This is a genomic window from Pseudomonas lini (assembly GCF_001042905.1).
Taxonomy (GTDB): domain Bacteria; phylum Pseudomonadota; class Gammaproteobacteria; order Pseudomonadales; family Pseudomonadaceae; genus Aquipseudomonas; species Aquipseudomonas lini.
This window is the reverse complement of the sequence record NZ_JYLB01000001.1, coordinates 1-110,428: the sequence shown is the minus strand read 5'-3', so window position 1 is coordinate 110,428 and position 110,428 is coordinate 1. Positions and strand designations below refer to the sequence as shown.

Here is a 110,428-nt window from a genome sequence, read left to right as displayed (position 1 = left end):
ACATCCCCCCAAATCCTACAGCTCGTCGCTCTACCCTCGCCCGTCCTTCACGCCTCAACTACTGTATATCCAGACAGAACACAAAAGGCACCTCCCCGTGGATCCTCTAGACATCGAAGACACCAGCGACTGGCTTGGATGCCCTACCGAACTGGAAACCATCAAACACTATGCGCGCATGCTGGAAAACGAAGTCCAGGAACTGAACCCGCAGCTCCGCAAAGCCAGGGAGAATATCTTCGGCCTGGTGCAAATGCATGCAGACGCGTTCGAGGAGTGTGGTCGACTTCGAGCCGAGATCAGGCAGCTGAAAGCAGAGCTTGCCGATACAAGCAGGAAACACTCCGACCTCCTCAATGCCTCGAACAGCATCCTGATGATGAAGGACCGGGAGTTGGCCGGCTACCAACAAAAACTTCAAGAACTGACCGGATACACCTACCCACAGTCGACGCCCCACCGACTAAGCTGAAATCGGCGATCCGAGGGCATGACCATGTGAGAATAGCCAATCGTTAAGCGGCGTAACCCTCACACTTAATTTCGATCGGCAAGCGAGACAATTCGTAACTCCCAGATAAAACTCTAATTATCCAAACCCCCGGAACTGATGCAATAAATTCAATATTGCGCCAATCGCACAAGCTTAAAGCCCCTCTGCTTTCCGAGGCTGGAATTACTATCGACCCAAATGAAACCTCAACTCCACTTGGATCATCAATAGCATAAAACAATAGCCGCGGAGAACTATCGGGCAGTTGACCAGCGGAAAACACGTTAATCATAAAAGCCGAAATATCGAAAGGTAAGGATGGAACGGTATATGAATTTATCGATCCACCCATGACATACATTAAGCCATTTTTTATGTGAAGCGCATCAGCAAGCATAAACGTGGTAGATCGGAAACCGGAGTCGATATCGTCTTCACTCAGATCTATAGCCCCAGGCGGGCGTATGAAACCAGCTTTACCACCACTACCCCCTGCGGCGCCAAAGAATTTAGAAGTCGCACCATCAGCTGAAGTAAAACGAATGCCAGAAGGCCCACCATCTCTACCGTGCTCCCCCGGGAATTTCCCTGGTCGTCCACCTTCTCCCACTTCAACATCCATTTTCAAGTCACCTGAGTGTAATGCAGACATAAGCTCAGCCGGAATAACGGTTATATACTGATCCCCACCATCTCCCGCGCTGCCTCCAACAGAGTTTTCTCCTATCGCCCCGCCACCGCCGCCACCGCCTCCGCTGCCAGTCGCGCCCACTCCACCCAAATTATAGATTGTCGTTTCCCCCAAAGATTCGGTGCTTCTGGCCTCACTATCGTTTGAGGTTACAAAGATACTCTTAATCTTCTTCATAACGTTTGGTAAAACCGACCAATTCATTATAGAGATAAGCACCGCACCAGCTATCACCCCCAAACCGAACGACCCTGCAACATAGGACAGCACGACATTCAATACAACCTTAATCCTTGTTATCTCACCATCAGTTACATTCACAGTCAGCCATTGCCCAAGCGCCCACTTTGCAACTTCACCAAACAACCAAACGAAACAAATAAAAATTAATGTTTTATTGTTTTTCATTACTTCCTCTCTGAAAATTTCCTTTGGAGGAAATTATCATCAACGGAGGATTTTTTCTCCCTTTAAAGCTAACGATGCATTGGTGCAGATATAGCAGTTACGAACGCCTGGCAAGCAGCTAATGCAATCAGCCCTCGGTCGCCTGCGTCGGTGATGGCGACAATTCGTTGAGCATGCGCTGGGTCAAGTCTGGCTCGTGCCGCTCCATGAACCATGCAGCGGGCTTCGGTACCGGTTGGCACTGAACAGCTACCGGCTGAACCCGCATCGAGGAGGACTGACAACCGCAAATCAGAAGTGGCAAGGCGATCGCGCAGGCGATCCTGGTCTTTTTGTGCATCGCTCAATTTCCTGTAGTGGGTTTGTTCGCTGGCTGAAAGGCGCTTTTCGAGCGCCAGGCGCTTGTCCTGATCGGCGCTGACCTGCGCGGCGGCTGCATTGCTGATGGCGGTCAAGTCGTCCTGATGCAGGCCGGCCTGCTCGGCAAGCTGCTTGCCGTAGCGCCAGTCCTGAACCTTCCAGACACCGCCAGCCGTGAGCAACATCAGCAACATCACTCCGGACAACTTCCACGTCACGAGACTCATGGCACATCCTTGAAGAAGACGTGGTGGCCGAGCTTCAGCGTCTGTTTCGCTCCCACAGTCCAGGTCGGAGCCTTAGGCATGGTGGTCGCGTAGTAGTGGGTCGCTCCCCCCGTAGAATCAGGCTCTGCGCCGGACATCACCAAGTCGGCTGCCTTTTGCGCCCGGGCGAACCCAGCGGCAGGGATCGACTTGCTCCCGCAGAGGTACGGGTAATTCGGGTCGTTCTTGTTCCAGCAGCTGAATTGGTACGGCTTCAGGCACACACCGGCATAACCCTCACCCCACCACGACTTAGCTCTGCCGTCGTTCACGCGGTTGCGGATGGTCCAGGCCACGGCGATTTGGCCGGCCAAGGTTTCGCCGCGGGCCTCACCCCACAAGGTGCGGGCGAGGACGTCGCGGTCTCTTTCGGTAGGCGTCATAACTTTTCTCCAAACGAAAAAAAGCCCGCGGCTTGGCGGGCAAGTATCTCAATAGGGTTGATGTCGATATCGGACGAATACAAACCCGTCTCACGCATTGATGACTTTATGGCAGTCCACCGACCTGAACCGGACTGTGACGTTGGCCGGCACACCCTGGCGAAGCACGACGGTGCCGCGCGTGCGCAGCGAGTTCAGCGTTACACCCGACGGTACGGTCAGCGGTGGGGTCTTCAATAGGTACGACGGGTGCGCCAGCGAGTCGCCAACAAACGCCGTCTCCCCGGATGCCAGGCCGCCGTCCTCGCACACGACGATCACGGTCGACGCGGTGTGCGCCAGGCGCAGCCCGAAGAAGATCGAGGAGTACCCGGTGTTCCCGGCTGGCGCGTCATATTCGCAATAGGCCTCAATGACATCTCCGCCCGACAAATTAGCCACGCCGACGTTGTTCTGAAACTCCACCGATGGCGCCGATTCGGTCGGGGTGCCAGTGATCACCAGCTTCTGCCAGGGCTCGACAATGCCGGACGCGTTTACGATGTCCTCCTTCGAGCACAAGGTAGTGACGCCGGTGCAGTTCAGGTGCTGCACGCCGTGGCCGTCGGCGACTACGCCGGTACAGGTGCCGGTGGCGACTGTGATCGTGCCACCTACGCCGACGGTCAACGGGTTGGCATTGATGATCCCGCCCGGGTTCTTGGTGGCGTTGTAAGCCCCCGAGATATTCACATAGGGGCGAAGGTCGGTGATCGGGAAGATCGTCGCCAGCACGCGGGCCAGGGCCTGACCGTGGCGAGTGCTGCCCTCTTGGCCGACGTGGGTGTGGTCCGGCAGGAAGCCGGGCACGGCGTAGCCCAGCGTCGAGGTGGTCAGCCAACCGAACTGCGAGAGGTCGCAGACAAGCACGCCACGTTGAAACCGCCGCGAGCGCTGCCAGTTGATGCAGGCGTGGTGGGCCGCTACCTGATCCGGGGTGAACACCGGGGCGCCTACGGCCTGGGCATCGGTTGGCGGGATATCGGTCATCCAGATCACCGTGATCCCGGCGTCTCGGATGCGTTTTTCGATCTCCGTCATGTTGATGATGCTTTGCTCAGCGCTTATCGCCGGCACAGCCACCCGGTCATTACGCGACATGAACAGGACCACGAACGTGACGCCCAGCGACAGCCACTTGGCGATGGACTCTGGGCTACGGTCCAGTATGTCCTTAGTAGTGCTGCCGCCGATCGCGCAGTTCGCTTCCACTGGAAAGGTCACGCACTGGCGCATCAGCCCGCATGCATGGTGCACCCAACCGTAGGAGTGGAGACGGGTGGCCAGGGCACTGGCCGACGAGTTGCGCTGGCCACGGCTGTCGCCCTCGATGCCGCCGATCACGGAGAGGCGCGAGTAGAACCGGTCAGCCTGCGCCCTGCTCATACCCGGAATATCAAGAACGCCCATAGGCTTATGCCCTCAAGAAATAGTGATCGCCGGCTGAGCGATGACGGCGCCGCTTGCATCTCGGGTAACCGCAGGCTGCGTGATGGTCTTGCTCGGAGTACTGGCATAGGTGGCGTGCCAAGCATCGATGGCGCCGGGGAACGCAGTGCTGGCAACGTCAGTCGTGAACACGCCTGCTACACCATCTGGCCAAACGATGATGGCTGTAACAATCGCGCCGTTCGCGTCACGGGTGGCCGTCACGGCTTGAAAGGCTTGCGTATATGCCCAAGTGCTCAGGTTGTACTGAACTCCGGCACGACCAGCGGGACCGCGCAACTGCCCTTCGGTCGTAATAGTGATCCGCTCTGCGGTGCTAACCACTGTGATTTCGGTGGTTATCGTCATTCGGTTATACCTTTTGCGACGAAGACGCGAACCGGATCCGTCGTGAGGATCTGTTCCGCATCAGTCGTGTACCTGATATCGAAGCTGAGCGCGCCTGTCGGCCACGTCGCGGTTTCGGCACTCAAGGTGAATTCACCGGCAGCCCTGTCAGTGAATTCAACAGCGAGCTCTGCAATGAACCGGGAAGAGGTCCCTATGGATGCGCGAACCTGCCAGTCGGTCAGGTCTTGTGGCACTCCGCTCACCTTCACCACCAAGGCGACCTGAAATGAGTCGCCGCGTTTTATGTTCATTTACTGCTCCCGGGCGAATGATCAGAGGTTTCTTCGAGGCAAAAAAAACCCGCTCGATGGCGGGTGCGTAGTGCAAGTGCTGCGAGCTACATCGTTCCGGATGGGCGAGCCTCGGGGTCAGCCTCGATCACTTGAATGGCTGGCTCAACTGGCCACACCGGAGCGGCCGGCCAAGTCGGCTGTTTCGTGACCTTGCCCAGGGCGAACTTGTACGATTTCCATGATGCAATGCTGATCATTAGCGCTGCCTGTTCAACCTCGTCCTCTTCTGTTGCCTCGCCGGCGTCAATGCCGTAGCCAAGGGTCTCGATGCGGTCCTGAATACGCGCGATCTGTACGACGGCAGCAGTGTTACGGTTTGCCAGTTCTGATTTTGCGTTGGCCAACACCAATGCGGCAGCTGTGGCGTCTTTCATTTCCATGGTTATCAACTTCGACCAGTCAATGTTCATTCGCCAGCCTCCTCTCGTAGAACAGGTTCGGGCAGCGGCTGGGGTAGTGATACCGGGCCATCCGGTGGGTTTCCCAAGACCTTAGGAGTGGATTGCTCAGGACTGAAATTTGCGGGGATCGGATAGAGTAGTGACAACTGGATGTTCCCACCCACACGTTCGATCTGCCCCAGCGCAAACCATTGCGAGTCAACCGCCGAGCCAGGCAAAGATCCTCCTTCTGGCAGAGGTGATAGATCAAATTCTTCACCATTGATCAACAGACTGTCGCCCTGCTTGATTAACTCGAATGGCTCGTCGTCGTAGCGCTGTCCGTACAAAGTGATGTTCATTACTTCCATCTCCCATGTGCAACTACAGCAATGATCATGTTGGTTGATCCAGAAATTAAGACTGGGTGATAAGCCGCCCATTGGCCCCAAGTAGACGCCGACCCGAACAACTGTTGACCCGCCCAGCCTCCGCCGCTCGCACTGGAAATGCCGTACCCGAACATCTCGTAGTCGCCCACGAATGGATAGGCAAATGGCCCCATGTCGAAATTAACGCTTTTGAATATGCTGCCGTTTGCCGCCGTTCCGCCTCCGATGGTCACCTGTTTACGATTAAGCAGAGACCCATCAGCGCGCTTTTCGTAATAACAGCTGTTGATGAATCCGCTTTCAAGAATTGCACCATTCGGTACGCCAGCCGCGTCAGAAACCGTTCCAACAATATTGTTGCGCCCATATGCTCCCGCGGCCTGCAACGCGGTGAGCAGCGCAGCAATCGTCTTAACTCCTGTGCCGCCTTGAGCAATACTGAGTGCTGTGGTCAATGCAGAAAGCGACGTGATGTCGCTGTTCGAGCCGCTCGCCGCTTTCCCTCCGAGGGATTGCGCTGTCGCCGTGGCCTGCGCTTGCAGCTTCCCGAGCGCCACGAGCAAGGCGTCAGCCGCGGTAATAGCGGTGGCATCGGTAGTCACCAAGCCGGTAAGCACTGCAGCGCGCACGCGCGCCTCGGTGTGGTACTTGTTTGAGCCTTCAGGCAATCCGTCCGTGTCAGTCAGGTTGAGCTCTGTCCGGATTCCAGCGAGCGTCGGTGTAGTGCCCAGCACGGCAAGCACACCGCCGAACTGATTCACCAGCGCCCGCAACGCATCAGCGGAATCCTTCACATACCCTTGTAGGGGGGCCAGCGCGTAGACACCCGCTGCATTAGTCGCTCCCTGATATGGTGGATCAATCGACAGCGCCGTATCGCTGGCGATGTTGGTCACCTCATACCAGCCACCATCTGGACCGCGCCAGCCATCACCGACCCGGCTATTTGCAATAAACGCAGTGCCGGTGCCGATCACTGAATTGGAATTTTGGGTGACAGAAACCGTCCCGGCTTTATACCAAGGCATCGATTATTTTCCTTTGAAGAGTTTTTATACGCCGAGCTTGGCGAATACTGCTGGCAGGAAGAAGGCGAAGGGATTACCAAGACCAACGGTCAAGGCAAACAAGTTCCCACCTGAAAAATCCCACCAGCAGTAAAGCTGCCTACTCTGCACGCCATCATTCAACATATTCATTCCAAATGTGTTGATCAACATGTGCTCGCCTGCGGGAAAATTGAAATCAACCCGATAATAATTTCGTGGCACGCCCTGCGCTGTGTAGTCGGTCTTAATGTATGCCCAGTTTTGAAATGAACGTGTAAAGCGTGCATATGGTGTATCGGAATCAAAAAGCAGCTTTGCGTTTCCATCCCAAAGGCGCATTCCATATTGCGCTACCGGACTTGCTGCGAAACCGCATACAAAATAAGTCCCGTTTGGCTGCGATGTGTTGATGTCATAAGCTCTGACATAGAAACCCGTCCACGCACCTGGCGAACCGTTGACTCGCATCAAACATAGGCCGGCCACGCCGGTACTTCCCGAGGGCCGAACGAATACTAGTGGAGGTTCCTGGCTCGTAATTGTCGCAGGGAAGTGCGTGGTGGATCCTAAGCCTGATTCCTCTGTCGGCAGATATGTTCCCTTTGCAAGAACTACCAGCCTTGTAAATTCAGAGTCAATGGTCACAACATTACTGTTGTTTGTGTATGTTAATCCATAGCCCATTTAATAGAACCTTATAACAATAAGCCGCATGGTAATTCCGGTTTTATTGCTGTATTGCCCCCTTCCCCTTATATAGCTGTACACATTAACCCCCCCGGAAATCACCTCTGTTTCGAGCTGTTTGTCGAGCGACGAGTACGCGCCTATCGGGACTACAAAAGCAGTGGCGTTCTCAGGCGTGACTCCGGGAACAGAGATGGTTTGAAAGGCAATAGTGTTGCTCCCGGTCACCAAGCTGCTGTGAACGACTCGCATAGTGAAAGAGTTCTCATCGACCTGAAGCAATCCATCTGGCCCCCAAATGCGCATTCCATAAGCCATTTTTCTACCCCAGATAGCCGAGTCGTACGCGGAGCACGTTGTTCGCGTCGTAGACCGACACATTCAGAGAGTTGATCACCAGCCGCCCTTGCCCGGGAACGATTCCATTTATTTCGAGCGTCCCGTCTTTATTGAGAATCCATCCCTGCTGGCCGGCGATGTAGTTCGTCGAACTGATGTAGCTGCCAATCTTTGCATTGGTGATGGTGCCGTCAGCAATGAAGGCCGAGTTCATGAACACCTGGCCACCCTGCACCGCAAACGGCACGGAAATGGCGCCGCCGGCGATGGTGTTGACGATGGCGAATCGGTCAGCGCTCACCAGGAACTGACTTTGAAATACCCCGCCCACATTCTCGATGCCCAGTCCAATGCCGGCCGCGACATATTGCCCATTGGCGGTGACCGACATCTTCACCGACCACATTGTTCGCAAGTTGCCGTCCATGTCGGCGAAGGCCTCGGCGGTTTCCTGAATGGCTGACGTGTTTTCACCCACCACAGCCGTTAACTGGGTGATCGCAGTAGCAGTGGCTTCCTTGTCGGTGGCAACAACCTGCCTCAGGTCCGTGACGCTGGCCTCATTTTCTCCAACAGCGGCGGTCAGGCTGCTGATCTTCTGCGCGCTGGCCAGATTCTCGGATGCCCTCACCTTCTCTTCCGTGGCGATCGCAGCGGTGCTGGACCAGCCTTTCAGCGCATCCGCCAGGTCGCCCTCCCCATCGTCATCACGAAAGGAAGCTCGCAGAGCCTGGAACGCTGTCGCCTGCGCAGTGACCACGCCGTCAAGCTCGGTGATTTCGGCGGTATTGGTCGCGACCTGCTGAGCAAGCCCGTTGGCCGTCTGCACTGTCTGTCCGACGTCGAGCCAGTAGTCCGGGTTCGGTGGCGGTGTCTCGAGTGGGACGTCGCCGGTCGCCTGATAGATCCGCTTTCCGACAACCACAAGATCGTATTCGCTGTAGGTTGCTTCCGGGTCGTAGCCTTTCAGCCCATCAAGCGCGTCAATCTGAGCCTGAAGGCCCGGGATTTTGTCGATCTCGTCCAGGATGTCTTCGCCAAGCTCCGTGCGCCCGATCTGCCCAGCGATCATTTCAAGAATCGCCGCAGCATCAGCGCTCGACTGACCCTGCACGCCGATGCCCACCGGATACCATCGACCGATGTTGCCAATCCGGTCCACCAGGCGCGCCCAGAAGTAGAAGGTCACGCCCGCGCGTAACCCCAGCATCGAGAAGTCACTCTGCGGATATGACAGGTCTGTCAGCTTTGTCGCCGCTTCCAGGCTGGTCGTCTGGCTGTGCCAAATCTCCGTGCGCTGAGTGTCCTCGGCCCCGGCCGGGAACCCCCACTTCAGGTAGATGCCGAACAGCAGCGGCGTGGCAGTCAGGTGTGACACCGCCGGCGGTAAGCCCTCCTTGCCCTTGAGTTGGGTGAGCATCGAGTTGCGCCAGATCGACGAGATATCGAAGGCGCTCACCGCTCTCACCCGTGCCACGTAAGCGCCGGCGTAAATGCCCGTCACGTCAACGCTGGTCATGCCCGTGCGTTGCAGCTTGATCCAGTTGCCGCTGTCTTTGCGCCACTCAATGTCATATCCAACCGCGCCGTTCACCGCGGGCCAGGTGATGGTCATAGTGGCCACGGCGAGCCCCTGAGAAACTACAGAGGTAGAAGTCAGCGTGACGCTGGCTGGTGCCGGCACGACGGTGATCGGAATTGCGCTGATCGGCCGCTCTTCCAGCCGCGCACCGGTGTCGATGTAAGCGAACTTGCTCGGCTCGTACTGCAGCGCGCTGATCTCGAAGTCACCCTCGGCAGTGCGCTTGGTCCGCAGCACTCGATAGAGCGGGATTGCCAGATCATCGGCATCCAGTGCCCACTGCAATTGCGGCAGTGGCGCTTCGCTGTAATTGGTGGTCACGGTAACGGCGCGGCCGTTGACGCTCTGCACGGTGCGACCCTCGGCGCGCCCGCCGGGCAAGTTGATGATCAACCGATCGCCAGCCTTGGCCTGGGTGTCACGGTCGAGCGTCACAACTCTGCCAGCAACCGCAGAGATACGCCCGCCCACCTCGCGACCAGCCAGCAGCGAATCCGCCACCGGGATGATGTGCCCGGGCAGCGGAATCACGCCTTCCATTCCGGTCTTGAACGAGAGGGTACGGTCCTGGTTATTGCTGAGGATCGCCCACTTGCCGCGGCGCTGGGCTTCAGAGGCGCGCGTACAGCCAATGGCGCTCAGCTCGGTCGGTTTGTCGCCCAGGCGCTGCTGCAGATCCAGGTCCGCGAACGGAATGACGTCGGTGTCATAGTTGTTCGCCGGATTGTCGTAGCTGACCAAGGCGCGGGTATATCGCGTTTTGGCTGAGGCGCTGCCGTAGGAGAACTTCCCGTCGATGACATTGGCCCGGGTGAACACATAGTCGAAGTCCTGCGCGCGCGGCATGTCGGCCTGCATCACCAGTTGGCCCTGCGCCCAGTACGTCATACCTCGATAAATGCCGGCAATGTCGCGCAGCAGCGACCAGGCGTCCGCCTTGCCCTGCAGATTCATGTCGCACAGGAAGCGTGGCTCAACACCACCGAGACCATTCGGTACCAGCTGGTCGCAGTACTGCGAAATCCGGTACAGCTCCCACTTATCGACCATGAACGACTTGATGCGCTTGCCCAGGCCAAAGCGCTCTTCAGTACAGATGCCGTACGTAATCCAGGCCGGGTTATTGGTCCAGGCCTGCTTCATGCTGCCGTCCCACGTGCCGGTATAGGTCCGGGCGATCGGGTCGTAGTTGCTCGGAACCTGCCAGCGGCGTGCCCGGCACTTCACGGTGACCGCGGGAATATTGGTGAACTGCTCGGCGTCGAATTCGATGTAGAGCAGCGCGGTGTTCGGGTAGCGCAGCTTGGCGTCGATCACTTCGGTGAAACCGGCGATCAGCATGGTGTCGGCGATCTTGTTGCTGTTCTGGTTCGGCGTCAGGCGCCGCACGCGGATCTGCCAGCCGGTGGTGGCGTCTGGCAGGTCGATCCGCCGAGAGCGCTCGTAGCGCGTGGTGGTCTTGCCGTCCACGGCATCCACTGCCACCTGTTGATAGGCGCCGCCGTCGGTGGCTACGTCAATGGCGTACTCGATGCGGTAGCCGACGATGTTGCCTTCATCATCCTGGCGCTGGAGCGCTGGCCACGCAAAACGCACACGCACGGCCGACATCTGAATGTTGGTGATCGAGCGCACCCAAGGGGAGTCACTACGTAGCTCGACGTTCAGCGAGGTTTCGTTCTCAACCGATGGGATGCCCGGGATATAGGTCTGATCCACGGAGCCCGGGCGCCAGTCCCACTTCACGTTGGGGAAGTTGTAGTTGCCGCTCCCGTCCCGGATCGGGGTGTTGTCGAGGTAGATGTCGTAGTCGGTCGGGGTTTCGTCGAACTCACCCTCGCCCACGGCGATCAGCAGCTTGGCCAGGTTGGTCGAGCGCAGGCTGTCGCTGGCCTCGGTCGGCGACTTCGGCTTGCTGCTACCGCCCTTCTCGCCGTGTATGTCGATCTGTGCTGCGCCCATGCTTTCCTCCAGGCATAAAAAAACCGCCTCATGGGCGGCCTGCTCACTGTGTTCTGCTTACACTTTGTCTTCGGCGTAGATCGAGGCGGAAATGATCATGCCGCCCCACCGGCGTTCGCCGATACAGATAGGCACCGGGTTGCCGCTGGCCGTGGTGTTCTTGGCGCTGCCAAAAGAATAACTAGGCAGGTTTTCAGGGGATGCGCTTTGAGATAGTCCGCTCGCCTGAGGGCTTAACATTTGGATTACACCTCCGATCGCGAGAGCTGCACCTGCCTGGTATAGAAAGGGAGATGCAGCCGCAAACGGCGTAAACGAAAGAACAAAGGCAGCCGCAACAAGCACAGCACCGAGGACTGTCTGCAATCCGCCAGCGCGCTTACTCCCGCTAATCACAGGAACAATGCGAATTTCTCTCGTGCCGCCGAGATCCAAGTCGTCAGTACCTATGTTTTTGCGGTTGCGAAATATCGCAAACGTCAGCCCCAAACGCTCAAGCCGCTTTATCTCTTCGGCGAAACCATCGATCGTTGCATTAAGCGCCCGAAAGACTTCTACAGCAGATCCACCATCCAAGAGGTAGGATTTACTGCGAAAGAACTTCTTCGCCAACGAGCCTGAAAGCAATACTTTTGTCGTTGGTGTGTACGTGATAGCTGCCGACATAATTTTCTCCGCCCAATAAAAAACCGCCCGAAGGCGGCCATGTTCAAAACGTTGTAGGGAGAATATCTATCTGCCCATCACCGCCAGTAAATACTCGGTATTTCTTTACGGCACCATCTTTTACGGCCGCTTCGCGCTCTACCCGCTCGGCGCCCATTGAGCAAATACCAGACCCAGTGTAAGCAGCTCCTACCGATACAGTTTCGGGAGACAAATAGAACGATGCTTTTTGCCCTGGATCAAGCTTGGCTGCCTGTTTGCCATCAATGAACACTGCCATTGAACACAGGCTGCCGGTATGTCCGGAGTCACGAATCACCTGAAGCACGCCAAACGAACCCGAAGGCTTCTTTTGAAAGGCTATCAGTTGACTTGGCGGGGCCTCCCTCGCCTCGCTCGACGGCGTAGGGGAAGTGGCGCAGCCAGCCAGCAACGCGACAGCCATCGCACCAATGAGTAATTTCACGTCGTTCCCTCGCTTGAGTTTGACGTGACTTTATCACCAACATGCGAGCAACACGAAAGCCCCGCATGGGCGGGGTTCTTCGTTGATCGAGGGGGGTAGACCGTCCCTGGCTGTTGCGTCTCAACCTTCGCCGAGAATCTCCCGGAAACGGTCAACTGCTGCACTGTTATAGAAAAAGGTCTCGCACTGCCGATCACTGTACTTCGACTTGTCGAGTCTAAGTTCGCCGTACTGGTCCGTTTTCAGACCGTGCTGGTTAGCAAGCCGACCGATTTTTTGTGCGCTGACTCCGAACAATTGCCCCACCTCACCCGCCAGCTTCAGGCTTTCTTCGACCTTGGGTAGCGGGATCAAACGCTGCCCGAAGGCAAGCTCTGAAATGTGGCTGAGCAAAGCCTGTTTACTGGTATCGTCGAGATTCGGCAGGTGAGCCAGTGCAAGCCTACCAAACTCTACGGTCGAGTCATTGGCTGCCGATGGATGTGATCGCGGATTGACTGCATGCCCGTCATTCCAATATTTCCAGAGCGCGTCATCGCATTCATTTTGATACTCAACAATTTTGTTCCGAACTCGCTCGTCTTTTACTCGACCGGTTTGAACGGTCGAAAGCCATCCTGCGAGCTTACGCAATGGCAGGCAAGCGACCTGCTGGATCCCCCCCGCTGAAGGTATCTCCGTTACGGAGACACCCCAGCGCGCAGGGTTCGCAGTCAGCTTCTTATGCTGACCTCCCCAATCCAGCCCAATGCCCTCTACAACTGGGCGCATTGGCACGTAGGGCTGACCGTTGAGATCGACCAGCATTAAGTTTACGCCATGAAATGGAATCGTCATCAGCGCACTCATGCCGCCACCTTCCACTTCAGCCTGGCCATCGCCGCCAAAGCAAAGTCGAAAAGAGCTGCTGGTGGAACGTGAATGCCATTCTCTCCAGCAATAGCACCGAGAAACTGCATCGGCGACATCACGTACGCATCAATAGGAACCGGCTGGATCTGCCGATTGCCAGCGCCATCGGTGAAGACGATGAAACGCTGCGTCGGTGAAAGCTCGGTCGGAAGTTCAACACCCTTCCCTTCCCGACCCAGGAACTCGCCCTCGATCGCATATGCGGCGACAAAGCTGCAGGCCGACTCGAACTCGCTCGCGGGGATCAGCTCAGTGCGTGCCACATTGAAGCGTGTATGCAGGCGGTTGTGCATGACAAGTTGGAAGCTCTGACGGTTCTCAGTTGGCACCGCTTTAGCCTTGTCCCGAATAACTCCCTTGATGATATTGAACTGGCCCAGGCTGAGCTGCTCCATCAGCATGGTCATTTTGCCGTGATCTTCGTACCGACCGTGCTTGCGGATTGCTGGGAGTACTTCGGCAGTCACCCACTTTTTGAAACGCTTCGCCTCAACTTTTCGACTGCGAAGGATCGCCGAGTACAGGCCAGATTCGTTGATAACCAGCATTTCCTGCTCACCACCAAGGGTACGCACAATCTGCGTACCCTTTTCATCCTCGTCCAGATTGCGGGTCATATCGCCTGCAATGCGATACTCCAGAGCAGATGAAACATCGGCTGCGACGAACCATGGCTGGTCGTCGATTAGCAACGTTCGAACCTGCTGCTTACCAAATTTGAACGGGATAATCTGCGCAGTCCGGCTCTGGACATTGTTTTCTATTGGAATTGCGGTAGCATTAATCACGTGAATGTCCTCAGAAAATACTCACACCTGAACCCCGGCCCGCCAGCTGGGGTTTTTTATGATCAGAAGATAGCAAAACACATCACTTCAAATCACTTGATATCATTCAAGCGCAAAACCAGTCATTCTGTCAATATCATTTAATATCGTTTAAAGTATGTCTCTAGAGGCTAACTGATGGGATTTTGTATGAGCGCACCTGCTGGCTTTCCTGCTCGACTGCTACGACTTAGGGCTGATGCAGGCATGACCCAAAAGGATCTGGCAAAAGCTAGCGGCATGAGTGTGCCCCAGATTGCCAGATACGAAACTGGCACATCCAAGCCCCGCATGACTGCGTTGGTGAAGCTCGCAAAAGCTCTCAACGTTGAGGTGTCGGATATCCAGGCATCCGAGGACGAACCCGAAACCATCGAGTTACAGCTGCAAAACATCGACACAGGTGAATCGACGCCATTTGCGCTACCGAAATACATGGTCGAGGAGCTGGAACAAGAAGCTGATTCGCGGGATGTCTCACTGGAAGTCATCCTTGTCTCCACCATCAAATTGGCTTTGAACAAAAACAAAGGCGTGACGAAAAGCTTCGATGAAGTTGTCGCTGAGGTCGCCGAAGAGCATTCCAAGTTTCCACCCGAATAAAGCAGCCCGGTCCCGCCTAGGCTTTTTATCGCCAGAGCAATGAGGTACCCGATGTCATTAACAGTTCCTGACCGCATCAGCATCATTCGGCGAGGAATAGAAGATGCTCAGAAGGATCCGTTTGATCTGTTTGGAGCCAGGATGATGATCCATGAAGCTTTTAACTCATGGGGAGTGGATACAACTTGGGTTGCGGGTTTTTTACTTCCGGTAAAAGCCCCCATCACCTCCACCCATTTGGATACGCTGGACATGATCACCATTCTTCTTGATCACTCGCCAGAATTCTGGTCAGCCAAACCAGCGCAGATGTGCGAAATGGTGCGCCTCATTGCAGGATAAATAACGCTCTCGCAGACACGCCCTTTCCTGTACAAATCCTCAGTAACGCCCCTCCGACCACCGATAGTAGCCTTATGACTCCATCGGAACGGATATTGATATGACCATCAACCTAGTGATGACCCCCGAGACCTCTCAGCTTCTTAAAGTCGCGATTGATGAGCGCTACCCCGACTTGAAGCACTTGCATCGAAGCGTTGAAATCACTTCGAAAAATCCATGGGCTGGAACTATTCGATTCCACAACCCAACGAGTTCCAGCAGCGCTATCTTCGACTTCGCACCGGGAAGAACAGACGGCAAGCCGGATCTTTACATCATCAAAGACTGGAATGACTAAATCACCACATCGCAACGGATTCCCCAGTCCTCTGCCTGCAAGCCCAAGGACTGGATTGCGCCAATTTCGGCGCGCTTATGACCGGGAGGTCAATGTGAGTAGTCAACGAAAAGACCCACGAAAAGAAGGATGGATCTTCACCTGGGGAGTCGTTCGCGAAAGTCCTTCAATCTTTTTAGGGGCATTCCCGACTAAAGATGCTGCAGAGGCGAGAGCATCAACCCTCGGCGAGGGATACAAGGCGACCTACGTCACTCATCTGCCGGGCACTGATGAGTTCATAATTGAGGATGAGCCTCGCGGCTGATTTTTATGGCCGGACCTCTGTGAAGGAGATCTGGCCAACGCCGGCGACTACATCAGCTCTTAGCCCCGGTTTTCCGCTATAACTGCGACTATACCCGTCACCGCCCGGCCCCACTTTGCCCTTGAAGCTCAAGCGGTCGATTTCAGTATCACCGTCGAGTATAGCGACGACGATCTCCGCGCCGCACAACGCGCCGCTGGAGACGGTAAATAAATCTTGAATGTTCAGCACGTAGCTCTGATTGACTTGCATGTCCTTCTCCTGCGGCCATGCCGCGCTATGTTGGTTGTTTTGCATCTTGTGCCTAAGGACCAGGTGCGTTCGATCGAGCCACGGACCACCGAAAACGATGACCTCGGACGGCCTGCCGTACAGGTGGTGCAGCAGGAATGGCCCAGGCCCAAACGTCGCGGCATCCTCGCCGGGCAGTGCTGGATCGGCGCCGAGAAAAATTCCGGCATGGTTCGGGTAAACCGTCCGCCCTACTTCCATCACAATCATGTCGCCGCGCTGCGGCTGATCGACTCTGTAGAACCCGGCTGCCTCGTAGTTCGCTTCGTACAGGCTGGAGTTATCCTTGCTTTCCCACCAGCCATCGGCACGCTTAAAGCTTTCGAACTCAAGTCCCCACTCACGCTGATACCAATCCGCACAGACCTGCCAGCAATCCCAAGCGCCATGCACGAACGGACGCTTCAGCAGCGGAACGGCGCCGGCTGGCATCACCGTGCGCAAGTCACCCTCTGGCCAACTGAGGATGTGCCAGGGCATCGCGGTCGCTTCGCACATGGCTAGGTCGCGCGGTGAAGGCCGGCTGGTGGCATCCGGGTGCGAGTGGACGATGCCGATTACTTCGCCGATGTCTTCGGCCGCTGCATAGTCCTCCGGGTCAATCCGGAATTCCTCGTTGGGTTCAGATGCGATGTTTCGGCACGGGTAATACTGCTGTTTGCGCCCAATCCCCAGCAGCAGACCGCAGCACTCTTTCGGGTACTCGGCGGCCGCGTGAACCTGGATCGCGCTCAAAATATGGTTGCGCATGGTCAGCTCCGGGCGATGAGGGAAACGGCAGGAAAGCCACCGAATGGGTAGGCATTACCGTCGCCGAAGCGCGGGATGCAACCCCGACCCAGCGTGGCGTCGCACTCGTCCAGTTCAGGGTTATCAGTGGGCACGCCGTCCTTCGTGACGTACCCGCCGGTGTAACCGCAATTCGGCCCCCTGTATCCGCCGGTGAGACACCAGTGGCACAGCGTCGTAGCCTGTCGGCCAATGGATTCGCCGCCGACGTCGCCCGGGCTGGCCAGCTCCCAACTGACCGTCTCCCCGTCCTCGTTCGTTTTCTGGTCGATGTACCAGACTTCGATCGTCTCTTGGGTTGGATCTGCCGTCGGATTACCGGCCGGGAAGTTCACCGCATCCAGGTACGTGCCCAAGGTGTGGCGCATGGTCAGCTTGAACTCGAGCAGATCGTCGAACGCCAAACAGAGCGCGGTGATGCGCCCATTGACGTTGCCGACCGACAGCGTTGGCCGTACCGCCGTGCCATCACCATTAGCCTCGATGCCGTCGATCTGCATTGGCCAGGCGCCGTACTCGTTGCCCTGCCACCAGATCGCTTTCGCGGGAAGCAGATCGGCATCGGCTCCGGCGGCTATAAGCTCCGCAGGCGTGTACGGAATCGCGTGCCCATGAAAGCGCAGCACGTCCGCACCGTAGTCCGAACCGTCCAACTCAAAGAGCAGTACTTCGCTGCCCGGCTCAAGAACCTGGATGTCACTGATCAGCGGCATAGTTGCCCCTTATGGTTGGAAGGCACGGTCAAAGGTGGCCGTGAGTTTGAACACCCCGCCGCCTATCGGAGTGGGGACGGGATTTTTGCAGGTGAACAGACCAAGCTGACCAAGCGGCGTGGTCCAGAGGAATGCCTTCGCCCCAGCGTGCCGGTCAAAGAACGCCATGATCTCCAGCACTTTGGCTTTTTGGCCGCTGTAGGTGATCGGATAGGAGTCTTCTTTGTTGTTCGGGCCGTCGCCGGCTTCCTGCTTGTAGCCGTCGCCGAACTGCGCAGTGCGCACCCGATAGGTAATTTCAGGTGCGTCACCGTGCTGAGTTGGCCAGGTGAATGTCTCAATCGCCATCAGGCTCTCCCGTTAACGTTGCGGAAACTCACGCCGCCAGCACGCCACGACTCGGCCACGGCTCTCTCTGCTGCTGCCTTCATCTGCGTTTGGAGGTTTTGCGAAAGCGCCTGTTGGTCGAGCTGCATTCCTTCAGAGCTGCGATCCGGAATCGCCACGGTGACAGGTGCGTTGATACTGATGGTCGATCCGCTGCCGCCACCACTCAAAGCTCGCACTCCAAGCTGACCACCGGCAGTCCGGGTCAGCGGCATGATCGCCTCCTCGCCGGCCTCTCCCATGACACCGATATCGCCACCGGCCATGCCGAAGGCTGTTGGCTTGCTCACAACGCTATTGGTGAAAGCTGCGCCGTTGGCAAACAACTGCACACCGGACGACCAGGCGCCGCCATCGGCCTGAATGCTGCCCGGTGTGAAGCCAGATAGGTCGCCGCTGTAGCCCGCCTGAGTCGATCCTGCTGACGCAGTTGATCCCGCACCGCCGGCGAAGTAACTCGCACCTGCGCCGATGAGGCTGCCCAGCAGCGCGGAACTGGCTTGCCGAGTGGCGATGCGCGCCATGTCCGCCAAGATCGATTTCGTAAAGTCCGCGAACGACAACTTCCCAGTCATAGCAAAGTTGACGATTGCGTCTTCCATCGAAGTGAAGGCGTTGGTGAACAGACTCTTCGTCTGCCCGGCAACATCCCGAGCCGACTCCAGGTAGTTCTGCCATGCCGACGTTGCGCCGACGCTCCAGTCACCTTGGGCTGCCGTCATCTCGTCGTAATTGGCTTGAACGGTGTCGTGCAGATCCTGCTGTGTAGCTTTGAGTGCTGCCAGTTTCTGGGTGTACTCGTCGAGGCTCATACCGCGCGGGCCATCGCCGTACTGGTTTGCCAACTCCAAGCTTTGCTGGTTGAAGCGATCGTCGATTCCGTTCTGCTGATCCGTCAGCCCACGCTGTCGATCGCCCTGCCCCAATCCTGAGGCCGCACGCTTCCCCTGCTGTCGAAGCGTCTCGATCTGTTGCTGTAAGGCGTCGGTATACGTTTTGACGGCCAGAGTCTGCTTGCGCAGGCGACCATCTGCGTTGGTGGCAATGATCGAAAGCTGGCTGTCCGCCTCCTGCTGCGCCTTGACCATCGCTCTGCGTGCGTCCGAGATCTTTTGATCGATCTGGATGATCTGCGCCGCGGTCGTTCCCTTTTTAGTCTTGGCTGCTTCCAGGGCCGCGATTTCCGCCTCATATCCCTGGGCTACTTCGACGGCTTCCTGCTTCAGCAGGCTGACGCGTTGCTCGGTGTAGCTGGCCTGCGAGATAACACCGGCCCGCTGAGATGCTTCGAGTTCCTTATCAGCGTTTTTGTAGTAGGCCTGAGTTTCGGCGAGTACATTTTTTGCGCTGTTGAAGCCCGTCAGGTCGACGCTGCCTGCTGCGCCTTTCGGATCTTTGAACTTGTCGTTGAGGTTCGCCATGTTCTTGGCGACCGCGGCCGGATCAAGCCGTGGATCGTTCGGGCTGGTCTTGCGGATGTCGTCGAGCTGCTTCTTGTATTCCTTGATTGCCTCGGCGCGCTTCTGCTCGTTGGTCAGAGACGATTTCGTCAGGGCATCGACTTTAGCCATCGCAGACACAGCGTCTTTCTGAGCCTTGGCTTGATCGCCTTCGTATTTGGCGATGTCGGCTGCTGCAGCCTTCTGGTCCTCCAGCATGTTCAGCTGATTGCTGTAGAGCTCAACCATCTCTTTCTGGTTTTGGAAGGCACCCACATTGCCCGATTGCGCTTGCTCCAGATTCCTCCGGGCCTGTTCAATGTCGGCATCGATATCGGGCCGCCCCAGGTTCTTCAGGTTGTCCGCAGCTCGCGCGACAGCGTTGTAACCCTTCTCCCAGAAGCTCAGGTTTTCGAGGATCCTCGGAGTGCGCTCGTTGATCGCATCCGCGTACTGTTCGGTTGCCAGCTTCACGGCGCCGGCATGGTCGCCCTGCTCTTCCAGAGCGGCGATCTGCGAATAAACCGAAGCTGTCAGGTAGTGGTATTGCTCATTCAGCGCGGCTGACGCCTTGACCGGCTCGTCTGCGATCTTTTCGAACTCAGCAACCGTCTCTTTTATGGCTTTGCCGGTCGCCTCGTTCATGGACACGGCAGCCTGGGCAATGCCGCCGAAGCTCTCACCAGCGATTTTCCCGTTGCCGGCCAGCAGCGCCAACACTTCGGCAGCCTGGCCAGTCGTGCCGACGGTCGCGCTGACCTGCCGCGCCATCTCGCCAAGTTGGCTGGCGGTCATGCCAGAGGCGTTACCGGTGAGCACCAGGCCTTTGGTATAGGTGTCCTGCTCTTTGCTGCCCTTGTAGTAGGCAACGGCCAGCCCACCGACGGCAGCAGTAGCCAAGGCAATTGGCGCCAGAATGGCAAGCAGGCCAGCAGCCGATGCACCCGCACCAGCGCCCAACTGAGCAACAGCGCGTACACCACTGCCCCAGTCGCCTGAGGACAGCGCATTGCCGAGCTGAACGACGTTTTCCTGAGCCTGGCGAGTGCCGAGTTTCAGCTTGTCGAAACCGGTGGCAGTTTTTTCCAGTGATGCGTAGTTGCCGTTCAGCTTGCCCAGTGCCGAGTTGTACTGGTCCTGACTGATGCGGCCGGCATCGAGATGCTTGCCCAGCTGCTCTACCTGATTATCGAGCTTGTCCATGGCCGCACGGGCGGGGTCGATCGCGCCGAGCAGGCTGTTTAGCGCCTTCTGTTCATCCAAAGTGGACTTGGCCAGCGCCGCTTGCTGCTTGTCGAGCTGCGCGGTGATCTTGGTGAACTCGGCCTCGCCATAGGCACCGGTCTTAGTGAGTTTCGCCAGATTTTCGCGCTGCTTTGCCAGTTCCTGCGTGGTGGTCGCGCCCTTCGACAACGACTTCTCCAGCGCTTCCATCTCTTTCATCAGGCCGACGGCGGACTGCTCCGCTCGATCGCCGGCCTTGGTCATCTTGTCGAGTTCGACAGCGGCCCGGGCGGTGTCAGCTGAGTCAATCTTGATGCCCAGTTCTGCGATGTTCATCGACTCACCTTGAATAAGTGCCCGTTTTCACGGGCTGTTGTCGCGAGCTTCAGCCATGACGGCGATGGCTTCCGATTCCATTACGCGAATGTCCTGAAACACGCTGGGTCGATCCTTCGCGGGAACACCGACGAGCCTCATGACATTGGGCAGAACGCCATAATCGAGCCCGGTTGCGCCGCATGCGCCTGTGCGCCACTGAGTTCCCATCGAATCCATCACGAGGAACGACCTCCAGTTGTCCGGCCAGACCTCGACAGTTTCGTCGTAGTCCTCTGGTGAAAAGCCGAACAGGGCCATCTGTTCGGCGGAACCGTCGGACTCATAGAGCGCACGGGCAGCGGCGGTTAGTTTCCCAGGCGGGCCTTGCCGAAGGCTTCGCTGTAGGCCTTCACAACGGCATCCGAAACACCGATGCAGCTCTTCACCAGAGCGGTGATCGACTCATCGTTGAGCTTGTCGTTGAAGCCCCATGCCACAACCAGGTCCTTGATCTGCTCGACACCCTGATCCACTTCCGCTGCGGTGATTTCGGTGAGAGATGGCTGGGTGTCTTTGAAGCGCTCGCCCAAGGCTTCGGCTTTCTCCTTCCAGGCGTCGAACAATTCGGCCAGGGCCGTACGGTCTCGATACTTGAAGGTGAACGGAACCATTGCGGGCCTGCCGCCCACCTGAGGGATCGCCACATCGACAGTGAACGTCGGCTTCGGCGCGATGGAAAACTTTGCCATGGGATCCCCTTAGGCGTTGTAGCGTGTTGGACGGGAGGCGAACGACAGCGTGATGGTCCGCGTCATGATGTTGTTGCGGCTCAGCGTTGGGGTCGCAGTGATCGACACATACGCGTAGTAGTAGATGGTCGCGCCACCCGGGAGGTTTGCACGGACCAAGCGCGGCTCCTTGTCTTCATCGGCGGCTTCCACCACGGCGACGTATGCCTGAGCAGGGTCATCCGCTACTGGCAGCGTCATGCTGCTGGCCGACTTGGTGGTGGGCAGTTGGCGATCATCGTCGTCTTCGAGGAAGCCGTAAGTCAGAAATTGCTGCTCACCGCCGTTTGCGGTCGGCTCGGTGATCTGAGCGATTTGGGTCCAGCCGGACGCAGCACGAACCAATCCCGCACCGGAGCCTGCCGGATAGTTTTTGACACTGGTGGTATCCACGCCCTCGGCCGCGAAGTCGCCCACATCGGAATCAATCACTCGCGCAGGACGGCCGTTCAGCTTCGCCCACGCCGAATCAATGACGATCACGTCGCCATTGGCCAGGCCGTGAGCGGCAGCGGTCAGCACTGCGGGCTTGGCGTTGGAGATGGCAGTGAACGCTTTCGCCGTGCTCAGGGTGGCAGCAATCTCGAACGTGGTGCCGTTGGGAATCTTGACGCTCATGGGTTTTCCTCTTTGCAGAAATGACAAAACCCGCGCAGTGGCGGGTTCTGGGTTGCCCAAGGGGCGGATTAGTTGGTGTCGGCTCGGTATTGAAAAGAGACCGGTACAGTGAAGGTCGTGTCGTCTGGAATTCCAGGGCCGGGGTCGACTGGTGTCATGGTGACGACGGTCAGGGCACCCTTGGTGTCCCGCTCGTACAGCGGGAACAGCGCGGCGATCTGGTCGGCCAGCGCACCAGCCGCACCGCGATACTTGCCCGATGGAGTCACGATGCTGACCTGAAACACGCCGGTGTACAGCTTGTGGTCGCCACCGAGCGTGTTGCTCGCGGTGTCCGCCGGTAGCGTGAAGGCCTTCAGGTAAGTGGCGCCGTCGACGGGCGTGTAGGCCTCGTTCTCGACGACGACCTTCAGCGGTACCGGCAACGCTTTCGCCCAGGCGATCAGCTTGGCCTCGTAGATTGAGGCAATGATGTTATGGCTCATACCTGATTGTTCCTGATGGCCTCCTGCACGATCTGCTGGAAGCGGGCCACGGTGATGCGGACCATGCCGCCGGGGGCCTGGGTCGAATGCCCGAACTCGAGCGGGATGGCATATGGCAGGTTGTTGATGAGGTAGGCAGTCTGTCCGGCGGTGAAATCGCTCACCGCCCAAACCAGTGCAGCAATCGTCTCCTGGCCGCTCGGATCAACCTCATCGAAGGTGACTTTCTCGACCACATCGATTGAAAGATGCCAGTTGGCCCGGAATCGTCCGCCGACATAGCCCTGAGGGGCAACGATGTCCATGCCATCGTTCAGTTTGCACCCAGGCTTGAGCCGCCCCGCCTTCGTCAGATTGGCCGGATCGCTGCGCAAATCGCTGTTGTGATCGTCTACGGCCTTGTTGTACTGACGGGCCACAGTGTTCTGCGCCCATATATCAGGATTCCCCACCGGCGACATGCGGATAACGCTGCTGCCGACCTCGATGATGATCTCGCGCAGGCTGACGTCGATGGCTTCCGTCGCTTGGGCTGCAAACTCGGCCAGACTCAAGGCAAAGCTGCCGGACTGACCGGCGCCGGCGCGACTCATGACCGCACCTGCAGTTCGTACAGGATCGGCGTGCCGGCCGGGTTGATCTCTTTCAGCGGTGGAACGATTGACCAGGTGCGACCTTGAACGATGACCTTGTTCAACAGGTCCGGCACCCACGCCAGCCCCTGCGCGGCGACCTTCAGCTTCTTGTCGCCCTGCTTGATGAGGCTGTTGTTCTGGTACTCTTGACCGGTGAAGTCGAGCAGGATGCCTTGGGCTGTCTGCTCGGTGACGGTGTCAGGCGGTGCACTGCCGGCGTCTGGGTCGTACTCGCCGACAGTGGTTGCCCGGATGGTCACGGGCTGGCCGAACTCTGTGATCAGCTCCAGAGCCATCACGGCCATTTCGTCGTAGAAGGCCATCGAGGCTCCGTTTCAGCTATGCGCGGACGGCGAACAGGCCCCGCTTCTGTAGGTAGTCGGCAAACTGCGTAGCGCTCGGCCGATCAGGTGCCGCCGGCAACAGTCGGCCGCTGGTGTTGGAAATCGTGGCGTACTCGCGAGTTACTGCGCCCTCAACACGCTCCAGCGTCACTGCACCTTTGCGCTTGTCGATCGGGTCGATGTCGTCAGTATGGATCTCGGCGGCCAAGGCCATCTGGCCGTACTGGATGCGAGCCGGTAGGTAGTTGTCGGGCTTGATCTGACAATCCAGTTCAACCCCGCGGCGCGGCCAGGCCAGAGCCTGATCGCTGTCCATCTTGCGCCCCTTCCAGGTCATGCCGTCCATCACCAAGGCGGCCCGGCGAAGCAACGTTTCCTGCGAAATCTCGTCCACAGGAATGGTCGCACCAAACTTCTCGGCATACATGGCCAAGTCCTCGGCAGTTGCATAGCTTTCGGCGTCTGGCTTACCGGTGCCGTCCTCGATGATGAGTGTCATGGATCAACTCGCTGGATTGAATTTTGAATGATCGGCCACCGGGATACCGGTAGCCTGCAGTATTACGCCTTGGTCAGGTCGGCGACGAGCTTTTCCAGGGATTCTTTCGAGGCGTTGGCCCGGTAGGTCACACCAGCGGCTTCGAGTTTAGCCTTCAGGGCTTCGACTTCTTGGCTCTCGCCCGCCTTCAGCGCTTCGAGCTCGACGCGCAGCTTCTCGTTTTCCGCTGCAAGATCATCACGCGCACCGCCCAGTTCGACCATCTGAAGGCGGATGCCGTCGAGCGCATAAAACAGGCGGATTGCGAGCTCACCGGCTTCTGGCTTTTCAACTTCACCAGCTTCAAGACCATCGATAACAGCACGGACTGTGTCGCTTTCAGCGCGCAGCTTGCCGATCAGGTCTTCCAGTTCACCTTTATCGCCACCAACAATCTGCACCAGGTTCTGGTCGCCTTCCTTCAGCGCCACTTCGACACCGACATTCTCGTAGGCCGAAACCACCTTCGGCCATTCGCCGACGACAACAACACCGGTCACGCCCGCTTCCGGGCGATCGAAATGCTCCGGGTTGCGATAGCGCTTATCTGGATCAAAGCCAGAGCTTTGAGTGGAATAGATGAGTTCCATGGAAATCTCCGTAGCGGCCATCGCTGGCCGCTGTCATGGGTAGCGTTAAGGAGTGGTCGTCAGAGTGATCATCACGCCAGCGGTGACCTTGTCGCTGTCGGAGTGCTTGACCCAGTTCGCCGCCGAACCTACGGCTGCCAAGGTTGGGTTCGCGCCGCCGACCGCATCCTTCCAGCTGTAACCCAGAACGTCGATGTTGACGGTGCCCTCGGCGCGGTAGCCGATCCCGAGGTTTTCCTCGTCGTCCACGTTGTACGAGCGGAAACCCGGTGCCTGGGATTCAGTGATCACCACAGCGTTCGGCAGCAGGCCGAAGATCACATCCGCCGGCGCTGTGTCGGTCACCAGTACCGGCTTGCCGAGGGTGCCCGGCAGGCCGCCGTAAATCACGACACCGGCTTCCTCGTAGACCTTGTTGGCGATGGCCTCATCGACGATGTCGAAATAGGCACTGGAGTGCATGACCCACAGGGCAATGCGACCGAACTTATCGCCAAACTTGCGCATGCCGCGGGTCAGGGTCTTTTTGCCGTCGGTTTCGATGTTGGCTGTGACCACCATCCCAGCGTTGGAGCTGATAGCAGCACGGAGCGCTGCGGTGGCGTACTGGATGAAGCCTTCCAGGGTTGCATCGGCCACATCGGCACCGATGATCTGGGAGAACTCATCGACCGGGCGACCGCGACGCTTGAACGCCTCTTCGGTGGTCTGGTACGGGCCGTACTTCCACGGAGCCTTGACGCCCACGGCTTCGCCGGCACCGATCTTCTTGGCGGTACCTTGCCGACGGAGTTGACGTCGCGATGCTCCAGCGAGCCGCCAATTTTGTAGAAGGAGCGCTTGCGGAAGTCGCCTTCAATCAGCTCGTTGTCGAGAACTATCGCGCCATTGGACGAGGCGTTGAACACATCGAGGTTGTCCTGGACACGCTCCAGGTATGCGGTTTGCGCCTCATCGTTGTAGATGACCAGGTCGCTGTTAACGGTTGTAGCCATGGATGAATCCCCTTACTTGGGCAATTGCAGGAATGCGGTTTGGCCGTGCTTGCGCTGGTAATCGCGCTTTTGCTCGGAGGTCATTTCGGAGCGTTTGAATGCAGCCTGGCCGCCACCCCCGCCCGGGGCTTGTGTCCCTGAAGCCCTTGGCCACAGGTGAGGCGCGCTTTCGCGCAATGATTCCGCCCATTCGAGCGGAGTCAGTGGGGTTTTGCCGTCTTTGCCGAGGATGGTCTGGCCAGACTCATCGACGGCGACCGCTTCGCCCTCTTCATTCAGTGAGAACACGCCCTTGGCGCGCAGGATGATGTCGTCGGTTGCTTCCGGCAGAGCGCCGGCTTTCAGTGCTGCGCCGCGCACCGAGTCGCCCAAGACTTTGCCTTGGAACTTCGCGGCGAATGCTTCGGCCTTCTCGGCACGCGCGGTGATGGCCTTCAACTGCTTGTCTTGTTCGCCACGCAGGCGCTCAGTGCGCCGGTTGAAGACTTCGTCCACCTTGCCCTCTGTCAGCAGTTTGGTTTCTTCGTCTTGGCCGGCCCGACTCAGCAGTCCTTTAACGGCGTCGATATCGATGCCTTCAAACTGGGTTTCGAACTGGGTCAGCTTGCCGGTAGTGTCTTTCAACTTGCCCAGCAGCTCGGTGTTCTTGGTTTTCAGTCCGGAAACGGATGCTTCAACGGCAGTCGCGATAGCGGCCTTGATTGCCGGGTTTTCCAGGTCGATTTCGTTTTCTTCTGCCACGTTGATGCACCCCTTGGGTTTGGTCTGCCCGCTTCGCAGGCATAAAAAAGCCCGCTTAATGCGGGCATACTTAAATAGAATCTCGTTTTCACTTTTGCATTAGCGCAGCCAAGTACTCAGAAAGGACTCCAATGAACCAGCCGACCAATACCAGCAAATTCAGCATCATATTTCCCGTCGTTTGCACCCTGATTGGGGTCTTTGCCACGAGCACATTTACCTGGCTGACTAGCTATCAAACAGCATCCCTGAGCCAGAGGAGCGCATGCATTCAGCGGATTGATATTCAGGAAAAACTACTTCGTGAAAAAGGAGAGAGTTTTCTCGCAGCGATGGGTGATCTACTCAACTATTCGCTTTTCGCAAAAACGTCTACTAAGCAAGAGCTTGCGGAAAATGCAGGCCCGTTGATCAAGGCAGGAATTGTGATATCCGCATATGCCCCGCCGGAACTTGGACTCAGGTCGCTGATGATTTCCAACTCTGTACGCGTCGGATCGCTGGCTTCAATGCGCCAGTTCGACGAGGACACCGCAATGGGGACAATTAACGAGTCCTTTGGGAAATGGCACTCCGCTTTTTACGACGCGCTGAACGCACTGGATAATCAGCGACAAAAATGTGAATGACTCAGATCCCAGCTCGCTCGAAGGCCAGAGGTTCAAGCGACTTCATCTGCGCCAAGTTCAGCGGCGAAAAGTTGCGATCAAGCTGCAGCTCAGAGAAGCGCTGGACGCTCAGCCCGCCCTCTCGGAACAGCTTGGCCCGTACCGGACCGATCGCCACGTCCTGAAACGTCGCCGGTTGCTGCTGAAGCCAATGGTAATAGTCGAGGCTCGCACTTACCTGTCCTGCGCCAATTGCCCCAACCGAAGCCCGTGTAGCGCCCTCGGCGAACATTTCACTGAGCTTAGTCCGCAGGATAAAAGTGGTCCGGCAGTTCGGATGAAAGGGCGGCCTTGGCCCTGAGTTAACCGGGAAGCGTCGCTTATCCATCGAACGACAAGTCTGGCTGGTCTTACTGTCCAGCGTGGCGACTATTTCAATCTCGGACACCACATCGGTGTTGGCCTTGGCCACCTCCATACGCGCCTGCGACGACACATGCTGAATCGCGGTATGCACGACCGTGCTCGCGTTGCGACTGGTCGTTGCCAGGACACCGTCTTTGTACCCCGCCACTTTCGTGCCGCGAATATTGCGGATGATCTGGAAGTTCGTCTGCCCTTCGAAAAAGCCCTGTCGAATCGTCCCGGTAACCCGGTCGCGCTCGGCAACAGTCCAGCCCTTGATGAACGACTTCAGCAGCTTCCCGCCCCCGGTGCCGCGCACGCTGAGTGGATTCGTTAGCACCGCCGTCCTGATAGCTGCCGCCGTCGGAGCTGCCACATCAAGCGACACGCCGACCGGCGCGGACCTAGCCAGGCTGGTCGCCTCGAACTCGGCTTCGTAGTTGGCAATGTCAATCAGGTCGAGGTTCAGCTGCGTGCTGTAACGGTCGAAGATTCCCAACAGCAGGCTATCGACCTCCTTCAGCAATGCCTCCAGGCGCTTGACGTTGTACTCGGTCATATCTGACCGGGTGAGTCGATCTCGGATCGAGCGATCAAACTCCTTGAGAAAAGGCGCGAACTTGCCAACCTCCCCCGCCTTAAGCTTTTCGAGGAAGACCGCGTGCCGGATCGTGGCGTCAAGGATTGCTTGGTTTGCCGCCATTTGGTGTTACCTCGTCATCCAAGCCCAGGCCATCGCCTTGCTCATGAAGCTCGCCATCGATCTGCTGGTCTGTGCGCTCTGGGGCAATCAAGCCCAGCTTGCGCAGGTAGGCCCGCAGGTCGGCCTTTGCGAATCCGCCGTTCTGCCACAGGCCAACCAAGGCCGTGACCATCTGCGGATCAGCCGTCAGTTCGACGAATTCTTGATTGACCTGATAAGCGACCTTGTCGGTGACGCCCATGTACTGGCCGCACCACATGATCGCCCGGGTATAGGCCTCGCTGACATTCGCCACGCAGCCGGCCAGCACCGATGTCGACGCAGACTGATCGCCGCGGGACTCAGTGGCCGTTTTGGTTGCCAGTGAAGCGACAACCATGCGAGCACCCAACTCGATCATCATCTGGTTCTTGTCGGCCATGGCTTCCTTGACCAACGTGTTTGGTAGTGGCTGCGCATAACCGAATGCGCCTCCGACTGGAAGCATCATCGGGGCGCGAGAGCCGACGTAAACGCCGTTCTTCTCCATCCAATCGCGCCATTGCTCATCAAGGCCGGATATCCACGGCTGAGCCTGGCCGCACCAGAAGACGCTGTCTTCGTAATCGGCGCTGTTGCGGTAATGACCCAGGTTGATCATCGCGATGTCGTACAGCGGCGATTCATCGATTGTAGGATCGTTGTTTTGCGCGCCGACGAAGGTGAACGGGATCTCCTTGAGACGCCCGGTGACACCATCGGGCTTGAAGGTTTCGAAAACCTCCAGCGGTCCACCACCCTTCGGGCCGGTCCTGCGCCATACCCGACAAACAAATCCATCAGCCTCAAGCGCCAGCTCACGGAACTGCTCGACCAGTTTGAAACCGAAGCCGTCTTCAACTTCCAGCGTCTCGCGCAGCATCACCATCGTCAGCACGCTGTGGCCGTCAACCATGCCCGTGCGCCAATTAATGATGTCCTCGGCACAGTAGGTCAGGATTACAGCATGGCCACCTGCACCGGCGTCTTGGTGAAAATCGACATACAAGCCGTGCCGGCCAGCCTCCAGAACCTTCTCAAGGGTGCCTTGCGAATGTTGGTAAATGCTCACACCGGAGCCGTTGGCGTTGTCCTGCAAGTACTCCAGTTTCTTCGGCACGGTGAGCGTTGGGTCTTTGTGGAAGGCCAGGCCGAGCAAACCGTTTCGCGTGTGGCCGGTTGCGTTTTTGAAGACCGCTCGCTCGCGGTATGCCTTGTTACGATCCTGATTCTCTGGCGACTTGTCGTGAGCATTGATGTACGGAAGACGATCCACCACTCGATGCTGCCCTGCGCAGACGTCGCGAACGGTCGCCCAGCGGTCCAGCGCTTCGATGTAGTCCGGCCGCTTAAAGGAAGCGTCGTTGCTCATCGGGCGTATCCCATTTTGATAGCGGTGACCGGTTTGATAATCGGGTACTCGCGGTGAATGAAGTAACCGCCGCCGTCGTTAGCGTGGTCATTGCCCTGGCTCTTGTCCGGCTCGCCGTTGGGCGCCCAGACCTGCTGCTCAAGGCCGTCAGCGTAAGTTGGGCAGGTGAACGGGTTGACCAGGTAACGCCGCTCGCGCTGCGCATTGCAGAACATGGCGTTCATGGCGTTGATCCGGTCCTTCACAGGCGGGTTGGCCGCTGGCGCGATGACCGCGAAGCCTGCCTGCTTGAGCATGGCGATATCGGTGATGCTGGCATTGACCGACTTACGCGAGTCACCTGAGGCGTCGGGGTAGATCCTGATTTCGCAGGTCTTCTCGAAGTCGTTGCCGTTGTGACGCCAGTAGCGCTCCTTGATCCGGCGAATCATGTCCGGCGTGTCGTAGCCATCCATCAACTCATCGACTGCACGGGGCAAACCTTGGTCGCGCTTGACGTGAGTGATCGCTGCCATCTTCCCGACGTTGAAGTCCATGCCGATGAATAGCGGCTCACCGGCCTGCACGGTGTCGAAGCACTGGTTCAGCTTGCGGTCGTATGCGTGGTAGATCGATCCAGACGTCAGGTTGACGAACTGGCCATTCAGGTAAGCGCGGATCAGCTGCTCGGGGTACGACTCCATCAGCGAAGGGATGTAGTCGTCTGGCAGGTTCAGCTCGTTGTCGAACGTGCTCGCCTGCACCAGACCGTACATCTCATTCAACTTCGGCTTATCGCGAAGCTGCTTTACGAACTGCAGGAAGACGAACTTGAAACCTTCCGGCGTGGTGGTCACGTCGACGCCGTTCTTCAACCCCGGCAGGTTGTAACGCATCCGGGCAATGATCTTGCGCCAGGCCTGCTGAGCCTTGATCGACGTCAGCACGTCGAGCTCATCCACCAGGGCGTGGCCGATCTTGAAACCGACGATGGTCTGAGGCTTCTCCATCGACCGGCAAATTACAGTGCCGCGATACTGCCGACCGCTGTAAATGTGAACCTCATGGTTCGCCTGGTTGATCTTGGTCTTCAGTCCCCAGTCATGGGCCACCTCTTCAACCGTCGGGTAGAAGATGTCCCGGATCTGCGGGTAAGTCGGAGCGAAGTAGCCAGCGTTGACGCCGGGCCACTCCATGAAGTGCTTGCACAGTGCCGAACATCCGACCCAGGTCTTCCCTGAGCCGAAGCCAGCAACGAATGCGCGGAATTTGTTGGGCAACAGGAGGAACTTCGATTGCGGAACATTAAGGCTCGGCATCCGGCTTCCTCGCATCCACCACGTCGACCTGAATGCGGGTCGGGATTGCCGGCTCGTCGTCAGGCTCGTCCTTTCGATTGCGATTGACGTACATGTCGCCGGTTTCTTTCGCAGCCTGTTCCAGAATCTGCATGGCCAAGCCGATGTTCTTCATCGTCTCGGCCTTCTCCACGAATCGGTTCATGGCGCGGAGTCGGAAGGCGCGGTTGGCGATCGGAATCTCTGCCGTCTCTTCGCGGAAGCGCTTGCGGGTGTCGTGAAACAGCGTCACCCACTTCTTCGCCAAATCTCTCCCTGCACGTTTGGTTGGGTCTTGGGCCTCACACTGCTGACGGGTAACCTCAATGCCGAACTCTTCTCGGACAGCGGCTGCAACTTGGGAAGGAGTGTCGAAGCACGCCAAGGCCTGAACCATGAAGCCTTTCACCTCATTGTTCAGGGCTGCCATAGGGTAAATTCCGTCTTAGGTCTGTCAGGGGTCAGGCCGATCTGAGCAGACAGGTTCCGCAGGCCCTCGATATGTTCAATTTCCCCACCTCAGCAGGACTGTTTGCAGCATCCACCAACGCTTGAACGTCAGGGCTCGCACCGTAGCGACGGACCACACCTACGAACTCTTCGACGTCGTGTCCGCGCATCTCAAGCTTGGGCAGGCCTTCCTGTGTGAACTTGGGAACGCCGTACTGATCCTTCGCCTGGGCGATGTGGTACAGCTCATGCTCAACCAGTGCGCAGAAGTCAGCGTCAGAGCACTGCGCGCAGTAATCAGCGGCCAACGTAATGATGTAGGCCGGCACATCGCCGAACCAATCCATCATCTGTTGCTCCATCCGGGCCTTCTGCCAGCCACCCGCACGGAACGCCACTTGCTCGGCCTGACCTACGACCGTGCGACCCTTCTTGCTGAATGCAGCCGATGCCCACATCACTCGGATGTCAGCATCGATCAGATGAGCATGGTCTTCGTTGTGAATGCTGCCGGTGTCGGCAAGGATCTCGGCACTCAGCCATTCCCATACCTCAGGGGATGGAGCAAGGCGGATACCGAAGTCGGAGAGCTCGGACAGCTCAAGGAGCGACGCCGGTGGCATTGGCCTATCCATGGTTGTCCTGTGCTTGAAATGGGAACTGGATACAGGTAATGAGTTAGCTACCGCATTCGCCGAGGACCAGTAATGACCAACATAGAACGCTTCGATCAGCTCACTGGGCGCATATTTGCCGTGCTCTACGAAGACTTTCCGATGACTGTCGACTTAACCGATGAAGCGTTTACCGATGCAATAGTCGTAGATCCCGTCGATAGTGAAGAGGGCATGGACCAGTTGATGGCTCGAGGGGAGTTCTTTTCAGCAACAGTTCTGTGGCTCATCAAGTCGGGCTACATATCCTTTTATGAGGATATTTCGAAGACGCACGATATGTTTCTAGGTTGCACCTTGACCGCGAAAGCATTGGAGGCACTGAAAGCCACCCCCTCAACGCTTTCAGGTGACAGTATCGGCGCAAGCCTGCAAGCAGCTGCGAAAGGAGGGATGGTTGAAGCCATCAAATCACTAACCAACGACGCATTAAGCAAAGGACTTGCACTAGCAACAAGGGCAGCGATTGATCTTGCCACCCCTTAGCGCAAAGACGAATAACCGGTAGGACGCGCTCGATTGTCTCCCAGCCGGAACGTTTGGTTGTCATGAACATATTTTGCGCATAAAAAAGCCCCGCACTCACGGGGCTCAAAACGGTGGGTTAAGAGACCTTTAGGCCTAAACGATAGATCAACGATCTCGCGATCTCATACATCTGGTTATCTTGCGTAGTCGCAAAAAAATTCCTTGCGTTTATCTGTCCTGTCTTGCTACCGCCAGGAGAAACTAGACCGTCTTTTTGAATTAGCAGTTTCCAAGCCTCGAACCATGCAGGCCTACCGAAAGGATCAACGCCACGCTTCTCAAACAGGTATTCGCCTTGAATTCCAGAGTCATCCACAAAAAAAGCCAAACGACCTCTTGCGTCGCCAAAAGCTGATTTTATCAGGAGGTGCCCTAGAGACGATTCCGTATCAGGATCGATCTCTACTTCAAGGTGATACTTGACCTCGGAATCGCGAAACACCGCGATAAGCCTGTCCGTTAGGCTCCTTGCAAATTTCCTGATTACTTCAGCATCCGAAGCAAGGGAAATTATCGAATCTCGCTGCTGAGATGTGACTTCGGGGTATTCCATTACTCACTCCCATATGGTTGGAAGCAGAGTATGGTGCGAAATCATCCCTTCCAGTCAATTCAACCTTTCGCCGCGATCCAGAACCCCAGCGCCAACGCTATCAGCCGAACGGATCGGCAGGCTTAGCGATCGACCGCACGAACCACATGAAGCCTTGCTGCAGGTTCGTCTTGGCCAGAGCCAACAGGCGAGAGTCAACGTCTTCAATCTGACAGATCTGCTAGAACAACTCACCCACGTCAGCTTCAAGCGACTTGATGGAGTTCATACCGTCAATCTCTGACTGACTCAGGTCGCGGTAACCGGTGATTTTCTTGTGCTGGTTGTCCATGGTGCTTTCCTCGTCGCATGTCGCGACACGATTTGAATATTCACGAAACGTGTCGCGAATTAGATTTCGTCAGCCTTTCTTTCAGCCCAGCGCTTACCGAGCTGACGGGCCTGCTCAACACCGAGCACGCCAATGAAGCCAGCCGTTGCAAATGACCAGGCAATGCTGAAGCCGAACTCTTTGACCGTCAGGCCAACCACCATAACGATCAGTGCGCCGAGTGCTGCCTCGATGATCTGCCGCCAAGGCTTGGTTTCTTTGCCGTCGTACTGAATGCGGAGCCAAGTCAGGGCGAAGGTCAGCCCCATGGCTAGGCCGTTCTCTCTCAGGGCGGTCAGTACCAACACCCAGAACGACGGGTCTTTTTCTGGCATATGTGGCATCTCAGGTTCCTCCCCTATCAGGGAGCTATAAACGAAAAGGCCCCAGCAGATGCTGAGGCCAGAAATAGGTGTGCGTGTCTTTCCACGCCTGTCCTCCAAAGTCCTTCACTGCGTCGACACCCAATTGCATCGATCTCGTAGATTCAGTCTCGTGCTACCCCGCAAGCATTGGTGTGCAGGGTGCGCGGGCTGCCGGTGTTTTCTCGTAGCACTGAACTACCGGCTAGCAGCGCCCAGGCCTCCCGAGGGCTGTCCTGGCTACATGTGAATTTCAGGCAATAAAAAACCCGCTCAGCGTTAACTGGCGGGTTTTTTTGAATTGGTTGCACCGGACAAGCAGTGCGGTATATCTAGATAAGCAGCCTTGAAATCGTCAAGGAGCTTGAATGGTAATCGCCGACAGGCTGTTTACGTAATAGGCGGTTGAAGCATTTGCCGCGAAGTTACTCACAGAAACCTTCAGATTTTTCACCATACGATCACCTCCTTCTTGTCCGGACTGCTCAGTTTGATTGGATGTATTGACTACAGCTTGCAGGTACCACATTAACAAAACCACTGCACCCCAACCCAACATAAACAGCCAGCCGGCGCCGCTAAGCGCTCGGTACTTGATTCCTACTCGCGCAGAACCAAAGAATGGACACATACTGGCTCATTGGAGCAATGTTCGTCAAGCAGCTTCTGCCATCAGAAGGCCTTCATGCTCAAGAATGTGCTGAGCCTCGACCAAAGCAGCGTCCACGGCTTGCTCCAGAGCCTTGCGAATAACCCGGCGCCACCGCTCCTGAGTCTTGATCGGATGCGGTTCATCCGACCAGTTGTCCATCTCATACCAACTGGCCGGCAGCACATTGGTCGAGCGCTTCCCATCCACGCCCGGTAACTTCGGCAATGCCCAAGTGACCACGGCACAATGCAAGAAGCGCTCAGGTGCTGGCGAACGCATCACCTTCGTCAGCTCGGTAATAGCGGCGTGCTTGCGTTCTGCGTGCGTTGAGAACTTTGCCACCAACGCCCGCCAGTGGGCAGCCGACAGCGACTTGTGCAGACGGCCGAATACCCAGCAGTCGGTGAGGAATGCAGCCTCCTTGCCAACGATCTCTCCCTTCTGCTTGGCGCACTGCACCTTCGGCTCAAAGTCGCAGCCGCCGGCGGAGTTGATGGTTTCGGCGGCGAGCGCCCGAACTACTGCGGATACCACGTTGCGATATGTCATGCCGCTCTCCCCTTCAGCTCTCTTGTCTTTGCCCGGTACTCGGCCTTGATGGCCTTGATCTCTTCCACGGTGTACTTGCGCGCCTCGTGAGGCCCTTCAATCCATGCAACCTTCTCGGCACCGATACGCACCACCAAGCGAATGCGGTATTCAACGGCGTTGCCGGACAGGTTTCGATTGCACTTCACGCATTGCCGGTGAATGTTCAGCGGCTCAAAACGTAGTTCCGGGCACGCGCCAACCGACCTGTAGTGCCCGGCGTCCCACCGGCTGCCGGTGATCAGGTCGTGATCACTCGGGCGCGAGTCGCAGCTGATGCACGGCAGGTGAGCGTCACGCATGCGCACGAACTCGTTCACCGCCGCCTGGGCCTCCCGCAGATGATCCGCCCTACTCTTCAGCTTCTCCTTGCGGACCTTGATCTCTTTGCGCTCGACCTGGGCCAGCGACTTGCGGGCCTTCTCCTGGTTCACTTCCTTGATAGCTAGGCCGCACGTCCAGCTGCACACCTTTTGCGCCGTGGAGAATGACGGCTTGAAGCTCACGCCGCAGACCGGGTTCTTGCACTTCTTAGCCTTTACTTCCTTGAGGGCGACTCTCATGCGTAACTCCCCAATTGATCGGCAGCAGAAAGCGCGTCAGCTTCATTCTCAAAGTGCGCAGACAACACCAACCGCCAGCAGGCGTTGAAGACGTCGCGGTAAAGTGGCTCGAAAGCGGTGTCATCCATGTTTGCCCAACTGATCGACTTGGCCTCTTTGCGGATTCCCTCAGGCGTGTGCACCAGGTGGAAATGGCCGGCCTCTATCGTCACCCACTCACGGAAGGCTTCGCGGCTCTTGTCTACTGCCGGGAAGCGCTCAGCACGCGCTGACTCAAGGCCGGTGATGTAAGCCGCAACCGCGTGCGAGAGCTGCCCCGGCTTTCCGCTTTGCGCCTCGAAGAACTTCGCGAGCCCTCGAATGCCGCGCATCTCCTGGCGCGGGATCAGTCCGCCGACCGGCTCCCAGTATTCCCACGCCAAATCGAGCATCGAGAAGAACTTGCCGTGAAACTTGCCGTTACGCATGCGGGTGAACTTGCCGTGAATGATCTGGCCAGCCTTCCACTTCTGGACGGTTTCACGGTCGGCTTCGGTGGCCGGTACCAGCCCTTGGGCGGTGCGGATCAATGCGAGTTCAGCCACGGGATGCCTCCTTGCGTTGCGCGGCAGCGATGGCCGCGCGGAACTTGCGCTTGCGTAGATATGTGTCGACCCGATCTGCCTGTGCCTTCTTGAGCTGCTCGCGCTTCTGTCGGGCCTTCGCCGCATTGACGATCTGGCGCACTTCAGCGAGCTTCTCACGCAGATGCGGAGACGGCTCCGCGGTAGAACCGGTGATTAGTCCAGCGATGGCTTGACCATCGATGGTGATGGGAGCAATGCGCAGATCAGTCAGGTACTGGGTACCCGTCTGCTGGGTGATCAGTTGCATACGGACTGCTGACTCGATCGCTGTGACCCGGCGTGCCGGATCGAGCCCGAGGGAAACGCTCCAAGTAGTCGGTTTGGCTTCAGCCCGGGCAGCAGATACCAGGCGCTCGTAGGCACTGTTGAAAGCCATTCGGGCACCGACCACATCCCGGCGACTCAAGATCGGTTGCGCAGCGACCATCGCCAGGCGTATCTCGGCGGTCATCACGACTGTTTCGGATTCGTCGCCTGCGGTCAGGGCGATAGACCACGCCTCATCTTTGCCCGGGCGGCCATCGGCGGCCTGTACCCGCTGCAATACCGCCGCCAGGGTCAGCTTGCCGGTCAATTCTCGGCGGCACGCCTGAAGCGCCTTGCGGATATCAGCGGGGGCAAAGACGGCGAGGTCATCTGCCATCAACTCCGCAGCCGTAGCGCTGATGGTCTGGCCTAGGGTTTCGGCGGTGGCGCAGATTGCGCCGGCGAGCTGTGCGCGTTCGTCAGAGGAAAGCATTGCGCGGCCCTCCCTCGCGGATGTTCCGGGCAGCTTCTTGCGCGGCGTTGATATTGGCCTGGGTGTCTTCCTGCTGACGGGCAGTGCGACCATTGATCTGGGTCTGAGTGACCCATTGGGTGTGGTAGCTCTCAGCGTTGGCCAGCAGTTCGTTGAAGCTATGGCACTTGCGGATCAGCTGGGCGTCGTTGATGCCGAGGTAATACGCAGCGACGCTGTGGGCGACGTCGATACCGAGTCGGCCGATCAGTAAACCCACCTGCCCTCCCACTTTGGCGTTCCAGACAGGCCAGGCTTTGTAGCGCTTGCGGTAGGACATGGCGTAGTTCGCCCAGGTCTTGAACGTCTTGCAGGTCTGGTCTTTGGGGCCCGGCATGTCAGCGGGGATTTCAACCCGTGGAGCTACGATGCGGTCAACCACCAAAACCAATCCGCCGGACCGGTTCGGCTTGTCCGAGCCGTCCTGCAAATCCTGATTACTGGTTACCTGATTGGTATCCTGATTATTGGTACCCTGATTTGTCGGAGATTTTTCCGACCCTGGCCCGGACTTTTTTCCGACCTTGCTCGGAGATTTATCCGAGGTAGATCGGATTTTTTTCCGACCATCGAGTGCATCTGAGGTCGGATATTTTTCCGACCCATCCAATTTACGGTTCCACTCTTTGGCCTTCTCGGTCAGGCGGACCAGAGTGATGCTCGACGTGCTGGAAAGCTCGATCAAGCCTGCGTCTCTTAAGGCCTTCAGCAGGCGGTAAGCGGTGTCGGGCTTATCAGTGAGCAGCGGCAGTTCATCAACGATCTTGGCCTTACTCAACGCGAAGTAGATCCCGGTATCCGTCTTGATTGGATTGGCCCAGCTCGGGCACTCGTAGACGAAAGCGAACAGCAGGGCTTGCTTAGAATTAAGCCCCCACTCCAACGCCTTCGCCTGATTGATCGTGACGGTGTATTGCATTTCAGGCCTTCCCGACCAGTGCTGCCAATTCGAGGAAACGATCGACGTACCAGTGAGGCTGCGTCTCGCGGGGGGATTGTGGGTTGGTGAGGTTCTTGCCGTAGGTCATGCCCTTGTCGGTCACGCACCAGAAGTCGACCATTACCTGTTTGGAATTCTTACGCTGGAGTTGCTTGAGGACCCCCTTGGCGGCCAGCGCCCGGTTGAAGGCTGCTGCGGTGCTGGCGATGCCGTGATCTTTGATCAGTGCGGTGACGGCCTTGGTCGGCATGGAACTACCACCGGTGGCGTCTGGTGCGGCATCGATGGCGTAGCCAGGAAGGAATTGTGCGTCGAGGCCATTGTTCGCGGCGATCTTGACCAGCATCATCATTTGGCTGGACGGCGCCGGCTTCAGTAGGCGCGTGAAGCACTCCATGATGGCGATCTCGCCAACGACCTTGGTGCCATTACGCAGGACCTGATTGCGGGCGCCCTGCTCATGTTCGAGCTCACGCCAGCGGCGAATCACCTTCATGCGCATCGGAGCGCTGTAGCCGGTAAGGAGGCAGTCAGTGTGCTCGCGATCAAGCAGGTACTGCACTTGTTCCCGGTTGCGGCCGTCCAGATAGATGTCCTCAAAACTGAGTGCATCTACTTTCAGGTCTTTGAGCATTGCCACGATGTCGCGCTTCACGTTGTCGTGGCGCTTGCCGGTGACATTTGCAATTTCGCGGGAGGACATTGTGGTACGCGACACGTTTTCGGAATTTACAAAACGTGTCGCGACATGGTTCGGGGTATTGCTTGAATTGGGTTGTCTCTGCATAATCGGCCCTCTCTAGTTTTGCGAATCAGCCGACCTTCTCCGTCGGCTTTTTTGTGCCCGGGATTCAGGCAATTTTCAAATTCGGTCGGTGCTTGGTGAGCAGCGCTTCAGCCTTCCGGCCCAGCTCCCCTGCCCGCGCTTCAACTTGGCGGCACTGCTTGGCGAATGCCGGCAGGTGCGGCAAATCCGCCTCGCACATCACCTGGTCGTCAAAGACGTCGCTGCCGGTGTCGATCACATCGCCCAAAGCGCGAATCAGCGCGCCGAAGCTTTTGTTCGCACATTGGTCGCTGGTCATCTGGCGGGCACCTATCAGCCCGTGGCGGCCAGCCAGTTCGTTGATGCAGTGATCACGGAACTCAGGCTCCAGCGCATTCACCCACGACTCTTCCAGCCAGGACGGCATCTCCTGTTCGCCAGACAGCCAGCGCTGAACGCGTTTGAGCCAGCGACCGGTTGCCTTCACGAATTCACCCACGTCGTTCATGCGCGCCAGTTCGTCGAAATCAGGAACTTTTGCCAATTCGATCTTCGTGACGGGGACGATCAGGTAAATTTCCCGACTCAGCGCCTGGGCAAAATCGTCCTGGCTCAGGCTGGTGCGGGCGATCTGGTTTGCTGCATGCGCGACAAGCACCTGGTCACGGGTTTGCACGCTGTGTCTTGGACTGGACGTTTCCATAGGGACTGCTCTCTTCTAATCTGGCTTCAATGGATCGGCGGACAGGGATATCGCTAAGCAGCTTGTTCCTTTTTGGTCGCCTTGAACTTGCCCTTGGAAAGAACTTGAATCTGGTATTGACGGGACTCTGGAATGGAATCCCCCCACATGGTCACGGCGCTCGGCCGGATGCCCAGCGCCGCTGCCAGTTTTGTCTTGCTGCCGAAGAATTCGGCGACTTCATGCGTATTCATTGCGCATCCTCGTTCGAGCTTCTCGCAATTTCAGCATGCTTAAGTTATTGCGTCAATGAGGTTTTCTGGCTACTGCATGCTTAAATTCAGTTAACTTAATATTGGGTCCATGGAAAGACATGAACGTATTGCCCGGGCCATCGCGCTCAGTGGGAAAAAGAAGGGTGAAATTGCTTCGCTTTGCGGCGTCGCAAACTCTGCTGTAACCCAATGGATTACCGGCGAGAGCAAAAGCCTCAGACCGGAGAACCTGTATGCACTTGCAAAGGCCACCGGATTTCGTGCCGAGTGGCTGGCCATCGGCGAGGGTAACGAGGTAGAGAAAGTCGACTCAAACATCGGAGAAGCCCGCCAGCCTATTGAGTCCTATCGCTATCCGGTTATCAGCTGGGTCGCCGCCGGCGCTTGGGCTGAAGCAGTTGAGCCCTATCCTGCAGGCTTCTCCGATCGTTATGAATTCTCCGAGTACGACTCGAAGGGCGCCGCGTTCTGGCTCGAGGTCAAAGGCGACTCGATGACGTCGCCTGTCGGCCAAAGCGTTACAGAAGGTACGCTGATCCTAGTGGACACTGAGGCAGAAGCAACACCAGGGAAGCTGGTGATCGCCAAACTGCCTGACAGTAACGAAGCCACTTTCAAGAAGCTGGTGAATGACGGCGGGAAACTGTTCCTGAAGCCGTTGAACCCAGCCTGGCGAATCGAGCCGTTCAATGAAGACTGTCGGATCGTCGGGGTTGTTGTGCGGGCGCTTCAGAAATTTTGAATAGAAAGATCAGAGCAACCTTTAGCTAATTGTGTGCATGCAAACCTTTTCGGATATCCGCCGGGTTTAAGTGTTGTCAGGACAACTATTTGCGGCCGATCATCTGGCGCGTCGTTGGGGCCATGGAGCTAAACAAACTTGAGCAGGACCTAAAGCGCGACCTCCAGGGTGTCGCCTCCGATCTGAAGTGGTCAGCGGTAGAACTGATGCGAATCGCCGAGCGGTTGAGCCAGGCTGGTAACGAGGCGGACGCACAGGCCGTGCTGAGGATGTGCGCTGTATTCCATGCCGATGAGGATCGGCTGACTGCTTACGCCGATGAGGTGAAGACGGGAAGGATTGTGCGGGATAAGTCGGAGATGGAGTAGAGGCGAGGCTCGAAGGGTGCTAACACCCCAGGACACAATTAGAGGCGTGAACCAGGATGTCAGAAGACGAAATTCAGAATACAAGACAATTTGCAGTATCGGCTCATGACTTTGTCCGCTTTTTGGAAGCGAAGACTTTAGATTCGCCCTGCCCAGCCTGTAGCTTTCAAGGTTGGACGGTGATCGGCTCCTCAAAAAACGGAAGCACGTATCGCCTCGCGACGCCCCTCCGTGACGGGCCGAAACCAAGCCAAGTTTCAACATTTGCAATTTATTGCAATGAGTGCGGCTTTGTAAGGCATCACCTATCCAGAAAGGTGCGGGAGTGGATCGATGAGAACCCGGAGCCGGAGCAATTAGACCTCGAAGAGGTAAGCGAGGCTGACTTTGAGTAGTAGGTTCAGTACACCTGACGCAATGAAAGCCCATCTGGAGCTAGTAAGCACATTCAACACTCCCTCGCCAAAGGATGAGGTGGTGCCTGCTGACATTCCAGCCACAGTGAGCAATACTCAACGCATGAACGATATTACTCGCGAAGAATTCAATGCCAAGCTCGAGACCATCGAGGTAAAGATGGATGCTCGGGTTGAGTCTGTGTCCGCGAAAATCGAAGGTTTCCTTGCCGCTCAGGCTGAGCGCGACAAGGCTCAATTGGAGCGGGACAAGCGCTATGAATTGCTTGCAGATCGTGTAACAAAGGCTGCCGAAGGAGCTGAAGCCGCTGCCAGTCAGGCAGCTACAGTGAAATCTAACTACTGGGCGGCGGTAGCCGTGCAGCTCCTTGCAGTGGTGGCCATTCTTGTTGGTGCTTACTACGCAAATCAGGCGAACGTATTGGGCGCCATGCAAACAACCCTGGCAGCCATTCAGTCAGGAAAAGACAGCAGCACGTTGAAACCTGAAACATCCCCCTCAACTGCACCGACACCAGCACAGCCAAGTAAATAACGAAAAGCCCGGCCCAGCGCCGGGCTTTTCATTCCGTCTTACGCCTCAACAGGTTTATAAGCTGTCAGGATTTACGCCAATAAGCCTCAAAGAGCTAGCTAAGGATTCATCCAGAACAATCTCACCCGTGGTCGATGCGGCTTGGTTAATGCCGACCGTTCTGTATTTCATATTTTGCCCGGCAAGCATTTGCTTCAAAATGGACCTGGCTTTGGCGCCACCAGCTACGGTGTATGGGCTCATCATCTTGTAGACATTTTCAACGCTTTGAGCCTGCGCCTTTTTGATCATTTCTTGCTGTTCCGCCGGAAGACCTAGGGCAATCTCGGGCATCGCAGGGACCATTGAAACAGGAGTTTCTTGAGGGGTTATGGTCCACGCCTCGTTCTGATCGATCCTCATCTGAATCGTTCCGACTGGAATCTTATAACGGCCGCCAGACATCAGCCCAACGTAGAGCTCACCACCCTCCTTGCGAATGACCGGGTAAAACTTCAGCGAGCTGGTGATGATCGAGGTCCCGGCTGAGAAATCACCTGAAGTGACCATCATCGTCGTCTTGTCGGTGAACTCATCAGTCGAGCCAGTCGCCTTCCATACCGATCCTGATGCGCAGCCGCCAAGCGCCCCCATCATTATCAGAATTGCAATCATCCGTTTCATAGCCAGCTCCAGTCGTTTAGTGCGTCGGTTTTAACAGAGCGCCAGACTTTTGCATTCCGCCTTGCTCCCCCGCAGACGCCATCTACACTGACGATAGCTGATAGCTGATAGCTGTCGGATCACCCCCCCCTTCGACAGAGAGCCCGCCACGTGCGGGCTTTTTGTTGTTTGTGCGCCCAATGCCTATTGGAGGAATGAACCATGGTCCACCCAAAACTCGTTCCAGCCGTGCTGGCCAGCCTTCAATTGAATCAGATGATGATCGGCGAAGCTTTTGAGGAGATCGCGGTCTGGCTGGAAAAGGAAGGTGCAACAGAGACTGCGCAGAAGCTGAGGGTTCGTGTTGGCGATCTGAGATTCAATGCGGAAACCATGGATAGGGCGATTATTGAGCTGCTCAAGACGGATGAGAGCGTGCACTGAAAGTGACATGAGCCCGAGCAACGCCGGGCTTTCTCATTCCCCTCCTCCGCTGCTACGCTTTCAGCTCCCTCGAATGGAGTCGAAGCCATGCCTACCCCCGAATACTCTCTCCCCGATGTCCTTGAGCGCATGCATGAAAATCAACACGCCCTGGAGGCTGCCATTATGGAGCTGACGCTGTTGATTGAGAGCCAGGGCTCGATCGAGATAGGCGGTAACGTCCGCGGCGCGCTGGATACGATCCGCGACAATGCAGGGCACATCAACCAAGGCTTGGCCAGGCTGAAGGCTCAATGACCAGACTGATCGAGTCGACTTCCTCCTGATATAACGCAACAGAGTATGAGCCCGCCAAACGCGGGCTTTTTTGTGCCCGGAGAAAATGCGCCCCCCTCCCCGCACATGCCTCTTGCCAAAATATGGCAGGAACAATACTGTACATACATACAGCTATTAGCAAGGAGCTTTCTATGTCAAAAATCGCGTCACCCGTATCACAAGCCAGAGACTCATATGAATTGGTTGGCCGGCGCATCCAACGCCTGATAGCTGCGCCCGGCGTTCAAAAGGTACAGGCCATAACCGTGACCAGACTTGAAGCAGAACCCGCTGAAGCATGGCAGCAAGTCATTCAGGAGATTGAAGAGACCAGCGGTGTAAGTATGGAGCGCCTTGAGAGCGGCGCCGTAAGAATCGGATGGCGAAAGTACTGCGAAACCTGAAATGAGCCCGCCACTGAGCGGGCTTTTTATCGCCCACACATTTCAGCAATCTGAATTTATTAATTCAGCATGCTTGACATGCTAATTTCAGCTTGCTTAAATTCATCTCAAGCCAACGCATTACCGGCCTAGCAGCGAAAGCTGCGCCGCTCTTTAGCGATGCCGCTTCACGTTCCACCTTGCCGGATCACCACCGGCCCAGATTCAAAGGCAGCGATGAACCGGCCTCAACGGTTCAGAGGGTTGGCAACTGACCCGGGCGTGCAGCGTAAAACGCCAAGAACAGTTATCCAGCGGGAGAACAAGCCGAAAGGCCCGCGGCTGGAAGAACAATTTGAGATAGCCAATGACCGACGCCAGTAGCGGGTCACGGCGGAAAGTTTCACTGATGCACCTGGTGACGGGTGCATTGGGAAAACAACCGAGGAATGACGATGACACCGGAACAGAAAATGAAATTCCTGATCCTGGCGCTCGATGCGCGCTGGCAGCAAAAGGAAGCGCTGGATTACGCCGCGATGACCGGCGCCGATGCGGATGCTGGTTATGCCTCCTTAGTGGATGCCGGGGAGCACTGGGATAGCCGAAACGAGACTCGCTGCGGCGATGTTGAGACGGGTATCCCGTGCGACGGCGGCCGCCACTACGAAGCCAAATCGGTCGCTGCCCAGCTGCCAGACGGCTCATGGGTCGGCTGGACGCACTACTACGGCGGCGGCAAACATGCTGAGCCGGATGCCATCGAGTGGATGAGCGAAGCCTACGACCTCTCGTGTGTCGAGGAAGAGAAGGTGGTGACAGCTAGCACCTTCAAAAAGATCGCGACATAGATCAGCCAGCGCTAAAGACCACAGCCCACACATGCGGAACTTCAGAAAAAAAACAACAGAACACGATCAAAAGTCGAATGACTTTCCCTCAGTGTTCAATCTGCTCTTTTCAGAGAGTCCATTGCAAAATTCTCTATATGACGTTTACCACTTGCATCAAACCAGCTGCACTTAGCTCCGTTTCTTGGTCCATTGCCGAATCCGCCAGCAGAAAAGTCCCCTATCTGTTCAATGGTCATTCTCGGCCCCCCACTCTTCAGTCGTACTACCTGGCCTAGCACTAAATTTTGCATTCATTCGCTCCCTAAATAATGGCGCAGCGATTCTACACGTTACTTTTCGAATCTACCCACATGCACTCCCCTCCGCGCCCAACGGCAACCAGCGGAACGGATGAGTGCAGCCGAGTTTTGTTGGACGACCACCGGTTAAAGCCCGATGGATCACCCTGAATGGCCTCACGGTCAATATGTTTAAAAAGGATGCAGGGCGGCCCTCGCCCTAATCCATCTCGCCGATCTGGAGGCGATCATGAACACCCCGCATAGTTCTTTGCCTAAACACCACCGCAAGCCGCCTCCAGTGAGCCACAGCCCGCATGAGGACGCTCGGTCCGAATGGCTTTACAACGCGGCCGAAGAACTTCTTCGCGGCTGCAGCGTGTCGTTCCAACGCCGCATGCACGCTCCGCAAGGCGTGACCGCTGATGAGTTCGCCCTGGCAGTGGATGAGTATGTGAACAACCGCCTTGCCGATAGCGAAGTGCATACCCCGGCACTGGGTTGGCTGCTGATCAGGGCGGCGATTGGGAGCACTGACAAGACCGCTGTGACCGAGCTGCTTGGCAACAGCGACCACCCGCTGGGCAAGCTTGGCGAAATTGCCGAGGGCCTGCTTCGCCCCCTTGCCGATGACGCGCTGATAGCCAAGGCCGAGGACGATGAACTGTGAGCCCGCACATCCTGATTGATCAGGCGCTCGACGGTGTGGCCACACCCATTGGCCAAGAGGACATCAGTCTTTTGGTCCAGGCACTGATCACCCGCCTATTCACCGATGGCGCAATCACCTCTGACGAATTCAACCACTACTGCAAGCGGCTGCGAAACATTTGCAAGCAGCGCAAGGAGGCACGATGACGACATCACCAGTCAAAACGCTGATTGATGAGCAGCTCGACGAGATCGAATCGAAATTAATCTTGCTGGGCTTCGGCCTCCCCTTCAATGAGGTGATCGGTAAGCCGCGGGAAATGCGCGTTGCGAATCTTCCTCAGCGTCTGGCGGCAACCATGAAGGGCGGTCGGATTGCGGTGAGAGTTCGGTCATGAAGCCAATCTTCTGGCTGCTCACCGCCGGCCTGGTAGTAGTGATGCTGGCCTACAACGGCATCCGAGACGCATCCAGCGTCTGCCAGCCACCGCAAGTCGCTCACAGGTTCCTCCATTGACCAGCCGCCAGCGGGCGCGGCGCCTGCTGATCTGGCGCGGCTCTTTCCCTGCTCTCACCGTCTTTGCCTTTCTGATGCTGCTCAGCGCCCTCGCTGATCGCGTCACTCAATAATCCACAACTTCAAATTCAGCGCCCCGGCAACGGCACGGCGCGGGAGAGAGTCATGCTCGCAGCTATTGCAGATCGAATTCGCTCAAAGTCCTACGAACTCCCGCTGTCTCGCGATTACGTCCGTCACTGGGGCCTGAAAGAAGCCATCCGTGAGCTGGTGCAGAATGCCTTGGACAGCGAGTCACCTTTCGAATACGCCTTTGCCGACGGCCAGCTGTTCATCACCAGCCGCTTTGCAAGGTTGGAAGCCAGCACCCTAGTGCTGGGCAGCACGTCCAAAGCTGATCGATCTGACGCGATCGGCAGCTTCGGCGAGGGCTACAAGATCGCTCTGCTGGTGCTGACCCGCAACGGCTACGACGTGAAGGTGCTCAACGGCAACAAGCAATGGGTGCCAGAGTTCCGGCATAGCGACCAGTTCGATGCTGAGGTGCTTTGCATCAACGAAAGCCCAGCGCACCGGCAGAATCAGGGAGTTGAATTCGTAGTTTCTGGCCTGACAGAGGACGACGAAGCGGAAATTCGCGGCATGTGCCTCCGCATGCAACCGTCAATGAGCGACGTTATCGGCACCAAGTACGGCCACATCCTCCCTTCACGGCCCGGAAAGCTGTATGTAGGCACGCTTTTCGTGTGCGACACAGATCTGACCTACGGCTACGACATCCTTCCTGAGTACTTGCAGCTTGAGCGTGACCGCCAAACGGTGAGCGGCTGGGATCTGAAACAGGTATCGAAAAACGCCTGGATCGATACCGGCCGACTCGACGAGGTAGCAGAGAAGATCGAGCAAGGTATCCCTGATGTTGAATACGTCGAGTACGGCAGCACCGAGCTTGTGCGGGAAGCCTGCTACAGGCTTTTCCAGCAGAAGCACCCGGGCGCGATTGCCGTTCAATCCCAGGAAGAGCTGAACACCCTGATCAAGCAGGGTATGACCAACACCGTGGTCGTGCGCGGCGCGTTCTATTCGCAAGTTGCAAACTCGACCACATACAAGCAACAGGTCACCCACGTCGTGTCCATCCAGACGCCCAAAGCAGCGCTGGAAGAATGGTACCGCGACAACAAAAAATACATGAGCAGGCTTCCGGCGGCTTCCTTGAAGGACCTGGTCAAGCGCGCTGACGGCTGGAGGAACAAATGATGTCCACGAACATGCAGATATGGGAAAAGGTCAGCACGACCGATACCCGTTACACGAAAGCGGCCGAGGTTGGCGGACAGAAGATTACCAGCCTCAATGGCACCGCAATGATCATGAAGGCCACCGAAGTTTTTGGACCTGTCGGTATCGGGTTCGGCTGGTCGGTGATGGAAGAGCGCTTTGACGAAGGCTCCGAAATGATCAGCGGAGAAGGCGATAAGCGCCTGGTGCTGGGCCGAGAACTCAACCACACCATCAAGATTCGCTTCTGGTTTGAACTGGACGGCAAGCGTGGCGAGATCGAGCAGTACGGCTGCACCCGCTACCTCTACAAATCGAAGTACGGCACAACAACAGATGGCGAGGCGCCGAAAAAGTCTCTCACTGACGCCATCAAAAAATCTCTGTCCATGCTCGGTTTCAGCGCCGACGTGTTCTTGGGCATGTTTGACGATACCGGTTACGTCGAGCAACTGAAGGATGAGGAGCGCCTTGAGGATGCCGCTGATAAAGACGCCGAAATCCTGCGCCAAAAACAGGAGCGTCTTGATTGGCTAAATTCAGCGGTCGAGACAATTGGCAAGGCAGTAACGCTCTATGAACTGAAGACGCTGAACGTGAAATATATCCGCGAGGCAACCCGCCGCAACGAACCGACTTTCATCGCACGCATCACTCGTGCTTTTGAAGAGCGGAAGTCCGCCCTCGAGCAGGGCAAGGAGAAAGCAGCATGACGCAACTCTACGCGCTCACCGGCAAGCTCGCCGAACTCCAGGCAATGGCCGACACCGACGACGAAGGCCTGAAAGAGGCCTTGCAATACGCGATGGACGAGATCCAGGGCGATTTCAACATCAAAGCCGACAACATCGTCATGCTGCGCCGCAACATCGAAAGCGACGTGACAGCCATCGAGACAGAGATTGAGCGCTTGGCCGAGCTAAAGCGTGTCAAATCGAACAGCGTCACGCAGATCAGCGACTACCTGCGCCGAAACATGGAAGCAGCCAACATCAAGTCAATCAAGCGACCGCTGTTCACTATCACCCTGGCCTTGGGCAAAGAGAAAGTGATCGTGGACAACGAGGACGCCGTGCCGGACGAGCTCACATCAGTGAAATCCAGCATTACGCCCGACAAGACTGCGATCGCGGCCAAGCTCAAAGAAATCCGGGACCACAATCAGTCGGTGCGAAAGCGTATGGACGCTGGCGAAGACGCCGAGCATGAACTTATCGAAGAACCAGTCTGGGCGCACCTTGAGCGTGGCGACAGTTCGATCCGCATAAAGTGAGGTCAGCATGATCAGCAACCACCTCAACTTGGTCGAGCAGCAGCGGCAGAATACGGAATCAATTTCTAACCGGATCGCCGATTTTTTGGCCGCCGGCGGGCAAATCGCTGAACTGAAAAGCCCGCCGCGCAATCCGCTACCGCCTCCCCGATCACAGAAAATCAACCCCGACACCATCCTCAAGCGCAAACCCAGGCCGCTGAACCGGGCGGAGCGCCGAGCACTGCGCAAAATGGCGGACTCATTATGAGCAAGCGCAAACCGCACAACCTCAGGGTGCGCATCGACCGATCATGTCGCTCTCTGCTGGCCACCAACCACGTTGCGGTGGTGAACATCGACCCCAGCGGCCATCAGGGCATGATCAACTACAAATCGCTGAAGAACATCGCTCCCGGGAAGATTGGCCAGGCTGTGTGCAGCATCCCCCACCGTTGGACGATCTACCTCAGCGCTCTCTGTATTGATGCTCGCGGCGATCGTTACAGCAAGTCGATAGAGGTGGCGCCGGACGGCGTGTACCTCTCCGACCATCTGGAAGACGTGATCGAGCACTGCTACAAGAAATTGCGCGACTCAGCCAATCAAAGCCAGATGGTGGCTTCTGGCTGGATCGCTATTCCTGAATCCCTATCGCTCGACGAGGCTCACGCAGCGCGGATTTTTGAAGCGGTCGGAGCCTGGAATCAGGTCAAGGTAGCAGCGTGAGACGTTTCCGCACCCAACAACGAAAACGACAAACCTGGCTGGCGCTGCCGACCAGCGGCATAGAAGAGGTTGGCCATGGCCAAGAGTGGACAAGAGCGATCGGCGAAGGCCGCCGAGAAGCGGATCGAATACGACGAGAAGGAACTGCGGCACCGGGTCAGGCTCGGCACCCGGCAGAAGCTTGATGAGCTGATGGCCTGGAACGGCATCGAGGAAATGAGCGAGGCCGTACAGAACCTGATTCTGAACGCTCATGCGCTCGGGCCGACATTGTCATTCCAAGCGATGGAAAGTCCGCGCCACAAAGTTCAGATAAGCGAAAACGTGGCGCGGATGTTTCGGAACCAGAGCTTGGCCAAGATTCATCGCGACACCGATGAGCCTGAAGATGAAATCGTCGATCCGGCTCAGGATGCACATTATCGATAACTCGGAAAACTTTATCGTCAAAGTTTAAGAAACACTCTAGATATTCTTGCTAGAGGAAGAGGAACTAGCAACAGAAAAATCAACAACAATTTCCTCCTCTTCCTCCTTCTTGGAGGAGGCTGACAACGTAAGATCAAACTTCTTTTCAAAAAGCGAAGCTATTTTCTCGTATTTTTCAGAACCAAGGCTATCCCCTTTTAATTTCATCAAACTCATAACTGCTTCCTGTTCCTTTTCTCTAATCCCCGGCCTAAGAATGAGAGAGGTAAGAGTCTCATACAAATTTGGAACCCACACCGATATATTAGGAGAATCCAAATGTAGCTCCATGGCCCATTTTTGAGAAATCCCAAAATCCCCGTCGGAATTATTAATAATCTCGAAATCAACCCCATTATATTTAATTGCTATTTTGGCCAGATTTGAGCTTTTGAATAACGCCATTGCCTTACCATAATTCGTAACAAGAATATCTACATCCGATGGAGGGTTGTTCATTATTGCACCATGAAGACACGCTGCAACACTTCCGATAACCATGTATTCTATTTTATTCCTATTAAGCTCTTTGACTATAAAACTCAAAGCTTCCGCCATTTCCTTGGGCAGCATAATAAATCATCCCTCGCATTAATCAGTGAGATTACCCAACAAGCACACCAACATATTCAGTCATAGTAAGTAATTCCAAACAAAGCCTGACCACCACACCAGCCCGACCGAAACTGCTATACAACTAGACTTTCAACTTCCACTTGCACCTCGTAAACAAAACCGTAACTCCTCGAGCTATTTTCTTCAAAATAGTGTCCATCAAGTAATAGCCCACGACCCCACTTTTTGCCAATTTCCGGTCACGGAGGGCGGCGCCTACCCGAGGTATTTGCAATGCCCGTACTCCATAGCGCAATCCACAAGATCGACAAAAAACCCGATGGCCTCCCGGCCGTTCTGTTCCTCGGCGGTGCAGAGCAGGTCGAGAGCCAGGCTCGCGACGATCTGATGAGCCAGCTCAACGAAAGCTACAACACCACCGCCGGCAAAGGCTGGGGTTTCTTCCACGCTGAATCTGGCGCGTACCCACTCCGTGGCTGGCTCGCCAAATACTTGGCTGGCGGCTCCGACTTCCTCGACTTCAGCATCACCGCCGTCGAGCACCTGACCAGGCTGATGGAAGAATCGAACCTAACCACCGGCGGGCACGCCCTCTTCTGCCACTACCAGCAAGGCCTGACCGATTACTTGATCATTGCCCTGGTGCAGGAAACCGAAGCGGTGACCATGACTGAGGAGCTGCACCTGATGACGGTCAAGCGCCTGGACCTGGACCATATCCGCCTGGCCGCTCGAATCAACCTCAGCGAGTGGAAGAACAACCCACAGTCGCGCCAATACATCTCGTACCTCAAGGGCAAGCAGGGCCGAAAGGTCAGCGAGTATTTCCGCGACTTCATCGGCGCGCAGGAAGGCGTCGACGGCCCGGGCGAAACCCGAACGCTACTCAAGGCCTTCAGCGACTTCGTTGAAAGCGAAGACCTCGGCGAGGAATCCGCCCGAGAGAAGACCAACACCTTGGTCAGCTACGCGATGGCCCAGGCCAAGTTCGGCGAACCGCTTACCCTCGATGAATTGTCCGAAGTGCTCGACGACGCACAGCCAAAGGCGTTTGCCAACTTCATTCGCGACAAGGATTACGGCCTGTCGGCTTCACTTCTGCCGGACAAAAAGACCCTGAACAAATTCAGGCGCTTCACCGGCCGCATCGATGGCTTGTCGATCAGCTTCGAGCAACACCTTCTGGGATCAAAAGTCGAGTTCGACGAAGCCGGCGGCACTCTGACGCTGCGCAGCCTGCCGACTCAGCTGACCGATCAACTCAAGCGCGCAGCTGCCTGAGCCCTACCGATACCTCGCATTCGGTCACGGAAGCTGGTGATATTCCTCTTCCAGATCTATTGGCCCTGTGTCTATCAACCATTTATTTCCGAGGCGTACAGGCTTAAGTCGTGGTCCGCCAAGCATGTCTTGATGAGGCCACAGAATGTAGCCCGAACCGTCAGCCTTTGGCTCAACGTGAACAATAAACAGGCTAACGTCTTCCCTACTCCATCCAATTGCCGCAGCAATCTTTGCGTCGTTAGTAACGTTCCGAATAACCATCGCGAACTCCGTTCGTGAAGTTGAGCATTGAAAGCCTAGCTCAGCGCAAAGAAGTACTCATACCACCTGTCGCATTCGGCCACGGAGGGCGGCACCTTTCTAGACAAAACCAATCTCTAGCTCTACTTTTATAGCCATGGGTTATTCGGAACCCATATTTAATCAACATAGAAAAAAAGGACTTCTATGAAAAGACTATATTTAGTCTCTGCTGCATTATTGCTATCCGTTACGACTCAATCGTTTGCTTGCGATTCGATAAAGTGGTGTCAACACACACCAAATGCAACTAACAATTTCTCCTCCGCGAGTTATCAATGTGGGTGTAACGACCCACCAAATTACGACAAAAATCCAAAACTTGGTGAGAAAGAAAGCAAAGACCAAGTGTACGATTTAAATCCAAATATTAACAACAGTGGTAACTCCCACAACACCATGTCGAAATAGATTCATCCTCCCTTCAGGACTTCGACCATCCCTATACCCGACAAGGCGGTGAAGGAGACCGCCTGCCCCACCCTCACCTATTGCGCTGAAGGTCCTGTAAATCGGTCGATCTCTTTCCGGTAGGTTGCAAGCTCAATGATCTGCCGCAAGCAAATGACGACCTCCAGTTTCTGCTTGTCGTCGGGAATTCCTATTCGCTTCAGCATCGCTCGGGCGTCTTCCTCGATCGCCGCGAGTGCATCGATATCGCTTTGCAATCTCATGTCAGTCTCCCGTCAGACTGCATCGAACATAAACCAATAGCCCACTTCAACGAATCACGCCAGCCGACGAGGCAGGCGTCTGACTGGAGATTGCCGATGAGCATCCCCGTGAACGCTTTGAAAGACGACGAGCTCTTGCACTACGCAGCGCTTGATCCTGGTGCCGCTACCGAACTCGCCCGCCGCATTGCCGACAACAGCATTGATCCGAGTGCTGAGCGGGATGAGCTGCGCGAAGACGTTCGCATGCTCGAAAGCCGCGCAGAAGACACTGAAGATGAAATCAACGAACTGCACAGCCAAGCGTCCACAGCCTGCGAGTTCATCCGCCGCGCCATGAACCCGGATGAGCGTGTCCTTTCCACTAACGAGCTGCTGCAGAAAGCGCTCGATTGCTTGGAGTAACGCCATGAGCGCATTTGCCGTATTCGGGATGAATGAACACTTCGCCCGCGAAGAGGCGAAGCGCAAGGTTCGCGACTTCAAAATTGAGAAGGGCCTACGGGTCGAGCTTTCAATGAGCCAGTGGCTCCAGGCTGTAGAAGATCGCGTAATCAAGATCATGGACGGCAAGCGTGTCGCCCAACTCAGCAGCATGTTCGATGCCCCTCAGTACGCCGCTGATTATGCAGATCGTATCCGCAAGTTGGGGCGGTGCCGCGACGTCATCATCAGGGCGAAGATCAAGGTGCCGCAAAACGACCTGAGGCGGAAGTCGGCGACCAAGCTTTCGTGGATGGATTACTCGCTGGCGTCGACGGCGGCCGCCTGACCTAGCCTCACCTATTGCACTGAACGCCTCGAACTATAGCGGCAATTCATTTTGCGTAGACAATAGCCAATATGGCTACAACAACACCAAGCAATCCGGTCACTGTTGAAATGATTGGCGCCAATACATCAACTTTGAGTTTAAAATCTGCTCTCAAGTCTGCACGCACTTGTTTGAATCCCTTCTGTGTCAGATAGGGTGTTTCAGCCTCATCGTAATCCCACTCGATCCGCCCATACATGGTCGGATCAGAAAGATCTGGCATATCCACCAAAGCTTTTCTTGTTTTGCTCTGGTAGTACTTCGTTTCGATGCATGCCAACCACTGATTAGCAAGTGCAAGGTGGGTGTAGTAGTCACTTGAACTACCCATCTCAGGATCAGGATGCGGCTCAGGCTCATCTTTTTCCAAGTTCTTAATTCTGCGCTCTTGCTTCCATATCGCGATTCGATATTCGAAATAGTTCAATTTTTCAGTCCCTGTCAAAATTTTCGAAACTATACCGACGAGGTGCCACTGTGCCCATCACTTACGGAAGCGTTTGCAGCGGCATCGAGGCTGCGACTATGGCTTGGCACCCGCTAGGCATGCGCGCCACTTGGTTCGCGGAGATCGAGGCCTTCCCCAGCGCAGTGCTGGCCCACCACTACCCAAACACGCCGAATCTCGGCGACATGACCAAACTCGGCGCCCAGGTGCTGGCCGGCAAGATCGCCGCGCCGGACGTGTTGGTCGGCGGAACCCCGTGCCAGGCCTTCAGTGTCGCCGGCATGCGTCAGGGTCTGCTCGACCCGCGCGGCGCCCTCACCATCAAATACGTGGAGCTCGCAGATGCAACTGACTATGTTCGCGCCGGCCGCCGAAAGCCGCCCTGTGTCCTTGTCTGGGAAAACGTCCCAGGCGTCCTCAGCGACAAAGGGAACGCCTTCGGATGCTTTCTTGGCGCGCTTGCTGGGGAAGACTGCGAACTGCAGCCTTCAGGGAAAAAATGGCCGGACGCTGGTTGTGTGTATGGACCCAAAAGAACAATCGCGTGGAGGGTCCTGGACGCCCAATATTTCGGCTTGGCCCAACGACGCCGTCGTGTGTTCGTTGTCGCAAGTGCTCGAGATGGATTCGATCCCACCGAGGTACTTTTTGAGCGCGAAGGCTCTCGCAGGGATATCCCGCCGGGACGGGAGGAGAAGTCGGCACTTCATCCTACTCTCACGGCGCAGGGCGGAGGCTCTCTCGATGACCGAGAGGCATATGTACTGGAGCCCGAGGGCATTAGACGAACAAGCGTCATCGAATGGGAGCGTTGCCAAGGTTTCCCTGATAACTACACGCTGATCCCATGGCGCGACAAACCTGCCAGCGAATGCCCGGACGGCCCGCGCTATAAGGCGATCGGTAACAGCAAGGCCATACCAGTGGTGCACTGGATCGGTAAACGCATAAAAATTTACACCACCTCCTCTCTAGACCTTGACTAAATCGCGCTCATAAACCATACAATCGCGGATGAATCAGCAGAGTTGCTATAAATGGAATTAAAACAAGTAAACCAAGAAAATAGAAATATCGAAGATAGCATTGTATCGGCTAGTATATTTTGTGCTAACACATGGATGACACTAATTGCACCATTGGTAATCGGACTATTTGCGAGCAAATTATTTGCAAATCAAGACTTCACTCCAACCGAAACAACACTTTACTCAATATCAATCGCAATCCACATAGTTTTTGCAATAATAATTTTTTATGCTGGCAACAGAAAATCTACAACCCTAGCTGTTGAAGAGGCCTTGGAAGACACTCGACAATACAAGATGGAAATAATTCCAAAAGCCAAAGCTGTTTATGAGGTATCCAAAACCCAGCAAAGCGTTACATATTTAATGACAGTAGAGCTTGAATCTTTGATTGATGAAGTCAGGTCTCGTCCCGCCGATTACCCGTTCGCACAAGGACTCAAAGACTGGGAAGTAGGGCTCAATCGAATTCTCTGGCATTTAGTAGACAATCGCACACAACTTTTTGGATACAAAAGCGACGCTTTTTATAACTTTGCACTTTATATGTACGATGAGGAAAGCGAGGACCTTTTCATAAAATGGCGTAGTCACGACAATAGACTCTCTACCTCCAATAGGCGTTGGAAGCCAGGCTTCGGACATGTCGGCCTTGCTTATATTCAAGGTGAGGCAAAAATTTGTCAGGATATAACGACAAGCTCCGAGCTATCAGATAGCGCTGCAATAGAATCTGATAAAAAGAATTATAGATCATTCATTTCCATACCGGTAAAGGACTCTTACAATGTGTTTGGTGGAAATAAACCTCTAGGTGTGCTAGTATTTACCAGCAACCACGTCAACCAATTCTCTTGGGAACGTGATAAAGTCTTCACTCTGACAGTTGCAAAAATACTGTCTATGTACATCGAGCGACATTTGATTTCACTAATGGAGGTTTCAAAGTGAAAGACAAGGAAAATAGGTTCGCCGGATTGGCTGGCTTAATAGTGCAGCCTTCATCTATTAAAACTGGCATCATTTCCGAAAGCTTGAGCTTTGAAGACTGTATCATTCAAAGCTCGAAGCATAGTGGCTCTTTTTCGCGAGAATGGGTTGAATCCGAGGTTGAAAAAAGTGCTGACTATTTCACAAAAGAAATTTACAGCCGCTCTTAACTCCCCCCTCGCCCAGACACATTAAAATAAGCTCGCTTCGGCGGGCTTTATTCCCCCCGTTTAAGAGCCTTCAACCATAACCGTACCCTGCTAACAATTACTCATTCTACGAATGCCGAGTTGATCGAAATGGTCAGCGCAACACCCTGAAAGAGCTCGAAACTGACGGAAGATATATACCGCGAAGTCGTCGACGGTCCGGCGCTGAAAACAGCCGCCGAACAGCGGTAACTCCCTCCACCATCAAAGTCAGTCGCTATAGCGGCAAGGAATCGCTATGCCTGAAGAAATGAAGAAGGCTCGGCCAGAGCACTATCGCTACATCAACTCTATTGGGCCAGAAGGTCTTGAGGTGCACTGCATACCTACCAGGTGATCGGTGAGACTGCGCAGTGCTACTACATCGGCGGCATAATCTAGATTGTCTGGAAGAAGCCGATGCAGTACTGCGTTTATTCATTGCACTTCCCGATCGCACAGAGACCTGGCAAATAACTGGGAAGATACGCATTTCGCAACTCAGCAAGTTTTTCAGAGTTTCGAGGGACTATCGAAATCACTCCATTGAATTGGTCATCATATATACCACCTAAAACAACCAAATCACCGTATGCTGAAAGGATAGCGTATTCCCCTCCATTCATATTGACTGTTTGGTAATCACTTCTCCACTGCGCAAAACCCTGACCCGCCCCACGCACCATAAATGCTAAAAGAACTAGAACCACGGCAAGCGAAATATGGAATATCCATTTATTTCCTAAATCCAGCTTTGTTAATCCCTCCCGAAGGATTGAGCGATCAGTCAACCCCTCGGATTCCGCAGCCCGACTCAGCGCTCCTTTGAGCCCATACTTCAACCCTTTAAGTACAATAAAGGCATACTTTGAGACAGCAAAAGTTAAAGACGAGATAAATAACAGGATAAACATCCTCGAACTAAACCCTGTAATACAGACACCTATGAGTGCTATTACGGGTATAAGAAACTCCAACCCCAGCACCCTCACCTCTTTCAACGGGTCAGTCATTATCCTGAACACACCAATAGTGAATAAAAGTACGGGAATCAATACAACAACTGAGCACGCCAGAGAGACAACCATTGCTTTCAAATCAATTGAAATGAAAGAGTAGGAATAGCCAAATTCACCGGCGTAACCAACCTCGAACAACAAAGCGCCTACAAATGAAACCAAAGGAAGGACGGCCAAGAGCACGCTTTCCCTAAGAAAAAAACTATTCACCGTCACCTTCTGTGCTTTCCGTTTTGACTATCTACTCAATATACAAGCTTGCCGATGAGCGAGCGAGGATCACTCATGTCCGATTCTCAAACGGAATCCACGCCCACCGCTCGCAAGCTGCGCAAATGCAACGAGTGCCGCCGATTCCACGCCTACCGCTAACCCATTCCCCACCTTCTGCTGCCCCGCGCGGCATGGAGCATCGCTATGAAAAATGAAATTCTCTCGGACGAGGAGCTTGCAGAGCTCACCGGCTACAAGGCCAGGTCCTACCAGCGGCGCTGGCTGATTGATCGTCAATGGGTATTCGTCGAAAGTCGCGGAAAACGCCCACTGGTTGGCCGCATGTACGCCCGCATGAAGCTGGGCATGATCACGCCCACCATCGCTGACCCCAACCCCCCGCCGGCGGCACCGGCATGGACGCCCGACTTCTCACGAGTGAACTGATATGCGACCCCGCAAGGCCGAAACACGCAACTTGCCGCCCCGGATGTATCAGTGGACGCGGAAACGGAAAAGCGGAAAGGACTGGATTGCCTATTACTACCTGGACCTGACTGGTAAGGCGATCCCGCTGGGCAAAGACTTGGACCTGGCCAGGATCAAATGGGCAGAACTGGAGGCCAAGGAAAAGCCGCTCGATCTGCGCACCATGAAGGGCATCTTCGACCGGTACATCCGCGACATCGTCTCCAAAAAAGCACCGCGCACCCAGAAAGACAATCTGGCGGAGATCAAGCAGCTCCGACCGATGTTCGATAGCGCCCCCATCGACTCGATCACCCCGGCCACGATTGCCGGGTACCGGGATGCACGGACAGCGAAAGTGCGGGCTAATCGTGAGATCGCCACCCTCTCCCACATCTTCAATATCGCCCGGGAATGGGGGCTGACGACCAAGGAGAACCCCTGCCAGGGCGTGCGCAAAAACAAGGAAACGCCCAGGGACTATTACGCGAATGATGTGGTTTGGGATGCTGTTTACAAGAAGGCAGCTCAAGAGCTGAAAGACGCGATGGACCTGGCTTATCTCACCGGGCAACGGCCGGCAGATGTTCTGGTCATGAGGAAGGATGATGTCGAGGGGAAATATTTGGGCGTGCAGCAGAACAAGACACACAAGAAGCTGCGTATCCAGATGACTGACGGCGACGAGGCGAACAGCTTGGGGCTGCTGATCGCGAAGATGGCCGAGCGCAATGCCCAGCACATCTGCAGCTACCTGATTGTGAGTGCGCGCGGCAAGCGCATGACCGCGAAGATGCTTCGCGACCGGTGGGACAAGGCGCGTGAAAAGGCCAAAAAAGAGGCTGACGAGATTGGCGACACGCTGCTGGTCGAGAAAATCGGCAGCTTCCAGTTTCGTGATATCAGACCAAAAGCCGCGTCAGAAATCCTCGACGTCGGTGATGCGAGCCTGCTCTTGGGTCACACCAAGGGCGACATCACGGAACGCGTTTACCGCCGCATCGGCGCCATCGCCAAGCCATCAAAATAGCCCGAAAACCCGTTACAAAACTCAAAATTCGCCCCTTGTAGAATGCGGTCTACAGAGGGGCCGAAAAACAAAAGTACTGTAACGAAAAAGAGCTACAGGCCAAGGTTTTAGCGGCTTTAAATAGCGGTCTTGAAAACCGTCGACTGTAACAGGTCCATGAGTTCGAATCCCATCGCCTCCGCCATCTTATGTACGACAAAGCCCTGATTATTCAGGGCTTTGTCGTTTCTGGGTACGCAGCTTCTGTCACAGCGCTTCTGGATCGTTTCCGCAGCCCCCGCTGTGAGGACAGAGTGCTGTGTGTTGTTGCCATCAGGCCTGAACGAGCCAAAACGGGGTCATGAAATTCAAGTCGTTGTCGGACATATCAAGTTCCCGTGTGGCAAATACCTGCGTCATGGCCGCGGGCGCCTTGGGTCTGATGTTGTTGGCGCGGCAGCGCAATGCCTTCGAGGCGCCGGCTTCGATCTAGAGCATTTTCTCCAGGCCGATCTTGTCGCTGAGCCAGGCCTTGAAGCTGCGCCATTTACCGCCGGGCTCCTTATGCAAGGTATGCAGGCGGCCGTCGTCTTCGGTGACCCAGACGACTTCTCCGTTTTCCAGGCGGGCCTGGTAACTCACGGCTGGCACCATGCCCTCAAGCGCCAGCTTGCGCATGTAGCCGGCCAATTCAGGGCTGTCGACCAGCACCCCGACTTCAGTGTTCCACAGCACTGAACGCGGGTCGAAATTGAAAGAGCCGATGAACACCTTCTGCTTGTCCAAAATCATGGCCTTGGTGTGCAAGCTGGAGTCCGAGCCACCACTGAAGCCAAAGGAAGAACCGCCACTGGGGTCGTCCGGCTGGCGCCGCACCTCATAAAGCTTCACGCCATGTTCGAGCAGGGTCTTGCGGTAGGGCGCATAGCCGCCATGCACCGCCGGCACATCGGTGGCTTCCAGTGAGTTGGTCAACAGGCGCACATCAACACCGGCATCGGCACGCCCGAGGAGGTAGAGCATGCCCGGCTTTTGGGGCACGAAATAGGCCGAGATCATGATTAGCTCCTTACTGACGCTATCGAGCTCAGGCCGCAGTTGTGTGGCCATCAATAGCGCGCGGGCCGGTTCGTCGTCGGCCAGTACCTTGCTCGGGGCGTCCCACATCGCTTTGCTATGGGCCCAGATCAGCTGCTTTCGCCAATTCTCGAGTTGCGGTTGTGTCCGGTAGGTCATGAGGTGGTCGTACAAGGCTGTGTTCTCGATACGTGTGGTCTGGAGCGATTGTTCCAGGCGTTGGCGGCTCTTGAGCAAGTCTTCGGCTGTTGGCTTGTTGAGCAGGAAGTCACTGATCGGCTGGCTCAGGGCGCTGTTCCAGTACTGATCGAAGCTGTGGCCCAACTGCTCGGCGACCGGGCCGATGCACAGCAGGTCCATGTCGGTGAAGTTGAGATCGGGCTTGGCGTCGAAATATTCATCCCCCAGGTTGCGTCCGCCGACGATGGCTGCGCTGTTGTCGGCCAGCCACAGTTTGTTGTGCATGCGCCGGTGCTGTTGGGAAAGATTAAGCAGACGGCCCATGGTTCGGGTAACCATGGTGCTGCGCCCCAGATGCAAAGGGTTGAAGACACGGATATAGATGTTCTGGTGCACGGCCAGGGTAGCGATTACTTCTTCCTGGCCGTCGCTGGCAGTGTCATCGAGCAACATGCGTATCCGTACACCGCGATCGGCTGCCAGCAGTATTTCACGCACCAGTGCCCGGGTGCTGAGACCGTTATGCACGATGTAGTACTGCAGATCGACGCTTTTCTGCGCATTGCGGATCAACTCGGCGCGCGCCCGGAACGCTTCACTGCTGTTAGGCAGCAGGCGAAAACCCGAGCGCCCCTCATGCTGGGCGGCCTGGGCCTGGATCGAGCGCCCGAAAGCCGAATCGCTGGCGGGTATTGCCTCGCTGAAGTCGTGGGGCAAGCGCGTGGTGGCGCAGCCAGCGAGCAGCAGTGCGAGCAACATGGCGGGGAAGAACCGGGACATGGGCATGGGGCTCGTCCTCAACCTCGACGGGTGTAGTTTTGACCTCGGGAGCCCGCCAATGGTTACGACTCAGCGTCCAGTTCATCCAGCAGGCGTATGGCTGTGGCGCCGACCGTGCGCACCGCCTGTTCGATTTCCTGTGTTGCCCTGGAAGCGAAGTTCATTCGCAGACAGTTACGGTACTTGCCCGATGCCGAGAAAATGCAGCCCACGGCAATCTGCACACCTTATTCCAGTAAAGCCCGGTTTAAGCGCAGCGTGTCGAAACTTTCCGGGAGTTCCACCCAGAGCATGAAATCGCCCTGGGGCCAGCTGGCCCGAGTTCCGGTGGGGAAGTAGCGCGTGACCCAGTCGATCATCAGGTCGCGGCTGCGCTGATATTGGCCTTTACGTGATCCCACTTGATCTAGTTACTAGAACAAACACGCCGTGACGGGCAGCAATGGGCCGATTTCTGCTTGTCGTGAAGGGCTGCAGTCGACCCGAAGCTGCCGGTCAGCAATGGCTAAAATTGACCGATTGCCGCCCCTCGCCAAGGGCAGCAATTCTACCACTTGCCGCCACTCATCGATGGTAATGAACCACTCCCCTCATCTTCGTCACACCACTGCTGCTTCAATCGTTCTGGAACGCCAGGCATAAGCCAACACCATCAGCAGCCCCAGAGCAGCCATCGCCGCTCCGGCCAGGGAAATCGCCGGATAACCCAGACCAGCGTTGATCACCGCTCCGCCCAGCGCTGCGCCAATCGCGTTGCCAAAATTGAAGGCGCCAATGTTCACCGCAGAGGCAAGATTGGGCGCGTCCTTCGCTGCTTCCATGACGCGCATCTGTAGCGGCGGCACCAGGGCGAAACTGGCGATACCCCATATCAGGATGGCCAGAGCAGCCGGTACCGTCCAACGCATCAGCAGGGTGAACGCCAGCAAGACGAGAATCAGAACGCTTAGCGAGACGATCAAGGTGCGATCTATCGAGCGGTCGGCGGCCTTGCCGCCCCACATATTGCCCAGCGTCAACCCCACACCAAAAAGAACCAGCATGGCGGTGATGTAGGCGGTGGAACTATTGGTCTCGCTGCTGAGGATCGGCGCGATGTAAGTGAAGACGGTAAACATTGCGCTCGATCCGACTACGGTCAGGGCCAACGCGCCCAGCACCGGACCACGCCCCAGTACCCGAATTTCGGCCATTACACCGACGCTTTGCGGCGTCTTCAGGTTAGGCAGGGCGAACCACAACGCGGCCATGGTCACCACGCCGAGGCCGGTAATTCCCCAGAAAGCGGTGCGCCAACCGAACAGTTCACCAAACCAGGCGGCCAGCGGCACACCGCCGATGGTCGCCAGGGTCAGGCCCATGAACATCGCCGCAACCGCCCCGGCACGTTTCTCCGGGGCGACCACGCTGGCGGCGACGATGGAGCCAACGCCAAAAAATGCACCATGGTTCAGTGAGGTCACCACCCTGGCGACCATGAGGCTGTAGTAATCGGTGGCAAGAGCTGACATCAGATTACCCAAGGTGAAAATCGCCATGAGCCCGATCAGCAGATAGCGCCGGGGAATCCTGCCGGTGGTCAGGGTCATCAGCGGTGCGCCGAGCAATACGCCCAGCGCATAAGCACTGACCAGCAAACCGGCGGCGGGAATGGAAACGCCCAGATCCGCAGCGATACCCGGCAACATGCCCATGGGGGCGAATTCTGTTACGCCGATGCCAAAGGCACCGATGGCGAGTGCGACAAGTGGTGGATTGATACGCATGGAAGGCTCCTTATCTATGCCGCTAATGCTACGATCCAGTCTTTTCCGACGGTAGATAGCATTTTTGGCAATCACCTTTGCGCAGGAGGCACAAGTGGATTTCAACGGCAGGTCAGGTGAGATGAGCGTGTTCACCACCGTGGCGCAGGAAGGCAGCCTGTCGGCCGCCGCGCGTGCACTGGGCCTGACACCCTCGGCAGTCAGTCGGATCATCGCGCGTACCGAGCAACGTCTTGGCACCCGCCTGCTGTTGCGCACCACCCGAGCGATCACCTTCACTGCCGAGGGCGAAGCGTTCCTGCGCGGCGCCCGGCGTATCCTGGCCGACATGGACGAGGTCGAAGAAGCCATCGCCGACCAGGGCGTACCCAGGGGGCGATTGCGGGTCAGTGCCGCCCTTGGCCATGGGCGGCTGGCCATCGTTCCCTTGGTTGCAGCATTCAGCGCCCGTTACCCGAACATCGTCGTCGACCTCACCCTCGGCGACGAACTGGTCGACATTCTCGGCGGGCAGGCCGACGTCGCGGTCCGCTTTGGCCATCTGCCCGACAGCCCGCTGACCGCGCGCAGGATCGGCGACACCGGCCAGGTAGTGGTGGCATCGCCCGAGTATCTGCAGCGCCACGGCATCCCCCAGGAACCGGAAGACCTGTTACAGCACAACTGCCTGCGCTTCAACTTCCGGCGTGCCGAACCCAACTGGCCGTTCATCCGCGATGGAAAAGAGTTTTCCCTGAAGGTCAGCGGCAACATCGAATGCAGCAGTGGTGAAGCGCTGGCACAACTCGCGCGAGTAGGTGCCGGCATTGCACGTATCGGTGAGTTCAGCGTGAGCGAGGATCTGCAGCGCGGCGACCTGATTCCGCTGTTGGAAGCCTGGAACCCCGGGGACCAGGAACCGATTCATGCGGTGTTCGTCGGCGGGGCGGCAATGCCGGCGCGGGTGCGATTGTTCGTGGACTTCTTGCTGGAACATCACCGGATGTAAGCGGAGGCGTAAGCTGATATTTCCGGGTACTTGTGATGTTGAAGTGACCAAAACATTTTTGGGTGCACTATCAATAGATGGTTTGCCTTACTGGAACAATCGTGAGCTCTGGCATTGATGGGTCGTCCGCACGTCTTAAATGGCCGTCGTGAAAGACCGCTTCTGGCCGTTTTCTGCCCGTCACGACTGACCAGGGCTGGCTCCAAATCCCACTTCAGACTGAAGGCCGCTTTCGACCAAGCGCAGTCTCTCGGTTGCAGCTACGAAATTTAGGGCGATCCCACCCAGAACGCCAAAAAACCGGCCAAATTCGTTTCCGCAAATAAACTTCCACCCCTTGATTTCAGAGGCCTCCAGAGCATTAATTAATCTTAAGGTGTTGAAATACAAGGATTAACCTTCGAACTTGAAAACCGTCGCCTGTAACAGGTCCATGAGTTCCAATCCCATCGCCTCCGCCATATTTGTACCGACAAAGCCCTGATTATTCAGGGCTTTGTCGTTTCTGGGGTTTGGTGAAAATCTTTCCGCTCGGCATTGTGTTCCATAACTCGGCCCGTTTTATCTGCAAGCCGACATGGTGCGCTGGGGATGCTGGCCGCAGTGGACCAAGGACCGCGCCCCGCCAACGAAGTAGTCAACGAGGCCCTTGAATAGCGTTCATGATGCCTCTCGATACGGGAATACCCATATAGCACGGTGATGGAATACCGACTTGCAAGGGTATGGGAGCGCCCGTAATACTTCGCGGATGGAATTTAAAGAAAGACTCAAAGCCACCCGTCGCCATGCAGGTCTAAACCAGACCGAGCTTGCTGAGCGCGCCGGTCTCATGCAGACGATATCGTCGACGGCGACATGTACGCGATCAACCACAACGGTCAGCTCCGCGTGAAGCTGGTCTACCTGAAGAAGGGTTGATCAATGCCAAAGAAACATCAGGAAAGCAAAGCAGCGACGGCTGCTGACATTGAGCGCTCTATCCAGGCGCTGAACAAAATGGCTGAACGCCTCTGGGGCGATGGCCGGGAAGCTGAGGCGAAAGCCCTCCTCGATGCCTTGGATGCGTTAAACAGGGCGCTCGATCGGATCAGGATTGGAGAGAGCCGCAGGGTTCTTCATTGAAACGCTGCTCGAATTTTTATCCGACCTTCTCGGTGGTCTCGCTAATCTCCAGCCTTACGAAAAGCCTCGTAGGGTCTTCACCCGCGGCTTTGTTGCATTCTGCGTGCTGGTGGCTGTTTTTGAACTGATAGCGCTGAACCAGTTCTATGGCGCGCGCGGCTGAATTCTAGCTACCGATCGCCGATACATCAATTGAAATGGAATTTATGAAAAAGCTACTTCTCTCGCTCTTTATAGGCTTGCTTCTTTCAGGTTGCGCCACAGCCCCAAGCTACCAGGTGCCCGATGGCCTTTGGTACGCAGAAAAAGAAGATCCCGATCACTATCGATATCACGTTTATGTTTACTTTAAGGATGATAGTCACTTCATCTGGTGGCGAACCACGGAAACTCAGGAAGTTGTCATGAAGCGATTGGCCTACTACACCCACGACCATCCCGGGGTAGACAATCCGACCCTATACACGCGCCTGGGGGACCAATTAAAGGGCGAGCGGCACATCGTCAACCGAAGCAGTGAGGGCATTCTTCAAGCCACGGCCACTCAGACCTTTAACGGGCGCTTTGACGGCGACGAGCTGGTCATGGAGTTCGTTTCCGCCTCGGTTTGGGCCTCTGGTGACGATGCTGGCAGGGATGTGGTGCGATGGTCGATGAAGCAGCTAAAATCTCAACCCGCCAAGTGATCAGCTATCCGGCGATCACTGGATGCCATCGAAAGTGCTGAGGCTGAGCAACCCTGAGGTTGTACGGCTTCGAAAGCATACAAACAAATTAAAAGGATTTTAAATGCGATTCACCCCAGTACTACTAGCGCTTGCCCTTGCAGGTTGCGTCGGCAAGCCTCCCCAGCTTTCCGAAGGTGCTCAGGCGAGACTGGATGCGCCCATGCCCACATCTGAAAAGCAGCGCGTTTGGGAGTGCGCGGGAACGAGCAACGTAATCGAAGGCCAAAAGTTCGTTCTCAAATTGCAGGGCAGACCAGTAGATTCGGGCGGCGAAATCTGGTCGACCCGGGAACGAGCGAAGCGCTTGAGCTGCACTCAGGCAGAGATGGACGCGCCGGATATGGGGAGATGGTCGAGCCCGTCAGTGTCTCCTCGCCCGCGCTGATCGGGAAGATCTGCTAGCGGTTCGTCGTGCGCTACGGATCAGCGAAGCGAACGACTTGAACCGTTTGTCAGGCGTACAAGCCATACCCTGCCGCGATGATCAGCGGAGAAACCAGCAGCATTGCCCAGAACCCGGATCCTGGAACAGCAATGACGCAAATGATCGAGATCACAAACACATAGATTCCAACAATTTTTAGTAGCGCGAGATCGCCGACTGCTACGGCGTGAATCGCTGTCTGCCCTGCGAGCATAAAAAGCGGCCCCAGCAGGGTAAACCAGAGGGCAGTACGCCGATCTTCGTGCGCTCTGAACTGGTCAACGAAGCCAGAGTCTACAGCGGCGGCGAATGCCGTTTTGAACTTGATAATACCGAATGGAATATGGAAGACGCCCAAGGCGAACAGGGTCCATGCGACGATGTTTGACATATCTAATGTGCTCCGTAACGGGATAAGTGCCTAACGTTTGGTTAAGGGACCGGCGCTATCCGGTCCCGAGCGAGCGCAGTGAGCGGCGCATGTCAAGCTGCGCGACCGATGGCACGCCAGCCGTAAACATTTGATGGCTCACTGTGGAGCAGCCGCCTGGAGCATGCGCATGCAGGTTGTAGATCGTGCATGCGGTGTAACGGCGAGAGCCGAGCATAGCAGCAGAACTGCTGTTGTCAGTCGGAAACTACCAGCAGCACTACTTGCAGAAACATCAGCTCTGCTAATACTCTTGTCGCCATGAAAACACGCCGCCCCCTTACCCCTGAAGAAGTCGCCGACAGCACCAGGCTCAAGGCTATTTACGACCAGCGAAAGTCTTCTGCTAAAGCGGCTGGATCAAATCTCACTCAAGCGGATGTGGCTGAGGCCTGCGGATGGTCTGGCCAAAGCGCCTTCAGTCAGTACGCTACCGGCAAGGTTCCACTGAACGTCGAGGCACTTCTGAAACTGGCAAAAGCCTTGCGCTTCGATGCCAGCGAAGTGAGCCCACGCCTGATGTCGACCGTTGCCAGCGTCCAGTCTTCCGAACGCATCCAGCCAAGCGTATTGATGTCGGACATCCAGCCTTGGGATGACGACACTCCCCTGGATGACGATGAGGTCTACGTTCCCTTCTTGCGCGAAGTGGAACTGGCGGCCGGATCAGGCCGTTTCGTGATTGAGGAAAGCGACACTGCCCGGCTGCGCTTTTTCAAGAAGGACCTTCGCCATAACGGCGTTCAGTTCAGCAACGCGAAGTGCGTGGTTGTCAGCGGCAACAGCATGCTGCCAGTGCTGCGTGACGGCGCAACCGTGGGCATCAACGTCGGCAAGAGCTCACTGGGCGATATCGTTGACGGCGACATGTACGCCATCAACCACAACGGTCAGCTACGGGTGAAGCAGGTTTACCGCCTACCGACGGGCATCCGCCTGCGCAGCTTCAATCGCGACGAGCATCCGGATGAGGACTACACCTTCGCAGAGATCCAGGAGCAGCAAATCGTGATCCTGGGCCACGTGTTCTGGTGGGGGATGTTTGCCCGCTGATTGAGTCAAACCGTAGACCCGTTTTTTACCAAATGAAGCCCGCCTAGCGCGGGTTTTCTTATGTCCGTTAAAAATATTATTAGCAGTGCTATTTACTAAAATTATAAGCGCTGCTACTTTTACCTTCAAGCCAAGACAACACCACCCGCATCAAAAGTCGCGGCGCGAGCAACAGCGAAAGCATCACTTCTGCCCATTCACTGAGTGGGCAGTGGGATGTAGGCCTACATCAAACGCAAGGCTCAACTGAGCACAGGGTGACATCAAATGAAATAGGGAAATGACCATGACCGTAGACATCAGCAACTACACAATCGCTACACCGCTTCCTATCTCCGACACCAACCCCATCGCGCTTGAACTCATCGGCTGGCGGGCACTGCTTGAATGTCCGGAAGTCGTTTCGATGCTTCCAGATGGCTCGCTGCAAATGACGGCTCCGACGCTCGGCGCTTCGAGCAAAAGCACGCACCGCACCCGCTGCGAGTGGAAGGAGCCGGGTTATTGGCTGTTCGCCAGCGCTGCTGACCACTGGAACCGACAAGAAATGCGGCTGACGAAAGTCAACTCGCTGCAGAAGGTCGTGATCGGCCAGATTCATGTGCAGGGTTCAGAGCGACCACCTGTAAAAGTGTTCTGGAACAAAGGCCGCATCACCATGGGGTTCCGGTCGAGTTATCTTCAAGAAGACCCGGTGAACACGACGGTTCTGGAAAACGTGCCGCTCGGGGCACTTTTCAAAATCAACATTCACGCCAATTCGAATGGCGCGGTCTCCGTTTCGGCAAGCTGTAACGGCGTCAAATCGACCTCCGCTATCATGCGCCTCGACAACACCTGGGACACGAAAACGCTGGCCTTCCACGGCGGTGTGTACAACCAGATCGATTACTCCGACACCACCGACCCCGAAGACGGTTCGGTGTGCATCATCAGCGACCTTTCCATCACCCACGCTTGATATTGACTTGCCGGCGAAGGCGTCCTTAAGAGCGCCTTCGCCGGCAAGCCTGGCTCCTACGAAAAGCGGTTTATTCGCAGCACATCATCGGGCAGTGTTTGGAAATCATCCACCACCTTGTCTGTAGTAATGACCGCATCAAGGCCCCAGTCGCCAGGCACGTGCCAATCCTCTCCAAACATCTCCGCCGGATGCATCGTCCGTTCGGAACCATTGCCGCACGCCAGGGACTTCGCCGGACAATACAGGTCACATCCCCAACAGATCCGCTCGGGGTGCTTGGGGTTGACGGGGAAGTTCTTGGCCATGCCGATCTCCGATCATTGAGTGGCGTCGTTCCAACCTACAGCCCTTGCGCAACGCCAGCCTTGATACATATCAAGAATCGACATCAAGCGACTTCCCTCCCCCCATCGCGATCCTGCAGCTAAGCTTCCAACGGCTGAACAGACTTGGAGACGTCGCTCATGCTCAATAAAAATCCTTTCCCAAGCGTTGGGGCACCAGACCATCCAACCCTGTCGACATGGGACGATCAAAACGCCGCAACATCCATCGATGGCGACGCGTTTACCGCCCCGCCCGCCTTGACCAACGCCGAACTGGTTCACTTGCGTGTCCGGGTGATTGCCTTGGAAAACCTGGTCATCGCGCTGTTGGCAGAAGGCTCGGAACGCCAGCTCGCCATTGCCCGGGAAATGGCCGACTACATTTCCCCCAGACCCGGTTTTACCCAGCATCCATTGACCGTTCATGCGGCGGCACAGATGACCCACAGCGTTGAGCGCGCCCAGCGATTTCGCCAACGTGACGAGCCAACCGTTTAATTGCGCAAAACTTGATAACAATCATTATTGTTCGCAGCAAAGCTTCCTAGACTCGGGCTCCTACTCGTCAGTGTTCAGGAAGCTATTATGCGTACCCCTTTTTCGCTATCACTCGCCCTGGTCTTGCTCACACCACTGGCTCACGCCAAGGAATACCCGATCGGGGAACCCCAGTTGTGTCCCGGGCTGGAAGTCGGGGCGGTGTATTTGCAGCCGATAGAAATGGCACCTGCGGGGATGATGCGCGCCACCGCGGATTCCGACGTCCACCTGGAAGCTGACATTCGCGCCACCGCGGACAATCGCCAGGGCTTTCAGGAAGGCAGTTTCGTGCCCTACCTGAACGTCTCTTTCAACCTGAAAAAACACGGCAGCGACCCCGAGGTCAAAGGCGATTTTCACGCCATGGTGGCCAATGACGGTCCGCACTATGGCGACAATGTGAAGCTGCTTGGCCCCGGTAAATATCAGCTGACGTTCACCGTCCTGCCACCCGGCGGTCATGGTTCCCTCGGGCGCCACACCGATAAGGAAACCGGTGTCGCTCCCTGGTTCGAACGTTGCGAACTGCACTACGAATTCATCTACGCCGGCATCGGTAAAAAAGGCGGCTATTGAATGAAGCGCCTGCATCTTGCCTGGCTGATTGTCGCCGGAACAGTTGCACCGTTGACGGCCCATGCCGAGTTGCCGAGCTTTGAGCTGATCCTGCGCGATGGCCACTTCACGCCGGCCTTGCTGGAGGTGCCGGCCGGACAGCGCTTCAAGATCGTTCTGAAGAACGTCGGCCAAGGTCCGGCCGAGTTCGAGAGCACGCCGTTGCGGGTTGAAAAAGTCCTGTCGCCGGGTGTGACGACCTTCGTGGTCATTCACCCCCTGAGGCCCGGTCACTACCCCTTTTTCGATGAGTTCAATCCGCAATTGCCCGAAGGCGGCATCCTCGCGAAATAACCTGTCAGCGCACGGAGCTTCCATGAATCAATCAATGTTCATCGTCTGGCGCGAAAGTGTCGAGGCGTTACTGGTGATCGGTATTCTCCAGGTTTGGGCCAGCCAGCAAGGCCAACCTAATCGTCTGGTCAAATGCCTCTGGGCGGGTGTGGTGCTGGGGTTGATGCTCTCGGGCCTGCTGGCGGTGTTGATTCTGTTTGCCGGTGAGGCCATGAGCGGGTCAGCCAGTGAATGGTTCCAGGCCGCACTTGCATTGGTTGCCAGCTTGTTGATGGTGCAGATGGTGAGCTGGATGCGTCGTCACGGGCGCAGCCTCAATCACGATTTGCGACGACACGCCGATAGCCACCTGGCTCGACAAGGTGGCGCAGGTCTATTACTGCTGGCCATGCTCGCGATCAGCCGCGAAGGCAGCGAAACGGTGGTATTTCTCTATGGCGCCGGTGCCCGGTTGCGAGGTCCGCAGCTCGGTTTGTTCGCCGTCGGCGGCGTGTTGGGGCTGGTGATGTCGGCGCTGACCATTACGCTGCTGCACAGCAGTCGCCGATTCATTTCATGGCAACGATTTTTTGCCATCAGCGAAGTCATCTTGCTCATGCTCGGCGCGGCGTTGCTGGTCAGCGGCACCGAGCGAATCGGCGGCCAATTGCTCGCCCTTGATTTGCCGGACGTGGTTTACAGCCTCGTTGGCGAAGCGCTTTGGGACAGCAGCACGTTGCTGAGCGACAGCCATGGATTGGGTGGCTTCCTTGCCGGGTTCGCCGGTTATCGGGCAAGCCCCAGTGGCCTGACCTTGTTGGTGTGGGTCGGTTATTGGCTGGCCGTCGGCGGCTGGCTACGGCAACGGACTGCGGAAAACCTGCCATGCCCGACCTGAGCCGGCGCAATCGATGGCTCCAACGACTGGGCGACGGGATGCGTCGTCATGCGCCCGTCATCCGTGCAGCACAGTGGGCTGTTGTAGTGTTTTATGCGGTGCTGTTGGTGACCCCGGTGCTGTTGCCGCTACCGGACAGCCAGGCACGGATACTCGACAACCTGACCTTGCTCGCGCAGTTTCTATTCTGGGGAATCTGGTGGCCGTTCGTGTTGCTGTCGATGGTGTTCTTCGGCCGACTCTGGTGTGGCGTTCTGTGCCCGGAAGGTTCGCTCAGCGAATGGGCCAGCCATTACGGTAAAGGCCTGGGTGTGCCGCGCTGGTTGCGCTGGGGCGGCTGGCCTACCTTGGCGTTCTGCCTGACGACCCTCTACGGCCAGTTGATCAGCGTCTATGACTACGCCCAGGCCGCGCTGTTGATTCTGGGCGGTTCGACCGTCGCAGCGGTCGTCGTCGGGTTGTTGTTCGCCCGGGGCAAGCGAGTCTGGTGCCGTTACCTGTGCCCGGTCAGCGGCGTCTTCGCCCTACTCGCCCGGCTCGCCCCGGTGCACTTTCAGGTCGATGAACAACGCTGGCTAGAAAATGCCGCACCACGCCTGCCGCCGCCCAACTGCGCCCCCCTGCTCGACATCCGCCGCCTGCAAGGCGCCAGTGATTGCCACGCCTGCGGACGCTGCAGCGGGCAACGCGGGGCCGTTCAGCTGATCGCCCGCTCCAGCAATCAGGAGATTCTTCACGCGACGGCGCAGACGCTGTCCCCTTGGGATACGCGCTTGCTGCTGTTCGGCGTGATCGGTTTGGCCATGGGCGCGTTTCAGTGGACGGTCAGCCCATGGTTTGTCGCCCTCAAACAATCCCTGGCCGAGTGGCTGGTCGAACACAACCAACTCTGGGCCCTGCAGGACAATGCTCCCTGGTGGCTGCTGACCCATTACCCGCAACTCAACGACAGCTTCAGCTGGCTCGACGGTTTCAGTATCGTCGCTTACCTGAGCTTGAGTTCGATCGTGCTCGGCACGGCGTTGATGCTGCTCCTGCGCCTGACGGCCCGACTGGCGCGAGATCGCACACTGTATTGGCCCTTGGCGCTGACACTCACGCCCCTGGGGGGTGCCGGACTGTTTCTCGGGCTGTCGGCCACCACCGTCAAATTACTGCGTTATGAAGGTCTGCTGCTGGAGTGGGTGCAACCGGCCAGGGCCTGTCTGTTATTGGCCGCGATGGGCTGGAGCCTGCTACTGGGTTGGAAACGGCTGAGCCGCGAAGGTCTTTCCCAGGTGCGACGCGGGTCCGCCATCGCTTGCCTGCTCCTGGCTGAAGGCATGGTGGGATTTGGCTGGTGGTTGCAATTCTGGGGCTGGGCTTGAGTTCCCCAGCCCCCGTTACCCCCGCAACACGAAGGCTGGAAACAACTCGCGCATGGCCTCCCACAACTCTGGCAGCAACGCTTGAGCCGAAACGCTCGGCAACAGCGGATCGAACATCCGCTCGGTGCGAACCAGTTGCACGGCGAAGCGTTTGACGCCAAGCGCATTCAAGCGTTTGGCCAGGATCAGCAGACGCGCCGGTTCGAACAGATGCCAATGCACGGTGGTGCGACATTCGTAGTCGACACCACTGGCCAGCAGATGCTCGAGGCTGCGCCAGTTGGCGGTCCCGCTGCCTTCGACCCGGGTGATGGCCTGGCAATCCTCGGGCAACGCCTTGACATCGAAACCGACCCAATCCGCACCGGTCAGTGCCTTGGCGAACGCGGCCGGCTTGATGCCGGCGCTGTGCAAGCCGATGCGAAATCCCATGTCCCGCACTTCATCCATGGCGCCAAGCAAACCGTCCTGCAGAGTCGGTTCACCGCCGCTGAACACCACGGCATCAAGCAGGTCCTGACGCCGTTGCAGAAACGCCAACACCCGCCGCCAATCCACTTCGTCTGTGCCACGAGGCGGGATCAACTGCGGGTTATGGCAGTAACGACAACGCCAGGCGCAACCCTGGCAAAACAGCACGCAGGCGAGCTGTCCCGGATAGTCGATAGTGGTCAGGGGCACCATGCCCCCGACCCGAAGCATTCGACTCATTGGCGCCCGGCCAGTGCCGCGCTTTCAGTGAAGTGCACCCGCTCAAGGTGCTCCGATTGTTTGCCCGGATTGAACGCCGACACAGGACGGTGATAGCCCATCACCCGGGTCCAGACTTCGCAGCGTTGACGTTGAGCCTGGGGCAGTGTTTGCGATGCAGTCATGGTGAAGCTCCTTGCGGTTGAGTGGATCGAAATCAATGAGCGGCGCCGGCCTTCTGTTCTTGCAGCAGCAGGACCTCGTCGCATTTGGGGCAGAACTCATGTTCGCCATCGAGGTAGCCGTGCACCGGGCAGATGGAAAAGGTCGGAGTCACGGTCAGGTATGGCAGGCGGAAGCGGCCAAGGGCTTTTCGCACCAGTTGCTTGCAGGCCTCGGTCGAGGAAATTCGCTCGGCCATGTACAGGTGCAGGACCGTGCCGCCGGTGTATTTGCATTGCAGTTCGTCTTGAAGTTCCAGGGCTTCGAAGGGATCTTCGGTGTAGCCCACGGGCAGTTGCGAGGAGTTGGTGTAATACGGCGCCTGCACACTGCCGGCCTGGAGAATGTCCGGATAACGCTTGAGGTCTTCCTTGGCGAAGCGGTAAGTGGTGCCTTCTGCCGGTGTTGCTTCCAGGTTGTACATGTGACCGGTTTCTTCCTGGAAACGCAGCAACGTAGCGCGTACATGGTCGAGCATATTCAGGGCAAACTTGCGGCCCTGTTCGGTGTGCATGCCCTCCTCGTCGCCGGTGAAATTGCGCAGCATTTCATGCATACCGTTGAGGCCGATGGTGGAGAAATGGTTGCGCAGGGTCCCGAGGTAACGCTTGGTGTACGGGTACAAACCGGCATCCATGTGGTGCTGAATGACTTTGCGCTTGACCTCCAGGCTCTCCATCGCCAGTTCCATCAGTGTGTCCAGGCGCTGCAACAAACCACTGGTGTTGCCCTTGAACACATAGCCCAACCGCGCGCAGTTGATGGTCACCACGCCGAGTGACCCAGTCTGTTCCGCCGAACCGAACAAACCGCCGCCGCGCTTGAGCAACTCGCGCACATCCAGCTGTAACCGGCAGCACATCGAGCGCACCTGATTGGGCTGCAGATCCGAATTGAGGAAGTTCTGGAAGTAAGGCAAACCGTAACGCGCGGTCATCTCGAACAAGCGGTCGGCGTTTTCACTGTCCCACGGAAAATCATGGGTGATGTTGTAGGTCGGGATCGGAAAGGTGAACACTCGCCCTTTCGCATCGCCAGCCTGCATCACCTCGATGTAGGCGCGGTTGAGCAGGTCCATTTCGACTTGCAGGTCGCCATAGGCAAACGGCATTTCCTCCCCGCCGATGACGGGTATCTGCTCACGCAAATCTTGCGGGCACACCCAATCAAAGGTCAGGTTGGTGAACGGCGTCTGGGTGCCCCAGCGCGAGGGTACGTTGAGGTTGTAGATGAACTCCTGGATCGCCTGGCGCACCTCCTGATAACTCAGCTGGTCCTTGCGCACATAGGGCGCGAGGTAGGTGTCGAACGAGCTGAATGCCTGGGCACCGGCCCATTCGTTTTGCAGGGTGCCGAGGAAATTCACCATTTGCCCCAGCGCGCTGCTCAAGTGCTTCGGCGGACCGGCTTCGACACGCCCCGGCACACCGTTGAGCCCCTCGTGCAACAGAGTGCGCAGCGACCAGCCGGCGCAGTAACCGGCGAGCATGTCCAAGTCGTGCACATGCAAATCCGCCTCGCGGTGTGCCTGGCCGATGGCCTCGTTGTACACCTCGTCCAGCCAGTAATTGGCAGTGACTTTGCCCGATACGTTCAACACCAGCCCGCCCAGTGAGTAGCCCTGATTGGCGTTGGCCTGGACCCGCCAGTCTTCACGGTCCAGGTACTCGTTCATCGAAGTCGCCACTTCGACCATGGTCCGGCGGTCGCGACGCAAACGTCCGTGTTGTTCGCGGTAGACGATGTAGGCGCGCATGGCGAAGAAGAAACCGGCGTCCATCAACACCCGTTCGACACGGTCCTGGATCTGCTCGACATGCAGCCTTGGCAGTCCGTCCAGCCGAGCGAGTACCGCCTGAAGCAAACCTTCAACCTCAACCTCGGTGTACTCCCCGGTTGCCTTGCCGGCAGCGATCAATGCCTGACGGATTTTGTCGGCATCGAAGGCGACCAGACTGCCATCGCGCTTGTGCAAGCGGTTACATCCTACTGAGATCAGCGTGCTCTGCATTCGGCCTCCAGATACTACATATAGATGTTTATAGGCAAACAAACACAACATGCAGTGAAGACTACGGACAAAGGGCTGATCTGCAATTGATCGATATCAAGATTTGGCGGTGAATCTGTGACAAGCGCGGGTCCCATGTGGGAGCGGGCTTGCCCGCGATGGCGGTCTATCAGTCAACATTGATGTTGGATGTGATGGCCTCTTCGCGGGCAAGCCCGCTCCCACATGGATTGGTTGTATTTTTTGAATCGTGCAAGACAGCTCAACCGCCACTCATGTTCATGAACCGCACTATCTGCACCTCCCCTTCGGGGCTGAAGTCGTGGCGCAACGGCTTGCCGCGCAAGGCCTTCTGCACGGCATTGATCACGGGCTGATCATCCAGCGGATAACGCCGCAACAATCCTCTTAAATCCAGCGCGTCCTCCTGCCCCAGACACAGCAACAGCTTCCCTTCAACAGTCATCCGCACCCGATTACAGCTGCCACAAAAATTGTGGCTGTTGGGCGAAATGAAACCGATCCGGGTATCGGGATGGCGCTCCAGGCGCACGTAGCGCGCCGGTCCGCCGCTGTTTTCAGTGCTGTCGAGTAACCGATGCTGGCTGGCGATCAGCGCCCGCACTTCGTCGCTGGAACAAAACGATTCGCCCCGGGAACGTCCGACGTCGCCCAAGGGCATTTCTTCGATAAAGCTGATATCGATGCGCTGATCGATGGCGTATTGCACCAACGCCGGGACTTCATCGAAGTTGCGCCCTTTCATCACCACGCAGTTGAGCTTTATCCGTTCAAACCCCGCGTCCCGTGCTGCCTCAATGCCGTTGAGCACCTGATCGAGATCGCCGATGCGGGTGATCGCACGGAATTTCTGCCCGTCCAGGCTATCGAGGCTGATGTTCATACGCTTGACCCCCGCCTCCGCCAATGGCCGGGCCAGACGACCCAGTTGCGAGCCGTTGCTGGTCATTACCAGTTCGCGCAAACCGGGTAGCGCGGCGATGTTGCGGCACAGTTCGACAATGCCCGGACGAATCAGCGGTTCGCCGCCAGTCAGACGGATTTTGCGTACGCCCAACCCGACGAACAGCGTTGCCAGACGTTGCAACTCTTCCAGCGTGAGCACCTGCTGACGCGGCAGGAAGGTCATGTTTTTCGCCATGCAATACACACAGCGAAAATCACAACGGTCCGTCACCGACATCCGCAGATAATCGATCTGCCGTCCAAAGCCATCCTGCATTACAGCGTTCATCACATCTCCCGGTTTGCCTCGATGCTCACTGCACCAGCGGTGAGTCGGCGCCCTGCAAGTGGATGCCGCGAATATCCGCCGCACCGATCAGGGTTTGCAGGTACTGCACCAGCGCTTTTTGCCAGACGCCTTGCTGCAACTGCGTACGGATCGCCGTCGACACCACTTCATAGGGCAACGGCATGCCTTCGATCCGCTGATCGACACTGACCACATGCCAGCCGTAGCGACTTTCCAGCGGTTTGCTGGCCAGGCCCGGCGCCAGAGTGAACAGCTGACGCTCCAGTTCGGGCACGGTCTGGCCCTTGCTGATTTGCCCCAGGGAACCGCCTTGAGCCTTCGACGGACAGGCCGAATACTTCACGGCCAGCTCGGCGAAACTGCCGGGAAAATCTTCCAGACGTTGCAGCAGAACTTCCGCCTGATCATGCGCAACGGCGCGCGCCTCGACATCATCCGGCGCACACTCGAGCAGGATGTGCCGAACCGCCAGCAACGGTGCGCTGTGAAAGCGCCCACGATTGTTTTCGTAGTAGCGCAGACTGGTTTCCTCATCGCACTGAGGCACGTGCACCTCGCGTTCGAGCAACAAGCGCGTGGCCGCTTCTTCTTCGTTCTCGCCGGCACCGATCTCCATCGACACGCCGAGTTCGGCGATGCGCTGCTGCAACAACTCGCGGATCACCAACGCCTTGGCGGCCAGGTACACCGCTTCCTCGCGGCTTTCGGCCGGATGATATTGCAGCTCCTGGGCCATCGCTTCCGGGGTGATCGACACCTCGTTGACGCTGATGATCGGCCACTCCTGCTCGCTACTGGCGATCAACTGCGCCGGGGCGTCATCGGCAGCCGCAGGCTCAACCGGGAGTGCTTCAAACTGCGCCTCTGCGACTGGCGCGATGTCGAGAACGTCCCGGGCTTTTTTCGAAGATCCGCAGCCACCGCTGCCGCCGTTACCACCACCACATCCACATCCACCTGACATGACTGTCTCCTCAGTACTTCTGACGAACGATTTGATAACGACGCCCCAGGTACCAGATCGGTGCACTGATCATGTGTACGAGACGGGTGAAGGGGAACAGCACAAACAGGGTCAAACCGAGAAACACGTGCAGCTTGTAGGTCAGCCCGACCGGCGCGATGGCCGCCGCCGCTTCCATCGGCCGCAACAGCACGGTGTTCTGCGCCCAATCGGCGAGCATCACCATTACCGAGCCATCCATATGCGCGGTGGACGCCGCAATCGTCAGCAGACCGAGCAGCAACTGCGCCAGCAGCACCAGCAAAATCAGGATGTCCGAAGGGCTGGAGGTGGCACGTACCCGAGGGTCGGTGAGCCGCCGATTGACCAGCATCAGCAAGCCGATCAGGCACAACAAGCCGAAAAATCCACCGGACACCATCGCCAGCAACTGCTTGTTCTCAGTGCTGATCACGTGGTGATAGACCGACGCAGGCGTCAGCAGCCCAACGAAGTGCCCGGCCAGCACGAACAGCACACCGATGTGAAAGAGGTTGCTCGCCACGCGCATGCCGCGTTGGTTGAGCATCTGGCTCGAACCTGCCTTCCAGCTGTATTGCGACAGGTCGAAGCGGGCCCAGCTGCCAATCAGGCAAATGGCCAAAGCGACGTAGGGATAAATCCCGAACAACAACAGATTCCATTTAGACATTACCGACCTCCTTGGCTGGCGCGGCGGCCAACCCTTCATGCTGAAAATCCACCCAGTGCAACGGCACCGCGCTTTCTTCCCGAGCCTTGCCCGGTGCGCTTGGCAGTCCACTGCAACGGTCCTGCTGTTCGGCCTGGAGAAAGTCCACGGCCTCCTCTTCCCAGATCTTGTCGAGGGCTTCGAGGGAGTCGTCGCGCGGTTCCGCAGCCACCTGCGCTCGCAGGTCGGCGACCGCCTGATGCGGTTCGGCCCCGGCGATTTGCAGCAGCGCGCGGAAGCAACTGGCATAGGCGCTTTCGCGCTCTTCCAGGCGTGCGGCGAGCAAGGCCAGCAAGTGCGAAACATCCGCCAGGCCCTCGCGGGCCTCGATGTCTTCGCGGGTGGACAGGAACTCCAGGTACAGCGGGATATAGTCCGGCAGCTCTTTGACGCCGATGGCAAAACCGGCTTCTTCGTATTGCGCCATCATGTCGACCATCGCCTGGCCACGGTCGCGGGATTCGCCGTGCACATGTTCAAACAACAGCAGCGACAGCGAGCGACCTCGGCCGAACAGCGCACCGTAGTGCTCCTGCCCGTCCATCAGGTCATTGCCGCAGATCAGCTCGAGCAATTCGAATAACGCGCCGCGTTGCTTGGGGCTGATTTCCCGTGACTGGATAATCGCTTGCTCCAGTTCGTCGCGACCGCCAATCAGCGTCTCGGTCGGGTAATCGAGCAGCAGCGAAATCACTTTGAGAATTTGCATGCTCATTCCTCCCACAACTGGACGGTTTTCAGGATGTCGCGGCGGTTGGCTTTCTTCGCACCGAACATGTTGGTGTCGGAACTGCCGCTGCAGCCGCTGCCGAAACTGAAGCCGCAACCGGAGCGCTCGGCAAAGGCGTCACTCATGGCGTCTTCACGGTGCGCGCTCGGTACCACAAAGCGGTCTTCATAGTTGGCGATCGCCAGGTAGCGATACATCTCCTCGACCTGCGCCACGCTCAAGCCAACATCCTTGAGTACTTGCAGGTCCTGAACGCCATCGACTTGCTCGGAACGTTTGTAGGCGCGCATCGCCAGCAAGCGCTTAAGCGCACGCTTGACCGGTTTTTCATCGCCGGCGGTCAGCAGGTTGGCCAGGTACTTCAGTGGAATACGCAGGCTGTCGACGTCCGGAATCACTCCGTTCATACCGACGGTGCCGGCAGTGGCGGCGTTCTGGATCGGCGACAGCGGCGGTACGTACCAGACCATCGGCAAGGTGCGGTATTCCGGGTGCAGCGGCAGTGCCAGTTTCCAGTCGACGGCCATTTTGTAGACCGGCGAACGCTGGGCTGAATCGATCACCGACTGCGGTACGCCATCGGCCAGAGCCTGACGAATCACTGCCGGGTCGTTCGGGTCGAGGAAGATCTCCAGTTGTTTCTCGTACAGGTCCTGCTCATTGGCGGTGCTCGCCACTTCGCTGATGCGGTCGGCGTCATACAGCAGCACACCGAGGTAACGAATGCGCCCGACGCAGGTTTCGGCGCAAACAGTCGGCATCCCGGCTTCGATCCGCGGATAGCAGAAGATGCATTTCTCGGACTTGCCGCTCTTCCAGTTGAAGTAGATTTTCTTGTACGGGCAGCCGCTGATGCACATCCGCCAGCCACGGCATTTCTCCTGGTCGATCAGGACGATGCCGTCTTCTTCACGCTTGTAGATCGCCCCGCTCGGGCACGACGCGGCGCACGTCGGGTTGAGGCAGTGCTCGCACAGGCGCGGCAAATACATCATGAAAGTGTTTTCGTATTCGCCGTAAATGTCCGCCTGAATCTTGTCGAAGTTCTTGTCCTTGCGACGCTTGGCGAATTCGGTGCCGAGGATTTCTTCCCAGTTCGGGCCCCACTCGATTTTTTCCATGCGCTTGCCGGAGATCAGCGAACGCGGACGTGCAGTGGGCTGATGCTCGCCCAGCGGCGCGGTGTGCAGGTGCTGGTAATCGAAGTCGAAGGGCTCGTAGTAATCGTCGAGGCTCGGCAGATCCGGGTTGGCAAAAATGTTCGCCAACACGCGAAATTTACCGCCGATGCGCGGGTTGATCGTGCCGTTGGCGTTGCGGATCCAGCCGCCCTTCCACTTGTCCTGGTTTTCCCATTCTTTCGGGTAGCCGATCCCGGGTTTCGATTCGACGTTGTTGAACCAGGCGTATTCCATGCCTTCGCGGCTGGTCCAGACGTTTTTGCAGGTGATCGAACAGGTGTGGCAACCGATGCACTTGTCCAGGTTCAGAACCATGCCGATTTGTGAGCGAATCTTCATCTCAGTTCTCCTCGATATCGGTCGGCAGCGGACGTGGCAGGTCATCGCCACTTGAACCATCGAGCCAGTCGACTTTGGACATTTTGCGCACCACGACGAATTCATCGCGGTTGCAACCGACCGTGCCGTAATAGTTGAAACCGTAGGCCTGCTGGGCATAGCCGCCGATCATGTGGGTCGGTTTGAGCACGACGCGGGTGACCGAGTTGTGGTGGCCGCCACGGGTCTTGGTGGTTTCCGAACCTGGCACGTTCACGATCCGTTCCTGTGCGTGATACATCATCACCATGCCGTCCTTGACGCGCTGGCTGACCACCGCCCGGGCGGTCAGTGCACCGTTGACGTTGAAGCACTCGATCCAGTCGTTGTCCTCGATACCGGCGCTTTTCGCGTCGTTCTCCGAGAGCCAGACAATCGGCCCGCCACGGCTGAGGGTGAGCATCAGCAGGTTGTCGCTGTAGGTGCTGTGGATGCCCCACTTCTGGTGCGGAGTGATCCAGTTCAGGACGATTTCCTTGTGGCCGTTGCTGCGCTTGCCTTTCACTCCTTCGATGGTGCGGGTGTTAACCGGCGGGCGATAACTCATCAGTTGCTCGCCGAACGCCTGCATCCACGGGTGATCCTGGTAGAACTGCTGGCGACCGGTGATGGTGCGCCATGGGATCCCTTCGTGAACGTTGGTGTAGCCGGCGTTGTAGCTGACGTGATCGTCTTCGAGACCCGACCAGGTCGGGCTGGAAATGATCTTGCGCGGCTGTGCCTGAATGTCGCGGAAACGAATCGCCTCGTGGGCCTTGGACAGCGCCAGGTGACTGTGGTCGATGCCGGTGAATTCCGACAACGCGGCCCAGGCCTTGACCGCCACTTGGCCATTGGTTTCCGGCGCCAGCGACAGAATCACTTCGGCGGCGTCGATGGCCGTGTCGATTTTCGGACGGCCGTGACTAATACCGGCATCGCCTTCTTTGTGATTGAGTTCACCGAGGAATTTCACTTCGTCTTCGGTGTTCCAGTTGATGCCTTTGCCGCCGTTGCCGTGTTTTTCCAGCAATGGCCCGAGGGACGAGAACTGTTTGTAGATGTTCGGGTAGTCACGCTCCACCACATGCAGGTTCGGTGCGTTTTTGCCCGGCACCGGTGCCACGCCGTCGCTTTTCCAGTCGGTGCCGCCAAACGGTTGGGCCAGTTCGCCGACGCTGTCGTGCATCAGCGGGATGGTCACCAGGTCCTTTTCAACGCCCAGATGCCCTTCGGACATGCTGGAAAACGCCTTGGCGATGCCTTTGTAGATTTCCCAGTCGGAACGCGATTCCCATGCCGGGTCGATGGCGGCCGACAACGGGTGAATGAACGGGTGCATGTCCGAGGTGTTCATGTCGTCTTTTTCATACCAGGTCGCGGTCGGCAAGACGATGTCGGAATAGACGCAGGTCGAGGACATGCGGAAGTCCAGCGTGGTGACCAGGTCGAGCTTGCCGATGGCGCCCTCGTCCACCCATTCGGCTTCTTCGGGTTTGCAATCGCCTACCTGGCCGATGTCTTCGTTCATCACCCCGTTTTTAGTGCCCAGCAGGTACTTGAGCATGTACTCGTGGCCCTTGCCCGAGGAGCCCAGCAGGTTGGAACGCCAGATGAACATGTTGCGCGGGAAGTTGACCGGGCTGTCCGGCTGTTCGCAGGAGAAGCGCAGCGAACCGTCCTGCAGCGACTTGACCACGTAGTCTTTCGGGTCCATGCCGGCCGCAGCTGCATCGCGGCAAATGTGCAAAGGGTTAGTGTTGAGTTGCGGTGCGCTGGGCAACCAGCCGGCGCGTTCGGCGCGGATGTTGTAGTCCAGGGCATGCTCGGGAAATTGTGATTTATCGGCCAGCGGCGAGAGCACGTCGTGCATGCTCATCTTCTCGTGGCGCCATTGCGAACTGTGGGCGTAGAAGAAGCTGGTGCCGTTCATTTGGCGAGGCGGACGGTTCCAGTCCAGGCCGAACGCCAGGGGCAGCCAGCCGCATTGCGGACGGAGTTTTTCCTGACCAACATAGTGCGCCCAACCGCCACCGGTCTGGCCGACACACCCGCAGAGCATGAGCATGTTGATCAGCCCGCGGTAGTTCATGTCCATGTGGTACCAGTGGTTCATCGCCGCGCCGACGATGATCATCGAGCGACCCTTGGTCTTGTCGGCGTTGTCGGCGAACTCACGGGCAATCTGGATCGCTTTCTCGCGGCTGACGCCGGTGATCTGCTCTTGCCAGGCCGGGGTGCCGGGCACGGAAGCGTCGTCGTAATCCTTGGCGACGTTTTCGCCACCGAGGCCGCGATCAATGGCCAGGTTGGCGGCCGACAGGTCGAACACGGTGGCGACTTTGGCCACGCTGCCGTCCGCCAGCACCACGTTATGCACCGGCACGCGGCGGTATTGCACGGCATCGCCGGCCACGTGCTGGAAGTGCTCGTGAGACTCACCGGCAAAATACGGGAACGCCACTTCGGCGACGTCATCGCCGATCAGGCTCAGTTTCAGATCGATCTCACGGCCTTCGCCGCCTTCACGGGGCAGGATGTTCCACTTGCCCTTCTCGCCCCAGCGATAACCGATGGAGCCCTGAGGGGACACCAGTTCGCCGCTGACATCGAGGGCGATGGTTTTCCATTCCGGGTTGTTTTCCTGGCCGAGGTTGTCGGTCAAGTCGCTGGCGCGCAGGAAGCGGTCCGGCTGGTAACCGGCGCCCGGTGCCTTGTCGACCATTTGCTTGAGCAGCACCAACACCGGCAGATCGGTGAAGCGCTTGGCGTAGTCAGTGAAATAGGCGCTCGGTTTGTCCAGGTGGAACTCTTTGAAGATCACATGATTGAACGCTTGGGCCAGCGCCGCATCGGTGCCCTGCTTAGGGTTCAGCCACAGGTCGGTGAGCTTGGCGACTTCCGAGTAGTCCGGAGTGATCGCGACAGTCTTGGTGCCTTTGTAACGGACTTCGGTGAAGAAGTGCGCGTCGGGAGTACGGGTCTGCGGGACGTTGGAGCCCCAGGCAATGATGTAGTTGGAGTTGTACCAGTCGGCCGATTCCGGCACGTCGGTCTGCTCGCCCCAGACCATCGGCGAGGCCGGTGGCAAGTCGCAGTACCAGTCGTAGAAACTCAGGCAGGCGCCGCCGATCAGCGACAGGTAACGCGAACCGGCCGCATAGCTGACCATCGACATGGCCGGAATCGGCGAGAAGCCGACGATCCGGTCCGGGCCGTATTGCTTGATGGTGTAGACGTTGGCCGCGGCAATGATCTCGTTGACTTCTTCCCAGTTGGAACGAATGAAGCCACCCATGCCGCGTTTGCTTTTATAGGAATCGGCCTTGACCTTGTCCTCGACGATGCTGGCCCAGGCTTCCACCGGCGCCATGGTTTGCCGCGCATCGCGCCAGAGCTTGAGCAACGGCTTGCGGATTTTCGGGTACTTGAGCCGGTTGGCGCTGTAGATGTACCAGCTGTAACTGGCACCACGCGGGCAGCCACGGGGCTCATGGTTCGGCAGGTCGTTACGGGTACGCGGGTAGTCGGTCTGCTGGGTTTCCCAGGTGATCAGGCCGTTCTTGACGTAGATCTTCCACGAACAGGAGCCGGTGCAGTTCACCCCGTGGGTGGAGCGCACGATCTTGTCGTACTGCCAGCGCGAACGGTAGACGTTCTCCCAGTCGCGAGACTCTTTGCGGGTCTCTCCATGACCGTCGGAAAACTCGTTTTGCTTACGGTTGAAAAACCGCAATTGATCCAGTAAATGACTCACGGTGTAGTCCTCTCAGGCTTTGTCGCGGAGTCTGTGCCCCGCCCACGCAATGGTTGAATTCGGGTCGTCTCAGCAGGGTGTTGCGGCGCCTTTGCGCGCGTACCACCACCAGGTCACCACGATGCAGCTCAGGTAAAAGCCGACGAACATGTAGAAGGCCATCTCCGGGCCGCCGGTCAGGGCCATCGAAGAGCCGAAGGATTTGGGAATGAAGAACGCACCGAAGGCGCCCATGGCCGAACTGAAGCCGAGCACTGCGGCCGACTCCTTGCCAGCGTTCTTCAGGGCCTGTTCGCGGATGGCCGGCGATTGCCCGGCCGAGGCTTTTTCATGCTGGGTGCGGAAGATCACCGGGATCATGCGGAAGGTAGAGCCGTTGCCCACACCAGTAGTGATGAACAGCAGCATGAACATGCCGAGGAAGCCGTAGAAGTTGCCGCCGGTACCGTTCTGCGGCAGGAAGTGCATCACGCCGAAGACCATCGCGATCATCGCCACGAAGTTCCACAAGGTCACTTTCGCGCCACCGAGCTTGTCGGCCAGCCAGCCACCCAATGGCCGTACCAGAGCGCCAACCAGTGGACCGAGAAAGGCAAACTTCAAGGCAATCACGTCAGGGAAGGAAGTTTTGATCAGCAGCGGAAACGCGGCGGAAAAACCGATGAACGAACCGAAGGTCGCCAGGTACAACCAGCACATCAGCCAGTTGTGTTTGCGCTTGAAGATTACCGCTTGCTCGCTGAACGAAGCCCGGGCACTGGACAGGTCATTCATGCCGAACCAGGCCAGCACCGTCACCAGGACAATGAAGGGCACCCAGATGAAACCGGCGTTCTGCAGCCACAACTGACCACCGTCCGGCAGTGCTTGCGGCGAGCCGCCCATGAAGCCGAACACCCCGAAAGTAATCACCAACGGCACACAGAACTGCATCACCGAAACGCCCAGGTTACCCAACCCGGCGTTGAGGCCCAGGGCTGTCCCCTGCTGCGACTTGGGATAGAAGAAGCTGATGTTGGACATGCTCGAGGCAAAGTTGCCGCCACCAAAACCGCAGAGCAAGGCAATCAACACGAACACGCTGTACGAGGTGCTCGGGTCCTGCACGGCGAAGCCCATCCAGATCGATGGCAACAGCAGCGACGCGGTGCTCAGGGCGGTCCAGCGACGGCCACCGAAGATCGGCACCATAAAGGAATAGAAGACGCGCAAGGTCGCGCCGGACAGCCCCGGCAACGCCGCCAGCCAGAACAGCTGGTCAGTGGTGAAGGTGAAGCCGATGGCGTTCAAACGCACGATCACCGTGCTCCAGACCATCCACACCGCAAAAGCCAACAACAGCGCAGGAATGGAAATCCACAAGTTGCGAGTGGCGGTCTGTTTGCCGCTACTTCCCCAGAACGCGGGGTCCTCGGGGCGCCAGTCATGAATGACCGGGCCTTTGTCAGGCTTTTGCAGAACGGACATGTTCTTCTCCTAGGGCAATGCTGGAAATCGGGGACGGGGTCAGCAGCGGCGCTTTACCCAGCACCGGGCTTTTGCGTATTTCGCTGAAGTACATCCAGGTGAGGGAGACCCAGACCACGCCGTACATCAACATGAAGCAGGAAGAGCGCACGCCGGTGAGGTCCACCAGGGCGCCGAACAGGATCGGCAGCACGAAGCCACCCAGGCCACCGGCGAGGCCGACGATGCCGGACACTGCGCCCATGTTTTTCGGGTAGTCATTGGCGATGTATTTGAAGACCGAGGCCTTGCCGAACGCGAAGGCGATGCCCATGACGAACAGCAGCACGGTGAACAACGCAGGGCTCAGGCCGATGTGGAAATCCACCGGGCCGTTGATGGTCTGCACTTGCAGTTGGGTCTGGGGATACGAGAGCAGGAACAAGCAGATCCAGCTGACCCACAACACCCACCAGGTCACGCTTTGCGCACCCCAGCGATCCGACATCCAGCCGCCGACGGCGCGCAGCACGCCACCAGGCAGGGAAAAACAGGCCGCCAGCAGCGCCGCGCTTTGCAGGCTGAAACCGTATTCCTGCACGTAGTACTTGGTCATCCACAGGGCCAGGGCGACGTAGCCGCCGAAGACGATCGAGTAGTACTGGCAGTAGCGCCACACCGCAGGGTCTTTCAGCGAGCGCAATTGCTCACGCAAGGTGGCGCCGGTGGCACTGTGGTGGTCCTTGTTTTCGGCGCTGAGAAACCAGAACAACAGCGCGGTAATAAACAGGATCGCGCTGAAGACTTTCGGCACCAGTTGCCAGCTGCCAGCTGCAATCAGTGCCGGGGCGAGAAACTTGGTCACCGCAGCCCCGGCGTTACCGGCGCCGAAGATACCCATGGCGAAGCCTTGATTCTCCTTGTCGAACCATTTGGCGACGTAGGCAATCCCCACCGAGAACGAGCCGCCGGCCAGGCCGACGAACAAGCCCAGCACCAGGAACTGCCAGTAGGCGGTGGCGTGACTGATCAAATACAGCGGCGCGACGCAGGCCAGCATCAGCAGGAAGAACACGCTGCGCCCGCCAAAACGGTCGGTCAGCAAACCCAGCGGCAAACGCACCAACGAACCGGTCAGCACCGGGGTCGCGGCCAGCAAGCCGAACTGGGTTTCGTTGAGCTGGAGCAGTTCCTTGATCGGTACCCCGAGCACGGCAAACATCATCCAGACCATGAAGCACACAGTGAAGGCCAGCGTGCTCATGCCCAGCACCAAGCCTTGTCGTACACGCGGTGGGTTCACAATGCTCTCCAGTCAGTTAGCCATGCCGGCAGACTAGAGAGGCCAACCCCGCAAAAACTTGATCCATGTCAACGAAGCCCATGGGGGCATAGGCCTATGCTTGTGCGGTCTACCTCTAAGGAGGTAGTTCAGGGAAACCTTAAAACCCTTTATTTATCAGGTACGTAAGGTTTTCCACCGTCGATTTGGCTGACAAGGAACAGTCGACAACTCTTTAGAGGTAGCGCGCCCGGGATCGGCGGCAAAACCCCACTCTGGTGCTGCACATGCTCTGTTTTCCTGAATTCTTCCGGGACCTGCGCCGATGATGCGCTGGTTGCGCAGCTCCCTGCCCGCTCGCGCCGGGCTGGCGGTGATCCTGATCGCCGTGCTGGCGCTCGCCAGTTCGTTGAGCGCCGGGCTGATCGCCTGGTTCAGCCAGGGCGATGCCGCCGCCATCAACACCGCAGGCTCGGTGCGCATGGAGACCTATCACCTGAGCTGGAAACTGGCCGCGGGGGCAACGCCCTCAGAAATCGCCGCTATCACCGACAGCCTGCAAACCCGTCTCACCAGCCAGTCACTCAAGGCCGTGCTGGAAGATGGCCCGACCGCCGCCCTGCAAGTCAGCTATGGGCAAATCCAGCAACAATGGAACGAGGATTTACGCCCGGCACTTGAGCGCGGTGATGCGGCAGCCTTTCAAGTCCAGGCTCATTCCTTCGTTGAGCAACTGAACCAGTTCGTCAATCTGTTGCAGCGTCAAAGTGAACAAAAGCAGGGCTGGCAACAGGCGATCCAGGGCATGGCCTTGTTCACCACCATGATTGTCCTGCTGATCGGGTTGTACGAGTTGCAGTACGGTGTCGTCACGCCCCTCAAGGAGTTGGTGGACGCAACCCAGCGCTTTCGTCGCGGCGACTTCAAGGTGCGGGTCAACCATCAGTCCCAGGACGAGCTGGGCCAGTTGGCCACCAGTTTCAACACCATGGCCGAAACGATCGAAGAGTCGCACCGCACTCTGGAAAGTCAGGTCCGGCAAAAAACCCTGAACCTGCAACAAGCCAATGCCGCCCTGGAGCTTCTGTATCAAAGCAGCCGAAGCCTGGCCACACGCCTGGCCAATGCCGAAGGCCTCGATGAATTGATTCGACGCTTCCAGCAACGCCTGCCCGGCTTGCGCCTGTCGCTGTGTCTGCAAGGCCAACTGCAGGCACCGGCCCAACAGCTACTGGCCCTGCATGGCGCGAATATCCGCGAAGTCTGCGCCAGTAGCGACTGCGCCACTTGCCAGAAGCACCATAAAGCCAATCCGCAAGCCTTCAGCATCAGCAACCAGGGCAGTGAACTGGGTGAGTTGAAGGCGCACTTTGTCGACGGGCATTCCATGCAAGCCTGGGAAACCCAACTGATCCAGGCCCTGGCCAACCTGATCGGCACCTCACTGTCGCTCAAGCGCCAACGGGAACAGGATCATCGCCTGCTGCTGCTCGAAGAACGCACGATCATCGCCCGCGAGCTGCACGATTCACTGGCCCAGGCGCTGTCCTACATGAAGCTGCAAGTCAGCCGCATGCAGACCCTGATGCGCCGTGGCGAACCGACCCAGACCCTGGAAACCGTCACCGCCGAGTTGCGCGAGGGACTGAACAATGCCTATCGCCAGTTACGCGAGTTGCTGACGACTTTTCGTTTGCAGATTCACGATGCGGGACTGGTGCAGGAACTCAAGGATACCGCCGAGGAATTTTCCCGCCGCGGGGAGTTTCAGGTGCACCTGCACGTCGACACGCTGGCCTTTCAGCTATCGGCCAGCGAACAAATCCACATTCTGCAGATCACCCGCGAGGCGCTCTCCAACTGCTTGCGCCACGCCCATGCGCAAAACGCCTGGCTACAACTGCGCCAAGACGGCGAGACAGTCAGGTTGTCGGTCGAAGACGACGGTCGCGGCTTCAGCGGCAACGTCGACCAACGCGAACACCACGGCCTGAACATCATGGATGAGCGGGCTCGCAGCTTGCACGGCCAGCTGCAGATCATCTCCAGGGAACCCCAAGGCACCCGTGTCCAACTGGAATTCCACCCGGAATTTCTCGGGCAGCAAACAGAAGGCAGCACCCCATGAACCCGTCCCCACAACACAGAATCCTGCTGGTAGACGACCACCCGATGATGCGTCACGGCATTCGTCAGATGCTCGAACTCGAAGATGATTTCCTGATCGTCGGCGAAGCCAGCCAGGGTGAAGAAGCACTCGGCCTGATTGAGCCGCTTCGACCGGATCTGGTCTTGCTCGACAACAACATGCCGCAAATGAATGGCATTGAAACCCTGCGCCGATTACGGGCAATGCACTACACCGGCAAAGTGCTGCTGTTCACCGTGTCGGACGCCGAAGACGATATTCGCGATGCACTGCGCCTGGATGCCGACGGTTATCTGCTGAAGGACATGGAACCCGAACTGTTGATCCAGTACATCCGCGATGCCTTGAACGGCGCCTTGGTGATTAGCCCCGGCCTGACTCAAGTCATGGCCCAGGCGCTGCGCTCGCCGCCGCGCCAGGCCGTGGTGGAATTGACCGAGCGTGAACGCCAAGTGTTGAAAACCATCGCCAGCGGCTTCAGCAACAAGGTCATCGGGCACAAGCTGGGCATCACCGAAGGGACGGTCAAGGTCCACGTGAAAAACCTGCTGCACAAACTCGGTTTGCGCTCGCGGGTAGAAGCGGCAGTGTGGGCCATGGAGCATCTGCGCAGTGCGGGCTGAGGGGCATGCCTCCTTGGAGGTAGGCCTGCAGAGGCATAGGTCATTTGGCCTGCGCTCTCTACTATGACGGTCAGCGGAGGTACGCCATGCTGACCCACCCTTCCATCGTTTTAACGTTGCGCCGTCATCATCTGTTCAGCCAGCTCCCGGAGAAAGTCTTCGAGGAAGTCTGCAGCCTGGCCATGCTCAAGCGCCTGGCCTGTCACAGCACCCTCATGCACCAAGGGGATCCGGCCAGGCGTTTTTTCCTGCTGGTCAGCGGCCAAGTCAAGCTGTACCGGCTCACCGGCGAAGGCCAGGAAAACCTGGTGGAGATCATCCAGCCCGGCCAGACCTTTGCCGAAGCCTTGCTGTTCAGCCAGACCCGTCTCTACCCGGTGAGCGCCACGGCCCTGAAGGACAGCGTGCTGGTGAGTATCGAGGGCAACCATTACCGCAATGCCCTGGAGGACCAGCCGAAAGTCTGTCTGGCGATCCTCGCGAGCATGAGCGTTCACCTGCACCTGCGTCTGCGTGACATCGATACCTTGACCATGGCCAGCGCGAGCCGTCGGGTGATCAATTTTCTGTTCCAGGAACGCCACCCGGTCACCGGTTTGATTGTCTTGCAGGTGTCCAAACGCCTGGTGGCGTCGAAGCTGGGGATTCAGCCGGAAACCTTCTCGCGGATTTTGCATCGACTGGTGGAGTGCGGCCTGATCGCCATGGAGCGTCGCCATATCAGCATTCTCGCTGAAGAGGAGCTGGCGGCTTTCCAATAGCCGGAATTGACCGTCATCAAGGCGCAATGCCATGCACCTTGCACACTGGCAGAGTCCACCCACGGAGAGTGCAAATGCCCCGTTCAACCCTGCCTTTGGTTTACTCCTGCTCAGGTTGCTCCAACGTCGCCCAACTGGCCAACACCCTGGCCGTGCGACTGGACCGCAGCGGCCTGGCTGAAATGTCCTGCATCGTCGGTGTTGGCGGGCATGTCGCGGCGCTGGTCAACAAGGCACGCTCGGGGCGCCGGATTTTCGCGCTGGATGGTTGCCCGTTGCAATGCGTTGAAAACTGCTTGAAGCAGCATGGGCTGCATGCTGATGTGCATCTGATTCTCAGCCATTACGGGCTGCGTAAACGCCAGGGTGAGGATTGCACGCAGGCGCAGAGTGATGAGCTGTTTGAAGGGATCAGGCAGTTGATTGCCAGTGATGCTCGCCAGCATGTAGGCCGGCAGGGAACGATGGCCTGAGGGCCAACGAAAATCCAAATGTGGGAGCGGGGTTGCTCGCGAAGGCGTCTGCTCGCTGGGCTGTTTTTTGGCTCAGTACATATCCATTTCTGTGGTATCGGCTTCTATTGGTTTCGCTTTTACAGCGAGTCACTTTCGAAAAGCGCGAAAGTAACCAAGGGGCGAGTACCGCAAAAGCACCGCGAGGCGGCCTACCGGCCGGCCTGCTTCCTCAACACCTGCGCGTACACCTGATCGTTCCCACGCTCCGCGTGGGAATGCATCCCGTGACGCTCCGCGTCACCAGTGCGCAGGACTCAAGTCTTGCGTCGCGAGCGGAACGCGGAGCGTCCCCGGCGGCATTCCCACGCAGAGCGTGGGAACGGCTCCTGTTGTTTTGTTTTGTTTTGTTTTGTTTTGTTTTGTTTTGCTTTGCTTTGCTTTGCTTTGCTTTGCTTTGCTTTGCTTTGCTTTGCTTTGGCTTTTGATGTTGATCTTGACCTGCCCCGTCGGAAGGCCGAGCGCAGGTTCTGCGCAGTGGGCACCGCGGCAAGGATGCCGCGGTAGCCGCCCCCGGCCATGGATGGCCGATGGCGGCGGGCCCACGGAGCAGGACCGGAGTGAGGGTACCCTGAGCCTAGGCGAAGGGCCGTACGTCAGGGGCGAAAGCGTTTTGGTTACTTTGGCGCTTTTCCAAAGTGACCCGCCGTAAGGGCGGAACCATAAGCCGCCGTTACGGCAGAAATGGATATGTACTCAGCCCTGGTGGTGGCACATTCAACATTGAAGTCGATTGTTCTACCGCTATCGCGGGCAAGCCCGCTCCCACAGGGTTATGCGTGGAGCACAAACATTGCGAACATTTTGATCTGTATTGGTCATCCCGCCGCCAACCCCTTCCCCGCCCGCTCCAGATTGCGCCACAACCAAACAGGCAACACATCAGGATCCAGACTGTCGATCAGATTCTTCAACGCCAACCCCAACTCCGTATCCCCCTCAATCACCAAACGCCGACGAAAAAACAGCGTATCCGGATCCTCCTGACGACTCGCCAGCAGCAAAAACTCCCGCCAGTTACCACTGATCGTCACATGCGCCGTAGCGTGCTCGGCAATCCGCAACCCTTTACCACTGAGCGTCAGATACCAGGACAAGCCCAAATCCGGAATCCGCAAACACAACCAACGCCCTCGCAGCACTTCAAACTCACCATCACGCAACGGCCCGGCGAGGCAACGATTCAGCGCCTGCTGCAACGCCAGACGCTGCACGGCAAAAGGCACCCGGCGCACCAGCGGCAACAACCGATCGGCACCTTTCAACAGCCACTTTTTTCGATTCAACACAGACCGACCTCCTCGACACGCAGCATGCCGGCCTGGCCATGCCAATAACCATTGCACCCTTCGACGAACAACGGCGGTGTCTCGCCCAGCCGAACCCGCTGATAGGCAGCGACCACTTCGGCCATGCCCTGAGCACGAGGGCTCAAGCGCAACAGATCGGCACCGCAGGCCACTAGCCCGGAGTAGTCGGCCAGCAGATTAGTCACCTCGGCCGACATCGTTTGAATACCGTTGATGGTAAACAGCGCCTGCCCTTCCTGGCTGGTCAGCGCCAAGCCGTCGGGGTAGTTGATGCAGCAAAACTGGCAGTCATCCTTGGGCCGGTTTTCCGCCCGAGCCGTAAAGCAGCGGGCGGAATAGGCCAACGGCAAATGCCCATAGGCAAAGATTTCAACTTCCGGCACTGCATGGCCCAGTTCGCGTACCTGTTCGATCACATCACCAATCAGCGCCGCCGAACATTCCACCGGCGGCACCCAACGGGTCATTCCGCAGTCCAGAAGCTGCACGAGCGTATGACCGTTGTACAGATTGAGTGCCGGCCCGCCCACGAACGGCAACTTGCGCTCGGCCAGGAATTGCACCGCGCCCATGTCGTTGGCTTCCACCAGCAATTGGCCGTTGTCGCACAACCTGCGCAGGCTGGAGAGTTCGGACGCCGCTTCGATCAGCGTCAAGCTGGAAAGCACCAGTTGGGCCTGGCTGCACTCCTGCAACTCACGGCCCAAACCCAGCCATTGATCCAGCGAAAAAGCCCGACGTTTCGAGCACACGGTTTCCCCCAGGTAAATCACATCCAGGGGCAAGGCCGACATCTCGGCGTAAAAGTTGCCGAGTTGCTCTTTGTCCCAATAAAACAGGACCGGTCCCAGGCTGAGTTTCATATCGAATCCCTCATTGCCATGATCGATGATAAGCACCCAGAGTGGTCTGGCTGCCTTCGGACAAACCGGCCAGCACCTGACGCCATTCCTCCTTGACCCGAAAACTGCCCGGCGCGCCACGATGGGCGTCCAGTGCCGCGCGCCAGACGCGGGTGACTTGTTCGACATAGGCCGGGCTGCGTTGGCGGCCCTCGATTTTCACCGCTTCGACGCCGATGGCCGTCAGTTCCGGCAGCAAGTCCAGGGTGTCGAGACTGGTGGGCTCCTCCAGCGCATGAAAGCGTTTGCCGCCGACCAGGAAACGGCCCTTGCACAAGGTCGGGTAACCGGCCGGTTCGTCAGGGGTGTAGCGATCGATCAGCACTTCGCTGAGCCGTGCGTTCAAGCCTTCGGCGTCTTCGCTCCAGCGCACCGCCTTGGCCGGCGAACAGACACCGCACAGGTTCGGCGACTCGCCGGTAATGTAGGAAGACAGATGGCAACGCCCTTCGGCCATGATGCACAAGCTGCCGAAGCCAAACACTTCGATGGGCACCGGGCTGCTGGCAGCGACCTGACGTACTTGCGCCAACGACAACACTCGCGGCAGCACCGCGCGGCGAATGCCGTAGCGCTGCGCATAAAATTCCAGCGCGGCGGCATGGGTCGCCGAGCCCTGGACCGACAGGTGCAACGCCAGTTTCGGGTGACGCTGACTGGCGTAGTTGAGCACCCCGGGGTCGGCGGCGATAAGCGCATCCACACCGAAATCGGCGGCACGATCCACCGCCCGCTGCCAGCGCTCCCAGCCCTTGGGCTGCGGGTACGTGTTGACCGCGACGTAGAGTTTGCGTTGATGCTGACGAATGTGGGCGACCGCGGCGTCGAACTGTTTGTCGTCCATGTTCAGCCCCGCGAAATGCCGGGCATTGGTGTCATCGCGAAAGCCGACATAGACGGCATCGGCGCCTTGGCGCACCGCCGCTTTAAGCGCAGGCAGGTTCCCTGCCGGGCAGACCAGTTGCATGGGTAATCCTCATGAAAAAACGCATCCGGGCCATCGCCTGATGCCCATGACTCGAGGGTCCGGGGCGATCGAAAAAGGCGCTGCCAGTCTAGCGAGACCGGCAGGCACGGCCTTGACGGCAATCAATTGCCATCAATGCATCAGGTCGGCGAAGGACAGGAACATTACGTTGTCGTGCTTGAGCACTTGCTGCTCGCACTCGATCACCGCCAGGCCATCGGCCCAGCACGCGGCGGTCAACATCGCCGAGCTTTGCTGAGGGTGCAGTTCCACGCTCAACTGGCCGTCGGCGCCGGGTGTCAATCTGGCCCGCAGGTACTGCCGACGCTTGTTACGCTGCAACCAGTCGAACCCGGCTGGCACGGCCAACGGCACCGGCAGTACGTCAGTCACGCCTTGGGCCCTGAGCAGGAACGGACGCACCACCACCAACGCGGTAATCAGCGCCGCCGACGGATTTCCCGGCATGCCGATCCACGGTTTGCCGGCCACTTCACCAAAGGCCAGTGGCTTGCCCGGCTGGATGGCCAGCCGCCAGAAATCGACGTTGCCCAGTTCCTCGATCGCCTGCTTGAGGTGATCTTCCTCGCCCACCGACACGCCACCGGAACTCAACAGCAAGTCGCACTCCGAAGACGCCAGGCTCAAGGCATGCCGGCTGGCTGCCAACTCATCGACCATGACGCCATAGTCGTGCACCTCGACGCCCCAGCCGCGCAACAACGCGGCGAGGCAATACCGGTTGCTGTTGTAAATCTGCCCCGGCGCCAACGGATCACCCGGTTCACGCAGTTCGTTACCGCTGCTGAGCAGGCACACTTGCAACGGCCGATAGACCTCGACCCGCGCGATACCAGCGCCAGCCAGCAACCCCAGTTCTTGTGCGCGCAGGCGTTTACCGGCCTTGAGCAGCAGATCCCCGCAGCGAACTTCCTCACCCTCCTTGCGCACATGGTCGCCAACGGATACAGGCGGGAACCAGACGTGTTCGCCCTCGACCCGACAGCGCTCTTGCGGCACGACGGTATCGGCGCCCGGTGGCAATGGCGCGCCGGTAAAGATCTGCACCGCCTGCTGCGCGAGCAAGGGCGTGCACGCTTGATCCCCCGCCGCAATGCGCCCGCCAATCGACAAAGAGCCACCCGCCTGGGGCAAGTCAGCCGCCCTGAGGGCATAGCCGTCCATGGCACTGTTGTCCCAGGCCGGCAGGTTCACCGGGGAATGAATGTCCGCCGCCAGCACCCGCCCCATGGCTTGATCCAGACGAACCATTTGCGCCAGGGGCGGCGGCGGTGCCTGGTCCAGCAGACGGCTGATGGCCTCGTCCACCGGCATCAGCTTGCCGATGTCGCATACCCGGCCGGTCATGGGCGCGTCCCGCAGGCGTCGATGACCCGCTGCGCTTGCGGTTTCAAATGCGGGGCGAAATTGCACGGGCCGGTGCGACTGTCCAGTTGTTCGAGCAGAATCTTGTTCCAGGCAGTCCGGCAGGCACCCGGCGAGCCTGGAACGCAACACACCAGTACGCCGTTACTCATGCCGGCCAGTGCCCGGGACTGCAGGCTGGACATGCCGATTTCCTCCAGAGACACCTGACGGAACAATTCGCCGAAGCCTTCCACATGTTTGTCCAGCAATGGCAAGACCGCTTGCGGTGTGTTGTCGCGAGCGGTGAAACCGGTGCCGCCGGTCATCAACAACACTTGCACCTTGGGGTCGGCAATCCACCGGGAAACGGTGGCGCGGATCTGATAAATGTCGTCCTTGACCAGATCACGATCGATCAACACATGCCCGGCTGTTTGCAGCAAATCCGTCAGGGTCTGCCCCGACGTGTCGGTGTCAAAAGTGCGCGTATCGCTGATGGTCAGTACGGCGATGTTCAGGGGTTCAAACGTGCGTTGCGCCAGATGGGCCATATCCAGGTCTTCCCGTAGATGAGGGTATGGCCCGAAGCCTGAACCGGAATGGTGAGCGAGCCTATTCCTCCAAGGAGGTACCTCGTCGGGGACATAGAGAGAATGTGCCGGGCACAAAACCTGTGGGAGCGGGCTTGCTCGCGAATGCGGTGTGTCAAACAACATTAATGTCGACTGACACACCGCATTCGCGAGCAAGCCCGCTCCCACATTGTCCTCCGTCGCTACAGGTTCTGCGCAATGGGGCTTAAGGCGCCAACCGGCTTCGCTTCCACAGACCATCACGCAACCGGTAATCGAGTCGATCATGCAAGCGGTCGGCCCGCCCCTGCCAGAACTCCAGACGTTCAGGGTGCAGGCAGTAGCCGCCCCAATGCTCGGGACGCGACACGGTCTGGCCAACGAAGCGCTTGATGGTTTCCGCCAGCATCGATTCCAGCGCTGCGCGACTGGCCAGCGGACGGCTTTGCGGTGAAGCCCAGGCACCCAGGCGACTGGCCATGGAGCGAGAATCGAAGTACGCATCCGACAACGCCGGATCGAGCCTGGACACCTGCCCTTCGATACGCACCTGACGCTCCAGCCCCGGCCAGAAAAACGTCATCGCGGCATAGGGATTGGCGGCCAGTTGCTGACCTTTATCACTCTGGTAATTGCCGAAAAAAGTAAAACCTTCATCGCTCAACCCCTTGAGCAGCAGAACCCGACAGTGCGGCCGTCCTTCAGGGTCGACCGTCGCCAGCACCATGCTATTGGCCTCGACAGGTGCGCACTCGGTGTCGCGGGCCTGTTGCAGCCATTGCCGGAACATCGCCAGCGGATCATCCAGCGCAGCCTCATCTTGCAGGCCATTAAGGGTGTAGTTACGGCGCATCTGAGCCAGGGAAAGCGGCATGACGGTGATCTCCGGAAGGTTTTACGCAGTGTGCGAGGCACTGCGCGAGACCACCTTGACCGCCATCAACACTGTCGCCTACTTGAGACGCAGCCGCCGCGCCAGTTTGTGCAGGTTGCTGGGGTCGACTTCCAGGATTCGCGCGGCGCTGGCCCAGTTTTCCCCGGACAGGCTCAGGGCCTGGAGGATTTTCTTGCGCTGGTAATCGTCGACGGCTTCGCCCAAGGGCTGGAACGGCAGATCAGCCGTAACGTCCGGGGATGGTTCGACCACCGCCCCCGATGCCGCCATCGCGCTGTCGAGATCGAGAATTTCAGGCTCCAGCGTCATGATCAACGCGCGACTCGTACCGCGACTGAGCTGCTTCAACGCGGCCCGACTGATCACGTGTTCCAGTTCACGCACATTGCCCGGCCAGGTATAAAGCAGCAGCGCGCGCTCGGCCGCCGGCGACAGGCGCAAACCACGCAGGCCGAGCCGCGCCCGATTGAGTTCAAGGAAATGCCCGGCCAGCATCAACACATCATTACCGCGCTCGCGCAGCGGCGGAATCGGCACCGGATACACCGAGAGCCGGTGATACAGATCGGCGCGAAACAAGCCGTCGCGGATGCTGTCCGGCAGGTGCCGGTTGGTGGCGGCGATGATGCGCACATCGACGTGCAGCGGCTTGTCGGCGCCGAGGCGCTGGATTTCGCCGTTCTGCAGGGTGCGCAGCAACTTCGCTTGCACGGCCAATGGCAATTCACCGACTTCATCGAGAAACAGCGTGCCACCGTTGGCGGCATCAAAGCGTCCGGCACGGTCACTGGTGGCGCCGGAAAACGCGCCTTTGACATGCCCGAACAACTCACTCTCTGCCAGCGACTCCGGCAAAGCGGCGCAGTTAACGTGTATCAGCGGTTTGTGGTGGCGCCTAGAAAGACGATGCAAGCGCCGGGCGAACAGCTCTTTGCCGACGCCGGTCTCGCCCAACAGCAACACCGGCAGATCGGAGTCGGCCAGTACATCCAGCTCATTGAGCAACTGATGCAATACCTCACTCTGCCCGAGGATCTCGCCCTCCTCGACCGGCATTCGCAAGTCTTGGGGATCGCTGCGGGACAGGCGCAAGCTGCGGTTTTCCTGTTCCAGTCGGGTGACCCGCACGGCGGCTTCGATCTGCAAGGTACAGCGCTTGAGCTCTTCCCGCGCCCGGCTGTCGAAGGTCCCGGCGTGCAGCGCATCGAGAGTGATCGCACCCCAGATCCGCCCCTCGACATACAGGCTCACGCCCATGCAGTCATGCACCGGCAGCGGTTCGCCGACGTGGTTATCGAGCAAGCCGTCATAGGGGTCCGGCAGGCGACTGTCGGGTTCGAACCAGGTCGGCTCGCGCGACGCCATGATTGCCGCCAGCCGGGGATGTTGGGCGATGACGAACCGGCGCCCCAACGCTTCATGAACCAGCCCCACTGTCGCCACGGGCCTGAGGCTGTCGTCATCCAGACGCAACAAGCCTACGGCACCACTGTTGAAGTATTCGCGCAGGGTCTGGACCAATCGTTGCAACCGCACGGCATTGGGCAACTCGACGATCAGGTCGGCTGCCAGGCTTTCTCGCAGCATGGTAGTAATCACCCTCTATGGTTGGATTCACCCTAAAGCGTCAGGGTGCCTATCACCACAACTAAAAATTAATCGATGTTTTTCAATCACTTAAATATGGCATGCCGGATGCAATGGACCTGGAGAACCGTTGAAACCCAAACAAGGAACCCTGATGAGCCAGACCCTATTGGAACAAAGCCTCGGCCAACTGGCCTGCGACATTCCCGGTGCCACCCGGATCTTCCACACCTTCAAACTGGACTTCTGTTGCGGCGGGCATAAAAGCCTGCGTGAAGCGGCCCTTGGCAAAAACCTCGATCCGGTCCTGATTGCCGACGCCCTGAACATTCTGCAAGACGCCGGTGAAACCCAGCACGACTGGCGTAACGAACCTTTGGAACTGTTGATCGCCCACCTTCTGGCGCGCTACCACGCCCGCCACCGCGAGCAATTGCCGGAACTGATCCGCCTGGCCCGCCGCGTCGAGCAGGTCCATGGTGCGCGCAGCAGTTGCCCCAACGGCCTGGCCGATCTTCTGACCGACATGCAACAAGAGCTCGAAGGCCACATGCTCAAGGAAGAACAGGTGTTGTTCCCGATGCTGCAACAAGGCATCGGTGCTCAAGCGGCGCCGCCGATCCAGGTGCTGCGCTTCGAACATGATCAACATGGCGAAGCCCTGGAAAAAATGCTCGCCCTGACCAATCACATCATCCCGCCTGCCGATGCCTGTAACACCTGGCGCGCCCTCTATCGCGGGCTGCTGGAATTCAAAGACGACCTGATGCAACACATCCATCTGGAAAACAACGTGCTGTTCATCAACGCCCTGAACCCTCGTCACTGATCAATTGCCTGTCACACCCAACCCGCGCCAGCCCACCGGTTGAAGCGGGTTTTGTTTATCCGGAACGGCTTGTGATCAGCCATGCCAATAGAACATCGCCTTGGCCAGGATCACGATCAACACCATGTGCCCGAGGATGCTGCGGCGAATCCAGCTGGCGCGAGTCGCGGTCAGGCGCGCGTGGGTCAGCCAATAGGCCAGCAGCAAGTAATGGCCGATGATGCTCAGGGCCAGGATAATTTTCAGACTCAACAACGTGCCAAAATTGCTGGCCAGCGGCTGACTCAATGCGCCTCGGTACTGCCACGCCAGGCCGATGCCGGCGCCATACAACAACAGCACTACGCCATGCAGTACTTTGCGCGAACGCACGGCAATCGCCTGATCCGCCGTGGATTGCGCGGTATCCGCCAACTGCTGGCGCGCTCGATGCCAGATGACCACCTCGAAAAACAGTGTGCCGATGAAGGCAATCGCTGCCAGCAAATGCGTGACCAGTAAAAAGGGATACATCAGCGCCCGCCTCTGTCAGTTCGCGTGCTCATCCAGGATGACCGTCGACCCGGGCCCGCAGCAGCATCGGCCCATAGCGCCAGGCGTACAGCGCAAACGCCAGTGCCCAGCACAGACCGGCCAACCACAATGCCGGCAAGGGAAAGAACTCGATCAACACGACCCGGCTCAGGCACGCGAGGTTGAGCAAGATGAACGCCAGGGTCATCCCCGATGGCGGCTCGAGCGCACGGCCGGTATGCCCGAGGCTGACTCGGGCGATCATCGCCAGCACCAGGCCGCCCATGGCACCGATGGTCAGGCAATGCACCGCCAGACTCGGGTTGATCGGCACGCCGAAATGCCACAGCGCCATCCCCAAACAAGCCACCGCCAACCAGCCATAAGCCAGGTACAACGACCACAGCAACGGCACGTGCCAGAGGGCGCGATCATGCCAGCGAACCAGGCGCACCAGATGCCCTGCGGTCAACACGGCGAACAACAGGCCCACCCAGAGATTGGGGGCAAGCGCAGGTCCGACGGCATATAACAACGCCACGAGGGGCGAGCCAATCAGCAGCAGCCAATCCAGCCAGGGCCAAGGGGTAACGCCATCGACCTTGCCGAGGCCACGCTGGATGAAGAACGGAATCACCCGCCCACCGATCAACCCCATCATCGCCGCCACCAGCCAAATGCCGGTCAGCACGCCTTGGCGCTGCCAGCCTTCATGTCCTTCGACCAGGCCGTACAGGGACAACCCGTCGGCCGCCGCTAACAAGAGCAACACCACCACAATCGGGTAGTTACGTTTCTGCCGCACCTTCCACAAGGTGAAGCCCATGAGGACCGCCACCGCCAACGGGAACGCCAGTTCCAGCACCGCGAGCAACGGCCACGGTGCATTGACCAGCCAGGCCACGCGCGCCAATAACCACAGCAGCGCCAGAGCGGCCAACGGTTTACCGCTGAGGCCGGGGCGACCGGTCCAGGTCTGCACGGCCGTCAGCAGAAAGCCCGCGATAATCGCCAAGCCGAACCCGAACAGCAATTCATGCCGATGCCAGCCCAGCCAACCGCCTGCCGGCTGCCAGTCGGAAATCGAACCACCAAAAGCCGCCAGCCACAGCGGAATGGCCAGCACCGCCAACAGGCAGCCGGCGAGGAAAAACGGCCGAAAGGCCAGCCGTAACAGCGGCGCGATTGCCATCGCTTTACGGCGGTCAAGCACTTGCATAAAGCCACTCCTCTACCTGTTTGCTGACCTGGCGCCAATCCGCACGCGCCGAGGTAAATCCATGGGCAATCATCGGGTATTACCGATTCATTGCCTTTGTCATAGATCAAGTGTGCAAGGGACGTGCCCCGATGCTCATTCGAACCTGTCTGGACTGGGAGCATGGTGGCCCTGTGGCGAGGGGGCTTGCCCCCGTTGGAGTGCGAAGCGCTCCCAGAATCGGCATCCCCGGCGCGTCAGATAGAACCCCTCAGCCGGTTTTACGACTGCTGCGCAGCCGAACGGGGGCAAGCCCCCTCGCCACAAAGGTGATCGGTCGTCAGGGTAAAAATGACCATTTGAGGGTTATTTAAACCCTACACAGCATAGTCTTTTTTACCCTCACGCCTGAGAGCCCCAATAAGCAGGGCCCTCCAAGCCTGGCCCGCGTCTTGCTCAGCATGGGCAACCTTTTAAAAATCCTAGATCCCTCTCGATTACCCGGAGTCGTCATGAAAAAAGTCATCCAGCCACTGGCCTGGTTTGTTGTGTTGACCTCAATCCTGGCCCTGGCCAGCGGCGTATCCCTGGGTCTCGTCTGACCTGATCCCCCTTCTCTATTTTCAGGATGAATTCTCATGGTGCTTCATCGCGTCCATCACCAGATTCTGCGCAGTCATCACTTGTTCGAGCCGTTGAACGAAGAACAGCTGGATGAACTGATGAGTACCAGCCACTTGCTGAGCATCGACAAGGGCGAGCCGTTGTTCCGTCAGGGTGAGCCGGCCGATTCGTTCTATTTCATCATTGCCGGCGCGGTGAAAATCTACCGGCTGACACCCGATGGGCAGGAGAAAGTGTTTGAGGTCATCAGCGATCGACAAACCTTCGCCGAGGCGATGATGCTGATGGACACCCCGAACTATGTGGCCTCGGCCGAAGCGATCTGCCCCACCCAGCTCTACCGGTTATCCAACAGCACTTACATGCGCCTGCTGCAGAGCAACAGTCGGCTGACCTTTGCACTACTGGGCAAGCTCTGCGTTCGCTTGCATCAACGGGTCAACGAAATCGAGACCCTGTCACTGAAAAACGCCACCCACCGGGTCGTGCGCTATCTGCTGACGCAACTGGTGCGCCAGCAAACCGTTGACAGCCAATTCGAGCTGCCGATGGCCAAGCAACTGATTGCCGGGCATCTGTCGATCCAGCCGGAAACCTTTTCGCGGATCATTCGCCGCTTGATCGATGAAAACATCATCACTCAGGACGGCCGTCAGATCGCCATTCTTGATCGCTTGCGCCTGGAACAGTTCGAGTGAGTGCCATGCCCGTCTGCCTGTATTGCCAACACGCCAACCCACCACAAGAAATCGAGTGCCGCCAATGCGGCATGCCCCTGCCGGCATTGGCCGTACTTGCAGCGCAACGTCGGTTGCGCCGATTCAAGTGGTTCTGCATCGGCCTGACAATCTTCTGCGTGACGATGTTTTTCTGGCTGCCGCGCAGCATCTCCTGATGCCATACCGCAATTTTCAATCCCACACCTGTGGCGAGGGGGCTTGCCCCCCGTTCGGCTGCGAAGCAGTCGTAAAAACAGCCAGTGTGTTTTATCTGCCACAACGTGATCACCAGGTTAGGGCCGCTTCGCGACCCAACGGGGGCAAGCCCCCTCGCCACAGAGTCTGCGCTTTGCAGGCTCGGCAGTTGCTACATGTACCCAGGTGGCCAAGGACATCACGGTTGAGTCAGCTGGCGGTACAACTGCGGCAAGCGCAGAGGTAACTGCTCAGGCTGACGGATCAAGGTGTAGCCATTGGCGCCAAACATGTACGGCAGGTAATCCCCGGCCTCGCGATCGATCGTGATACAGAACGGCGTCAGCCCCTGACGCCGCGCCTCCAGCACCGCCTCGCGGGTGTCTTCAACACCGTAGCGGCCCTCATACAAATCCAGATCATTCGGTTTGCCATCCGTGAGCAGCAGCAACAGTTTGCTGCGCCGCTTGCTCGTGCCCAGTAGTTGCGTGGCCTGGCGAATGGCGGCGCCCATGCGCGTGTAATACCCCGGTTTGAGCCCTTGAATGCGACCTCGGGTGTTGTCGTCATAACGCTGGGTGAACGACTTGAGTTCCTGCATGCGCACTTGCTGACGACGTAGCGAGGAAAACCCGTACAAGGCGAAATCATCACCCAGCACCGACAAGGTTTCGCCGAACAGCAGCAGGCTGTCGCGGATGACATCGATGACGCGGTGCTCATCGTTCAGGTGGGCGTCGGTGGACATCGACACGTCGGCCAGCAACAGACACGCCAGGTCGCGGCGGGTCTGCCGTTGCTCCATGAACAGACCGCGTTCGGCACACTGGCCATGCTCGCGCTCAACGTGAAAATCCAGCCAGGCCTGCATGTCGAGCTCTGAGCCCTGAGGTTGCTGGCGTAACCACTGGCGGTCATTACGCAGATGCTCGAATTGGCGCCGCAAGCGGTGCGCCGAGGCCTTCAGCCGTAAAGGCAATGGCTGTGCCTCACAGTCGCGGGGCACCATCATTTGCAGATTGACGAAGCTGTCCTGCATTTGTTGTTTGCGGTAGTCCCACTCCGGCAACTTGATGCCCTCGCCGAGGGGAATATCGTCGATATCGGCCGGTGGCAAATCCAGGTGCAGCTTGAGACCGCCGCCCTTGCGCAGACGGGTGCGCGACAGACTCAATTCGTCCAGGTCCTCGGCGACTCTGGCCGCGTCCGGGTCTTCGCTGTCGTCCGACCAGCGATCCAGGTCGACGTGCTCGGTCCAGCTGAACAGGTTCTCCAGGCGCACGATTAACAACCCGCCTTCACGGCTGCTTTCATCGATCCGCTTGGCTCGTTTGCTTCCGCCTTTCTGCTCGCCGGGTGGCGTGGTCAAAGACTCTTCGGATTCATCGCCCAGATCGGCAGCCTGCGGGCTGGCGAGGTTTTGTGGCGGGTACAACCACAGCGGCAGCGGCCACGCGGCCCGTTCGCTGCGGGGGAAATGTTCGACACTGCCGGGCTCGCGCAACGCCTGGCATAACGCCCGTTCCAATGCCGCTTCGCTGGCGTTCAACGAGGCCGGATCGGGGCGCAATTGCAGATGGGCATCGACCAGTCGTTTGTAACGAGCACGCAGCGCGGGATAGCGCCGCAACAACTGTTGCGTCCAGCGCTGATTATCCCGCCCCCAGTGGCGCATCTGCCCGGCCTGTGCCGCCAGCAATGCGAGCCAGCGATAGAGTTCCTCGTTCAGTGCGACTTCAGGAAACACCGCCAGGCTCGATGGCAGCCGCAAATTACTCGCGTCACACCACGCCAACGGTACTTGTTTGCAGGTGCCGGCGATCTGCTGCAACACGTTTCGGCGCAACAGCAGATCGCGGTCGCTGGCGGCTTCCACACCAATGCCATTGGCACCGCCCATGGCACGAAACAACAGCGCCAGCGGGCGTTGCTGGCTGGCCAATTCAACCCGTGCTTCAGGGAAGTCCGGGCTGGCGCGCCGGGTGATGAAACGATGCCAGACACTGCCTACCCACTCTTCCAGTTCGACGGTAAACGCCATGATGCTTGCCCTTCCTGGAAACCAAAAAAACGGCCCGCTGTATCAGCCGGGCCGACCTTTTCTAGCCGTTACACCGGTTCATGAAGGAACCACCGCAGCCGGGGCGCGCAACGCGGCGCGGCTACGCTGCTTGAAGCTGAACAGGTAACACGCGAGCCCGGCGAAGAACCCGAGACCGGCACCCAGACGCGCCCAGAACAGCACCTGCAGATGTTCGACCGTGGCCATGAATGGCAACGCGATCCCGTCGGCCTGCCAGCGTTGCAGGTAAACCTGGACGACACCGGCAGCGGTGAGGAACAGCGTGATCATCACCATCGACAAGGTCATCAACCAGAAGCCCCAGATTTCGTAGGTCTGTGAACGCTCATCAGCGGCTTCACCCAACCCGCGCAACCGCGGCATGGCGTAGCTGATCAAGGTCATCACGATCATCGCGTAAGCACCGTAGAAGGCCAGGTGCCCATGCGCCGCCGTCAGTTGCGAACCGTGGGTGTAGAAGTTGACCGGTGCCAGGGTGTGCAGAAAACCCCAGACGCCCGCACCGAAGAACGCGGTGACCGTGGTGCCCTTGGCCCACAGTGTGGCGGCGCGGTTCGGGTGTTGCCGGCGACGGTTCTTCACCATGCTGAAGGCGAAGATCACCATGGCCAGGAACGGCAGCGGTTCGAGTGCCGAGAAGATTGAACCGACCCACAACCAAACCTCAGGCGCACCAATCCAGAAGAAGTGGTGACCGGTGCCGATAATCCCGGTAATCAGCGCCATGGCGATGATCACGTACAACCATTTCTCCACGACTTCCCGGTCGACACCGGTGATCTTGATCAGGACAAAAGCGAGCATCGACCCCATGATCAGTTCCCACACGCCTTCCACCCAAAGATGCACCACCCACCACCAGTAGAACTTGTCGCGGGCCAGGTTGCCGGGGTTATAGAAGGAGAACAGGAAGAACACCGCAAGGCCGATCAGCCCGGTCATCATCACCATGCTGACGGTGGTCTTGCGACCTTTGAGCAGGGTCATGCCGATGTTGTAAAGGAAGCCCAGGCACACCACCACAATGCCCATCTTGGTGATGGTCGGCTGCTCCAGGAACTCCCGGCCCATGGTCGGCAGCAACTCATTGTGAGTCAGTTTGGCCAGGCCCGCATAAGGCACCAGCAGGTAGCCGAGGATCGTCAACACGCCCGCGGCGGCGAATACCCAGAACAGAATGATCGCCAACTTCGGACTGTGCAGTTCGCGGTCGGCCTCTTCCGGAATCAGGTAGTAGGCAGCGCCCATGAAGCCGAACAGCAGCCAGACGATCAGCAGGTTGGTGTGCACCATCCGCGCCACGTTGAAGGGAATGATCGGGAACAGAAAGTCTCCCACCACGTATTGCACGCCCATGATCAAACCGAACAGCACCTGACCGAGAAACAGCATCAGGGCAAACACGAAGTACGGTTTGGCCACGGCTTGCGAGGCGAATTTCAGATGCGGATTAGCAATGCTCATCGCTTAGCCCTCCTTGTTTGGCGGCCAGCCATTGGTGTTGATGTTCGAACTCCATTTGAGGAACTCGGCGATGTCATCCACCTCCTGCTCGCTCAACTTGAACTGCGGCATCGCTCGCCGACCCGGTACGCCCAGCGGCTGCATTTTCATCCAGGCATGCAGAAAGGGTTTGAAGCCCGCCTCCCCGCCGCGCCGCTGGAACACATTGCCCAGCTCAGGCGCAAAGTAGGCGCCCTCGCCCAGCAGCGTATGGCAGCCGATGCAGTTGTTTTGCTCCCAGACCGTCTTGCCGCGGATCACTGATTCAGTTAACTGCGCTTCATTGCTGCGCTCTGGAAAGGTCTGTTCCGTGTGATAGGTCAAGGCCAGGAATATCAGGAAGAAGAAGATGCTTCCCCCGAAGTAGATATTCCTGGCCATGCCTTTGGTGAAGGTCTCTGACATGGTCGCTTCCTCTTTGCTTGGCGTGCCCATGATAGGAAGCGAAGGGTTGAAACCTGCTTGATGGCGATCAAGAAAGGCAGATGGTTTTGGTCGGGTATTGGCGCCAGAAAGCTCACCGGTGGCGATGCCTGCTCGCGACTTTACTTTGTTTCCTACGGAGCTTTCCTCGTCAGGTCGGAGCCTTCGACAACGATCCGGCTTAACGGAAGCGTCCTACGCTAAACATGGACTCGTCTGACATCACCAATTTGTCGATCCACGCACAGTTCCGTGTATTCAAATAGACACAGGGACATGTGGATGTTCAGCGCCGCCGAACCCGTCGTTTTCACACTCGACATTGAAGGTTTTCCCCACGACCTTCAGGTACTCGAGTTCCGCGCCAAGGAAGCGCTCAACCAGCCCTACGAAGTCAATCTCGAACTGGTCAGCGAACGCCCCGACCTCGACCTCGACGACCTGATGCATCGCTCGGCTTTTCTGCGCTTCGGTCCTGACGGCGCCGGCATTCATGGGCAGGTCTATCAAATCGCCCAAGGCGATTCAGGCAAACGCCTGACCCGCTATCAGATGACCCTGGTGCCCCACCTCGCCTATCTCACCCACTGCCACAACCAGCGTATTTTTCAGCACCAGAGCGTGCCGCAAATCATTGCCAGCGTGCTGAAAGACCAAGGAATGCAGGCCGATACCTGGCGCTTTCAGTTGAGCGCCGAGTACCGGCCACGGCTGTATTGCGTTCAGTACGAGACGGCCCTGCACTTCGTTCAAAGGCTGTGTGAGGAAGAAGGTTTGCACTTTCACTTTCAGCACAGCGCTAATGGGCATGTGCTGGTGTTCGGCGACGATCAGACCAGCTTTTCGAAACCAGACCAGTCAACCGCGTACAGGCAAGACAGCGGTATGGTCGCCGAAGCGCCGGTGATTGACCAATTCAAGCTGCGCCTGAATACCCGCCCGACCCACATCAGCCGGCGTGATTACGACTTCGAAAAACCGCGCCTGCAACTGGACAGCGAAACTGAAGTCCCGCCGCAGCCGCACCTTGAGGACTACACCTTTCCAGGCCAGTTCACCCATCGAGACCGTGGTAAACATCTGGCCAATCGGGCATTGGAGCGCCACCGCGCCGATTACCGGCGAGCCGATGGGCGCAGTGATCAAAGCGCTATGCGCAGCGGCCATTTTGTCGAGATGACCGAGCACCCACGCGCTGACCGCAATGGCCTGTGGTTGTTGACTGAAGTCGAGCATGTCGGCTTACAACCCCAAGTGTTGGAAGAGTCGATCACCGACAGTCATCCGCAGGATGGCTTCAGTCAGGGCTACCGTAACCACTTTGTCGCCACACCGTGGGACGTGGTATTCCGACCGGCCCTTGAACACCCCAAGCCTCGGATAACGGGCAATCAGCATGCAGTCGTCACGGGGCCGCCCGGTGAAGAGATTTATTGTGATCAGTACGGTCGGGTCAAAGTCCAGTTGCTCTGGGACCGCGACGGCCGGCACAACGAACAATCGAGTTGCTGGCTGCGAGTCGCCACTGGCTGGGCCCATGACTGTTACGGCAGCGTACAGATCCCGCGAGTCGGCATGGAAGTGCTGGTGGGTTTCACTGATGGCGATCCAGACAAACCCGTCGTCGTTGCCTGCCTGCCCAACGCCGCGACACCGGTACCACTGGATTTGCCGGCCGAGCATACCCGTAGCATTTTTCGCAGTCAGAGCAGCCCCGGTGGGGGCGGTTACAACGAACTGCGCATCGAGGACCGAAAAGGCGCCGAAGAGATTGCCCTGCGAGCCCAGCGCGATTTCGTGCAGTTGGTCCTCAATGACGAACGCATTCAAGTCGACAACCAACGCACCGTGGTTATCGGCGGCCTCGCCAGCCACGACCTGCGCGGCGAAGAACATCACCTGACCCATGGCAACCGCCTGACCGAACTCAAACAGAATGACCACCTTTTGGTCCTTGGCGATCAGCATGTTCGGGTCACCAGTCAGCAATTCAGCGCCCTGCAAGAGATTCACCTCAGCGCCGGGCAACAAATCGTCATCAATGGCGGAACGCGCCTGGCGCTCATGGGTGGCGGTCAATGGCTGACGCTGGGGCCGGAAGGTATTTTCAGCAGCGTGCCGATTCTGCAGGGTGGTTCCCGGCCCATGAGCATGCCGGCGGAGCCTCTGATACCGGGCGCCTTGCCCTTGCTGAAAGTGACATTCGACGCGGCCCGGCAACGCCATGCGCTGATTTCAACCCGCGCCTCGCGCTGTCTGATTTGCGAGGCCGCCCAAGCATGAGCCTCTCGACTTCCCTGCCTGAAGACCTGCCCTGGAGCGAGCAACAGGCTTTCCTGTTGCTGGACGGCACGACCTTCAGCGATTTGCCGCAGCGCTTGAAACAATTGAGTCCCGGCGCCAGTACCGTCGCGCTGTATGACTGCCCGTCGTTTACTGCGCTGCGGGATATCTCGCCGCTGTTGGTGGCCGTTCAACGACCTGACGAGCCCCTTGTCCAGTTTTATCTGGAGCACGCACACGAGGAATCGAGCGTACTGTTGTTCAGCCGGGACTCGGCGCACGCCGTCGCTGAGCACTTGCGCAAACTGCTGACGGTTGAATTGCCAGAGGGGATGCCGGTCTTGCTGCGACTGGCAGACGCCGCAGTGGCGCAGGCGTTGTTCGGCAGCGGCAATCAGCGATTGTTCGGTCCCATTGTCTGCGTGGTGATGGCTGACAGCGTCAGCGCGGATTGGCAGCGTCATCAACCGCGACTGCCCGAATGCCCGGAACTGACCACGCCCTATCGCCTGAGCCCTGAACTCAATGCAGCACTGGACCGGGTTGATCGGCGCCGCATGTTGCTCGAGCTCGACGCCCATTTGCTCAAATACTTTCCCGATCGCCATGGCGGCGAAACCGTGGCCCAGCGTTGGCCAATGCTGGAGCAACTGGAGGCCGAGGCCGGCGCTTTGGGCTTGAGCAGCCAATCCGAGCTTTTCCACTACGCCAACGTCATCGCCTCGCTGGATGGCTCACCGCTCGATCAGCACCCGCACATCAACCGATTGCTGCATACGCCGTCGCTGCAATCCCCCGGCGAGCGCGTTGCGCTGGCCGCTGACCTCGCCCACCAGTGGGCCAGCCAACGAGGCCACCCATGACTTCACCTGCCAACCTCGCCGCCGCGGCGGCCTCCAAATCCCCCATCGGCTCTCTGGGTGCCTGCCCCTTGCGCCAAACCCACGTGCAGCTGCTGCCCTTGCGTTACGGGCTGGTGGAAAAGCCCCTCGACCCGAGTGCCGAACTGAAGCTGCCGTATGCCCTGACGACCCGCCCGCTGGGCATTCGCATGCTGCGCGATGGCTGGTTGTACGTCATCGACAGCGTGACCGGCCACCTGCACGAATATCAGGTCCTCAACGGACTGGTCAGCGCCTTGCTGCACAAGGGCGCCAAGGTCGACAGCGATCAGCGCACGCCGATCGAAGAGCGTCCGGCACTGGTGTTTTCAAGGCGCAGCACCTTGCATGTGACCTTCGCCGAAGTGCAATGGACAGCGGCCAAATGCACGCAAGTGCTCGACAACCGCGAGGAACGCGAACACTTCATGCAGGCCGTCGATCTCGGCCCGGTGCATTGCCAAACCGGTGGCGAGCATCTGCTGACGGTCGCGCAAGGCAAGCAGTGGCTGGCAGAGATTGCGACCGATCCGGTCCTGCAGGCCCAAGCCGCACAAGACCGTGCGGAACAGGAAGCCGAGTCACCGCCGGACGCCGTTCTATTGCCGACGGTGCACGTCAGCGATGCCCCCGCGCACGAACGTGAACCGTATCTGTGGGAACAGCCTCGGCGCTTTCGCGAGGCGCACATTGGCGAGTTTCTCGGGCGGGT

General features: G+C 57.8%; 128 protein-coding genes and 5 pseudogenes. 53 read left to right on the top strand and 80 right to left on the bottom strand.

From position 1 onward, the window contains the following. Positions 1–97 precede the first annotated feature (97 nt). A complete protein-coding gene (locus TU81_RS00645) occupies positions 98–472 on the top strand; it encodes a hypothetical protein (RefSeq protein ID WP_048392671.1) in 375 nt (124 codons plus the stop codon). A 43-nt stretch (positions 473–515) separates the two neighbouring features. Here the strand turns inward: TU81_RS00645 and TU81_RS30155 are convergent, their stop codons facing one another. From TU81_RS30155 to TU81_RS00570, 15 genes are all read right to left on the bottom strand, one after another. Then, the gene (locus tag TU81_RS30155; RefSeq protein ID WP_151152240.1) at positions 516–1,592 is read right to left on the bottom strand and encodes a hypothetical protein; all 1,077 of its coding nucleotides are present in this window, start codon (positions 1,590–1,592) and stop codon (positions 516–518) included. Positions 1,593–1,660: 68 nt separating this feature from the next. Then, positions 1,661–2,179 (bottom strand): lysis system i-spanin subunit Rz, encoded by a 519-nt coding sequence (locus tag TU81_RS00640; protein WP_048392668.1) that lies wholly within the window; start codon positions 2,177–2,179, stop codon positions 1,661–1,663. Then, positions 2,176–2,601, bottom strand: coding sequence for a cell wall hydrolase (locus TU81_RS00635; protein ID WP_048392667.1), 426 nt, complete (start codon positions 2,599–2,601; stop codon positions 2,176–2,178). The genes TU81_RS00640 and TU81_RS00635 overlap by 4 nt, the downstream gene beginning before the upstream one ends. 90 nt (positions 2,602–2,691) lie before the next feature. Further along, positions 2,692–4,050 carry an SGNH/GDSL hydrolase family protein gene (locus TU81_RS00630; protein WP_151152241.1) on the bottom strand — a complete coding sequence of 453 codons (1,359 nt, stop codon included), beginning with the start codon at positions 4,048–4,050 and terminating at the stop codon, positions 2,692–2,694. Between the two features lie 12 nt (positions 4,051–4,062). Next, positions 4,063–4,437, bottom strand: coding sequence for a hypothetical protein (locus TU81_RS00625; RefSeq protein ID WP_048392663.1), 375 nt, complete (start codon positions 4,435–4,437; stop codon positions 4,063–4,065). After that, complete coding sequence (locus TU81_RS00620; RefSeq protein ID WP_048392661.1) at positions 4,434–4,730, bottom strand: hypothetical protein; 297 nt, start codon at positions 4,728–4,730, stop codon at positions 4,434–4,436. Before TU81_RS00620 ends, TU81_RS00625 begins: the two co-directional genes overlap by 4 nt. Positions 4,731–4,816: 86 nt before the next feature. Beyond that, complete coding sequence (locus tag TU81_RS00615; RefSeq protein ID WP_048392659.1) at positions 4,817–5,182, bottom strand: hypothetical protein; 366 nt, start codon at positions 5,180–5,182, stop codon at positions 4,817–4,819. Continuing rightward, complete coding sequence (locus TU81_RS00610) at positions 5,179–5,514, bottom strand: hypothetical protein (protein ID WP_048392658.1); 336 nt, start codon at positions 5,512–5,514, stop codon at positions 5,179–5,181. The genes TU81_RS00615 and TU81_RS00610 overlap by 4 nt, the downstream gene beginning before the upstream one ends. Then, complete coding sequence (locus TU81_RS30615; RefSeq protein WP_053078260.1) at positions 5,514–6,572, bottom strand: hypothetical protein; 1,059 nt, start codon at positions 6,570–6,572, stop codon at positions 5,514–5,516. Before TU81_RS30615 ends, TU81_RS00610 begins: the two co-directional genes overlap by 1 nt. A 24-nt stretch (positions 6,573–6,596) precedes the next feature. Beyond that, on the bottom strand, positions 6,597–7,277 hold the full coding sequence (locus TU81_RS00600; protein ID WP_048392656.1) for a hypothetical protein: 681 nt from the start codon (positions 7,275–7,277) through the stop codon (positions 6,597–6,599). 325 nt (positions 7,278–7,602) lie between these two features. Beyond that, positions 7,603–11,163 carry a host specificity protein J gene (locus tag TU81_RS00590; RefSeq protein ID WP_048392652.1) on the bottom strand — a complete coding sequence of 1,187 codons (3,561 nt, stop codon included), beginning with the start codon at positions 11,161–11,163 and terminating at the stop codon, positions 7,603–7,605. 57 nt (positions 11,164–11,220) lie between these two features. Then, positions 11,221–11,829, bottom strand: coding sequence for a tail assembly protein (locus TU81_RS00585; RefSeq protein WP_048392651.1), 609 nt, complete (start codon positions 11,827–11,829; stop codon positions 11,221–11,223). A gap of 43 nt (positions 11,830–11,872) precedes the next feature. Continuing rightward, complete coding sequence (locus tag TU81_RS00580; protein ID WP_048392650.1) at positions 11,873–12,295, bottom strand: hypothetical protein; 423 nt, start codon at positions 12,293–12,295, stop codon at positions 11,873–11,875. Positions 12,296–12,415: 120 nt separating this feature from the next. Continuing rightward, a complete protein-coding gene (locus tag TU81_RS29085) occupies positions 12,416–13,144 on the bottom strand; it encodes a phage antirepressor N-terminal domain-containing protein (protein ID WP_053078257.1) in 729 nt (242 codons plus the stop codon). Next, on the bottom strand, positions 13,141–13,995 hold the full coding sequence (locus TU81_RS00570) for a BRO-N domain-containing protein (protein WP_053078256.1): 855 nt from the start codon (positions 13,993–13,995) through the stop codon (positions 13,141–13,143). The genes TU81_RS29085 and TU81_RS00570 overlap by 4 nt, the downstream gene beginning before the upstream one ends. A gap of 189 nt (positions 13,996–14,184) precedes the next feature. Here TU81_RS00570 and TU81_RS29080 point away from each other — a divergent pair, with 189 nt between their 5' ends. The 3 genes from TU81_RS29080 (at position 14,185) to TU81_RS00555 (ending at position 15,319) form a co-directional block, all read left to right on the top strand. Continuing rightward, a complete protein-coding gene (locus TU81_RS29080; RefSeq protein ID WP_157385213.1) occupies positions 14,185–14,637 on the top strand; it encodes a helix-turn-helix domain-containing protein in 453 nt (150 codons plus the stop codon). 51 nt (positions 14,638–14,688) lie between these two features. Next, positions 14,689–14,979 (top strand): hypothetical protein, encoded by a 291-nt coding sequence (locus TU81_RS00560; RefSeq protein WP_048392649.1) that lies wholly within the window; start codon positions 14,689–14,691, stop codon positions 14,977–14,979. Positions 14,980–15,079: 100 nt separating this feature from the next. Continuing rightward, complete coding sequence (locus tag TU81_RS00555; protein WP_048392648.1) at positions 15,080–15,319, top strand: hypothetical protein; 240 nt, start codon at positions 15,080–15,082, stop codon at positions 15,317–15,319. A 604-nt stretch (positions 15,320–15,923) separates the two neighbouring features. Here TU81_RS00555 and TU81_RS00550 read toward each other — a convergent pair. The 14 genes and pseudogenes from TU81_RS00550 to TU81_RS00485 form a co-directional block, all read right to left on the bottom strand. Beyond that, positions 15,924–16,667: pseudogene (locus TU81_RS00550) on the bottom strand (C40 family peptidase); the annotation flags it as partial. 2 nt (positions 16,668–16,669) lie between these two features. After that, complete coding sequence (locus tag TU81_RS00545) at positions 16,670–17,419, bottom strand: phage minor tail protein L (RefSeq protein WP_048392647.1); 750 nt, start codon at positions 17,417–17,419, stop codon at positions 16,670–16,672. Between the two features lie 9 nt (positions 17,420–17,428). Next, a complete protein-coding gene (locus TU81_RS00540; RefSeq protein ID WP_048392644.1) occupies positions 17,429–17,767 on the bottom strand; it encodes a phage tail protein in 339 nt (112 codons plus the stop codon). Further along, on the bottom strand, positions 17,767–20,805 hold the full coding sequence (locus TU81_RS00535) for a phage tail tape measure protein (protein WP_048392642.1): 3,039 nt from the start codon (positions 20,803–20,805) through the stop codon (positions 17,767–17,769). The genes TU81_RS00540 and TU81_RS00535 overlap by 1 nt, the downstream gene beginning before the upstream one ends. Positions 20,806–20,832: 27 nt before the next feature. After that, a complete protein-coding gene (locus tag TU81_RS00530; protein ID WP_048392640.1) occupies positions 20,833–21,105 on the bottom strand; it encodes a DUF1799 domain-containing protein in 273 nt (90 codons plus the stop codon). Positions 21,106–21,152: 47 nt separating this feature from the next. After that, a complete protein-coding gene (locus TU81_RS00525; RefSeq protein ID WP_048392638.1) occupies positions 21,153–21,536 on the bottom strand; it encodes a phage tail assembly chaperone in 384 nt (127 codons plus the stop codon). 9 nt (positions 21,537–21,545) lie between these two features. Next, entirely contained in the window at positions 21,546–22,193 is a 648-nt protein-coding gene (locus TU81_RS00520; protein WP_048392637.1) for a phage tail protein, read from the bottom strand. A 68-nt stretch (positions 22,194–22,261) separates the two neighbouring features. Then, positions 22,262–22,678 (bottom strand): phage tail terminator-like protein, encoded by a 417-nt coding sequence (locus TU81_RS00515; RefSeq protein ID WP_048392635.1) that lies wholly within the window; start codon positions 22,676–22,678, stop codon positions 22,262–22,264. Beyond that, positions 22,675–23,271, bottom strand: coding sequence for a hypothetical protein (locus TU81_RS00510; RefSeq protein WP_048392633.1), 597 nt, complete (start codon positions 23,269–23,271; stop codon positions 22,675–22,677). Before TU81_RS00510 ends, TU81_RS00515 begins: the two co-directional genes overlap by 4 nt. Then, complete coding sequence (locus tag TU81_RS00505) at positions 23,268–23,636, bottom strand: hypothetical protein (protein ID WP_048392632.1); 369 nt, start codon at positions 23,634–23,636, stop codon at positions 23,268–23,270. Before TU81_RS00505 ends, TU81_RS00510 begins: the two co-directional genes overlap by 4 nt. Before the next feature lie 16 nt (positions 23,637–23,652). Beyond that, a complete protein-coding gene (locus TU81_RS00500) occupies positions 23,653–24,156 on the bottom strand; it encodes a DnaT-like ssDNA-binding protein (protein ID WP_048392630.1) in 504 nt (167 codons plus the stop codon). Between the two features lie 62 nt (positions 24,157–24,218). Next, on the bottom strand, positions 24,219–24,785 hold the full coding sequence (locus tag TU81_RS00495; RefSeq protein WP_048392628.1) for a hypothetical protein: 567 nt from the start codon (positions 24,783–24,785) through the stop codon (positions 24,219–24,221). Positions 24,786–24,830: 45 nt separating this feature from the next. Then, positions 24,831–25,780: pseudogene (locus TU81_RS00490) on the bottom strand (major capsid protein). Between the two features lie 12 nt (positions 25,781–25,792). Then, positions 25,793–26,521, bottom strand: coding sequence for a hypothetical protein (locus TU81_RS00485; RefSeq protein ID WP_048392626.1), 729 nt, complete (start codon positions 26,519–26,521; stop codon positions 25,793–25,795). A gap of 131 nt (positions 26,522–26,652) precedes the next feature. Between TU81_RS00485 and TU81_RS00480 the strand changes: the two genes are divergently transcribed. Continuing rightward, complete coding sequence (locus TU81_RS00480) at positions 26,653–27,150, top strand: hypothetical protein (protein WP_048392624.1); 498 nt, start codon at positions 26,653–26,655, stop codon at positions 27,148–27,150. A 1-nt stretch (position 27,151) separates the two neighbouring features. Here the strand turns inward: TU81_RS00480 and TU81_RS00475 are convergent, their stop codons facing one another. From TU81_RS00475 to TU81_RS00455, 5 genes are read right to left on the bottom strand one after another with little or no spacing between them, the layout of a single operon-like run. After that, positions 27,152–28,237 carry a minor capsid protein gene (locus TU81_RS00475; RefSeq protein ID WP_048392623.1) on the bottom strand — a complete coding sequence of 362 codons (1,086 nt, stop codon included), beginning with the start codon at positions 28,235–28,237 and terminating at the stop codon, positions 27,152–27,154. Further along, the gene (locus TU81_RS00470; RefSeq protein ID WP_048392621.1) at positions 28,212–29,627 is read right to left on the bottom strand and encodes a DUF4055 domain-containing protein; all 1,416 of its coding nucleotides are present in this window, start codon (positions 29,625–29,627) and stop codon (positions 28,212–28,214) included. Before TU81_RS00470 ends, TU81_RS00475 begins: the two co-directional genes overlap by 26 nt. Then, positions 29,624–30,925 (bottom strand): terminase large subunit domain-containing protein, encoded by a 1,302-nt coding sequence (locus tag TU81_RS00465; RefSeq protein WP_048392619.1) that lies wholly within the window; start codon positions 30,923–30,925, stop codon positions 29,624–29,626. Before TU81_RS00465 ends, TU81_RS00470 begins: the two co-directional genes overlap by 4 nt. Beyond that, positions 30,912–31,373 (bottom strand): DUF2280 domain-containing protein, encoded by a 462-nt coding sequence (locus tag TU81_RS00460; RefSeq protein ID WP_048392618.1) that lies wholly within the window; start codon positions 31,371–31,373, stop codon positions 30,912–30,914. Before TU81_RS00460 ends, TU81_RS00465 begins: the two co-directional genes overlap by 14 nt. Before the next feature lie 31 nt (positions 31,374–31,404). After that, positions 31,405–32,028 (bottom strand): putative metallopeptidase, encoded by a 624-nt coding sequence (locus TU81_RS00455; protein ID WP_048392616.1) that lies wholly within the window; start codon positions 32,026–32,028, stop codon positions 31,405–31,407. 72 nt (positions 32,029–32,100) lie between these two features. On the opposite strand from TU81_RS00455, the gene TU81_RS00450 reads away from it, so the two are divergent. Continuing rightward, positions 32,101–32,553 (top strand): hypothetical protein, encoded by a 453-nt coding sequence (locus TU81_RS00450; protein WP_053078254.1) that lies wholly within the window; start codon positions 32,101–32,103, stop codon positions 32,551–32,553. A gap of 118 nt (positions 32,554–32,671) precedes the next feature. On the opposite strand, the gene TU81_RS00445 is transcribed toward TU81_RS00450, so the two are convergent. From TU81_RS00445 to TU81_RS00395, 12 genes and pseudogenes are all read right to left on the bottom strand, one after another. After that, on the bottom strand, positions 32,672–33,148 hold the full coding sequence (locus TU81_RS00445) for a hypothetical protein (protein WP_048392614.1): 477 nt from the start codon (positions 33,146–33,148) through the stop codon (positions 32,672–32,674). Positions 33,149–33,248: 100 nt separating this feature from the next. Further along, positions 33,249–33,479 (bottom strand): annotated as a pseudogene (locus tag TU81_RS00440) (Acb2/Tad1 domain-containing protein). A 59-nt stretch (positions 33,480–33,538) separates the two neighbouring features. After that, complete coding sequence (locus TU81_RS00435) at positions 33,539–33,862, bottom strand: phage holin family protein (RefSeq protein ID WP_048392612.1); 324 nt, start codon at positions 33,860–33,862, stop codon at positions 33,539–33,541. Positions 33,863–34,235: 373 nt separating this feature from the next. Next, positions 34,236–34,511 (bottom strand): hypothetical protein, encoded by a 276-nt coding sequence (locus TU81_RS30150; protein WP_151152242.1) that lies wholly within the window; start codon positions 34,509–34,511, stop codon positions 34,236–34,238. Positions 34,512–34,535: 24 nt separating this feature from the next. Beyond that, positions 34,536–35,081: a hypothetical protein gene (locus tag TU81_RS00430; RefSeq protein WP_048392610.1), complete on the bottom strand. Its 546-nt coding sequence runs from the start codon at positions 35,079–35,081 to the stop codon at positions 34,536–34,538. Next, positions 35,078–35,683, bottom strand: coding sequence for a recombination protein NinG (locus tag TU81_RS00425; RefSeq protein WP_048392608.1), 606 nt, complete (start codon positions 35,681–35,683; stop codon positions 35,078–35,080). The genes TU81_RS00430 and TU81_RS00425 overlap by 4 nt, the downstream gene beginning before the upstream one ends. Then, the gene (locus TU81_RS00420; protein ID WP_048392606.1) at positions 35,680–36,267 is read right to left on the bottom strand and encodes a DUF1367 family protein; all 588 of its coding nucleotides are present in this window, start codon (positions 36,265–36,267) and stop codon (positions 35,680–35,682) included. The genes TU81_RS00425 and TU81_RS00420 overlap by 4 nt, the downstream gene beginning before the upstream one ends. Next, positions 36,260–37,048: a prophage PssSM-02 gene (locus tag TU81_RS00415; protein ID WP_048392604.1), complete on the bottom strand. Its 789-nt coding sequence runs from the start codon at positions 37,046–37,048 to the stop codon at positions 36,260–36,262. Before TU81_RS00415 ends, TU81_RS00420 begins: the two co-directional genes overlap by 8 nt. Next, positions 37,035–38,006 (bottom strand): hypothetical protein, encoded by a 972-nt coding sequence (locus tag TU81_RS00410; protein ID WP_048392602.1) that lies wholly within the window; start codon positions 38,004–38,006, stop codon positions 37,035–37,037. The genes TU81_RS00415 and TU81_RS00410 overlap by 14 nt, the downstream gene beginning before the upstream one ends. Position 38,007: 1 nt before the next feature. Continuing rightward, a complete protein-coding gene (locus TU81_RS00405; protein WP_082157783.1) occupies positions 38,008–38,730 on the bottom strand; it encodes a Rha family transcriptional regulator in 723 nt (240 codons plus the stop codon). A gap of 148 nt (positions 38,731–38,878) precedes the next feature. Continuing rightward, on the bottom strand, positions 38,879–39,496 hold the full coding sequence (locus TU81_RS00400) for a hypothetical protein (RefSeq protein ID WP_048392598.1): 618 nt from the start codon (positions 39,494–39,496) through the stop codon (positions 38,879–38,881). A 53-nt stretch (positions 39,497–39,549) separates the two neighbouring features. Continuing rightward, positions 39,550–39,729, bottom strand: a complete 180-nt coding sequence (locus TU81_RS00395) for a Cro/CI family transcriptional regulator (RefSeq protein ID WP_048392596.1) — start codon at positions 39,727–39,729, stop codon at positions 39,550–39,552. Positions 39,730–39,838: 109 nt separating this feature from the next. Here TU81_RS00395 and TU81_RS00390 point away from each other — a divergent pair, with 109 nt between their 5' ends. The 4 genes from TU81_RS00390 (at position 39,839) to TU81_RS00380 (ending at position 41,811) form a co-directional block, all read left to right on the top strand. Further along, entirely contained in the window at positions 39,839–40,492 is a 654-nt protein-coding gene (locus tag TU81_RS00390; RefSeq protein WP_048392594.1) for a LexA family protein, read from the top strand. Between the two features lie 122 nt (positions 40,493–40,614). Further along, positions 40,615–40,860 (top strand): hypothetical protein, encoded by a 246-nt coding sequence (locus tag TU81_RS00385; RefSeq protein ID WP_048393565.1) that lies wholly within the window; start codon positions 40,615–40,617, stop codon positions 40,858–40,860. Positions 40,861–40,916: 56 nt separating this feature from the next. Next, positions 40,917–41,255 (top strand): hypothetical protein, encoded by a 339-nt coding sequence (locus tag TU81_RS29170; RefSeq protein WP_082157782.1) that lies wholly within the window; start codon positions 40,917–40,919, stop codon positions 41,253–41,255. A gap of 82 nt (positions 41,256–41,337) precedes the next feature. Further along, on the top strand, positions 41,338–41,811 hold the full coding sequence (locus TU81_RS00380) for a hypothetical protein (protein ID WP_231983777.1): 474 nt from the start codon (positions 41,338–41,340) through the stop codon (positions 41,809–41,811). Between the two features lie 54 nt (positions 41,812–41,865). Here the strand turns inward: TU81_RS00380 and TU81_RS00375 are convergent, their stop codons facing one another. Next, a complete protein-coding gene (locus tag TU81_RS00375) occupies positions 41,866–42,474 on the bottom strand; it encodes a hypothetical protein (protein WP_048392592.1) in 609 nt (202 codons plus the stop codon). Between the two features lie 201 nt (positions 42,475–42,675). Between TU81_RS00375 and TU81_RS00370 the strand changes: the two genes are divergently transcribed. The 4 genes from TU81_RS00370 (at position 42,676) to TU81_RS00355 (ending at position 44,449) form a co-directional block, all read left to right on the top strand. Next, positions 42,676–42,897 (top strand): hypothetical protein, encoded by a 222-nt coding sequence (locus TU81_RS00370; RefSeq protein WP_048392590.1) that lies wholly within the window; start codon positions 42,676–42,678, stop codon positions 42,895–42,897. A gap of 87 nt (positions 42,898–42,984) precedes the next feature. Next, entirely contained in the window at positions 42,985–43,194 is a 210-nt protein-coding gene (locus tag TU81_RS00365) for a hypothetical protein (RefSeq protein ID WP_048392588.1), read from the top strand. A 173-nt stretch (positions 43,195–43,367) separates the two neighbouring features. Then, on the top strand, positions 43,368–43,619 hold the full coding sequence (locus tag TU81_RS00360; RefSeq protein ID WP_048392587.1) for a DUF1654 domain-containing protein: 252 nt from the start codon (positions 43,368–43,370) through the stop codon (positions 43,617–43,619). A 452-nt stretch (positions 43,620–44,071) separates the two neighbouring features. Then, the gene (locus TU81_RS00355; protein WP_197679436.1) at positions 44,072–44,449 is read left to right on the top strand and encodes a hypothetical protein; all 378 of its coding nucleotides are present in this window, start codon (positions 44,072–44,074) and stop codon (positions 44,447–44,449) included. 95 nt (positions 44,450–44,544) lie between these two features. On the opposite strand, the gene TU81_RS29165 is transcribed toward TU81_RS00355, so the two are convergent. Further along, positions 44,545–44,742, bottom strand: coding sequence for a YodC family protein (locus TU81_RS29165; protein WP_082157781.1), 198 nt, complete (start codon positions 44,740–44,742; stop codon positions 44,545–44,547). Between the two features lie 238 nt (positions 44,743–44,980). Here TU81_RS29165 and TU81_RS00350 point away from each other — a divergent pair, with 238 nt between their 5' ends. From TU81_RS00350 to TU81_RS00310, 10 genes are all read left to right on the top strand, one after another. Next, entirely contained in the window at positions 44,981–45,400 is a 420-nt protein-coding gene (locus TU81_RS00350) for a hypothetical protein (protein ID WP_048392580.1), read from the top strand. Continuing rightward, positions 45,397–45,588 (top strand): hypothetical protein, encoded by a 192-nt coding sequence (locus TU81_RS00345; RefSeq protein WP_048392578.1) that lies wholly within the window; start codon positions 45,397–45,399, stop codon positions 45,586–45,588. Before TU81_RS00350 ends, TU81_RS00345 begins: the two co-directional genes overlap by 4 nt. Next, entirely contained in the window at positions 45,585–45,779 is a 195-nt protein-coding gene (locus TU81_RS00340; RefSeq protein WP_048392576.1) for a hypothetical protein, read from the top strand. Before TU81_RS00345 ends, TU81_RS00340 begins: the two co-directional genes overlap by 4 nt. Continuing rightward, positions 45,776–45,898, top strand: coding sequence for a hypothetical protein (locus tag TU81_RS30910; protein ID WP_267885870.1), 123 nt, complete (start codon positions 45,776–45,778; stop codon positions 45,896–45,898). Before TU81_RS00340 ends, TU81_RS30910 begins: the two co-directional genes overlap by 4 nt. Positions 45,899–46,063: 165 nt before the next feature. Next, on the top strand, positions 46,064–47,158 hold the full coding sequence (locus tag TU81_RS00335) for a hypothetical protein (protein ID WP_048392574.1): 1,095 nt from the start codon (positions 46,064–46,066) through the stop codon (positions 47,156–47,158). Continuing rightward, a complete protein-coding gene (locus TU81_RS00330; protein WP_048392572.1) occupies positions 47,155–47,892 on the top strand; it encodes a hypothetical protein in 738 nt (245 codons plus the stop codon). The genes TU81_RS00335 and TU81_RS00330 overlap by 4 nt, the downstream gene beginning before the upstream one ends. Beyond that, positions 47,889–48,452 carry a siphovirus Gp157 family protein gene (locus TU81_RS00325; RefSeq protein ID WP_048392569.1) on the top strand — a complete coding sequence of 188 codons (564 nt, stop codon included), beginning with the start codon at positions 47,889–47,891 and terminating at the stop codon, positions 48,450–48,452. The genes TU81_RS00330 and TU81_RS00325 overlap by 4 nt, the downstream gene beginning before the upstream one ends. Positions 48,453–48,459: 7 nt before the next feature. After that, positions 48,460–48,702: a hypothetical protein gene (locus tag TU81_RS00320; protein WP_048392567.1), complete on the top strand. Its 243-nt coding sequence runs from the start codon at positions 48,460–48,462 to the stop codon at positions 48,700–48,702. Further along, complete coding sequence (locus TU81_RS00315; protein WP_048392564.1) at positions 48,699–49,160, top strand: hypothetical protein; 462 nt, start codon at positions 48,699–48,701, stop codon at positions 49,158–49,160. Before TU81_RS00320 ends, TU81_RS00315 begins: the two co-directional genes overlap by 4 nt. Positions 49,161–49,235: 75 nt before the next feature. After that, positions 49,236–49,589, top strand: coding sequence for a hypothetical protein (locus TU81_RS00310; RefSeq protein WP_048392562.1), 354 nt, complete (start codon positions 49,236–49,238; stop codon positions 49,587–49,589). Between the two features lie 36 nt (positions 49,590–49,625). On the opposite strand, the gene TU81_RS00305 is transcribed toward TU81_RS00310, so the two are convergent. Then, on the bottom strand, positions 49,626–50,201 hold the full coding sequence (locus TU81_RS00305; RefSeq protein ID WP_048392559.1) for a hypothetical protein: 576 nt from the start codon (positions 50,199–50,201) through the stop codon (positions 49,626–49,628). 276 nt (positions 50,202–50,477) lie between these two features. Between TU81_RS00305 and yejK the strand changes: the two genes are divergently transcribed. Continuing rightward, positions 50,478–51,485 carry a nucleoid-associated protein YejK gene (yejK, locus tag TU81_RS00300; protein ID WP_048392557.1) on the top strand — a complete coding sequence of 336 codons (1,008 nt, stop codon included), beginning with the start codon at positions 50,478–50,480 and terminating at the stop codon, positions 51,483–51,485. A 791-nt stretch (positions 51,486–52,276) separates the two neighbouring features. Here the strand turns inward: yejK and TU81_RS00290 are convergent. Then, positions 52,277–52,462 (bottom strand): hypothetical protein, encoded by a 186-nt coding sequence (locus TU81_RS00290; RefSeq protein WP_048392553.1) that lies wholly within the window; start codon positions 52,460–52,462, stop codon positions 52,277–52,279. A 96-nt stretch (positions 52,463–52,558) separates the two neighbouring features. Between TU81_RS00290 and TU81_RS00285 the strand changes: the two genes are divergently transcribed. Both TU81_RS00285 and TU81_RS00280 read left to right on the top strand, forming a co-directional pair. Next, the gene (locus TU81_RS00285; RefSeq protein WP_088500314.1) at positions 52,559–52,867 is read left to right on the top strand and encodes a hypothetical protein; all 309 of its coding nucleotides are present in this window, start codon (positions 52,559–52,561) and stop codon (positions 52,865–52,867) included. A 4-nt stretch (positions 52,868–52,871) separates the two neighbouring features. After that, positions 52,872–53,234, top strand: a complete 363-nt coding sequence (locus tag TU81_RS00280) for a hypothetical protein (RefSeq protein WP_053078253.1) — start codon at positions 52,872–52,874, stop codon at positions 53,232–53,234. Positions 53,235–53,280: 46 nt separating this feature from the next. On the opposite strand, the gene TU81_RS00275 is transcribed toward TU81_RS00280, so the two are convergent. Next, positions 53,281–53,703 carry a hypothetical protein gene (locus TU81_RS00275; protein WP_048392552.1) on the bottom strand — a complete coding sequence of 141 codons (423 nt, stop codon included), beginning with the start codon at positions 53,701–53,703 and terminating at the stop codon, positions 53,281–53,283. Positions 53,704–53,753: 50 nt separating this feature from the next. Here TU81_RS00275 and TU81_RS00270 point away from each other — a divergent pair, with 50 nt between their 5' ends. Genes TU81_RS00270 through TU81_RS00260 form a run of 3 tightly spaced genes read left to right on the top strand, consistent with a single transcriptional unit; the run spans position 53,754 to position 55,912 of the window. After that, positions 53,754–54,710, top strand: coding sequence for a DNA cytosine methyltransferase (locus TU81_RS00270; protein WP_048392551.1), 957 nt, complete (start codon positions 53,754–53,756; stop codon positions 54,708–54,710). A 51-nt stretch (positions 54,711–54,761) separates the two neighbouring features. Next, the gene (locus TU81_RS00265) at positions 54,762–55,703 is read left to right on the top strand and encodes a GAF domain-containing protein (RefSeq protein ID WP_048392548.1); all 942 of its coding nucleotides are present in this window, start codon (positions 54,762–54,764) and stop codon (positions 55,701–55,703) included. Beyond that, on the top strand, positions 55,700–55,912 hold the full coding sequence (locus tag TU81_RS00260) for a hypothetical protein (RefSeq protein ID WP_048392546.1): 213 nt from the start codon (positions 55,700–55,702) through the stop codon (positions 55,910–55,912). Before TU81_RS00265 ends, TU81_RS00260 begins: the two co-directional genes overlap by 4 nt. A gap of 452 nt (positions 55,913–56,364) precedes the next feature. Here the strand turns inward: TU81_RS00260 and TU81_RS00255 are convergent, their stop codons facing one another. Next, positions 56,365–57,159 (bottom strand): hypothetical protein, encoded by a 795-nt coding sequence (locus tag TU81_RS00255; RefSeq protein WP_151152243.1) that lies wholly within the window; start codon positions 57,157–57,159, stop codon positions 56,365–56,367. 207 nt (positions 57,160–57,366) lie between these two features. Here TU81_RS00255 and TU81_RS00250 point away from each other — a divergent pair, with 207 nt between their 5' ends. Both TU81_RS00250 and TU81_RS00245 read left to right on the top strand, forming a co-directional pair. Next, positions 57,367–57,609 (top strand): DUF4224 domain-containing protein, encoded by a 243-nt coding sequence (locus TU81_RS00250; RefSeq protein ID WP_048392542.1) that lies wholly within the window; start codon positions 57,367–57,369, stop codon positions 57,607–57,609. 1 nt (position 57,610) lies between these two features. After that, the gene (locus tag TU81_RS00245; protein ID WP_048392540.1) at positions 57,611–58,660 is read left to right on the top strand and encodes a tyrosine-type recombinase/integrase; all 1,050 of its coding nucleotides are present in this window, start codon (positions 57,611–57,613) and stop codon (positions 58,658–58,660) included. 468 nt (positions 58,661–59,128) lie between these two features. On the opposite strand, the gene TU81_RS00240 is transcribed toward TU81_RS00245, so the two are convergent. The 3 genes and pseudogenes from TU81_RS00240 to TU81_RS00235 all read right to left on the bottom strand — a co-directional run bounded on the left by TU81_RS00240 (position 59,129) and on the right by TU81_RS00235 (position 62,442). Beyond that, positions 59,129–60,676 carry a phospholipase D family protein gene (locus TU81_RS00240; RefSeq protein ID WP_048393559.1) on the bottom strand — a complete coding sequence of 516 codons (1,548 nt, stop codon included), beginning with the start codon at positions 60,674–60,676 and terminating at the stop codon, positions 59,129–59,131. Between the two features lie 62 nt (positions 60,677–60,738). Continuing rightward, positions 60,739–61,059: pseudogene (locus TU81_RS29160) on the bottom strand (PLP-dependent aminotransferase family protein); the annotation flags it as partial. Positions 61,060–61,275: 216 nt separating this feature from the next. Beyond that, positions 61,276–62,442 (bottom strand): MFS transporter, encoded by a 1,167-nt coding sequence (locus TU81_RS00235; protein ID WP_048392538.1) that lies wholly within the window; start codon positions 62,440–62,442, stop codon positions 61,276–61,278. A gap of 94 nt (positions 62,443–62,536) precedes the next feature. Here TU81_RS00235 and TU81_RS00230 point away from each other — a divergent pair, with 94 nt between their 5' ends. From TU81_RS00230 to TU81_RS00220, 4 genes and pseudogenes are all read left to right on the top strand, one after another. Continuing rightward, on the top strand, positions 62,537–63,430 hold the full coding sequence (locus TU81_RS00230; RefSeq protein ID WP_038982881.1) for a LysR family transcriptional regulator: 894 nt from the start codon (positions 62,537–62,539) through the stop codon (positions 63,428–63,430). A gap of 840 nt (positions 63,431–64,270) precedes the next feature. Further along, positions 64,271–64,336: pseudogene (locus TU81_RS31050) on the top strand (transcriptional regulator); the annotation flags it as partial. An 18-nt stretch (positions 64,337–64,354) separates the two neighbouring features. After that, a complete protein-coding gene (locus TU81_RS00225; protein ID WP_007895617.1) occupies positions 64,355–64,555 on the top strand; it encodes a hypothetical protein in 201 nt (66 codons plus the stop codon). Positions 64,556–64,761: 206 nt separating this feature from the next. Next, positions 64,762–65,241, top strand: coding sequence for a hypothetical protein (locus tag TU81_RS00220; protein ID WP_038982879.1), 480 nt, complete (start codon positions 64,762–64,764; stop codon positions 65,239–65,241). 494 nt (positions 65,242–65,735) lie between these two features. On the opposite strand, the gene TU81_RS00210 is transcribed toward TU81_RS00220, so the two are convergent. Further along, positions 65,736–66,098, bottom strand: coding sequence for a DUF6463 family protein (locus tag TU81_RS00210; protein WP_038982876.1), 363 nt, complete (start codon positions 66,096–66,098; stop codon positions 65,736–65,738). Between the two features lie 300 nt (positions 66,099–66,398). Here TU81_RS00210 and TU81_RS00205 point away from each other — a divergent pair, with 300 nt between their 5' ends. Both TU81_RS00205 and TU81_RS00200 read left to right on the top strand, forming a co-directional pair. After that, positions 66,399–67,190 (top strand): LexA family transcriptional regulator, encoded by a 792-nt coding sequence (locus TU81_RS00205; RefSeq protein WP_082157780.1) that lies wholly within the window; start codon positions 66,399–66,401, stop codon positions 67,188–67,190. A gap of 286 nt (positions 67,191–67,476) precedes the next feature. Further along, entirely contained in the window at positions 67,477–68,151 is a 675-nt protein-coding gene (locus tag TU81_RS00200) for a polysaccharide lyase family 7 protein (RefSeq protein WP_038983693.1), read from the top strand. Positions 68,152–68,207: 56 nt separating this feature from the next. On the opposite strand, the gene TU81_RS00195 is transcribed toward TU81_RS00200, so the two are convergent. Then, the gene (locus TU81_RS00195) at positions 68,208–68,459 is read right to left on the bottom strand and encodes a DUF3079 domain-containing protein (protein ID WP_038982874.1); all 252 of its coding nucleotides are present in this window, start codon (positions 68,457–68,459) and stop codon (positions 68,208–68,210) included. A 159-nt stretch (positions 68,460–68,618) separates the two neighbouring features. Here TU81_RS00195 and TU81_RS00190 point away from each other — a divergent pair, with 159 nt between their 5' ends. From TU81_RS00190 to TU81_RS00170, 5 genes are all read left to right on the top strand, one after another. Further along, the gene (locus TU81_RS00190) at positions 68,619–68,978 is read left to right on the top strand and encodes a hypothetical protein (protein WP_048392533.1); all 360 of its coding nucleotides are present in this window, start codon (positions 68,619–68,621) and stop codon (positions 68,976–68,978) included. 87 nt (positions 68,979–69,065) lie between these two features. Next, positions 69,066–69,596 carry an iron transporter gene (locus TU81_RS00185; protein ID WP_048392530.1) on the top strand — a complete coding sequence of 177 codons (531 nt, stop codon included), beginning with the start codon at positions 69,066–69,068 and terminating at the stop codon, positions 69,594–69,596. Further along, on the top strand, positions 69,597–69,929 hold the full coding sequence (locus TU81_RS00180; protein ID WP_038982869.1) for a cupredoxin domain-containing protein: 333 nt from the start codon (positions 69,597–69,599) through the stop codon (positions 69,927–69,929). It begins immediately after the preceding gene. A gap of 22 nt (positions 69,930–69,951) precedes the next feature. Then, a complete protein-coding gene (locus TU81_RS00175) occupies positions 69,952–70,806 on the top strand; it encodes an FTR1 family iron permease (protein ID WP_048392527.1) in 855 nt (284 codons plus the stop codon). Next, the gene (locus TU81_RS00170) at positions 70,794–72,173 is read left to right on the top strand and encodes a 4Fe-4S binding protein (RefSeq protein WP_048392525.1); all 1,380 of its coding nucleotides are present in this window, start codon (positions 70,794–70,796) and stop codon (positions 72,171–72,173) included. Before TU81_RS00175 ends, TU81_RS00170 begins: the two co-directional genes overlap by 13 nt. Before the next feature lie 15 nt (positions 72,174–72,188). Here TU81_RS00170 and TU81_RS00165 read toward each other — a convergent pair whose 3' ends face one another. The 11 genes from TU81_RS00165 to TU81_RS00115 form a co-directional block, all read right to left on the bottom strand. Beyond that, positions 72,189–72,884, bottom strand: a complete 696-nt coding sequence (locus TU81_RS00165; protein WP_173667524.1) for an anaerobic ribonucleoside-triphosphate reductase activating protein — start codon at positions 72,882–72,884, stop codon at positions 72,189–72,191. Next, a complete protein-coding gene (nrdD, locus tag TU81_RS30905) occupies positions 72,881–73,048 on the bottom strand; it encodes an anaerobic ribonucleoside-triphosphate reductase (RefSeq protein WP_048392521.1) in 168 nt (55 codons plus the stop codon). The genes TU81_RS00165 and nrdD overlap by 4 nt, the downstream gene beginning before the upstream one ends. A 32-nt stretch (positions 73,049–73,080) precedes the next feature. After that, positions 73,081–75,096, bottom strand: coding sequence for a ribonucleoside triphosphate reductase (locus tag TU81_RS00155; RefSeq protein ID WP_048392519.1), 2,016 nt, complete (start codon positions 75,094–75,096; stop codon positions 73,081–73,083). A 262-nt stretch (positions 75,097–75,358) separates the two neighbouring features. After that, a complete protein-coding gene (gene moaA / locus TU81_RS00150; protein ID WP_038982858.1) occupies positions 75,359–76,351 on the bottom strand; it encodes a GTP 3',8-cyclase MoaA in 993 nt (330 codons plus the stop codon). 25 nt (positions 76,352–76,376) lie between these two features. Beyond that, positions 76,377–77,336 carry a peptidylprolyl isomerase gene (locus tag TU81_RS00145; protein WP_048392512.1) on the bottom strand — a complete coding sequence of 320 codons (960 nt, stop codon included), beginning with the start codon at positions 77,334–77,336 and terminating at the stop codon, positions 76,377–76,379. A gap of 10 nt (positions 77,337–77,346) precedes the next feature. Beyond that, positions 77,347–78,027, bottom strand: coding sequence for a respiratory nitrate reductase subunit gamma (gene narI / locus TU81_RS00140; protein WP_048392509.1), 681 nt, complete (start codon positions 78,025–78,027; stop codon positions 77,347–77,349). Next, positions 78,020–78,775 (bottom strand): nitrate reductase molybdenum cofactor assembly chaperone, encoded by a 756-nt coding sequence (gene narJ / locus TU81_RS00135; RefSeq protein ID WP_048392506.1) that lies wholly within the window; start codon positions 78,773–78,775, stop codon positions 78,020–78,022. The genes narI and narJ overlap by 8 nt, the downstream gene beginning before the upstream one ends. A 2-nt stretch (positions 78,776–78,777) precedes the next feature. Continuing rightward, positions 78,778–80,316: a nitrate reductase subunit beta gene (gene narH / locus TU81_RS00130; RefSeq protein ID WP_038982852.1), complete on the bottom strand. Its 1,539-nt coding sequence runs from the start codon at positions 80,314–80,316 to the stop codon at positions 78,778–78,780. Between the two features lies 1 nt (position 80,317). Continuing rightward, positions 80,318–84,091, bottom strand: a complete 3,774-nt coding sequence (locus TU81_RS00125) for a nitrate reductase subunit alpha (RefSeq protein WP_048392505.1) — start codon at positions 84,089–84,091, stop codon at positions 80,318–80,320. A gap of 69 nt (positions 84,092–84,160) precedes the next feature. Beyond that, positions 84,161–85,558, bottom strand: coding sequence for a NarK family nitrate/nitrite MFS transporter (locus TU81_RS00120; protein ID WP_048392503.1), 1,398 nt, complete (start codon positions 85,556–85,558; stop codon positions 84,161–84,163). Beyond that, positions 85,536–86,840 carry an MFS transporter gene (locus TU81_RS00115; RefSeq protein WP_038982849.1) on the bottom strand — a complete coding sequence of 435 codons (1,305 nt, stop codon included), beginning with the start codon at positions 86,838–86,840 and terminating at the stop codon, positions 85,536–85,538. The genes TU81_RS00120 and TU81_RS00115 overlap by 23 nt, the downstream gene beginning before the upstream one ends. A gap of 304 nt (positions 86,841–87,144) precedes the next feature. Here TU81_RS00115 and TU81_RS00110 point away from each other — a divergent pair, with 304 nt between their 5' ends. From TU81_RS00110 to TU81_RS00095, 4 genes are all read left to right on the top strand, one after another. Further along, a complete protein-coding gene (locus TU81_RS00110) occupies positions 87,145–88,947 on the top strand; it encodes a HAMP domain-containing protein (protein ID WP_048392501.1) in 1,803 nt (600 codons plus the stop codon). Next, positions 88,944–89,591 carry a two-component system response regulator NarL gene (gene narL / locus TU81_RS00105; RefSeq protein WP_048392499.1) on the top strand — a complete coding sequence of 216 codons (648 nt, stop codon included), beginning with the start codon at positions 88,944–88,946 and terminating at the stop codon, positions 89,589–89,591. Before TU81_RS00110 ends, narL begins: the two co-directional genes overlap by 4 nt. A gap of 86 nt (positions 89,592–89,677) precedes the next feature. Then, positions 89,678–90,352, top strand: a complete 675-nt coding sequence (locus TU81_RS00100; RefSeq protein WP_048392497.1) for a Crp/Fnr family transcriptional regulator — start codon at positions 89,678–89,680, stop codon at positions 90,350–90,352. Positions 90,353–90,426: 74 nt separating this feature from the next. After that, positions 90,427–90,825 carry a putative zinc-binding protein gene (locus TU81_RS00095; protein WP_048392495.1) on the top strand — a complete coding sequence of 133 codons (399 nt, stop codon included), beginning with the start codon at positions 90,427–90,429 and terminating at the stop codon, positions 90,823–90,825. Between the two features lie 857 nt (positions 90,826–91,682). Here the strand turns inward: TU81_RS00095 and ubiT are convergent. From ubiT to norR, 7 genes are all read right to left on the bottom strand, one after another. After that, positions 91,683–92,153 carry a ubiquinone anaerobic biosynthesis accessory factor UbiT gene (ubiT, locus tag TU81_RS00090; protein ID WP_030130728.1) on the bottom strand — a complete coding sequence of 157 codons (471 nt, stop codon included), beginning with the start codon at positions 92,151–92,153 and terminating at the stop codon, positions 91,683–91,685. Further along, positions 92,147–93,037, bottom strand: a complete 891-nt coding sequence (locus TU81_RS00085) for a U32 family peptidase (RefSeq protein WP_048392493.1) — start codon at positions 93,035–93,037, stop codon at positions 92,147–92,149. The genes ubiT and TU81_RS00085 overlap by 7 nt, the downstream gene beginning before the upstream one ends. A 10-nt stretch (positions 93,038–93,047) precedes the next feature. Beyond that, positions 93,048–94,043: a ubiquinone anaerobic biosynthesis protein UbiU gene (gene ubiU / locus TU81_RS00080; protein WP_048392491.1), complete on the bottom strand. Its 996-nt coding sequence runs from the start codon at positions 94,041–94,043 to the stop codon at positions 93,048–93,050. A gap of 132 nt (positions 94,044–94,175) precedes the next feature. Then, positions 94,176–95,411: a molybdopterin molybdotransferase MoeA gene (locus tag TU81_RS00075; protein WP_048392489.1), complete on the bottom strand. Its 1,236-nt coding sequence runs from the start codon at positions 95,409–95,411 to the stop codon at positions 94,176–94,178. Further along, positions 95,408–95,962, bottom strand: a complete 555-nt coding sequence (gene moaB, locus TU81_RS00070; protein WP_048392487.1) for a molybdenum cofactor biosynthesis protein B — start codon at positions 95,960–95,962, stop codon at positions 95,408–95,410. The genes TU81_RS00075 and moaB overlap by 4 nt, the downstream gene beginning before the upstream one ends. 247 nt (positions 95,963–96,209) lie before the next feature. Beyond that, positions 96,210–96,857: a pyridoxamine 5'-phosphate oxidase gene (gene pdxH, locus TU81_RS00065; protein WP_030130723.1), complete on the bottom strand. Its 648-nt coding sequence runs from the start codon at positions 96,855–96,857 to the stop codon at positions 96,210–96,212. Between the two features lie 78 nt (positions 96,858–96,935). Then, on the bottom strand, positions 96,936–98,465 hold the full coding sequence (norR, locus tag TU81_RS00060; RefSeq protein ID WP_038982827.1) for a nitric oxide reductase transcriptional regulator NorR: 1,530 nt from the start codon (positions 98,463–98,465) through the stop codon (positions 96,936–96,938). A 154-nt stretch (positions 98,466–98,619) separates the two neighbouring features. Here norR and ytfE point away from each other — a divergent pair, with 154 nt between their 5' ends. Further along, on the top strand, positions 98,620–99,294 hold the full coding sequence (gene ytfE / locus TU81_RS00055) for an iron-sulfur cluster repair protein YtfE (RefSeq protein WP_008075057.1): 675 nt from the start codon (positions 98,620–98,622) through the stop codon (positions 99,292–99,294). A gap of 75 nt (positions 99,295–99,369) precedes the next feature. Here ytfE and TU81_RS00050 read toward each other — a convergent pair whose 3' ends face one another. Both TU81_RS00050 and TU81_RS00045 read right to left on the bottom strand, forming a co-directional pair. Continuing rightward, a complete protein-coding gene (locus tag TU81_RS00050) occupies positions 99,370–99,807 on the bottom strand; it encodes a CopD family copper resistance protein (RefSeq protein ID WP_048392484.1) in 438 nt (145 codons plus the stop codon). Positions 99,808–99,835: 28 nt separating this feature from the next. After that, positions 99,836–101,026 (bottom strand): NnrS family protein, encoded by a 1,191-nt coding sequence (locus TU81_RS00045; RefSeq protein ID WP_048392482.1) that lies wholly within the window; start codon positions 101,024–101,026, stop codon positions 99,836–99,838. Between the two features lie 617 nt (positions 101,027–101,643). On the opposite strand from TU81_RS00045, the gene TU81_RS00040 reads away from it, so the two are divergent. Next, entirely contained in the window at positions 101,644–102,327 is a 684-nt protein-coding gene (locus tag TU81_RS00040; RefSeq protein ID WP_008075049.1) for a Crp/Fnr family transcriptional regulator, read from the top strand. Between the two features lie 5 nt (positions 102,328–102,332). After that, positions 102,333–102,524 (top strand): protein DnrP, encoded by a 192-nt coding sequence (locus tag TU81_RS00035; RefSeq protein WP_082157804.1) that lies wholly within the window; start codon positions 102,333–102,335, stop codon positions 102,522–102,524. Positions 102,525–102,742: 218 nt separating this feature from the next. Here the strand turns inward: TU81_RS00035 and TU81_RS00030 are convergent, their stop codons facing one another. The 3 genes from TU81_RS00030 to TU81_RS00020 all read right to left on the bottom strand — a co-directional run bounded on the left by TU81_RS00030 (position 102,743) and on the right by TU81_RS00020 (position 106,534). Beyond that, positions 102,743–104,584 (bottom strand): nitric oxide reductase activation protein NorD, encoded by a 1,842-nt coding sequence (locus tag TU81_RS00030; RefSeq protein WP_048392476.1) that lies wholly within the window; start codon positions 104,582–104,584, stop codon positions 102,743–102,745. Positions 104,585–104,662: 78 nt separating this feature from the next. Then, entirely contained in the window at positions 104,663–106,090 is a 1,428-nt protein-coding gene (locus TU81_RS00025) for a cbb3-type cytochrome c oxidase subunit I (RefSeq protein ID WP_030130715.1), read from the bottom strand. 3 nt (positions 106,091–106,093) lie between these two features. Next, positions 106,094–106,534 (bottom strand): c-type cytochrome, encoded by a 441-nt coding sequence (locus TU81_RS00020; protein WP_038982840.1) that lies wholly within the window; start codon positions 106,532–106,534, stop codon positions 106,094–106,096. A gap of 300 nt (positions 106,535–106,834) precedes the next feature. Between TU81_RS00020 and tssI the strand changes: the two genes are divergently transcribed. The 3 genes from tssI to TU81_RS00005 form a co-directional block, all read left to right on the top strand. Next, a complete protein-coding gene (tssI, locus tag TU81_RS00015; RefSeq protein ID WP_048393556.1) occupies positions 106,835–108,835 on the top strand; it encodes a type VI secretion system Vgr family protein in 2,001 nt (666 codons plus the stop codon). Then, positions 108,832–109,698: a DUF4123 domain-containing protein gene (locus TU81_RS00010; protein ID WP_048392467.1), complete on the top strand. Its 867-nt coding sequence runs from the start codon at positions 108,832–108,834 to the stop codon at positions 109,696–109,698. Before tssI ends, TU81_RS00010 begins: the two co-directional genes overlap by 4 nt. Then, positions 109,695–110,428 (top strand): toxin VasX (locus tag TU81_RS00005; protein WP_048392466.1); only part of this gene is annotated, 734 nt, incomplete at its 3' end. The genes TU81_RS00010 and TU81_RS00005, both read left to right, overlap by 4 nt.

Coding starts and splice junctions, on each gene's coding strand:
- ubiU (WP_048392491.1), bottom strand. CDS start 94,043: ATGCAACTGGTCTGCCCGGCAGGGAACCTGCCTGCGCTTAAAGCGGCG.
- TU81_RS00365 (WP_048392588.1), top strand. CDS start 42,985: ATGCCTACCCCCGAATACTCTCTCCCCGATGTCCTTGAGCGCATGCAT.
- TU81_RS00360 (WP_048392587.1), top strand. CDS start 43,368: ATGTCAAAAATCGCGTCACCCGTATCACAAGCCAGAGACTCATATGAA.
- TU81_RS00350 (WP_048392580.1), top strand. CDS start 44,981: ATGAACACCCCGCATAGTTCTTTGCCTAAACACCACCGCAAGCCGCCT.
- TU81_RS00355 (WP_197679436.1), top strand. CDS start 44,072: ATGAAATTCCTGATCCTGGCGCTCGATGCGCGCTGGCAGCAAAAGGAA.
- TU81_RS00400 (WP_048392598.1), bottom strand. CDS start 39,496: ATGGAAACGTCCAGTCCAAGACACAGCGTGCAAACCCGTGACCAGGTG.
- TU81_RS00320 (WP_048392567.1), top strand. CDS start 48,460: ATGATCAGCAACCACCTCAACTTGGTCGAGCAGCAGCGGCAGAATACG.
- TU81_RS29165 (WP_082157781.1), bottom strand. CDS start 44,742: ATGCAAAATTTAGTGCTAGGCCAGGTAGTACGACTGAAGAGTGGGGGG.
- TU81_RS00040 (WP_008075049.1), top strand. CDS start 101,644: ATGGTGCTTCATCGCGTCCATCACCAGATTCTGCGCAGTCATCACTTG.
- TU81_RS00095 (WP_048392495.1), top strand. CDS start 90,427: ATGCCCCGTTCAACCCTGCCTTTGGTTTACTCCTGCTCAGGTTGCTCC.
- TU81_RS00050 (WP_048392484.1), bottom strand. CDS start 99,807: ATGTATCCCTTTTTACTGGTCACGCATTTGCTGGCAGCGATTGCCTTC.
- TU81_RS30615 (WP_053078260.1), bottom strand. CDS start 6,572: ATGCCTTGGTATAAAGCCGGGACGGTTTCTGTCACCCAAAATTCCAAT.
- TU81_RS00505 (WP_048392632.1), bottom strand. CDS start 23,636: ATGGCCTTCTACGACGAAATGGCCGTGATGGCTCTGGAGCTGATCACA.
- TU81_RS00240 (WP_048393559.1), bottom strand. CDS start 60,676: ATGTCCCGGTTCTTCCCCGCCATGTTGCTCGCACTGCTGCTCGCTGGC.
- TU81_RS00165 (WP_173667524.1), bottom strand. CDS start 72,884: ATGAGTCGAATGCTTCGGGTCGGGGGCATGGTGCCCCTGACCACTATC.
- TU81_RS29170 (WP_082157782.1), top strand. CDS start 40,917: ATGTCAGAAGACGAAATTCAGAATACAAGACAATTTGCAGTATCGGCT.
- TU81_RS00250 (WP_048392542.1), top strand. CDS start 57,367: ATGAAAAATGAAATTCTCTCGGACGAGGAGCTTGCAGAGCTCACCGGC.
- TU81_RS00635 (WP_048392667.1), bottom strand. CDS start 2,601: ATGACGCCTACCGAAAGAGACCGCGACGTCCTCGCCCGCACCTTGTGG.
- TU81_RS00305 (WP_048392559.1), bottom strand. CDS start 50,201: ATGCTGCCCAAGGAAATGGCGGAAGCTTTGAGTTTTATAGTCAAAGAG.
- TU81_RS00120 (WP_048392503.1), bottom strand. CDS start 85,558: ATGTCCGTTCTGCAAAAGCCTGACAAAGGCCCGGTCATTCATGACTGG.
- TU81_RS00375 (WP_048392592.1), bottom strand. CDS start 42,474: ATGAAACGGATGATTGCAATTCTGATAATGATGGGGGCGCTTGGCGGC.
- TU81_RS00280 (WP_053078253.1), top strand. CDS start 52,872: ATGAGCGCATTTGCCGTATTCGGGATGAATGAACACTTCGCCCGCGAA.
- TU81_RS00610 (WP_048392658.1), bottom strand. CDS start 5,514: ATGAACATCACTTTGTACGGACAGCGCTACGACGACGAGCCATTCGAG.
- TU81_RS00540 (WP_048392644.1), bottom strand. CDS start 17,767: ATGGCGATTGAGACATTCACCTGGCCAACTCAGCACGGTGACGCACCT.
- TU81_RS00205 (WP_082157780.1), top strand. CDS start 66,399: ATGAAAACACGCCGCCCCCTTACCCCTGAAGAAGTCGCCGACAGCACC.
- TU81_RS00035 (WP_082157804.1), top strand. CDS start 102,333: ATGCCCGTCTGCCTGTATTGCCAACACGCCAACCCACCACAAGAAATC.
- TU81_RS00020 (WP_038982840.1), bottom strand. CDS start 106,534: ATGTCAGAGACCTTCACCAAAGGCATGGCCAGGAATATCTACTTCGGG.
- TU81_RS00220 (WP_038982879.1), top strand. CDS start 64,762: ATGAAAAAGCTACTTCTCTCGCTCTTTATAGGCTTGCTTCTTTCAGGT.
- TU81_RS00335 (WP_048392574.1), top strand. CDS start 46,064: ATGCTCGCAGCTATTGCAGATCGAATTCGCTCAAAGTCCTACGAACTC.
- TU81_RS00555 (WP_048392648.1), top strand. CDS start 15,080: ATGACCATCAACCTAGTGATGACCCCCGAGACCTCTCAGCTTCTTAAA.
- TU81_RS00245 (WP_048392540.1), top strand. CDS start 57,611: ATGCGACCCCGCAAGGCCGAAACACGCAACTTGCCGCCCCGGATGTAT.
- ytfE (WP_008075057.1), top strand. CDS start 98,620: ATGAGCCAGACCCTATTGGAACAAAGCCTCGGCCAACTGGCCTGCGAC.
- TU81_RS00495 (WP_048392628.1), bottom strand. CDS start 24,785: ATGGAACTCATCTATTCCACTCAAAGCTCTGGCTTTGATCCAGATAAG.
- TU81_RS00510 (WP_048392633.1), bottom strand. CDS start 23,271: ATGAGTCGCGCCGGCGCCGGTCAGTCCGGCAGCTTTGCCTTGAGTCTG.
- TU81_RS00455 (WP_048392616.1), bottom strand. CDS start 32,028: ATGGATAGGCCAATGCCACCGGCGTCGCTCCTTGAGCTGTCCGAGCTC.
- moaB (WP_048392487.1), bottom strand. CDS start 95,962: ATGGCCCATCTGGCGCAACGCACGTTTGAACCCCTGAACATCGCCGTA.
- narI (WP_048392509.1), bottom strand. CDS start 78,027: ATGTCTAAATGGAATCTGTTGTTGTTCGGGATTTATCCCTACGTCGCT.
- TU81_RS00200 (WP_038983693.1), top strand. CDS start 67,477: ATGACCGTAGACATCAGCAACTACACAATCGCTACACCGCTTCCTATC.
- TU81_RS00325 (WP_048392569.1), top strand. CDS start 47,889: ATGACGCAACTCTACGCGCTCACCGGCAAGCTCGCCGAACTCCAGGCA.
- TU81_RS00520 (WP_048392637.1), bottom strand. CDS start 22,193: ATGAGCGTCAAGATTCCCAACGGCACCACGTTCGAGATTGCTGCCACC.
- TU81_RS00530 (WP_048392640.1), bottom strand. CDS start 21,105: ATGGCCCTGTTCGGCTTTTCACCAGAGGACTACGACGAAACTGTCGAG.
- TU81_RS00030 (WP_048392476.1), bottom strand. CDS start 104,584: ATGGCGTTTACCGTCGAACTGGAAGAGTGGGTAGGCAGTGTCTGGCAT.
- norR (WP_038982827.1), bottom strand. CDS start 98,465: ATGCTGCGAGAAAGCCTGGCAGCCGACCTGATCGTCGAGTTGCCCAAT.
- TU81_RS00390 (WP_048392594.1), top strand. CDS start 39,839: ATGGAAAGACATGAACGTATTGCCCGGGCCATCGCGCTCAGTGGGAAA.
- TU81_RS00625 (WP_048392663.1), bottom strand. CDS start 4,437: ATGACGATAACCACCGAAATCACAGTGGTTAGCACCGCAGAGCGGATC.
- TU81_RS00640 (WP_048392668.1), bottom strand. CDS start 2,179: ATGAGTCTCGTGACGTGGAAGTTGTCCGGAGTGATGTTGCTGATGTTG.
- TU81_RS00180 (WP_038982869.1), top strand. CDS start 69,597: ATGAAGCGCCTGCATCTTGCCTGGCTGATTGTCGCCGGAACAGTTGCA.
- TU81_RS00225 (WP_007895617.1), top strand. CDS start 64,355: ATGCCAAAGAAACATCAGGAAAGCAAAGCAGCGACGGCTGCTGACATT.
- moaA (WP_038982858.1), bottom strand. CDS start 76,351: ATGAACGCTGTAATGCAGGATGGCTTTGGACGGCAGATCGATTATCTG.
- narH (WP_038982852.1), bottom strand. CDS start 80,316: ATGAAGATTCGCTCACAAATCGGCATGGTTCTGAACCTGGACAAGTGC.
- TU81_RS00545 (WP_048392647.1), bottom strand. CDS start 17,419: ATGCCGCTGATCAGTGACATCCAGGTTCTTGAGCCGGGCAGCGAAGTA.
- TU81_RS00480 (WP_048392624.1), top strand. CDS start 26,653: ATGAACCAGCCGACCAATACCAGCAAATTCAGCATCATATTTCCCGTC.
- TU81_RS00460 (WP_048392618.1), bottom strand. CDS start 31,373: ATGGCAGCCCTGAACAATGAGGTGAAAGGCTTCATGGTTCAGGCCTTG.
- TU81_RS00235 (WP_048392538.1), bottom strand. CDS start 62,442: ATGCGTATCAATCCACCACTTGTCGCACTCGCCATCGGTGCCTTTGGC.
- TU81_RS29080 (WP_157385213.1), top strand. CDS start 14,185: ATGAGCGCACCTGCTGGCTTTCCTGCTCGACTGCTACGACTTAGGGCT.
- TU81_RS00435 (WP_048392612.1), bottom strand. CDS start 33,862: ATGCCACATATGCCAGAAAAAGACCCGTCGTTCTGGGTGTTGGTACTG.
- TU81_RS00470 (WP_048392621.1), bottom strand. CDS start 29,627: ATGAGCAACGACGCTTCCTTTAAGCGGCCGGACTACATCGAAGCGCTG.
- TU81_RS00025 (WP_030130715.1), bottom strand. CDS start 106,090: ATGAGCATTGCTAATCCGCATCTGAAATTCGCCTCGCAAGCCGTGGCC.
- TU81_RS00210 (WP_038982876.1), bottom strand. CDS start 66,098: ATGTCAAACATCGTCGCATGGACCCTGTTCGCCTTGGGCGTCTTCCAT.
- TU81_RS29085 (WP_053078257.1), bottom strand. CDS start 13,144: ATGAGTGCGCTGATGACGATTCCATTTCATGGCGTAAACTTAATGCTG.
- TU81_RS00010 (WP_048392467.1), top strand. CDS start 108,832: ATGAGCCTCTCGACTTCCCTGCCTGAAGACCTGCCCTGGAGCGAGCAA.
- TU81_RS00185 (WP_048392530.1), top strand. CDS start 69,066: ATGCGTACCCCTTTTTCGCTATCACTCGCCCTGGTCTTGCTCACACCA.
- TU81_RS00585 (WP_048392651.1), bottom strand. CDS start 11,829: ATGTCGGCAGCTATCACGTACACACCAACGACAAAAGTATTGCTTTCA.
- TU81_RS00100 (WP_048392497.1), top strand. CDS start 89,678: ATGCTGACCCACCCTTCCATCGTTTTAACGTTGCGCCGTCATCATCTG.
- TU81_RS00405 (WP_082157783.1), bottom strand. CDS start 38,730: ATGTCCTCCCGCGAAATTGCAAATGTCACCGGCAAGCGCCACGACAAC.
- TU81_RS00110 (WP_048392501.1), top strand. CDS start 87,145: ATGATGCGCTGGTTGCGCAGCTCCCTGCCCGCTCGCGCCGGGCTGGCG.
- TU81_RS00425 (WP_048392608.1), bottom strand. CDS start 35,683: ATGAGAGTCGCCCTCAAGGAAGTAAAGGCTAAGAAGTGCAAGAACCCG.
- TU81_RS00170 (WP_048392525.1), top strand. CDS start 70,794: ATGCCCGACCTGAGCCGGCGCAATCGATGGCTCCAACGACTGGGCGAC.
- TU81_RS00195 (WP_038982874.1), bottom strand. CDS start 68,459: ATGGCCAAGAACTTCCCCGTCAACCCCAAGCACCCCGAGCGGATCTGT.
- TU81_RS00310 (WP_048392562.1), top strand. CDS start 49,236: ATGGCCAAGAGTGGACAAGAGCGATCGGCGAAGGCCGCCGAGAAGCGG.
- TU81_RS00175 (WP_048392527.1), top strand. CDS start 69,952: ATGAATCAATCAATGTTCATCGTCTGGCGCGAAAGTGTCGAGGCGTTA.
- TU81_RS00535 (WP_048392642.1), bottom strand. CDS start 20,805: ATGAACATCGCAGAACTGGGCATCAAGATTGACTCAGCTGACACCGCC.
- tssI (WP_048393556.1), top strand. CDS start 106,835: ATGTTCAGCGCCGCCGAACCCGTCGTTTTCACACTCGACATTGAAGGT.
- yejK (WP_048392557.1), top strand. CDS start 50,478: ATGCCCGTACTCCATAGCGCAATCCACAAGATCGACAAAAAACCCGAT.
- TU81_RS00600 (WP_048392656.1), bottom strand. CDS start 7,277: ATGGGCTATGGATTAACATACACAAACAACAGTAATGTTGTGACCATT.
- TU81_RS00045 (WP_048392482.1), bottom strand. CDS start 101,026: ATGCAAGTGCTTGACCGCCGTAAAGCGATGGCAATCGCGCCGCTGTTA.
- TU81_RS00330 (WP_048392572.1), top strand. CDS start 47,155: ATGATGTCCACGAACATGCAGATATGGGAAAAGGTCAGCACGACCGAT.
- TU81_RS00155 (WP_048392519.1), bottom strand. CDS start 75,096: ATGCAGAGCACGCTGATCTCAGTAGGATGTAACCGCTTGCACAAGCGC.
- TU81_RS00500 (WP_048392630.1), bottom strand. CDS start 24,156: ATGACACTCATCATCGAGGACGGCACCGGTAAGCCAGACGCCGAAAGC.
- TU81_RS00265 (WP_048392548.1), top strand. CDS start 54,762: ATGGAATTAAAACAAGTAAACCAAGAAAATAGAAATATCGAAGATAGC.
- nrdD (WP_048392521.1), bottom strand. CDS start 73,048: ATGACTGCATCGCAAACACTGCCCCAGGCTCAACGTCAACGCTGCGAA.
- TU81_RS00620 (WP_048392661.1), bottom strand. CDS start 4,730: ATGAACATAAAACGCGGCGACTCATTTCAGGTCGCCTTGGTGGTGAAG.
- TU81_RS00315 (WP_048392564.1), top strand. CDS start 48,699: ATGAGCAAGCGCAAACCGCACAACCTCAGGGTGCGCATCGACCGATCA.
- TU81_RS00340 (WP_048392576.1), top strand. CDS start 45,585: ATGACGACATCACCAGTCAAAACGCTGATTGATGAGCAGCTCGACGAG.
- TU81_RS00590 (WP_048392652.1), bottom strand. CDS start 11,163: ATGGGCGCAGCACAGATCGACATACACGGCGAGAAGGGCGGTAGCAGC.
- TU81_RS00410 (WP_048392602.1), bottom strand. CDS start 38,006: ATGCAATACACCGTCACGATCAATCAGGCGAAGGCGTTGGAGTGGGGG.
- TU81_RS00515 (WP_048392635.1), bottom strand. CDS start 22,678: ATGAGCCATAACATCATTGCCTCAATCTACGAGGCCAAGCTGATCGCC.
- TU81_RS00465 (WP_048392619.1), bottom strand. CDS start 30,925: ATGCCGAGCCTTAATGTTCCGCAATCGAAGTTCCTCCTGTTGCCCAAC.
- pdxH (WP_030130723.1), bottom strand. CDS start 96,857: ATGCCGCTTTCCCTGGCTCAGATGCGCCGTAACTACACCCTTAATGGC.
- TU81_RS00370 (WP_048392590.1), top strand. CDS start 42,676: ATGGTCCACCCAAAACTCGTTCCAGCCGTGCTGGCCAGCCTTCAATTG.
- narL (WP_048392499.1), top strand. CDS start 88,944: ATGAACCCGTCCCCACAACACAGAATCCTGCTGGTAGACGACCACCCG.
- TU81_RS00085 (WP_048392493.1), bottom strand. CDS start 93,037: ATGAAACTCAGCCTGGGACCGGTCCTGTTTTATTGGGACAAAGAGCAA.
- TU81_RS00430 (WP_048392610.1), bottom strand. CDS start 35,081: ATGACATATCGCAACGTGGTATCCGCAGTAGTTCGGGCGCTCGCCGCC.
- TU81_RS30910 (WP_267885870.1), top strand. CDS start 45,776: ATGAAGCCAATCTTCTGGCTGCTCACCGCCGGCCTGGTAGTAGTGATG.
- TU81_RS00445 (WP_048392614.1), bottom strand. CDS start 33,148: ATGGAATACCCCGAAGTCACATCTCAGCAGCGAGATTCGATAATTTCC.
- TU81_RS00615 (WP_048392659.1), bottom strand. CDS start 5,182: ATGAACATTGACTGGTCGAAGTTGATAACCATGGAAATGAAAGACGCC.
- TU81_RS30150 (WP_151152242.1), bottom strand. CDS start 34,511: ATGTGTCCATTCTTTGGTTCTGCGCGAGTAGGAATCAAGTACCGAGCG.
- TU81_RS00190 (WP_048392533.1), top strand. CDS start 68,619: ATGCTCAATAAAAATCCTTTCCCAAGCGTTGGGGCACCAGACCATCCA.
- TU81_RS00075 (WP_048392489.1), bottom strand. CDS start 95,411: ATGACCGGCCGGGTATGCGACATCGGCAAGCTGATGCCGGTGGACGAG.
- TU81_RS00525 (WP_048392638.1), bottom strand. CDS start 21,536: ATGGCAAAGTTTTCCATCGCGCCGAAGCCGACGTTCACTGTCGATGTG.
- TU81_RS00385 (WP_048393565.1), top strand. CDS start 40,615: ATGGAGCTAAACAAACTTGAGCAGGACCTAAAGCGCGACCTCCAGGGT.
- TU81_RS00560 (WP_048392649.1), top strand. CDS start 14,689: ATGTCATTAACAGTTCCTGACCGCATCAGCATCATTCGGCGAGGAATA.
- TU81_RS00475 (WP_048392623.1), bottom strand. CDS start 28,237: ATGGCGGCAAACCAAGCAATCCTTGACGCCACGATCCGGCACGCGGTC.
- narJ (WP_048392506.1), bottom strand. CDS start 78,775: ATGCAAATTCTCAAAGTGATTTCGCTGCTGCTCGATTACCCGACCGAG.
- TU81_RS00395 (WP_048392596.1), bottom strand. CDS start 39,729: ATGAATACGCATGAAGTCGCCGAATTCTTCGGCAGCAAGACAAAACTG.
- TU81_RS00285 (WP_088500314.1), top strand. CDS start 52,559: ATGAGCATCCCCGTGAACGCTTTGAAAGACGACGAGCTCTTGCACTAC.
- TU81_RS00630 (WP_151152241.1), bottom strand. CDS start 4,050: ATGGGCGTTCTTGATATTCCGGGTATGAGCAGGGCGCAGGCTGACCGG.
- TU81_RS00450 (WP_053078254.1), top strand. CDS start 32,101: ATGACCAACATAGAACGCTTCGATCAGCTCACTGGGCGCATATTTGCC.
- TU81_RS00415 (WP_048392604.1), bottom strand. CDS start 37,048: ATGCTTTCCTCTGACGAACGCGCACAGCTCGCCGGCGCAATCTGCGCC.
- TU81_RS30155 (WP_151152240.1), bottom strand. CDS start 1,592: ATGAAAAACAATAAAACATTAATTTTTATTTGTTTCGTTTGGTTGTTT.
- TU81_RS00145 (WP_048392512.1), bottom strand. CDS start 77,336: ATGTCAGGTGGATGTGGATGTGGTGGTGGTAACGGCGGCAGCGGTGGC.
- TU81_RS00290 (WP_048392553.1), bottom strand. CDS start 52,462: ATGAGATTGCAAAGCGATATCGATGCACTCGCGGCGATCGAGGAAGAC.